Raw genomic sequence first — 95,916 nt, 5'->3', positions numbered from 1 at the left:
AAGTCATTTTTTCTGCGTAAAATTTAGATCACTTATTTAATATAATTGGTATAACTATCTCTTTATAAGTTTAATGGCGCAGTACTAGAGTGGCCATGCCTAAAAATGAAAATAAACCAATAACGTCTGTGACAGTTGTTAACGCCATACCGCCAGCGAGAGCGGGATCTATTTTATATTTTGTCATTAATAAAGGGATACAGACACCAGCAATACCGGCTATTGATAAGTTGATAAACATTGCTCCAGCGATGATATAACCAACCTGTATATCTCCTTTCCATAGTACGACTGCAGTAGCAACAAGAATGGCCCAAATGCAACCATTGAGTAACCCTATTGCGGCTTCTTTACCTATTAACCAGCGTGTGTTGCTACTGCTAATATGCCCTACAGCAATCCCTCGAATAACTAATGCTAATGTTTGGTTCCCTGCGATACCGCCCATGCTTGGCACTATTGTCATTAACACGGCAAGGGTTGCGACTTGCTCTAACGTTGCCTCAAACATATTGGAGACAGAAGCTGCAATAAATGCTGCCATTAAGTTAACTGCTAACCAAACTGTTCGTCTTTTAGCACTAGGGAGGACAGGAGCGAAGGTATCTTCATCATCATCCATCCCTGCCATCCCCATCATCGAGTGTTCAACATTTTCACGAATAAGGTCAACAACATCATCGATGGTAATTCGGCCTAGTAGTTGATTATTATCGTCGACGATTGGCGCAGAAACCCAGTCATGACGTTCAAATAGCTTGGCAATTTCAGCTTCTTCTAATAACACATTTAAGGCAACGGTATCATGGCTCATAACATCTTTAATAAGTGAAGAAGGCGCAACGGTTAACAGTGTAGATAAAGAGACATCGCCTAATAATTTATTATCAGTATCAACGACATATAAAGCATCTGTTGTATCTGGGATGGTGCCTTTTAAACGTAAATAACGTAATACCACTTCAATTGTGACATCAGGACGTACGGTCACTGTGTCTGTATTCATCATTGAGCCAGCGGTATCTTCAGGAAAGGCTAGAGCGAGTTCAACACGCTGTCTATCTTGGGCGTCCATTTGTTCTAGTACAGCCCGGTAAACACTATCTGGAATACCACGTAATACGTACGCTAAGCCATCAGTTTCCATTCCTTCTGTCGCAGCAACTAAGTTATCCGTACCCATTAAATTAATGATGCCATCTTTTGCATCTTCATTTAATTCTTCTAGAATTTCACCATGTTGGTCGTGATCAGTTAGGTTCCAAAGTACTTTACGGTTAGCTGGCGGAGAGGATTCTAAAAGAAAAGCAACATCGTTGGCTGGCATTTTATCTAGAATACTACGAGCTAATACAAAGCGGCCATTTTCTATCGCCTTTTTAACTTCTTGAAGTCGTAGCTGGGTATTGTCATTTTTATTTTTGTCCAGCATCCTAGCTCCTGATTTTATTCTTCTTCTAAAAACTTATTCTCGATGAGTTCTGTGACAGCAAGCATTGCCTCTTGTGCTTGCGGGCCTTGTGCTGCTATCTCGATTTCTTGCCCTAAACAAGTTTCTAGGACCAATAAACCTAAAACACTACCAGCATCGGCTTGTTTGCCATTATGTGTAATGGTGATTTGTGCATCAAATGCATTGACTAACTCGACGAGTTTGATTGTCGCTCTAGTATGTAAACCCAATTTATTTTTTATTGTAATTGTTTGCGTAATTATATCCAATGGGGTCACTCCTTTAAGCATTTGTGCTCTATTTGTATTTGATATTTATGTTTAAATCGTGCTGCTATCTGTTCTGTAACATAAACTGAACGGTGGCGACCACCAGTACAACCAATGGCAATGGTGACGTAATTACGATTATTCTGTTCTAAATGAGGTAACCAATTTAAAAATAAATTCTCTATATTTATAATGGTTTCTTTAACCACTGAAAATGAATTTAAATAGTCTTGTATTAATTTATCTTTTCCTGAATAAGCTTTCAGATCTTTTTCCCAATATGGATTAGGTAAAAAGCGTACGTCAAAAATGTAATCAGCATCTTCAGGATGTATGTACTTAAAGCCAAAAGATTGAAATATAATAAGCAGATTGCTTTTTGTTGAGCCTTGCAAATATATTTTTAAATGTTCATTTAGGTTATGTACAGATAACGACGTTGTATCAATAGAGAGGGCTGCCATTGATTTTAATGGCATTAGCATTTCGCTTTCTAAATCTAATGCTTGAGATAATGAGAGTTTTTGCCTAGAAAGTGGGTGGAGGCGACGTGTTTCGCTATAACGACGTATTAATTCACTGGTTAGTGCATCAATATAGATGATTTCTAATTCAACTTTTTGTTGTAAGCCTACAATGAGTTGCTCAATCTCTTCAACTTTCGCAGGCATATTACGAACATCTAAACTGACAGCGACCTTGTTATCTTTAGGATCTAACGTATCAATTAATTGACCTAATAATTGATACGGAACGCCATCGATGCAGTTATAACCTAAGTCTTCGAGTACATGGAGGGCAATTGTTTTTCCTGAGCCAGAGCGCCCACTGATAACAATTAACTTCATATGCACTCCTTTTACTTATAGGGTTAATAACTCAAATAATTGCTGATTGTCTTCTGCATTACGTAATTGACGAAGAAATTGCTTATCAAGTAACTTCTGACTAATTTCTGATAACGCAGAAAGGTACTCTTTGCATTGATCTTCAGGCACAAAGATTGCGAATAATATATCTACTTTATTACCGTCATATGAATCGTAATCAATCGCCGTTTCACATTGTAAAAAAATAGCTGTTGCAGGTAGCTCACGAGAAATCTTCACATGGGGAATAGCAATCCCTGAACCAACACCTGTTGATCCAATTTTTTCTCTAGCAATTAAACTTTCAAATAAGTCTTGAGAGTTTAATGCTAATTTTTCAGCAGCAACAATGCTAATTTTTTCTAATGCAGCTTTCTTACTTGCACAAACTGCGTGACTAAATACTGAGTCTTTATTTAATAGAGTAGATATTTTCATAATAAATTTTAACTGTTTTTAATGGACGCGAGAGTTTAACAGGTTAGCAATAAATGACTATAGTTAATCTCACTTAAATTATTCCATATCAAAATCTAAAGTAATTGTTTGCGCTGGTTTGATGGCGGAATCCCTAATGATTCTCGGTACTTAGCAATCGTACGTCGCGCAACTTGAATACCTTTTTCCTCTAGTAATTTTGTTATTTTATTGTCACTTAATGGCTTGTTTGCCGGTTCTGCAGCCACTAATTTCTTGATTAAAGCGCGTATTGCAGTCGATGAGCATTCACCACCACCATCAGTTGTCACATGGCTTGAGAAAAAATACTTCAACTCATATATGCCTCGATGAGTGTGCATAAATTTTTGTGTAGTCACACGTGAGATTGTGGATTCGTGCATATCTACTTCAAAAGCAACATCATTTAAAACCATGGGTTTCATTGATTCATCACCATATTCAAAAAATGCTTGTTGTTGTTGAACAATACAGTTTGATACTTTTAATAGTGTTTCATTGCGGCTTTCTAAGCTTTTAATAAACCATTTAGCTTCCTGTAAATGGCCTTTAATAAACTGTGAGTCTGTTTTGCTAATATTACTACTGCATAAATTTGCATATTGTTGATTAATAGATAAGTTAGGATCACAGTCTTGATTTAATGACACTCTCCATTGCCCATTAACTTTCTTAACATACACGTCAGGTACGATGTATTGTGTTGTGCTTGTTTCAATACTGTTGCCTGGACGCGGCTCTAAGCTTTGAATTAGGCGCATTATTTCCGAAAGCTGCGTTTCTTTAAATTTGCTTTTGCGGGCAAGTGTTCGATAATCTCGATTGCCTAACAAATCCATATATTCTTCGAGTATTGTAATGGCTTCGTCACGCCACGGAGTATCTTCTGGAAGCTGGCGGAGTTGGATTTGTAAACATTCTTTTGTAGTACGAGCTGCAACCCCCAATGGGTCGAAATGTTGAATGCGTTTTAAAACGACTTCTATCTCATCTAGTTCTATTTCATCTATTTCTGTTTTTAAACTCGTTAACAGACTTTCACAATCAGTTGTTAGATAACCCGATTCATCAATCGAATCGATGATAGACATTGCTATTATTTGATCCGTCTCGCTGAACGGTGTTAATTGCATTTGCCAAATTAAATGATCTTGTAATGATGTAGATGATTCACCCTGATAAACAGTATCTTCACCATCATATGCCACTGCATTAGAGGAGGTGCCTGTTATTTGTGGGGCACTATATGACTCTTCCCACTCTTGTTCTACAGGTAAATCCTCAGAGAATTCTTGTTGTGTGATCGCTTCTGACGTATCAACCTGGCTACTATCGACTTCCTTAACCGTTGCCTCAGTCCCTGTTTGGTCATCTTGTTCTAAAAGGGGATTAGAATCTAAAGCATTTTGAATCTCTTGTTGTAGATCAAGAGTCGATAGCTGTAATAACCGTATTGCTTGTTGTAATTGGGGGGTCATTGCTAATTGCTGACCCATCCTCAACTGTAGTCCTTGTTTCATCAAAGCATTTATTCCTAGCGCTTAACTTAAAGTTTAAACCCTTCACCTAAATAAACACGTTTTACATGTTCATTCGCTAGTATTTCATCTTGAGTGCCAACGGCAATAATCTCTCCATGACTTACTATGTATGAGTGCTCACAAACATCCAATGTTTCTCGCACATTGTGATCGGTAATTAATACACCTAATCCTCTATCACGCAGTTGTTGAATAATATTTTTAATATCGATTACAGAGATAGGATCGACCCCTGCAAAAGGTTCATCTAGTAAAATAAACTTAGGTTCAGTTGCAAGTGCTCTCGCGATTTCAACACGGCGTCGCTCACCACCAGATAAACTCATCCCTTTATTGTTGCGGATGTGTGTGATGTGAAACTCTTCTAATAATGTATTAAGTTTTTCATCTCGTTGAGCTTGTGTTAATTCTTTACGAGTTTGCAGTATCCCCATAATATTATCGGTAACGGTTAAACGTCGAAAAATAGAGGCTTCTTGAGGCAAGTATCCAATCCCTTTTTGAGCTCGAATATGCATCGGGTTGCTGGAAATATCTTCATCGTCAATGACAATACTTCCTTCATCTTGTTTTACTAAACCAACTACCATATAGAATGAAGTTGTTTTACCAGCGCCATTAGGGCCTAGTAAACCAACAATCTCGCCAGTTCTAACTGTTAAACCAACACCGTTAACAACTGTACGTCCTTTATAGCTTTTAACTAAGCCTGTCGCGCGTAATTCAGCCATTTATTTTTTTCCTGATGTTGTTTTATCTTTTTCAAATTGAGCGGGTAAAAAGATGGTTTTAACGCGTTCTGTCTGGCTAGAGTTTACATTTAACTCTTGCGAGTCTAAGTAGTACTCAATTTTTGATCCATTTACCTGACTATCTAATTGTTTTACTTGTGCATTAGTGGTTAAAGTTACTTTACCTTTTGCAACATCATAAACGATATTTTTTGCTTCAGCATCAAATGGTTTACCATCATCTTGAGTTTGATAAAAGGTTGCTACATTACCTTCAGCAATCATTACTTCGTGATTGGGTTGCTCACCTCTTATCACGGTAAGTTTGTCAGCAGTTAACTTGATCGTACCTTGCGTCAGTAAGACATCTTTCGTAAACACTATTTTATTGGTTTTTAGGCTGGCTTGCTGCTGCATTGAAGAGATGTGAATAGGCTGATTGTAATCAGATTCTAAAGCAAAAAGGTGACTGCTAAACAAAGATGTCGTCAGTATAAGGGCTAATTTATTTAGGTTCATTTAAGTACACCGCTTTAATGTTTGAATTTAGTTTCATTTCTTCTTCTACCAAGGATGCCCATAGACCGACACCTTCTTGACGCATTTGAGGACCGGTCCAGGTCACTTTTAAGTCACTCGTTATTACTTTTGTATCTAGCATCACTACGGCTTCTTCTGTTGACATCGTTTGTACGACTTGATCTTCACTTAGATTTTTAACCAGAACATCACCAGATAAAAGTAAATTATTATTTTCTTTTAACGTGCCAGTTAAACTGGTCAATTGCCATACAGTGACTTCGCCTGTGTCATCATTTTTATTGTACACAATGACTTTAGGCTGAACAAATTCAGTAATATCATGTTCAGGATAGTTTGTTGCCTTATCAGCGAAAACACGATAGTCATTAAAGCCAAATTGATCAAAATGATCACTTCTTACATTATCTGCAATATAACTTGGATGATGTTCTGGTAATGCAGGCAACTCTACTTCTGGCTTAAAATAAACCCACAAAGTAAATGCAATCAGTAATGCAATAAAGGGAATACTTTGTTTTTTATTCATTTATTCACTTTTACCTTCAGTTGTAGATAATTGTCCATGACATTGCAAGAAGAGGTCACAAATTTCACGAACCGCGCCAAAACCACCGTTAATAGTCGTTACTAAATCAGCTGCTTGCAAGGTAAGTGGGTGAGCATCATTTACCGCAATCCCCAATCCAGCCATTTTCATGACGGGTAAATCAACAACATCATCTCCAATATAAGCTGTTTCTTCTGGTTTAAGGTTTAATGTTTTTAGTAAAGATTGATAAACAGTTAATTTATCATCTTTACCTTGGAATATATGTGTTACACCTAATGCTTGCATTCTATTTTTGACAATATTTGATTCACGACCGGTAATAATTGCAACATCAATATTTTGTTTCATGATTGCTTTAAGGCCAAACCCATCTTTGGTATGAAATGCTTTTAATTCTTCACCATCATTACCGAGGTAAATTCGACCATCAGAAAAAACGCCATCTACATCGCAGACAAATAATTTTATTTTTTTTGCTTGTTCAAAAACAATAGGATCAATTTTTCCATAGGGTGTATCAATCATTTGTCGACTCTTTTTAACATGATAGGAAATATACAATTAAAAATATCAAAATACGTGCCATAACGCGAGTTTTGTTTATTTCTAAACACAAAGATTTCGAGATTAACGCCGCTTTTTGATTTTATTATGGCAGCATACTTAGTTTGAAATCTTCCTTTGTATCGATAAGTAGGAATCGCATTGTAATGGTTAATTTATGTAAATTTAGATTAATTGCTTTTTTATAGGTAAAATCAATTTTAAAAGCCCAATTTAATAATTTTAGTTAGGCTTTTTAGCTTAATGAACGTCTCGACTTTAATTCAAATTTCTTTAGAGAAAGTATAATTATGCCTGAACAACACATTGTAATTAATCAACTTAGTTTCATGCGCCAACAGAAAAAGATATTTGAAAATATCAATATGCAGTTTGAACGCGGTAAAATAACGGCAGTGCTTGGACCAAGTGGTATAGGTAAAACAACCTTGCTTAAACTAATCGGAGGGCAAGTGCCAGCTGATAGTGGTGAAGTTTTGTTTGACGGTGTATCAATTCACCAATGCTCTGAAAAAGAGCTATATCAAGCTAGAAAAAAAATGGGAATGTTATTTCAAAGCGGAGCACTATTTAATGAATTGAGTGTTTTTGAAAATGTCGCTTTTCCATTACGTGAGCATACCAAATTAGATGAAAAACTTTTAACTACGTTAGTATTAATGAAGCTTAATGCCGTTGGGTTAAGAGGTGCTAAGGACTTACTTCCATCACAATTGTCTGGTGGTATGGCCCGCCGTGTCGCTTTAGCTCGTGCTATTGCCCTAGACCCTGATGTCATTATGTATGACGAGCCTTTTACAGGGCAAGATCCTATTTCAATGAATGTCTTATTAAAATTAGTAAAAGAATTGAACGATACTTTAGGTTTAACGTCTATTATTGTTTCTCATGATGTTAATGAGGTTTTATCTATAGCTGACAACGTTTATGTTTTTGCCGATAAAAAAATCATCGCTGAAGGAAGTGTTGAGCAAGTATTGGCGCAAAAAGATAATGCGTTATTACAACAATTTTTAGCTGGGGCAGTGAAAGGACCTGTTCCATTTCATATGCCAGCTAATGATTACCAAACAGATTTAGAAGAGGCGAATAGATAATGCAACAATTTATCACACCGTTTTTACAAACTATTGGTGCATTTACGTTACAGCTGATCCAGAGTATCGGCCAGTCGACATTAATGTTTTGTCGAACCCTATTTACTAAGCCGCATGCTAAGTTGTTTCGATTAACTGTGGTGCAGATTTATCACCTAGGGATTTTGTCATTACCGATTATCCTCACTGCCGGTTTATTTATTGGTATGGTGTTGAGCTTACAAGGTTATTATGTGTTAGTTGATTATGCCGCCGAAGAAAGTTTAGGCAGTATGGTGGCACTCTCTTTACTACGTGAATTAGGACCGGTTGTCGCAGCTTTGTTATTTGCAGGGCGAGCTGGTTCAGCTTTAACAGCAGAGATAGGTTTGATGCAAAGTACTGAGCAAATAGCGAGCATGGAAATGATGGCTGTTTCTCCTTTAAAACGTATTATCGCACCACGCCTGATCGCAGGGATTATTACCTTACCATTATTAACCTTGGTATTTAACCTTGTAGCAATTTGGGGGGGGTATTTGATTGGTGTTGTTTGGATGGGCGTTGATGGAGGTGCATTTTGGTCAGTGATGGAAGGCAGTGTTAATTTCGCGCCTGATGTTGGCAATGGTATGATTAAAAGCTTGATATTTGCTTTTATTGTTACATGGGTTGCTTTATATAATGGCTTCTATGTGATCCCTAATGCACAGGGAATTAGTAAGGCAACGACTAAAACGGTAGTGCTTGCTTCATTATCTGTTTTAGGAATGGATTTTATATTAACTGTTATTATGTTTGGAGGCTAAAATGCCACAAAAAAAATTAGAAATTTGGGTTGGATTATTTGTGGTTGCAGCAATTGCTTCTTTTATCGTACTTGCATTTAGTGTTGCTGGACTTTCATTTAAAGGAGAAGGGGACAGTTACACTCTTAAAGCAAGCTTTAACAACATTGGTGGTTTAAAAGCACGTGCGCCCGTAAAATTAGGCGGTGTTGTGGTTGGGCGTGTAGAGTCTATTTCACTTGATGTTGAAAACTATACTCCCATTGTGACTTTATCTATGTTTGAAAAGCAGGGCTTTTATCCAGAAACGTCATCATTGGCTATTTTAACGTCAGGCTTACTAGGAGAGCAATATATTGGTATCACTCCTGGCTTTGTAGATGAAGATATTGAGATGTTAGGTGACGGAGATGAAATTGAAGATACTAAGTCAGCTTTGATTCTTGAAGACCTAATTGGACAATTTATTTACTCTATTAATAAGGACGACTAATGCGTTTATTTATTTATGTTTTTGCACTTATTTATTCATTTTCTTTTTCAGTAACCGCTAAAGAATATGATTTAACCGATCCTAATAAAGCGCTTCATACTTTATCTAGTAGTACCTTTGAACGTTTAGACAAAGAAAAGGATAATTTAGATAACGATCCTACAATTATCAAAACTATCATTGAGGAGGAGCTGATCCCATATTTTGATTACAAATATGCAGCTTATAGCGTTGTTGGTACACATTTAAAAAATACAACAGCAGAACAGCGCAGTAATTTTGTTGATGCTTTTTTAACTTACCTTATTAATGCATATGGCCATATCTTAAAAGAGTATGACCAACAAACCTTAACAATACTTGATATTAGTGATTTTAATGATAAGAAAATTGTCAGTATTCCTGTTAGAATGCGCGACAATAATGGGCAGGTAACTCAGCTCGCATTTAAGTTACGTAAAAACAAGAAAACCAATGAGTGGAAAGTATTTGATATCATTGCAGAAGGCGTCAGTATGCTTGATACAAAACGCTCTGAGTTTGGCTCGTTAATCCAGAATAAAGGTATTGATGAAGTCATTCAATTGTTATTAGAGAAAAACGATGAGTTTACATCATGAGTAACAAACTATTGCTTGAAGAAAGCCTGTTATTGGCTGGTTTCAGTGAACAGCGTTACCCTGTAGTGAGTGCTTATCAAGATGTCACCACGTTAGACTTGTCTCGACTAACGAATGTTGACTCTGCTGGCGTAGCATATTTAGTACAGATTAAAACAAAATATCCAACCATCTTGTTAGCCAATGCTTCAGCTAAGCTGAAAGTCTTAGCTGCACTTTATGGTGTTGAAAATCTTTTTGAAAAATAGTGGTTTATAATGAATATAGAAATAATTAAAGAAAAGTTAGAAAAAGCCCTCACACTAGATGTATGCATTGTGAAAGGTGAAGGTAATACTTTTCAAGTTATCGCAGTAAGCGATATGTTTACAGATATGAGTAGAGTGAAGAAGCAACAAGCTATCTATGCTCCTTTGGCTGATGAAATTGCAAGCAATGCAATTCATGCGTTAACAATTAAAGCATTAACGCCAGATGAATGGCAGAAACAAAAACATTTTATATAGTTGGTTAAATAGGGATTTTCATGGGTCAATTTATTATTCAAGGTGGCTGTAAGTTAAATGGTGAAGTAACCATTTCTGGGGCAAAAAATGCCGCATTACCGATCTTATTCGCTACTTTATTGTCTGAAGGCGATATCAATTTAAGCAATGTACCGCTTTTAAAAGATATCTCTACTACCATTGAGTTGTTACAAGAGTTAGGGGCGACAGCAAGTCAAACTGAGCATTCAGTACATATTAACGCTAAAGAAGTGAAAAACTATACTGCTTCTTATGAGTTAGTAAGAAGTATGCGCGCTTCTATTTTAGCATTAGGCCCATTAGTGGCTCGTTTTGGCGAAGCAGATATTTCATTACCGGGCGGTTGTGCTATCGGCGCGCGTCCAGTGAACTTGCACATCCATGGTTTAGAGCAAATGGGTGCGATTATTAAAGTAGAAGATGGCTTCATCAAAGCACGTGTTGATGGCCGCTTAAAAGGTTGTCATCTGTACATGGACTTAGTAAGTGTGACAGGTACTGGTAACTTAATGATGGCTGCTGCATTGGCTGAAGGCGTTACGACTATTGAGAATGCTGCGAAAGAGCCAGAGATTGTTGATCTTGCTAATTTCATTAATGGAATGGGCGGGAAAATAACTGGTGCAGGGACTGATACTATTGTCATTGAAGGTGTAGAGAAGCTAGGTGATTGTGCTTATCAAGTACAACCTGATCGCATTGAAACAGGCACTTTCTTAGTTGCAGGTGTGGTGAGTGGTGGTAAAGTTCGTTGTGTAAAAACCGATCCTAGCTTGTTAACGGCTGTTTTATCTAAACTTGAAGAAGCTGGTGCATTAGTGAATACAGGTGATGATTGGATTGAAGTTGATATGACTGATCGTAAATTGAAATCCGTTAATATTACAACGGCTCCTCATCCTGCTTTCCCAACAGATATGCAAGCACAATTTACATTGCTTAATACGGTTGCTCCTGGCACAGGACGTATTAAAGAGAATATCTTTGAAAATCGTTTTATGCATGTACCTGAATTAAAACGTATGGGCGCAAATATTGAATTAGACGGTAATTTAGCAATTTGTGGTGATAATGATAAATTAAGTGGTGCAACTGTGATGGCAACAGATCTACGTGCTTCTGCAAGCTTAGTTATTGCAGGTTTGATTGCACATGGTGAAACCATTGTTGATGAAATTTATCATATTGATCGTGGTTACGAAGCGATTGAAGATAAGCTGATTCCATTAGGTGCAACAATGCGTCGTGTTGAATCTTAATATAGTTGTTATTAAGATTCTTTAAGTATAAAAAAGAAAGCATTTGCTTTCTTTTTTTGTCTTTATTAGATGTTTACTGTAACTCACCAATTGTCACATCAAGTTGTTGTTCTTTACCTTCCCTTAAAATGGTTATTTTTATCGTTGTGCCAGGCTTAGTTTTAGCTATTTTATCCATCGTCACAATTAAATTAGCTGCATTTTCATTACCAATCTTTAACAGAATATCATTGTTTTTCATGCCTGCTTTTTCAGCTGGCCCACCTTTAAGTACTTGCTTTACTATGATGCTATTTTTAGCCTCTAAGCCCCATAAACGAGCCAGTAGTGGGTCTAAGTTTTCTGCTTCGATACCTAATGAGCCACGAATAACTCGTCCATCTTCAATAATACCTTGTACAACATGTTTTGCCAGTTGATAAGGAATCGCAAAACTAATGCCATAAGTGACATTACTATTACCGGTATAAAACTCCGATGTATTAATTCCTACTAATTCTCCTCGGCTATTGATCAGCGCACCGCCCGAGTTTCCTTCGTTGATTGCAGCATCTGTCTGAATAAAGTCCTGTCTACCAGTACTACTCATTCCGCTACGTCCTGTTGCACTGATCACACCCTGTGTAATTGTTTGACCAAGGTTATATGGGTTGCCTATGGCTAACACAACGTCGCCTATTTCAGGTGTATAGTCGGGATTCTGTGGTATCACTGGTAGGTTTTCACCTTCTATCTGTAATACTGCGAGGTCCGTAACGATATCACTGCCTAAAATACTGGCTGTAAATAATCGCCCGTCTTGCAAGGCGATTAATATTTGATCGGCTTGAGCAATTACGTGATGGTTAGTTAAAATGTAGCCATTACTATCTAGAATAATGCCAGAGCCTAAGCCAGTGGGTTGTAATTGTTGTTTTTTACCTACGTTGGAGTCTATATACTGCTGAGAGTAAATATTAACGACTGAAGGCGCTGCTTTTTTAACAGCTTCAGAATAACTGCTTACACTTGGTAAGTGTGTACTTTCTTTAGTCAAACTCTTGAATATTACTGGACCATAAAGAATACCTGCAGCAATCAATAACCCGCAAATAACTGGCTTCAATAAATAATTTAAATAGAGTTTTAGTTTCATATATTGTTTATTAATGCATCATATAAGTTAAAGAAAAATTTATCACAACCCAATTACGGTTTTGTTTAGAACACAAAAAAAGAAGAAGAATAAAGTCGGTAGAGTACTTTATTATCTATTCGAGATTGTTAATTTGGCATATGCCAATGCGAACTAAGCTGAGTAGTGTCAGTATATAGAAAAGTAGAGCAAGGGGGGAATTAGTTTTTTATAAATAAAACCCAAAAAAAAACATCGCCTTAAGACGATGTTTTTTAGTGCTAATAAACGATTAAAATCAATTAGCTAAATACACAGTATTTTATTATTTATGCAATAACGTGTACTGAAGAAGTATTCGTTGTACCTGAAGCTACTAATGCACCAGAAACAATAACAACTTTATCACCTGAAGTTACTAAACCTAACTCTTTAGCAAGGTCCATGCTTAATTTGTAGAAGTCTTCAATAGAATCCTGTTGTTCAACAAGTTTAGCTGAAACACCTTTAGTTAATGCCAGTTGGTGGCGTGTTTTAGGGTTGCTTGTTAATGCTAAAATTGGTTTAGATGGGAAGTATTTACGTAAAGAACGAGCTGATTTACCAGCACCAGTTGCTACGATAATTAATTCTGCATCTAATTGTTCTGCATTATCTACAGCGCCGCTACAAACAGCTTCAGTGATACGTAAAGTTGATTTTCTATCATCAGTTCTTGCTGAGATAGTTTTGTCTGTACGCTCACAGATACTTGCCATGATAGCAACTGCTTCTGCAGGGTATTTACCTTTTGCAGATTCACCTGAAAGCATTACAGCATCTGTACCATCGATGATTGCATTCGCAACGTCACCCGCTTCTGCACGTGTTGGACGAGGGTTTTTGATCATAGAGTCAAGCATTTGCGTTGCTGTGATAACTGGCTTACGTGCAGCGTTTGCTTTTTCAATCATCATTTTTTGTGCAAAAATAACTTCTTCAACAGCAATCTCAACACCTAAATCACCACGTGCAACCATAATTGCATCTGAAGCCGCTAAGATCTCATCGAAATTATCTACACCTTCTTGGTTTTCAATTTTAGAGATAATTTGAATGTCTTCACCGCCGTGCGCTTTTAAATGCTCACGAATTTCAAATACGTCTTCTTGCTTACGAATAAAAGAAGCTGCGATAAAGTCAACTTTTTGCTCACAACCAAATACTAAATCGCCTTTATCTTTTGGTGATAGTGCTGGTAATTGAACTTTAACACCTGGTAAGTTAACACCTTTGTTTTCGCCTAGTTCACCAGTGTTCATTACTGTACAAACAATTTTTGTATCAGAAACACTTTTTACAGTCATTTCGATTAGACCATCATCTAATAAAACGGTATTACCTACATTAAGATCTTTTGCAAGGTCTTCGTAAGTAACTGCAACGATAGTATTATCACCAATGATTGTTTGGTCTGTTGATAGTGTAAATTCTTGACCTGCAGTTAATAGAACGTCTTTTCCGCCTTCTAATTTAACTGTACGAATTTCTGGTCCTTTTGTGTCAAGTAGTACGGCAACATTTTTACCTGTTTCTGCACAAATTTCGCGAATACGGTCAATACGAGCACCATGCTCTTCAAAGTCACCATGTGAGAAATTAAGACGCATAACATTCATGCCATTATTTACTAACTTTGTTAGCATTTCTTTAGATTCTGATTTTGGACCAATCGTACATACTATTTTTGTTTTTCTCACCGTCATTTCTCCATGCGTGAATGTGCTGTTATTTTTAATTATGTATATTACCATTAAAGTATTGCAGCTATTTTACAAGAGTTTTAGAAATAAAAAATTATTTATAATCAATAAAACGCTATAAAACACATTTTATTGTAAATTAATTACAGTTTGATGTGATTTATTTCACAATTATGTACATTCTTCTATGATCACGTACAATATTTAACGCTTGCATGTTTTTTGCTTTCTTTAGGGCATCGCTTAATTGTAGCTGATTTTTCACTGGGATTTTGTTCACTGCCACAATGATATCGCCTTCAATTAAACCTAATCTGCTTGCTTCTGAATTTTCTTCTGTTGTCACAACTTTGACCCCTGGTATTTTTTGATTAGGGCCAGAGTCTTTTAATGTTGCGCCTTTAAAAATCACTTCTGGATTTATTTTTGATTGTATCGGTATTGGGCGTGTGCCACCTAAGACAACAGAAATAACTTTACTCTTATTATTTTGTAATACATTTAATGTTATTTTTTTACCTGCGCTTAACGTGCCAATTTTAGCACGTAACGCAGCAAAGGATTTAATGCTGGTTCCATTGATAGCCGTGATCACGTCGCCAGCTTTTAATCCTGCTTTATCTGCACCGGACCCTGGCGTTACTTCATAAATAAATGCACCATGCTGCACATCTAAAGAAAAACTTTTAGCCAGCTCAGGTGTAACTTCTCCACCTTTTACACCTAAAATACCTCGGTGTACTTTACCAAAGGTTAATAATTGCTGGGTTAAATTTTTGACCATGTTTGAGGGGATGGCAAAAGCGATACCTATATTCCCCCCAGCTGGACCTAAAATGGCCGTATTAATACCAATTAACTCACCTTTTAGATTAAGTAATGCACCACCGGAATTACCGCTATTGATAGCCGCATCGGTTTGTATATAGTTTTCTAAATTTTGTAAATTTAAGCCGCTTCTACCCAGTGCACTGACAATACCGGAGGTAACAGTTTGCCCAAGACCAAAGGGGTTACCTATCGCAATGGTAAAGTCACCAACTTGCAGTTTATCCGAGTCCGAAAATGCAATGGCGACAAGAGGCTGTGTGCTTTCAATTTTTAATAAAGCAATATCACTTTGAATGTCTTGGCCGACGACCGTTGCTTCAAATTGATGCCCTGAAATCAATTTAACAATGATTTCACTCGCATTTTCAATAACATGATAATTAGTAATAATATAACCATGCTCCGCATCAATGATAACTCCTGATCCTAATCCCGCGAGTATTTGCTGGCGAGGACCTAACTGTAATTGATTCAAGTTACTGGTAATTGCAATATCTACGACAGCGGGACTAACTTTTTTAATGAGTGGTGCAAGAGAGGGTAATGGATTGTTATTAACTGCATTAGGTAAAGCACCTATTGAGTTACTACTAACTAATAATAAAAGGGTGCAGAAAAAATAATGCTTGAAAATACTCATGTTCGATCCTTTACAAAAAATTAATCTATAGAAAATTGATAATCAGTATTTTAATTCAATATGATTGTACTATAGTGATACACATTTTTTAATCATTTTGGGAATGCTATTTAAGTTAGTGGTTTTTTACATAAAATTAACCAGAATTTTGATAAGTTTCGCGATGAACAGCTCAATTTTCACTGGACATTATAAGTGGCGCTATCTGAAAAGGCTGTATCTCTGTAATATAAATATTAATTTATTGATTTAATAAGGTATTATCGTGACACCACTTGCCCGATACCAACAAGATTTATTAAAACCTAATTTCTTTGCTGATGATGCTCAATTACAAGCAATAACAATGCTACAACGTTTGTATGATGATTTGCTACAAGAACAGACTGAATCGACACCTAAAAGCTCTTTCTTTCAGCGTTTGTTTTCTTCACCTAAAGAACAAGCTAAATCGATTAAAGGTTTGTATTTTTATGGTGGAGTAGGGCGCGGTAAAACATATCTAGTTGACTTATTTTACGACAGTATTCAAAGCAAAAGAAAACAACGTCTTCACTTTCATCATTTCATGTTAAAAGTTCATAAAAAACTAACTGAGCTACAGGGGAAAAGTGATCCTTTAAAAGAGATTGCTAAACAGTTTGCCAGTGAAACGGATATTGTTTGTTTTGATGAGTTTTTTGTTGAAGATATTACTGATGCTATGATTTTAGCTGGCATGTTTGAAGCGCTTTTTGCAGAAGGTGTTATTTTAGTCGCGACTTCCAATATTCATCCAGATCATTTATATAGAAATGGTTTACAACGCGCTCGTTTTTTACCTGCTATTGATTTAATTAATAAACATTGTGAAGTGTTTAACCTTGATGGTGGTAAGGATTATCGTTTAGGAAGATTAATTGAAGCTGAAATTTACCACACTCCTTTAGATGAACATGCGAAAGCAAAAATGCAATGTAGTTTTGATACATTTTCTTCCGGGGATAAGCATTACGATCAGGTTATTTCTATTAATGATCGCCCGTTATCAAGTATTGCGATTAGTAACGATACATTAAGTATTGAATTTGATGAGTTATGTGACGGCCCAAGAAGTGTTCATGATTATATTGAGTTAGCGATTTTATATCGGACTGTACTTGTTTCAAATATTCCGCAAATGAATGATCAACATAACGATTTAACGCGTCGTTTCATCGCAATGGTAGATGAATTTTATGATCGTAATGTCGTTTTAATTCTCTCTGCTGAAGTGGATGTGATTGAATTATATAAAGGAACTCGTTTAGCTTTTGAATTTCAACGTTGTGTTTCTCGACTATTAGAAATGCAAAGCAAAACTTATTTAAGTAAAGCACATCATTTAGATATATAAGCGTTATTAATGGCAGAAAATAGCGTCATTTAATATTGTCTCCATTGTATTTCATTTAAATGCAATAAACAGATGATCTCTGCCTTATTTTTCTATATAATACTGCCGCCCACGTTATCCACCTCCCCAATATTTATGGTGGATCTGTTTACGCTAGACGTATTCGAAGGGATACGGTAAGGCGAAAAATACATTTTAGGCTGCATTTACGTAGTCTTATTTTTTTTAAATCATTAATTTGGGTATAACTTAATGAAAACTTTTGTTGCAAAACCAGCTGAAGTAAAACGCGACTGGTTCGTAGTTGACGCTGAAGGAAAAACACTAGGTCGTTTAGCTACTGAAATCGCTTTACGTTTACGCGGTAAACATAAAGCTGAATACACTCCGCACGTAGACACTGGTGATTACATCATCGTGATCAATGCTGAGAAAGTTACTGTAACTGGTAACAAAGCTAAAGGTAAAATTTACTACCACCACACAGGTTTCATCGGTGGCATTAAAGCTATTAACTTTGAAGACTTAATCGAACGTGCTCCTGAGCGTGTTATTGAAAAAGCTGTAAATGGTATGTTACCACGTGGTCCTTTAGGACGCGCAATGTACCGTAAATTGAAAGTTTATGCTGGAACTGAGCATCAACATTCTGCACAGCAACCACAAGTTTTAGACATCTAATAGGAATATAAAACAATGGCAAATCAATACTACGGCACAGGTCGTCGCAAAAGCTCTACAGCTCGTGTGTTTTTAAAAGCAGGTAGTGGTCAAATCACTATTAACAAACGTAATCTAGATGAATACTTCGGTCGTGAAACTGCATGTATGGTTGTTCGTCAACCATTAGTGTTAGTAGACGCAGCTGAAAAATTCGACCTAAACATCACTGTTAAAGGTGGTGGTACTACTGGTCAATCTGGTGCAATCCGCTTAGGTATCACTCGTGCATTAATGCAGTTTGACGAATCACTACGTTCTGAACTACGTACTGCTGGTTTCGTTACACGTGATGCTCGTAAAGTTGAGCGTAAGAAAGTCGGTTTACATAAAGCACGTAAACGTCCACAGTTCTCTAAACGTTAATATCGTTTTTACGGACTTCAAAAAAAGCCCAGTGTATACTGGGTTTTTTTTTGCTTGTTTTTTAACGAGTGTGCCTTTAAGGTGAATAACTGAGAATCACAAATGGAGAAATTTATGCTTAATGAAACGATGGTTGAAAAGTTAAATGAACAGATCAACCTAGAATTTTACTCTTCAAATTTATATCTACAAATGAGTGCGTGGTGTGAAGATAAAGGATATGAAGGCGCTGCAACAATGTTGCGTAAACATGCTAGCGAAGAGATGGACCACATGAATCGCTTATTTACTTATGTAAGTGAAACTGGTGCATTGCCTATTTTAGGCTCAATTGAAGCTCCACCATTTGAGTTTGCATCATTAAAAGATGTATTTGAAGAAACATATAAACATGAATGTTTAATCACAAAAGAGATTAACGAATTAACACATGTTGCTTTCACTACTCATGATTACTCAACCTTTAACTTTCTCCAGTGGTATGTTGCAGAGCAACATGAAGAAGAGAAGTTATTCAAAGGTATACTGGATAAAATATCATTAGTTGGCGAAGATGGTAAAGCACTATACTGGATCGATAAAGATCTTGCTGAGATTGCAAAATCAGGTTCAACGTCAATAATGGATACAACAGCATAAAAGTAATAGCTTACTTATTGTTAGCGTTTATTACTTTCTCTATAAAGCACGGTTAATTCAACTGTGCTTTTTTATTTCTCTCCTTTTAATATATGCCTTTCTATTATTTTTAATGTTTTATGCGGTTCAGCATAGCCGATCATTATATTTAGCAATATTTTCAAAATAACTAATTCCGTTGCTGAGTAGCCAGTCAATGACATATTATGCTCTCAAAGCAGGCCTACTTTCTTCATTATTAACCTTTAGCCACTCCTTTTAAACATAAAGTTAAACATCTCAAATGAATCTTTAATGAGCTGTACAACTACCTAGAATATCGCATAGGTGGGTGGCGATGCCTGTAATAATAAAACCTCTAAAGCAGGATAAATTAAATTTGCTAATGGAGAATGTGAAAGGTTTAAGCGAGAGACGATAACAACAATGGAAGAGCATTATCGAAGATAATAGAGTCCAGTTTGAGCAATTACCACATATTAATAATTCTGGCTTAAGGTTCACGCATTCTGAGTTTTTTTAAGATGAGCTAATCGAAGCAGTAGGTGCAATTAGAGGGATCGTAATCACAAATTAAAGCGGAATTTATTGATTGTTTAATTAAGTTTAATAAAAGGTTATTTGATATGTCTAATAATAAATAATGCAGCATAAACTATAAAACCAAGCAATGTCATCGGATCAGTATGACGAAAGGGGGGTAAATCTGTTAGACTATCAGGTCTATTCAAGATAGTCGATTAAACTTGAACACCAATGCTTAGATATATGAGGAATTGATTTTAATTATTTTTTTTTATATTAAGCTATTTATTGAAGAAAGAATACTGGCTGGAGATTTATGGCTATGCTTATTCTCTCTATCATTTTTTCGGCAATGCTGTCATTTTGACCTCATTGCCGTTTGTGTTTTTAAACACTCATTGTTAACCATTAGAGGTATTTTCCATGGCAGTAGCTGCAAATAAACGTTCTGTAATGACGTTGTTTTCTGGAGCATCAGATTTATACAGTCACCAAACACGCATCGTTTTAGCTGAGAAAGGTGTTAATGTTGACATTACATCAATCACTGATGAAAATCCATCAGCAGAACTAGCGGAATTAACACCAAATAGTAATGTACCAACACTAGTTGATCGTGAATTAGTATTATATAACTCACGTATTATCATGGAATACTTAGATGAGCGTTTTCCTCACCCACCATTAATGCCTGTATACCCAGTAGAGCGTGCTAAGAGTCGTCTACTAATGCAACGTCTTGAGAGCGAATGGTACCCACTTGTTGATGTTATTCTTTCGGGCAATGCAACAAAAGCTGATGCAGCTCGCGCAAAATTACGTGCAAAGATCTTAGAAGTTGCACCTGTTTTTGAACATTTTGCTTACTTTATGTCTGAAGAGTTTACAATCGTTGATTGTTATATGGCACCTTTATTATGGCGTTTACCTGAGTTGAATATTGATTTAGGTTTCGATAATGTAGCAGGTATCAAAAGCTATATGGTTAAAGTTTTTGAACGTGAATCATTCCAAGCATCAATGACCGAAACTGAACGTGAAATTCGTGTTGGTGGTTAGTTTTTAAAAGGTATTTGCTATGTCAGAAATGTTGATACAACGTCCTTATTTAATGCGTGCTTTCTATGATTGGATAGTAGACAGTGAGTGTACTCCTCACGTAATTGTTGATGCAACAAAACCTAACGTTGAAGTGCCTGAGCAATTTGTTGAGAATGGCAAGATAGTCTTAAATATATCACCTCGCTCAGTATTGGCTTTTTCATTAGATGATAATGCACTATCTTTTAATGCTCGGTTTTCAGGGCAGCCAATGCAAGTATATGTTCCTCTTTATGCGATAGAAGGGATTTATGCTCGAGAAAATGGTGCTGGTACTATTTTTCCTGAAGAGCCTGGCTATGAGGCTGTAGAGGTCTTAGAAAGCGATAAACAACAAGATGAGAGTAAAGCTACTTCTAAAAAGCCAACGTTAACCGTGGTTAAATAACTTTTTAGACTATCAATAAAAAACCGAGCTTGCGAAGTTACTTCAATATTGTCTATTCAACTATTGAAGTGCTTCACTTACTCGGTTTTTTTGTTTTAGCAGAAAGCTATGTATCTTTATGTTGCGTCTATTAAAGGAATATCTGAAAAATTCTCTTTACAGAATGCAACGCGTTCTTCAACGCTCATTTCAGCAGCGCCACTTAATTGCTCTATTAATTTTAAACGTGGCAAAATACCCGTTCCATTAGCTATTTGAATAGCTAATCCTGGGCGAGCATTTAACTCTAATAACATAGGGCCAAGGTCGCGATCTAATACCATATCTGTACCAAGATAACCCATTCCTGTCATTTCATAACAGCTTGCCGCTAAGTATATTAAGCGCTCCCAATTAGGTACGTTAAGTTGCTTTAATTCTTTACCTGTATCTGGGTGACTATCAACGGGTCTATCAAATTGTACTGCATTAATTGCTTTACCTGTGCCGATATCAATACCAACACCAACAGCCCCTTGATGCAAATTGGCTTTACCATCAGATGCAGCCGTTGATAAACGCATCATCGCCATCACTGGGAAGCCTTTAAAGACAATAACACGTACATCAGGTACACCTTCGAAACTAAAGCCATCAAAAGCACTATCAAACTGAATCAATGCTTCGATAACAGCAACATCGGCGCTGCCGCCCAAGCTAAATAGTCCTGCAAGAATATTAGTTACATGACGTTTAATTTCAGTAACACTTTCTTCATTGCCATTAGCTTTATAATAACGACCATCTTGCACTTTAGTAACAACAAGAATGCCTTTCCCGCCACTACCTTTCGCAGGCTTTATAACAAAACCATTAGTCCCTTTAATGAACTGTTCAACATTGTCCACTTCAGCTTGCATAGAGATAACGCCAAGCAGGGCTGGCGTAGTAACATTGGCATCACGTGCGATGATTTTAGTTTTAAGTTTATTATCAACTAATGGATATAAACTTCTTGGGTTATAACGACCAACGTAACCACTGTTACGTTGGTTCATACCCATGATACCTTTCTTTTTTAACTTAAAAGGACTGGAGAAAAACATGGTTTACTCCTTATCAGCTAACGGTTTAAAACGTCGTAACTCTAATAGGCGATAACCTGTGTAACTACCTAATATCAGTACAATTGACATGACAACAAACTGTAATCCAATAAAGTTAAACATAAGGTGACGTGCAACTTCATTGCTCATAATAAAGTAAGCTAAGACAGCGACAATAAGACTACCGCCACCTTGTTTGAATACTTCTTTAGCGCCTTCCTCTTCCCATAGCACTGACATGCGCTCAATTGTCCAAGATAAAATAATCATTGGAAAGAATGTAATTTTCAAACCTTCAGTTAAACCAAGTTTGTAAGATAAAACACCAAATAGAGCAATCAACAAGATAACCATTATTATCACGGTCGATATTCGCGAGACCAGCAATAAATTAAGGTGTGATAAATAAGAACGAATAAATAAACCAACAGCAACTAATAGAATAAAGCCGACTAAACCAGTAATTAAACTTGTTTGGATAAATGCCATTGCAATCAAAACTGGCATGAAAGTACCTGAGGTTTTTAAACCAATAAGTACGCGCATCATAACCACCACTAGCACACCGAGTGGGATCATTAGAATGCCTTTAAACAAAGATTGATCTTCGATTGGTAAGCTATGAATTGAGAAGTTGAATAGGTGTTCATTATCATTCTTTTGCAAAATAGCCGCTAATGCTGGTTGGTCTTGCTGAATCATTGAGAAGCTAACTTTAGAGTTAACACCACCAACCAATTCTAATAACGCTTTACCACTTTGATCCCATAATAATAAGTTATCACGGTTAACTGCACGGCTGCTTGCTGGGTCAAATAAACGAGATTCTATTTTACCGTCTTTTTCTTGGAAAACTTGTACCAATGGTTTCAGGTGTTGGCGTCGACGACCATCTTCTAAAACCAGTGCGCCAATTTTTTTAGATGGAATTTTAGCTTCATTCAATAAAGAGATTAAGATGTCTGTTTTTGATGCTTTGCTTGATAGTATCAAGCTAACATTTTGATTTGGCTCATCGGCATTCAATTGTTTTAACAGCTCTCGCGTTAAGCTAAATGCATCGGCACTTGTTTTTAAAGCATCTTTAACAATATCAGTACCTGCTGCAAGATCAGCTGCGATATTAACTGGACTAAACTCTTCACTTTGCAAGGGAGGCATTTCAGTGATAGTTTGATCTTCGCTTTTTTCATCCACTAAAAGTTGGATATTATAAAACAGGGTTTGTGGTCCATTCGCTTCACGTATTGTCCATTGCGAAATGGTATTATCGTTTTCGTAAAGGAATGATAAACCATAACCCGGAGACGCAGCATTCTGGCTTATTTGTGTATAACCAGCTTGTGTATTAGGCGTTGTTAAAGAGGCTAATACAGGCTTACCTGTTGCTTCAAATTCAACTTTAGCATCGATATTCCAGATCGATCGTGTTTCACCAGGTAGCCAAGGAATATCAAAAGCATAGTGACGTTGTATTGTTTGCGTTATGCCTAGTAAAAATAGACCTGCGACTAAAGTATAAAAGAAAATACGTGCATTCATTGCGTTTCCTATTTTTCATCCTGAGGTTGATATTTTGGGTAAATATAATCTTTACTCACGTCAACAACGATCACATCTTGAATAAAGCTACGACCGATTAATACCGCGTAATCCATATGTTGGCGATCTGTTAATGTAAATTCTGATTTGTGTGAAACACCACCAATGCGAACTAATAACTCAATCACTGGGCGTCTATTGATTTGATCTGGGTCGCTTGATTGTATAATTTTAACGTAACGCACAACGCGTGCTTCAAGTATTTCAGCTTCGCCATTCTCATCGTGGGTTATATTAAACTTAACCCAGTCTTTACCATCACGCTCAAATTCTTGGATATCAACGGCATTAATCGATGACGTTGCTGCACCTGTATCTATTCGCGCTCTAAAGCTTTCTTTCGCTTTAGCTACATAGATCCATTCAGTTTGACCTAGCACGGTTTTGTCTGATGTATTGGTCTTTTTGCTTGCTGTTGTTGCAGTCACTTTTTTGCTAGAAGCACTTTTCTTTCTTAATTGCTGCTCTAAAGCAGCTTTTTCTTTTTGTGCTTTTTCTAAGTTAGCCTTGGTTGCTTCCAACTCACTTTTATTTTTTTCTGCATCGGTTTGCAGCTCTGTTAAAGAAGCTTCTAATTCTGTAATTTTATTAGCACGTTCATCCAGTGTGTTTTGTATCTGTAATGCCTCTTCATGACTGGAAACTGAGATGCATCCAGCAGCCAAAAATAGGGATGTAAATGTTATAATGGCCGTTCTTTTTAAAAACATGAAGTTTCCTTTAATGATAGTGAATAAATAAAAAATGATGGTATCAGTTTACGATAAAAATATCAGACTTAATATTATACAAACACTGAATTATATCAGAGTTTTTATGCTTTTAAATGGCAAAGCATTTTTGACATAAAGTAGAGAGTTTCGGCTTCATCGCCCCACTGTTATTTTGATTATATAGTAGAGTAGTAAAATATAAATATAGTTCTAATTAATTGAAATTAAATATTTTATATTTATCAAAGGGGGGATGATTACAACCAAAATATGTTGCCAGTATTGTTGTTTTTATCGCTATTACTAACCAATAATATTTTCTTATTTCATTTAAAAAGAAAACAAGGGGGAGGGGAAGTTGATTAAAAAGTTAGCTTTTCGTCTCTTGTAGTACGGTAATGAATGAAGAGCAGGTTCTTTTATTTTATCGGATGGCGATTATAGCTCAGTATTGATTACTTTATCGCGCTTTTTGATACCCTTTATTGTTGAGCAGTAATGCCCCAGCAAAAGAAAGGAAACAAAAGATAAACAAAGGCAGCTGCCCAAAGCGTTGATATGGCGTTTCGCCATATGCAGGCTGAATTTCTTGACTTAAAACAGCTGCTACATTCTGCGGTAAACGTCCCATTTCTTCGCCTTTATCATTAAAAATAGCTGTGATTCCATTATTCGTACTACGTAACACTGGTTTAGCAAATTCAATTGCGCGCATACGTGCAATTTCTAAGTGTTGATGTGGACCAATAGAGTCGCCAAACCAAGCGTCATTACTTAAAGTAAGAATAACACCTGTGTCTTTATGTATGTTTTGTCGTAATAATTCAGGGAAAGCAATTTCATAGCATAATGCAGGCGCGAGAGATGTTTCAGAAGACCTTAAGTTTTCTTGAATTGCTCCACCTCGTTTAAAACTCGACATAGGGAGATTAAAGTAGGGAGCCAGAGGGCGTAAAAGGTCTTCAAATGGGACAAATTCACCAATCGGTAATAACTGATGTTTTGCGTATCGATTAGGACTTACTTCTGAATAGCCCAATCCTTCTGGAAGTTTACCTAGCATGATGATGCTGTTTAAGTAGCTTTTATCGAATACATTGTAATTGATAATACCCGTTATTAAGCTTTTATTGTTTGCTTCTAAAACCGGAGAAAGCAGTTGTAAGTAAGCCTGCATATTTATTTCAAGTGCTGCAATTGCTGATTCAGGCCAGATGATTAACTCTTTGTTATCATTTACTCTTTGCTGATATTTAGTCTCTTCTAAACTTAACCCTGAGGCTTTTAGGTCTGCAATAACTGAAGGGCTTTTGACGTTTTGTCCGAGCATTAAAGAATCTAAAATTGCTGGTGTAATTTGAATGCCGGATAACTGCAAATATTTAAATAATGATGTTGGTAAGTGAGCTGTTAACCACTTTTTATTCTGATCAATATTGCCCTGTACCAGCTTCACAGAGATAGGGTCTTGTAATGTTGTAAAAGATAACTGTTTTAGGCCGTAACCACCCGCAATCAGCAGTACAATTAATGATGAAGCTAAAGGTACAGAGTTTCTAATCACCAATAATGTTAAGCTTGCACAGACCAATAATATGGCTAAAGTCACCCCTTGTACGCCAAGGATAGGCGCGAAGCCTACTAAAGGCGTATCCGCATGGCTATAACCAAGGTAGGCCCATGGGAAGCCAGTTAACACCCAACCTCTTAACCAGTCTGTAATCAACCAAATACTCGGTACAATCATCAATAATCGAATGCTATTAGACTGGGTAGGAATCTTATAACTTAACCATAAGGCGAAGGTAGGGAATAAAGCTAAATAAGCACATAACAAGACAATTAAAAATGCACTGACGATAAGAGGCATACCGCCAAATAAATCCATACTGACATAGATCCAATGGAGGGTGCAGACAAACATGGTTAAGTTGAAAACAAAACTGACTAGGAATAGCCTTTTACCATGGATTAGCGTTTGGTTAAGCAGTAAAAATATGCCAATAAAAGAAGGATATAAAACCCACCACTGCGCAAAGGGAGCAAATGCAAATACTTGTATTGCACCTAATAATGCAGCGAGCAATAATTGCCCCCATAAGGAGGCGAATATGTTCTTATTGGCAGTGTTCTTCAATCTTTTGTAAGCTCTTTCTTCAACTCTTTCGTAACACGTACCTGTAACTGCACTAAGCGACGATTATCAGCATGTGTGATTTTGAATTGTTGTTCGTTAATAGTAATTTTTTCACCACGGCTTGGAAGGTGCCCAAACTCATGTAAGATCAAACCGCCAATAGTATCGTGGGCTTCTTGTGAGTAATCTGTTTTGAAAAAATCATTGAAATCAGCAAGCGTTGTTAGTGCGCTAACCGTATAAGTACGTTTACCTATCTGGCGGATCACTTTCTCTTCTTCGTAATCGAATTCGTCTTCAATTTCACCAACGATTACTTCCAAAATATCTTCAATAGTCACCAAGCCGGATACACCACCGTACTCATCAACCACGATAGCCATATGGTAACGTTGACTACGAAACTCTTTTAATAGGGTATCTAGTCGTTTACTTTCTGGGACAACAACAGCTTCACGTAGGATATCTGTCATTTTAAATTCATTAGGATCTGAACTAAAGCCATAACGAAGAAGATCTTTGGCTAACAATAAACCAACAATATGATCTTTATCTTCAGTGATGACTGGAAAGCGAGAATGTGCTGAGTTGATAATTTCAGGTAAAAGCTCTTCAACTGGTTGATTTAAAGATAATGTAATCATCTGAGAGCGAGGGATCATGATGTCTCGAACACGCATTTTAGATACGTCTATAACACCTTTTATCATTTCTTGGGTCTTTTGATCGATGAGCTGGCGCCCTTTAGCGCTGTCGATCACGTCTAACAACTCATCTTGGTTCTTAGGCTCTCCCTGGAATAGGTTGCCTATTTTATCGAGCAAGCCTTCTTTTGGTTGCTCGTTACTAGAATGATAATCTTCGGACATTAATTTTATTTACTCTTTTTCGCTTAAATAAGGGTCACTGTAACCTAACTCAATCATAAGTTCGGTTTCAATACTTTCCATCGCTTCAGCTTCATCATCTTCTATATGGTCGTAACCTAGAAGGTGCAGCGTGCCGTGAATTAGCATGTGTGCCCAATGTGAAATTAACGGTTTTTGTTGTTCCGTCGCTTCTTGTTCAACTACTGATTTACAGACTACCAGATCACCTAGTAAAGATAACGTGATCCCTGGTGGATTCTGAAAAGGAAAAGATAACACATTTGTTGGTTTATCTTTACCTCTGTAATCGCCATTTAATTGTTGGCTTTCTTCGCAGTCTACAATACGAACTGTCAATTCAGCAAGGTCTCGTTTTTGATCGCTTGCTTTAATGATCGCCGCACGAACCCACTTCTCTAATTGTTGCAGATCGGGTAAGGCTTGCTGGTCTTCACTAGCAAGCTGTAAATCAACATACAGTTCCATTAACTCTCTCTCGCTTCGCTTTCTGCTATTTCAGCTTTTCTGTCAAAGGCATCGTACGCTTTAACAATGCGAGCAACAACAGGGTGACGCACAACATCATCAGCTAAGAAGAAATTAAAACTAATGCCATCATCGACTTCGCCTAATACTTCAATAGCATGGCGTAAACCAGATTTTTGATGACGAGGTAAATCTATTTGTGTGATATCACCGGTGATGACCGCGGTAGAATTAAACCCAATACGTGTTAAGAACATTTTCATTTGCTCAGTGGTAGTATTTTGGCTTTCATCTAGAATCACAAATGCATCATTTAAGGTCCGACCACGCATGTAGGCAAGGGGGGCTATTTCGATAACATTCTTTTCAATTAATTTTTCTACTTTTTCAAAACCAAGCATCTCAAATAAAGCATCGTATAAAGGGCGTAAATAAGGATCTACTTTTTGTGATAAATCACCAGGTAAAAAGCCTAATTTCTCACCAGCTTCAACAGCGGGACGCGTTAGTAGAATACGGCGGCACTCTTGACGTTCTAATGCCTCAACAGCACATGCAACAGCAAGGTATGTTTTACCTGTCCCTGCAGGGCCAACACCAAAGGTAATGTCATTGCGTAAAATATTGCTAACATATTTAGTTTGGTTTTCACCGCGAGGTTTAATTACTCCACGCTTAGTTTTAATGGTTAAGCTCTTGAAACCTATGTCATCAGAAACAGGCTTAACTTCTAATAAGCGGTGTTCACTAATGAGGTTTTGTAAAGCAAGGTGTACATCTTCATCTGTTAAACGCCCGATTTTGCCTTTTACAGGTTGAGTTTCAATATATAAATCATTAATTAACTCGCTACCAGCTTGAGCATAACGGTGTTCACCAACAATTTGAAATTGTGCATCTTTATAGATGACTTCAACCCCTAATCGGCGTTCAATTTGTTTAATATTATCGTCAAATGACCCACATAAGACCGCTAAGCGATCTTTGTCTGCAGGAACTAATTCAAGTTGGATAGTTGTTAATTTTGTACTCAATTATATAACCTTCTCTTTTATGTATAGTGTAACGTTAAGCTGGAATATAAGTTTCTACGCCAAGTTTGTTTGTATTTTTATTAACTATATCACTTGGACGAATCGATTCACGTAGGTTCATTTCAGCTTCTCCACGAACAAACTTACCACGAATTGAGTTTGTATGTACCTCTGTAATTTCAACATCAACAAAACCACCGATTGAACGATGATCTCCTTCAAAGTTAACAATGCGGTTGTTTTCTGTACGACCACAAAGTTCCATGATGTTTTTACGAGAAGGGCCTTCTACTAAAATACGTTGAACAGTCCCCACCATTCTACGGCCAATTAGTTGTGAATGTTGGTGAATGCGATCCTGTAAAATAGCTAAACGTTTTTTCTTGGTTTCTAATGTCACGTCATCAGGCATATCAGCTGCGGGTGTGCCTGGGCGTTGGCTATAAATAAAGCTGTAGCTAGTATCAAAACCAATATGATTAATTAAATCCATTGTTTCTTGGAAGTCTTGATCGGTTTCATTAGGGAAGCCAACAATGAAATCAGAACTTATTGTTAAGTTTGGACGTACTGCTTTTAATGCTGCAATTTTTTCTTTGTATTGTGCAACAGTGTGGCCACGTTTCATTAAGTTTAGTATTCTGTCTGCACCTGCTTGCACTGGTAAGTGAAGGAAGTCCACTAACTCAGGCGTATCACGATAAACATCAATGATTTCATCGGTAAAGTCGATTGGGTTACTTGTAGTGTAACGTAAACGATCGATACCATCGATAGAAGCCACATAACGTAATAATTCTGGGAAAGTACATTCTTCTCCATCATGCATTTCACCAATGTAAGAGTTTACGTTTTGACCTAATAAATTAATCTCACGAACGCCTTGCTCAGCTAATTGCGCTACTTCTAATAAGATATCATCTAAAGGACGGCTTACTTCTTCACCTCGTGTGTAAGGTACGACACAGAAAGTACAGTATTTAGAGCAGCCTTCCATAATCGATACAAAGGCTGTTGCACCTTCTGCTTTTGGCTCCGGCATTGAATCAAATTTCTCAATTTCAGGGAAACTCACATCAACAACATTGCCTTTGTTTTCTTGTACATCTTGGATCATGCTTGGTAAACGATGTAATGTTTGTGGGCCAAATACAATATCTACATAAGGTGCACGACGACGAATTGCTTTACCTTCTTGAGAAGCAACACATCCACCGACTCCAATCACGATATTTGGGTTTTTATCTTTCAGTTTTTTCCAACGGCCCAATTGGTGAAATACTTTTTCTTGGGCTTTTTCTCGAATAGAGCAAGTATTTAATAAAATTACATCGGCATCTTCTGCTTCATCAACTGAAACATAACCATTGCTTGCATTTAACAGGTCTGCCATTTTTGATGAATCGTACTCATTCATCTGACAACCCCAAGTTTTAACGTGTAATTTCATACTCATATTATCGCCTACTATGCTAACTAATTAATGTGTTTCTTAAAACGAGGTCGCATTTTACGCAGATCAAAGCAATCATGCTACTGTTGTTTTACTTACTGATTATTTATCTGTTTTTGTTATCGATATAAGTTGAATAAGTGATTAAAAACAGGTTACTTTTCCCATCAGAGAATCTTTTACGTACAATCGTAGATTCAAGATCAAATGAGCTGAGAGGATGTAATGGCAAACAGAGAAATTATTGTTGTGGGAGGCGGGTTAGTAGGGGCCTTAGCTGCGTTATTACTTGCGAAACAAGGTGATACATTACATCTAATTGAAAAATCTACTTTCTCGATGCCTGAGAATGATGCCTTTTTTGATCTTAGAGTATCTGCATTTAGTGAACAAAGTAAAAATTTACTAGAGCAAGCCGGTGTATGGGCTGATATCCCACTAGACAGGTTATGTGCTTATCGTGGTTTGCATACATGGGAAAAGGGCAGTCAAAAGCTGATTTTTTCAAGTGATGACATCGGATCAGAACAGTTAGGTTATATTACTGAAAATCGTTGGATCCAAGCTGTGCTTTGGCAGCGTTTACAACAATTACCTAATGTGAATTTGTATGAAAACTCTGAAGTGTTGAATATTGCACAGGATGAACAGCAAGTTACAGTGCAGCTTCTTGAACAAAAAGAAATTAAAGGTGATTTATTACTTGCATGTGATGGCGCTAACTCTGGCGTTCGTCGTTATTTACAAATGCCAGTGACAAGCTGGGATTACAGACAACATTGCTTGTTAATCAATATAACCACTAATACTTCACAACAAGCAGTTACTTGGCAGGAGTTTAGAGAAACGGGGCCCTGTGCCTTTTTACCTTTAGCCGGAAATCATGCCAGTCTGGTGTGGTATCACAGTCCACAAAAAATAAAGTATTTACAAGGTTTAACGAATCGACAGCTTAAACAAGCTATTTTATCGGATTTTGCGCCGTTAGATTTTGATTTTGAAGTGCACGATAAAGGGGCTTTTCCATTAGCACGCAACCATGCTAAACATTATTATAAAAATCGAGTTGTGTTACTAGGCGATGCTGCACACACAATCAACCCATTAGCCGGACAAGGGGTTAATTTAGGGTTTAAAGACGTTCAATGTTTAGTTGAATTGTTAACACAATGTAGTGATTTATCGATGTCAGAAATATTGAAACGTTATCAACGCCAACGTAGACCGGCTAATTTAGTAATGCAAACGGGGATGGATGTCTTTTATAAAGTCAGTAAATCCGATTCAGAGATAGTGCGGGTTTTACGTAAAAGCTTTTTGGGGATAGCGCAACAATCAGGTGAAGTAAAAAATCGTGTTATGCGTTATGCAATGGGAATTAATTAACATTTAATAAAAAACCGAACTTTACTTGAATGGTAAAGTTCGGTTAATAAGTTTCTGTTATTTCGATCTAGAAAGATGTACGACGGTAATCGCGGTATTTTGGTCGCCAGAAGTTAGCTTCTAAACGACGTTGTAAATTTTCAGCTGTCACCGGTAAGGCTAAATCATCTTCAATGGCTTGTTTTGCAACAGCACAGGCGATTTTTTCACTGATTTCTCTGATTACCTTAAGTGGCGGCAGTAATGCACCTGGCGCTTTCTCAAATTCCATTGATGCATCAGCAAGTGCTTGGCTAGCCACCATTAACATATTGTCACTAATACCTGTTGCACGTGCCGCTAATACGCCCAGTCCAATACCAGGGAAAATATAACTATTATTACATTGCGATATTTCCAGCGTTTTTCCTTCGTAAACAGTATCAGGGAATGGGCTACCTGTCGCAATAATTGCTTTACCTTTACTCCAGTTCGTTATTTCTTGCGGTGTCGCTTCTACACGAGAAGTTGGGTTTGATAGTGGCAATACGATTGGGTTTTCAGTATTCAGACATAAAGCTTCGATCACTTCCTGAGTAAATAAGCCTTTTTGTCCACTTACACCAAACAATACGGTGATCTTAGCTTGCTTCGCCACTTGTAATAAACCTAACTTTTGGCTTTTATCCCAATCAGCGATATCTGTTTCTTTTTGTACTAATGGCACTTGGAATTTTTGTAATTCAGTCATGTTATCTGTTAACAAACCATAACGGTCAACCATAAACACTTGCTTACGTGCTTGCTCTTCCGTTAAACCTTCACGTTGCATTTGACGAATAATATGCTCTGCAATCCCACAACCAGCAGATCCCGCGCCTAAAAACGCGATATTTTGCTCGCTTAACTTTTGACCTTTGTTTAAACATGCTGCTATTAAAGTTCCCACTGAAACGGCTGCTGTACCTTGTATATCATCATTAAAACAACATAGTTGATCTCGGTATTTGTTTAGTAAAGGCGTTGCATTTGTTTGTGCAAAATCTTCAAATTGCAATAATACTTCAGGCCAACGGCGTTTGACTGCTTGAATAAATAGATCAACAAATTCGTTATATTCATCACCTGATATACGTGGATTTCTCCAGCCCATATACATAGGGTCGTCAAGTAATTGCTTATTATTAGTACCTACATCTAAAAGGATAGGTAAACAATGGGCTGGGCTGATACCACCACAAGCAGTATAAAGAGCCAATTTCCCAATTGGGATCCCCATCCCGCCAATGCCTTGGTCACCTAAACCTAAAATACGTTCGCCATCGGTAACTACAATTACTTTTACATTTTGCTTTGTTGCATTTTGTAACATGTCGTCAATTTTGTGGCGCTCTGGGTATGAGATAAACAAACCACGTTTACGACGGTATATCTTTGAGAATTTCTCACAAGCTTGACCAACAGTAGGTGTGTAAATTAATGGCATCACTTCTTCAATGTGCTGTTCAATTAAGTGATGGAATAGAGTTTCATTGGTATCTTGGATATTACGTAAATAGATGTGCTTATCTAAATCACTTTTGAAAGAGGATAATTGTTGATGCGCTCGAGCTGACTGTTCCTCTATCGTTTCAATATTATGAGGTAATAAACCTGTTAAATTAAAGTTATCACGTTCTTCAGATGAGAAAGCGCTGCCTTTATTTAATAAAGGGGTTTCTAAGAGTGCTGGTCCAGCAAAGGGAATATATAAAGGACGTTTATTTGTCATAATAAAATCTTCTTAATAAAGGCATATGGATTGTGAGATCAAACTTTTTATTGTTTAAATTTTGTTAAGTTAGGTTTATCTTATAAAAATATTATGATCTATTCATTAAATAACGTGAATTCTTTTAACTTGCGCTATTTTACCGTAAATAAAATATGGAATAGTGCTATTTTTTACAAAATTTTCTCATCTATTACTCTTGCAATTGTCAAGGCCGCTTCTGATTAACAAAGGTAATATTTTTATTTAAAGGTCTAGTTAGCCCGTAAATAAAAAGATCCACTTGAGATACATGTCCATTGCATTGTTTATTACCCATAAAGCTATCTTTAGATTGATCATCTACAACGAATCTTTCACAATATCGACTCAAGGTGATAGGCGTCACTATCAGCACTTTACTGCCTGCTCTTTTACTAATGACAACATATGGATATTATTGTGAACATAAAAAAACTAGGATTCATCACGTTAGCTTCTTTATTATCAACTTCTGCTTTAGCAGCTCAAGATCGCCCTACATTAACAGTTTACACTTATAGTTCATTTGCTTCGGAGTGGGGGCCTGGGCCAAAAATAGAAGTTGAGTTTGAAAAGTCTTGTGCATGTGATTTAGTTTTTGTTGCCCTAGATGATGGCGTTTCAGTATTAAACCGTTTGCGTTTAGAAGGCAAAAACAGTGAAGCGGATATTCTATTAGGGCTTGATGATAGTCTTATTAACACAGCGAAAAAAACCGGGTTATTAGAAGCGCATAATCTAGACCTGACTGAATCTAAATTAAAATCTGATTGGAATGATCCTGTCTTTTTGCCTTATGATTATGGCTATTTTGCGTTTATTTATAATAGTGAAAAGTTAAAGAATCCACCAACAAGTTTAAAAGAGTTAATAGAAGAGCGTGATGATTTAAATGTGATTTACCAAGACCCTCGTTCATCAACGCCAGGCCTAGGGTTAATGTTATGGGTTAAATCTGTTTATGGTGATCAAGCACCAAGCGCCTGGAAAAAATTAGCTGAAAAAACAGTGACAGTCACCAAAGGTTGGAGCGAAGCATACGGCATGTTTCTAGAAGGGGAAACGGATATGGTGTTGTCCTATACCACTTCTCCTGCTTACCACATGATAGCAGAGGGCAAGAATCAATACGTTGCAGCAAGTTTTAGTGAAGGGCATTATCAACAAACTGAAGTCGCAGCGATCGTAAAAAGTAGCGAGCATAAAGAACTTGCTCAAACATTTATGCGCTTTATGTTAAGTGATGGCTTTCAATCTAAAATTGCAACGGGTAACTGGATGTATCCTGTTACAAATATCGAATTACCAGAAGCATTTGAACAATTAGTGACACCTGTTAAAACCCTTTCATTTTCGAGTGAAGAAGTTACTAAAAATCGTAAACTATGGAATAAAGAGTGGTTAATGTCGGTAACCAATTAATATCATTCTTACATTGAGAGAACATTGAACTTGCTGACTAAAAAGCTTAAAAGCGTCCAACTGCCTGGCATCCTTATTTCAATTAGCATTTTTGCCTTTGTTTTAATGGCTGTTTGGGCGCTATTAACCCACTCTTCATTGTTTGATATACACAGTATTTGGCATGACTCGTATTATCTACACATTACTAAGTTCACTTTTTACCAAGCATTTTTATCTACTTTTTTGAGTGTATTGTTAGCAATACCCATTAGCCATGCACTTTCTCGGCGTCACTTTTGGGGAAAAGCACTATTACTTAAACTCTTTTCTACAACATTAGTCTTGCCGGTACTTGTAGCTATTTTTGGTATGATTTCCATTTATGGAAACAGCGGTATCCTTGCTTCCATTTTTGCTTTTTTTGATAGTGAACTGCCTTTTTCAATTTATGGCTTAAATGGTATTTTACTTGCTCATGTTTTTTTCAATTTACCTTTCGCCTGTTTGTTATTTTTACAAGCACTGAACGCTATTCCTGAAAAACAACATCAACTCTCACTGCATTTGGGAATGCATCATTGGTATAAGTTTAAGCTGGTGGAGTGGCCTTATATGAAAGCACAGCTACCACATATCATTGGGCTTATTTTCATGCTTTGCTTTACTAGTTTTACTACTGTAATGGCGCTTGGTGGTGGACCTCAGGCAACGACTGTTGAGTTAGCTATTTATCAAGCCTTAAAGTTTGACTTTGATTTACAAGCGGGCGCATTACTTGCTCTTTGGCAAATATGTTTATGTGCGAGCTTAACAATTATTATTCAAAAAATTTCAAAAAAATCAGCATTAAGCTCAAATTACCAAGGGGTTAAAAACAGTTACTTTCATGACTCAATGATTGCAAAATGCTGGGATTATACTTGTATCTTTTTGATCAGCTTATTTGTTGTTCCACCACTGCTTATGGTGGTTATTTCAGGTATCAATACACAATTATATAGCGTATTAAGTAATCTTCACTTTTGGTTGTCGTTAAAAAACTCATTATTGATTGCTTTGGTGGCAGGTTTACTAGCTGTCTTTTTTTCTTTTTTTATCTTATTAGCCAGTCGTCAATGGCGACTAGTTGGTTTAAACAATAGAGCCGATAAAATAGAAATGTTAGCGATGATTATATTAGTTACGCCTGGGTTGGTTATTAGCACGGGCTTATTTTTATTACTGCGTGAGTTTGCCAATATTTCATCATTAGCCTTGTATATTGTGATTATAGTCAATGCGCTAATGGCATTACCTTTTGTGTTAAAAAGCTTATCTGTGCCTATGTTAGAAAATGCAAAAAGATATGAGAAATTATGCATCAGTTTGGGGATCTCATTCATCAATCGCTTTTATTTCATTGAGTGGAAAGCGTTAAAACGACCGATCCTGCAAGCCTTCTGTTTAAGCTTTGTGCTCTCTATTGGTGATTTAAGTGCTATTGCGTTATTTGGTAGCCAACACTTTAGTACCTTACCTTTATACCTCTATAGTTTGCTATCAAGTTACCAAACACAGGCTGCTGCTGTTGTTGCATTAGTTTTATTAATAATAAGTGTTGGAATATTTATGTTGATTGAAGCTGTTTTTAAAGAAAAAGTCTGGCCACAAAAAAGAGGGCAACATGATTAAATTCTCACAAGTGCATTACCACTTTGAACAGCATCAATTTCATTTTGATTTTAATATCGATGAAGGGCGTATTGTTGCCATTATTGGGCCAAGTGGGGCGGGTAAGAGCACGTTATTGAATATGCTGGCTGGGTTTATTAAGCCTACCGAAGGGGATATCCAAATCAATAATCAGTCTGTTATTGAGCAAGCTCCACATCATCGCCCTTTATCTATTTTATTTCAAAATAATAATTTATTTTCTCATCTTAGCGCTTATCAAAATATTGCCTTAGGATTACATCCGGGGTTAAAGTTAACGGAACAGCAAAAACAACGTTTACATAAAATGGCTTCACAGGTGGGCATTGATACTTTGTTAACACGTTTACCTGAACAGCTCTCTGGCGGGCAGCAGCAACGTATTGCTTTAGCTCGATGCTTTGTACAAGGGCGGCCTATTTTATTGTTAGATGAACCTTTTTCTGCACTTGACCCTAGTTTGAGAGCATCAATGTTAGCACACGTTAAATTGATGGCAGAATCAGAAAATGTAACGGTACTGATGGTCACACATCATATTAGTGATGCGCTATCCGTCGCATCTGATTTTATTTTTGTTAATCAAAATGGCAGTGCGCTAGCGGTTGAAAAAATAGAGAAGTTAACCAGTGAACATAGTGATCAACAACTCTCATTATTTTTAAATGCAGAAGCAACATTTTAATAAGATAATTAATTTCTGATAACAATCTTTCTAGCAATTAGCTCAATACCTGTTTGATAGCGTTTAGCAGATGCATTTAAAGCTAAGGTCAGGGCGCTATCAGCAATTAATTCAAACTGCTGGCGTAAAGAGTTTATTTTAATAGGTAAAAAATCTAATAAACGATTATCACCAAACGTCCCGAGTTTTACTTTGTCCATTAATGCTGGTTGCTCAATCAGGACATCTAAGATCCCTTCTAATAAAATATAAGAAGTCACAATAATTGCGTCAGGCAGCTTATTTTGTTTTAACCAATCTTCAAAAATCAATCGACCAGATTCACTATTAAAGTGTTCACCATAAGCACTGATTGCTGTTAAATCATGTTCTTGAAGCTGTGCATTAAAACCAGCTTGGCGTTGTCGAGAAATATTTAAATCAGGCAGAGCACCAATTAAACCTATTGATTTCACATTGTTACTAATAAGTGATCCGGTTAGTTCAAATGCACCATCAAAGTCCTCACTTATTACACAACCAAAGTGTTCATCGTCTAATGCTCGGTCGATGGCAATCACTGGCGTACCTTGCTGTTGTATTTTTAAATAAAAATCATTGCCATCGACTAAACAACTGGCAACAAAAAGGGCATCAATACGACGTCCTAGTAAGGTTTTTGCGACGTTTTTTTCTGTTTCAGGTTGATCGTCTGAACAGCCAATCAAAATTTGATAACCAGCCTTGCGCGAATTTGACTCTAATAACTTGGCAAGCTTGGTATAACTGGTATTTTCAAGATCTGGAATGATTAATCCAAAAGAACGGCTACTTCCAGCCCGTAATGAAGAGGCTACATGATCAGGACTGTAATTGTAGTGGTTAACAACTGACATTACTTTTAATTGTGTTTTTTCACTGATCCGATATTTTTTGGCTTTACCGTTAACAACGTAACTTGCCGTTGTTTTTGATACACCTGCTAATTTAGCTATTTCATCTAATGTCACGAAAGATCCTTATTTTTGTCGTCAAGATCAAATTTTTAATACGTGTAATAATTTATCAGTTGCATTATATGCTGAATCGATTCAACATTTAAACCGAAAGGATTCAGCAATTGTTTATTTGTGAGTTGAAACTTAAATTTTAATTAAGTTTTCTCTATTTAATAAAAAACTTGCTGATATTTTTTTATTAAATAGCTGAAACGATTCAGCTTGTGAATTTACACAAATTGAAAATAAGAGGTTCAGAGCAATGCTGAAACTAACAAATAATGATATTACGCTAGAAAAATCAGCGGATAACAAAATTGATGCAATCAAATCGATTGCCCAACAACTGACTAATAATGGTTTAGTTGCTGAACAGTATGTGCAAGGTATGTTGAATCGGGAAGCTCAAAACTCAACTTTTTTAGGTAATGGTATTGCCATTCCACATGGCACAGTAGATACACGTGACCTAGTATTAAAAACCGGTGTTGCCGTACATCATTTCCCGGAGGGAGTTGAATGGGGTGATGGTCATATTGCCTACGTGGCTATTGGCATTGCTGCAAAGTCCGATGAACATTTAAGTATATTAAAACAGTTAACTAAAGTCCTATCGGCAGATGGCGTAGAGGCGAAGTTAAAAAGTGCTAAAAATAAAGAAGATATCATTCAGCTATTAAATGGCGATGTTCAATTTGAAGCAGACTTTAACAGTGAATTAATCCACTTAAACTTTCCAGCCGAAGATATGCTACAAATGGTCGCAGTAGGCGCTGGGTTATTGAAAAATGGTCACCTTGTAGGAAACCCATGCGTAGCAGAACTGATTACAAAACAGGCTACGCACTTAGGTGAGGGAGTATGGCTAACCAGTAGTAATGTAGCAGTTGATCGTACTGCAATGTCTATCGTAACCACAAATAATACTTTTTTGAATGATGATGTAGCGGTTAAAGCATTAATTACACTTGCTGTTTGTAATGATACCCATCAAGGCTTTCTTAAAACCATTACGAATCTTATTGTTGAGCAAAACCAAGCAAAATTATTGACGGCTAGTAAACAAGAGCTTGTTGAAATGTTTGATGCTAATAACGCTGAAACAATACAACAAGAAGTGGGCGATTCAGCCATTTTCAAAATTAATAATGCTCATGGATTACACGCTCGCCCTAGTGCAATGTTGGTTTCTGTTGCTAAGCAGTTTAAGTCTTCTATTAAAGTATCAGTGGTTGCTGAGGAAACAAAATTTGTTAATGCTAAGAGCTTAATGAAGGTGGTTGGCTTAGGTGTTAAGCATGGCGATAGCTTGAAGTTTGTTGTTGAAGGTGAGGACTCTCAAGCTGCATTGGAAAGTATTGGAGAAGCAATTGCTTCTGGTTTAAGTGAGGGATAATGATGAATAATAAAGTCGTCACAATTACGTTAAATCCAGCATTAGATCTAACAGGTAGCTTGAACTCTTTAAATGTAGGCAATCTAAGCTTAGTTGAAAAGGGGTCATTACACCCTGCCGGTAAAGGCGTTAATGTTGCAAAAGTATTATCAGATCTTGGGGCTGATGTAACAGTAACAGGTTTTCTAGGACGAGATAATGAAGCTGCATTTAAGCAATTATTTGATGATATGAATGCTAAGGATGAGTTTATTCGTGTTGAAGGTGCAACGCGTATTAATGTGAAACTTGTCGAGTCTAACGGACAGGTCAGTGATATTAATTTTCCTGGTGTGGTGGTTACTGAGCAAGCAATTGTTGAGTTTGAGAAGCGTTTATTTGAATTAGCTGAATCACATTTGTATTTTGTATTAGCGGGCAGTTTACCTCAAGGCGTGACAGCGGAGCGTTGCGCAAATTGGATCGAACGATTACATCAATTAGGTAAACGTGTGATTTTTGACAGTAGTAGAGCAGCATTGGCGGCGGGATTAGTCTCTAAACCATGGCTAATTAAGCCAAACGATGAAGAACTGTCTGAACTTGTTGGCCAGCCTTTAGATAATACTCAAAAATGTCAACAAGCTGCACAAGGCCTAGCTGATAAAGGCATTGAAAATATTGTTGTGTCTTTAGGCTCAAAAGGGGTGATGTGGTTAAGTCAAAGTGATCAAAAAAATAGTACTTGGCGTTATGCTCAGCCACCTAAAATGCAGGTTGTTAGTACCGTTGGTGCTGGTGATACATTGGTTGCAGGATTTTGCTGGGGATATCTTCAAGGTTGGAAAGAAGAGCAAACCTTAACATTTGCAACGGCATTATCAGCGTTAGCAGTATCACAGGTTGGTGTCGGTGTTTCTGATCTGCAAGCTGTTTTGAGCCTGCAAGAGAAAATCACTTTGAACTCACCAAGCTCTTAGAAACTATAAAAAGTTATAGGTATATTAAGGATTAATTATGAAAAATATAGCGATTGTAACAGCCTGTCATAGCGGTATTGCTAACAGTATTATTGCAGCGGGTGTATTAAAAAAAGCCTGTGCTAAATTAAATATCAGTGCATCAATTGAATGTCAGTCAACAGTGTTGCCAGTAGATGCATTATCTGAACAAACGATTGAAAAAGCAGATGTGATTGTTATTGCATCTAATGTTGATATAGAGACCAAGCGTTTTATTGGTAAAAAAGTATATCAAGGAAATATTTCAAACTGTATTTCTGAGTCTGAACAATGGTTACAAAGCGCATTGGATAAGGCACAAGTATTAACCCCTGAAAATGCAAGCGATGGTGAATTGGTGCCTTCAGCAATGGAAAGTGCTGGCGCTAAAAAAATAGTAGCAATTACCGCTTGTCCGACTGGCGTTGCCCATACCTTTATGGCTGCTGAAGCCTTAGAAGCTGAAGCACAACGCCAAGGGATTACTATTAAAGTAGAAACAAGAGGATCGGTTGGCGCAAAAAACCAATTAACAGATCAAGATATTTCAGAGGCTGATTTAGTTATTATTGCTGCCGATATCGAAGTTCCATTAGAACGCTTTAATAATAAGCGACTATATAAAACCAGTACAGGTTTAGCTTTAAAAAAGACTGAGCAAGAGATAGAGAAAGCATTTAAAGAAGCATCAACTTTCCAAGTAGCGATGAATTCGAATGCAAATTCCAATGCAAGTGAAGAGAAGAAAGGGGTTTATAAACACTTAATGACAGGTGTATCTCATATGCTGCCTGTGGTTATTGCTGGTGGTTTATTAATTGCACTATCTTTTATTTTTGGTATTGAAGCCTTTAAAGAAGAAGGCACTTTAGCTGCAACATTGATGGATATAGGTGGTGGAGCTGCCTTTGCGTTAATGATTCCTGTATTAGCTGGGTTTATTGCTTTCTCAATTGCTGACCGACCTGGTTTAGCGCCTGGGTTAATAGGCGGTATGTTAGCGAGTCAATTAGGCGCTGGTTTCTTAGGCGGTATTGCAGCTGGCTTTATCGCTGGTTACTCAGCAAAATTCATTGCCGATAAAGTCTCTTTACCACAATCAATGGAAGCACTTAAACCGATATTAATCATTCCGTTTGTAGCAAGTTTATTTACTGGCTTAGTGATGATTTATATTGTTGGTGGCCCTGTTGCTGGCATTATGTCTGCGCTTACTGAGTTTTTAACGACTATGGGCTCAACTAATGCGATATTACTAGGTGTGGTGTTAGGTTGTATGATGTGTTTTGACTTAGGTGGTCCAGTTAACAAAGCCGCTTATACATTTGGTGTTGGTTTATTAGCCTCTCAATCATATGGTCCAATGGCTGCGATTATGGCTGCGGGTATGGTACCAGCGCTAGGGATGGGCTTAGCGACATTTTTAGTTAAAAATAAATTTGAAGCGACTGAGCGTGAAGCAGGTAAGGCATCTTTTGTACTAGGTTTATGTTTTATTTCTGAAGGTGCGATTCCATTTGCTGCAAAAGATCCAATGCGTGTGATTCCTGCTTGTATGGTTGGTGGTGCATTAACCGGTGGTTTATCTATGTTATTTGGTGCGCAACTACTTGCACCACACGGTGGGTTATTTGTTCTGTTAATTCCGAATGCGATAACGCCAGTGTTATTATACCTAGTTGCTATTGCAGCAGGTACATTAGTGACGGGCTTTAGCTATGCATTTTTAAAAAAGAAAGCGCTAGCGAAACAAGAACTAGCTTTATAAGGTAATTATTACCTTGTTAGAAAGGCATTTCCCTTTAATTAAGATAATGCCTTTTTGATTAGTGATACAAAGAGAATGGCTATTAATATAATTAGCCTAAAACAAAAAGGGGTTACGATTGATATCGTAACCCCTTTTTTTATCTAAAAATAATAAATGGATTATTATTAATGATCGATTACAGCGATATTTTTATCTGAAACAAGCGGACCTGTATGGTGTTGGAAATCAGGTTCGTCTTCAGCATTATCGTGTTTTGTAATAAAGTTAAGTAAACAGCTACTGTAGTTTGCTTCTGCTTTTACTTTATGTTTTCCGTCATCACTACGTACTAAAATAGTATCACCAGCGGAGAATTCGCCATGTACTTCTAATAGTTCACTACTCGTTAACTGCTCACTATGTTGCTCAAGAGGGTACTCAAAACCATCTTCAACAACCAGTTCGCCCTGTGCTTTGGCAGTGTGAGTTAACCAGTGTAAATCTTCTTCCATTGGTTTTGCATATGGGGCAAAAATAGTACCTGGGTTGTTACCTAAAATAAGCTGCTCAAATGAATTTTCTTTAAAACCATTAATAATATAAGTGGTTAAACCATGAGAAGTTGCTTTTTCAGCGGCTTCAATTTTAGTCTGCATACCACCAGTACCTACGCTACTATGTGCGCCGCCAGCCATATCATAAATGCTTTGATCAATAACGCTCACTTGTTTGATCATAACTGCATCATCATTAGTATGAGGGTTTTTATTATATAACCCATCAATATCTGAACAAATAATTAAGGCATCAGCATCTGCTGCTGCGGCAACCATTGCTGATAAGTTATCGTTATCACCCACTTTTAAAGCATCGGTTGTTACTACATCATTTTCATTAACTACTGGTAAGATGCCGTTCTCAAGTAATGCGAATATTGTTTCACGCACACTGTCATAACGCTCTCTATCTTGGAAATCACCATGAGTTAATAGTATTTGTGCAGAAGGGAAGTCGAAGAATCTATCCCATGCAGACATCATTTCATTTTGTCCTGCTGCAGCCATCGCTTTTTTGATAGGGAGTGATGGTTTGTCTATATTTTTAAATAGATGGGCACCAGCTGCAACTGAACCAGACGATACAAGAATAACTTCAGTTCCCATATCTCTACACTGTAATATAAATTTGGCGATATGTAATAGGTAGCGTGAGCTACACCCTTTTCGCTCTGGGGCGATTAGTGCACTACCTACTTTTAATACAATACGATTCCATTTATTATTTTTCATAATTTCTCTTATTTTTACTACTTTACTCTTTTTTTAAGCGTACTAAACCAACCGCAAGAGTAAGAAACGATCGAGTCTAAATAAATTACTTTTATATGTTGTTATTAAGGTTGTATCTGGTGGAACTAGGAGGGGGAAGGTTTGCTGATATATGATAATTTCTCATCAGAGTCATTATACTATGTCCTGCCTTACTAAGTTGATTTAAAGAATATTACACAGCATAACTCCTATGTAATAAGTGTAGTGTAACACAAAATTTGTTACATTTTGATTAATATTTAAACATGACTATTAGATTGACTGTATTTATTAAACCTCAGTCGTTATCATGTACGTTGCTTTAGTACAAATGGATCACTATTTGGTTCCATTTTTATGATAGCTTTTTTCTATCGGATTAATTGAAATTAGCATGTTTACCTATGCTAATTTTTACTACATAATTCACTCATGGATTCGGAGAACGAATCTAAATAATGTTAATAACCCAAACTTAATAGGAATATCAAATGATCAATACTAAATTGAAACCATTCAACGCAAGTGCTTTTAAATCTGGTGAATTCGTAGAAATCTCAGAGCAAGACGTACTAGGTAAGTGGTCTATCTTCTTCTTTTACCCTGCTGATTTTACTTTTGTATGTCCTACTGAACTAGGTGACGTTGCTGATCACTACGAAGAGTTACAAAAGCGTGGTGTTGAAGTTTTCTCTGTATCAACTGATACTCACTTCACTCACAAAGCATGGCACGATAGCTCTGACACAATTGGTAAAATCAACTACTACATGGTTGGTGATCAATCAGGTAACATCACAAATAACTTCAATGTTATGCGTGAAGGTCAAGGCCTTGCAGACCGTGCTACATTCCTAATCGATCCAGAAGGTACAATCCAAGCAATGGAAATCACTGCTGAAGGTATTGGCCGTGACGCTGAAGACTTACTACGTAAAGTTAAAGCTGCACAATATGTTGCTGCTCACCCAGGTGAAGTATGTCCAGCAAAATGGAAAGAAGGTGAAGAAACACTAGCTCCTTCTTTAGACCTAGTAGGTAAAATCTAAGTCTAAAAAAATTAAGCAGTATCGATACTGCTTAATACTAAATAGACCTTGGTCAACTTTGACTGAGGTCATTTAAAAATAGATTTTTAGAAAGCCTTATTGACCGAGAGAGTCGATTTTTAAATTAACCAATTTGCTTATTCACGCTTTTTATTAAGCGTGCACAAACACAGCTATAAAAAATTATAAAGGTGGGATTATGTTAGACCAAAATATGAAGACGCAATTAAAAGCGTACTTAGAAAACTTAAAAACTGAAGTAAAACTTGTTCTTAGTCTTGATGATAGTGAAACAGCGAAAAAGCTCAAAACACTAGCAACTGATATTGCATCACTTCATGATAAAGTATCTGTAGTAGAAGATCAATCTGCAAGTGCACGTCAACCAATCATGCAAGTAGTTAACCCAACTAAAAATACTGCTATTGGCTTTGCGGGTTTACCAATGGGACACGAATTCACATCATTAGTATTAGCACTACTGCATACTGGTGGTCACCCAATGAAAATTGATGCGGAAGTGATTGAGCAAGTACGTAATTTGGAAGGTGAATTCAACTTTGAAGTATTTATCTCGCTAAGCTGTCAAAACTGTCCTGATGTTGTACAAGCGCTAAATATGATGGCGGCAATTAATCCGCAAATAAAAACAACTATGATTGACGGTGCTGCATTCCAAGACGAAGTAGCAGAACGCAATATTATGGCTGTGCCAAGCGTTTACTTAAACGGTGAAGTGTTCACACAAGGGCGTATATCATTAACTGAAATTTTAAGTAAAGTTGATACAGGTGCTGCGAAAAAACAAGCTGCAGCATTAAATGAAAAAGACCCATATGAAGTATTAGTTGTTGGTGGTGGCCCTGCAGGTGCATCTGCTGCAATCTATGCTGCACGTAAAGGTATTCGTACTGGTGTAGTTGCAGAGCGTTTTGGTGGACAAGTAATGGATACAATGGCGATTGAAAACTTTATCTCTGTTAAAGAAACTCAAGGTCCTAAACTAGCTGCTGCACTTGAAGAGCACGTAAAAGAATACGACGTTGATATTATGAACGAGCAACGTGCTGATTCAGTTGTCGCTGCAGAAAAAACAGAAGACGGTTACATTCACGTTTCATTAGAAAGTGGTGCAACGTTAAAAAGTCGCAGTGTTATCTTATCAACAGGTGCTCGTTGGAGAAAAATGAACGTACCTGGAGAGCAAGAGTACAGCAATAAAGGTGTTGCTTACTGTCCTCACTGTGACGGTCCGTTATTTAAAGGTAAAAAAGTAGCAGTTATTGGCGGTGGTAATTCAGGTATCGAAGCTGCAATCGACTTAGCTGGCATCGTTGCGCACGTAACTGTTTTAGAGTTTGCAGATACATTACGTGCCGACCAAGTCTTAGTAGACAAAGCAAACAGCCTAGCTAACGTAACTATTATCAAAAGTGCACAAACAACTGAAGTGATAGGTGATGGTACACGTGTTACTTCACTTAAATACCTTGACCGCGTAAGTAATGAAGAAAATGAAGTTGAGCTTTCAGGTATTTTTGTTCAAATTGGTTTAGTGCCAAATAGTGACTTCTTGAAAGATAGCGGTGTTGCTTTATCACCTCGTGGTGAAATTGAAGTCAACGCAAAAGGTGAAACATCACTACCAGGTGTATTCGCTGCAGGTGATGTTACAACTGTTCCTTACAAGCAAATCATCATTGCAATGGGTGAAGGTTCTAAAGCAAGTCTAAGTGCATTTGACCACTTAATTAGAACACCAGCTCCAGTAGCAAAAGTAGCTGATATTGCATAGTTATAAAGTTATATAGTTATATTTAGCTAACCTAATATAACTATAAACCAGTGTATAATATGTTTTATACACTGGTTTTTTTGTTTTTGTTCCCCTACTTCCCACATCATCGCTCCATTGCTCAAACATATCCGCTAGTTATCCATTCCCGATCTATTAATGCTCACTTTATAGTAATTACCTACCTACTTTTAAATACAAATATAGAAAGTCGAGTTAATTACTCCGATACAAATCAAAGAATATACGAAGCTGATAAAATTTATATTGATACCGGGTGGGGGAAGCGCCGATACCATTAGTGATGCTTTAACTTGTGTATGGCATGTTTGATTAACATAATTCGTTACTATATCGGAGAGTATTTAAAAAAACCTAATATCTAAGAGCACATTGATAAGTTGATGATGATTCAGTTACTTTATTTGTCTCTTCTTCTTAATTTAAGATAAGATGTTAGTATCTACTTTATTATCAGAGATGAGTTTAACAATTGATGATACTGGGTATGATAAAATGTGGATACAAAAACAACTGTAATCCTTATATTTAAATGGAATTTGGAGAGTATTTTGAGTCAATTAATCAATATTATTATTTGTATTTTATTACCGCCTTTGGCAGTTTTTTTGAAATTTGGATTAGGAAAAGATTTTATTATTAACTTAGTACTAAGTTGTTTTTTCTGGGTGCCTGGTATTATTCATGCGTTATGGGTATCGACTAAATAAGTTATTTATATACTCAATAACAAGCCATCAAAACTGATGGCTTGTTATTGCTTTGATGATATTGTGGTAATCCTGAACCTTGTCCCATTGGCAAAACGTAATCTGGTAAAGGTAATCGTTTCACCTAATCAGTTGTCAGTTCATTCTTACTTAAGAATGCCCCTAAGTACCCGATTGCGGCATAGAATATGATGGTATAACCTAACACTTCCAAGCCTTCTTCTACCACGCGTTTTACTAGACGATCGTAATCTTCGCCTAAAATACCTTCCCATAAATCGCCCATTCCAAATATTCTAGAAAAGACCAGTAGCATTACCATACCTAGGTTTAATGTAATAAAGTGCTTATGTTGTACGAATTGACTGAAAGTCCGCAACGTTTGACTTAGATCTTTCAATGCGTAGATTATTGATGATAAAGCAACTAATAACGCAGGATAAACCCAAAAGCCATGTTGTATTTTGTCTAGTAACGCATCAAACTCACGAATCAATAAACAGCAAAAGAAGCCTGCAAGTAAGACTGCAAAGTGCCTATGAGATGTTTTTTTATAAGCGATATATGAATAAACTAAAACAGTGCTAAGTAGTAATAATTCTTGTAAGTATTCTGTCATCGAATACTCAGATATACCTTGATGTTGGGTATAAATTAGATCATAAGCAAGTGTTAAAATAGGTAATATGGCTAAAACTGATAACAACAAAAACTGCTGAAACCCTTTTAGAATGATACGAATATCAGAAGACATTATTTCTCCGGTTAAATAAAGTGTAAGGGGGGTGTCTTTAATGTGAGATTCCGTTCTACTTTATTAATCAGACAGGGGAATTATACTTTGCTAAATTGAAAATATCATGCTCTTTGTAAGGAGTGAGCAAAGTTAAATAGAGGGTTGATAAGAAAAAAGAAAAGTTTATAAAAATATAACTAATCGTGTTTTTTAAAATAATCAATAAAGGGCGACTTGTTGATTTTTATTTCATATCTTGCCTCGTTTATTTTACAGTGTTGATAAAATAACAAACTGCTAATAAGAAGAGACAAGATATTAATCATTTCTATCTAGTAAATTATCCTGTGGAATTTATTTAATAGTTAGTTTTACGTCTTCATCACGTAATAGATAAAGCGCTATACAAGCAGCTAACATTGGCCAAGCCGCAAAAAATAATAAGTTATTGAAGCCATCTAGGTAACGAGGGAATGATGAGAATGTTGATAATGCATGCATCAACAGTATCATGCCATAGCTAAAGCGTTTTTTAATGCCTAATACAAAGGCTAACACTAATAGTACCTGTAATATGCCAATAATATAAAATATAGAGTGTGGTGCATTTAACCCATAAAATGAACTTAATACTGCTGCGCCATGGGCTGGGTCAATAAACTTATCGAGCGCCCACATAGCAAAGACAATAAATATCCCCAAACGCAAAGTTAAAAGAGACCATTGCAGTCGGTTTTGTAAGTTAGCTGAAACTGGATTTGACATTTAAAAATTCCTTAAAAATAATAAAAGTGAGGTCTAGCTTCTATTAAGACCGAACTTTATTTATTTTTATTTCAAAACTTTTAAGTCAATACGGAATTAAATATTAAGGTGAGATAAAAATGAGATAGAGGAAGCATTAATATTCCCTCTATCGTTACATTTTAAGGGGGCTATTTTGAACTGCGTCTTGATGATTGACGGCGGCGACCTTTTTGCGCTTTTTTAGGGGCATAAGCAGCGTCAGAGTTAGGTACCACTAATTTAGGCTCAAATCCCTCAATTACCTCACGTTTAATAAAGTAACCTAAGTGTTGCTCAATAGCACATAAATTACGGAAGTCATCACGTGAGACTAATGAGATTGCTTCACCATCTGCGCCTGCTCGCCCTGTACGACCAATACGATGCACATAGTCTTCAGCTTCATCTGGTAAGTCGTAGTTGATGACGCGTTCTAAATCATCAATATCAATACCACGTGCGGCAATACCTGTCGCCACTAAAAACTGTATTTTACCTGCTTTAAAGTCTTCCATTAACTGTTCACGCATCGCTTGGCTACGACCACTATGGAAAGATTCTGCTGTAATTTCACGCTTTTCTAACTGGCTGACTAATTTTGCTGCACCACGTTTTGTTTCAATGAAAATCAATGCTTGTTGCCATTTATTATCATGAATTAAGTGGCTTAAAAGCGCCGATTTAAATTCTTTATCAACAGTAATTAAATGTTGTTCAATTTTAGGTACTGTCACATTCTCAGGCGTAATCGAAATTTCAACTGCATCGGTGACTGCCGTTCTTGCAAGAAAACGCACTTGTTTCGACAAAGTGGCTGAGAATAATAAGTTCTGACGTTGTTCAGGTAACTTTTCAACGACTTTATTAATGTCGCTAATAAAGCCCATGTCTAACATACGGTCAGCTTCATCGATAACCAGAATTGATGTTTCATCAAAGTGAATGGCACGACGTGTATACATATCCAATAAACGCCCAGGCGTAGCCACTAAAATATCAACGCCATCGATCAGACGTTGTTTTTGAGGGTCGATATCGACACCACCATACATCGCCATTGAGCTGATATTAATATGTTTAGCGTAATGTTGAATATTCTCTTCAACTTGAATGGCAAGCTCTCGTGTCGGCGTCAAAATAATTGCATGAACACGTTTAGGGCGAACCATTGGCGCATCAATTAGCTTTTGTAAAATAGGTAATACAAAACTGGCTGTTTTACCGGTGCCCGTTTGCGCTGCTGCAATGACATTTTTACCAGCTAATACTTTAGGAATGGCCTTCTCTTGGATAGGAGTAGGGGCTTGGTAACCTTGTTCAGTTACTGCTTGTACAATTGGATCGCTTAATCCAAGGGATGAAAATGACATAGTTTTCTCTAATCAAAACGATAATGGCCAGTTAAACTGACCATTATTGGGTTATATTCTATTGAATAACGGTCGTTGATTGCTCAATCGTCCCGTTTTCACTAATAAGCTATTACGCTAATTTTTTTGCTTCTTCCTGACTTGCTAGGTATTCGTTATATGTACCTTGAAAATCAACAACTTGTTTATCTTTAATGTCGATAATACGTGTTGCCAATGAAGAGACAAATTCACGGTCATGACTAACAAAAATCAAGGTGCCTTTAAATTCTTTTAAGGCATTGTTTAAGGCATCAATAGCTTCTAAGTCCATGTGGTTAGTTGGCTCATCCATTACTAACACATTAACGTCTTGCATCATTAATTTACCAAATAACAGGCGGTTTTTCTCCCCACCTGAACAGTTACGCGCTTTTTTGTTAGCGTCATCGTCAGTAAATAGTAGACGTCCTAAAATACCACGTACCATTAAATCGTTATGTTTACTGGTACGCCATTGGCCCATCCAGTCCATTAAAGTGAGGTCGTTGTCGAAGTCTTTAGAGCTATCTTGCGGACAGTAACCGATAGATGCATTTTCAGACCACTTAACTACGCCTTCATTATGTTGTAAGTCATTCACTAAACAACGCATAAAGGTCGTTTTACCGACACCATTTTCACCAATAATAGCCAGTTTAGCACCAGCTTCTAAGATGATATCGCCACCGCTAAATAATGGACCTTCATCAAAGCCGTGCCCTAGGTCTTCTAATATTAACGCTTGGCGGTGCATTTTTTTACCTTCATCAAAAGATAAAGAAGGATGTAGACGGCTTGTCGCTTTGACTTCATCAAGCTTGATCTTATCCATTTTCTTAGCACGTGAACTCGCTTGCTTCGCTTTAGATGCATTCGCACCAAAACGGTTTACAAAGTCTTGTAGTTCATCTATCTCGGCACTCTTCTTCGCATTTTCTGATAATAATTGCTCACGGATCAATGCTGATGCTTCTAAGAAGTACTCGTAGTTACCTGGGTAAATACGTAGCTCACCGTAATCGATATCTGCCATGTGTGTACAGACAGAGTTTAAGAAGTGACGGTCATGGGAAATGATGATCATGGTGCAACGACGTTTGTTTAGCTCGTCAGACAACCAGTTAATGGTATTAATGTCCAAGTTATTGGTTGGCTCATCGAGTAATAATAAATCTGGGTTTGCGAATAAGGCTTGTGCTAATAAAACACGTAGCTTCCAACCTGGCGCCACTTGCTTCATTAAGCCAAAGTGAAACTCTTCTTCGATACCAGCGGCTAACAGAATATCACCTGCACGACTTTCAGCGGTATAACCGTCCATTTCAGCAAATTCACTTTCTAATTCACCTACTTTCATGCCATCTTCTTCTGACATTTCTGGCAAACTATAAATACGGTCACGTTCTTGCTTTACTTCCCATAACGCTTTATCGCCCATGATCACGGCGTCAATAACCGTATATTCTTCAAAGGCAAATTGGTCTTGACTTAGAGTACCCATTTTTATGCCTGGATCTAGAGATACATTACCAGCACTTGGCTCTTGTGCTCCGGTTAGAATTTTCATGAAGGTTGATTTTCCGCAACCATTTGCACCAATTAGGCCGTAACGGTTGTAGTTACCAAATTTGGCTGAAATGTTTTCAAATAAAGGCTCTGCGCCAAATTGCATTGTAATGTTTGCGGTAGATATCAAAATCAAGATTCCATCAGTTAAGAGCAGCGAGGCAAATAAAATAGTCTTACCAAGCCACAGAAATATTTAGGTCGGGCAGTATACAGATTAAGCAGCGAAAATATCGAATTATGTGATAAAAAGTAGGTTATTTTTTATTCTCTATCTGAATCATTAAATAGTTAATGTTGAATAGTGAGCATTAATTGTTTTAATTAATAGCTCTCTCTCCAATACAGGTCTTTGAATTTATTATTGAGATCACTAAGTTAATGCTTTTTCTTACGATAAATGAAGGGCGCGGATGAGGAGTTTAGTGGAAATGAGAAAGCTAACGATCAAGATCTGTTAACGCTATTTTGTAGAATCAAGCGATCACTACCTAAGTAATAGTATTTAATTGTTTAAATTAACAATAAATCAATTAATCTCCTATATAATTTATATTCAGTTATTTCTAAGAAATCATTTAAATTATAGAGGGTTACTATGATAAAAAAAATAATAAAGGGTTTTCTCTTACTGTTCGTCTTACCACTTACTTTAAATCTAAACACAGTTAATGCAGCTGAAAAAATTCGTGTTGGCGCATTACATTGGACCTCACATTCTGCAAGTTTTGTTGCCTTTGAACGAGGGTATTTTAAAGAGCAGGGTTTAGAAGTGGAATTTCGCTTCTTCAAAGCGGCACAACCGATGGCCGTAGCGATTGCTTCTGGCGATGTAGACTTTGGTATTACCGCTATTTCTGGTGGGTTAATTAACCTTGCTGGAAAAGGTGCAATCAAAGTGATTGGTGGTGTATTGAATGAAGAAGATGGTGTTGACGGACAAATGATCCTCGCTTCTAAAAAAGCTTATGATGCTGGCCTTAAGACCCCAGGGGATCTAAAAGGACATTCTTTTGGTATCACACAAACTGGATCTTCTTTTCACTATATGGCGCATAAAATTGCACAAAAAGAAGGCTTTTCTGAGGCCGATATTAGCCTTAAACCGCTTCAAAAAATTGGTTCAATTATTGGTGCGCTAAAAACTCAGCAAATCGATGCTTGGGCTGTAGTACCACACATTGCTAAAGAGTTAATTAAAAATACCAATATTGTTTTAATTGGCAAGGTATCTGATTACATTCCTAATTACCAAGTAACCACTGTGTTTACATCTTCTAACATTGCTGAAAATAAACCTGAGCTTGTAAAGTCATTCCTTACTGCATTCGCTAAAGGTGGCGCAGATTTCAATGCCGCATTAGTTGATAAAAATGTGGATGAAAAAGCCACTGAAGAGATGGTTAAACTCGTTCATAAATATGTTTATAGTGATAAACCTTATGAAAAAGCAGCGCCTTCTATCATCAATGGTGCAATGCGACTAAATCAAGGGGCTAAATTAAATATATCGAGCGTGGAAGATCAATTAAATTGGTTTAAAGCAGAAGGGTTAGTGAAAAGTAATATCACACTAGATATGTTAGTTGATCCGCGTTATGTCGAAACTTACTAGAGTAACTTATGAATTTACATGTAAATAATATTTCACATAGTTATGGAAAAGTTGATGTATTAAAAGACATTAATCTGAATATAGAGGAGCATCAAATTGTTTGTTTAGTGGGTCCTTCTGGTTGTGGAAAGTCGACATTACTTAAGCTGATAGGTGGTTTAGAAAAACCTTCTAGTGGCAAAGTAATGCAACTAGGGGAGCCTCCTCAACATTCAATTAACCCACTTACTTATATTTTTCAAGATTTTGCTTTATTGCCTTGGCGCAGTGTATACGACAATATTTCATTAGTATTGGAAGATCACGGTATCGCAAAAAATGAGCTCAAGCACATTATTAATGACGTCCTAGCGAGAACAAAACTAACTGAGTTTGCTAATGCAATGCCTAAACAGCTTAGTGGTGGCATGAAACAAAGAGTGGCGATTGCAAGAGCATTGAGTGTGCGTCCAGCGGTTTTATTGATGGATGAACCACTTTCTGCTTTGGATAGTCAAACCAGTGAGTTATTGATGGATGATTTGGTGTCGCTTTGGGATCGCGAAAAATTTACTGCTTGTTATGTCACCCACAATTTAAATGAAGCTGTACGTCTTGGTCATAAAATCGTTGTCTTAAGTCGTCGTCCAGGAACAATTAGAGAAGTGGTGAGCATTGATATTCCATTAAATGAGCGAAAGAATCATGTACAAGCATTGGATCAAAAGCAGCAATATTTATGGAACTTAATGCGAGAAGAAGCTTTATTGGCAGATAAGGAGTTGATCAATGCAGACTAAAGAGAGTGTTGTCTCTAAAGAAGTCGCGTTTAGGGGAGGTGGCTTTACTCACAAGCCCATCTTTTTTATTGGGCCTTTGGTATTTATTTGTATCATTGCGCTATTAGAGTGGGGGACAAGTAGCGGTTGGATCTCTGATTTAACTCTACCTCGTCCTTCAGGCGTCGCACAAACATTAATGGATCTTTATCATTCAGGGTTATTGTTTCAGCATTTATTGCCGTCTTTGACTCGTTTGTTGGTAGGCGCGACTATGGGCATTATCATTGGTATTGCTGTGGGAGTATTCATTGGTTTATTTAGCTTGGTTCGTGCTGGACTATTGCCCGTCGTGGCGGCGCTTTTTCCCGTTCCTAAAATTGCATTATTACCTTTGTTTGTTATTTGGTTTGGTATCGATGAAGGATCAAAATATGCTTTGATCGCATTGGGTGCCTTTACTCCAACGGTTGTTGCAACTTATGCTGCGATAGATAATGTTGATCGGGGTTATATCCGAATGGGACAAAGCTTTGGATTGCCATGGCTTTCTATTGTGCGCAAAATTGTATTACCTGGGGCATTACCTGGTATTTTATCAGGCTTAAGGATCTCCCTTGCTATTTCCATTATTTTACTTGTTGCCGCTGAAATGCTAGGGGCTAATTATGGTATTGGTGCGTATGTGCTTGAGGCAGGTTCGCTTTATGATCTAGAGCGTCTTTTTGCAGGTGTGTTCATCTTGTCTGTGCTTGGCGTCATTATCAATTGGCTGGTGGGCATTGTTGAAAGAAGGCTATTAAGTTGGCGAACTTAAAGCTACGATTAATCCTTCTGCTAAAAATTTAAATTATTATTTGAGCTATTCAATCCTACTGTAATGGGTTGAGTAGCTTTTTTATTGAGCATTAAATCTGCATTTATCTTTTCAATATTAACTCTGACAAAACTTCTTCACCCCTTTATAACTTAGAGCATTTGATGCTGCTGCGCTAAATACTTACTTTCAGTTAAAAATAAATATTATTTAGTCAAAGTGGCCAAGTTGGCACATTTATTCCTTATGTATTAAGCATTAAGTGATAAATGAATATTTTCGTGATTTTAATCATATTTTAAGAGCATGGTGCACCTTTAGGGAGCAGTAATGCACTATTTTAATTGTTTGTATCGAGCATATTAAGTTCAATATCACATTTAACAGTTTGTTCTTAAATCATTTTTACCGTTATTTCGTTATCGAGGAGAAGACTTTGTCAATAACACCTGTTTGGGATGCGCATACTTGTGTGCCTTTATTTCCTGAGTACGATTTAGCTTCTCTACAGCGACATATTGATTGCGGCGCTTATTACATTTCAATCAATATTGGCATGGACTTTAATCCGCTAGAAGAGATTATTAAAATTATTGCCGGATTTCGAAAACGTATTAGTGAGCTTGATTTTTTAATCCAAGTAAAGAGCTTTGCAGACGTTGAACGTGCTCAACGAGAAGGTAAATTAGCGATCTCTTTTGATTTAGAAGGGGGAGTGCCTTTATCTGAAAGTCCGGCAATGGTTGATCTTTTAGCGACACTAGGTGTTCGACAGATTCATCTTGCTTATAACCGAAGTAACTCTCTCGCTGGTGGTTGTCATGACCATGATTCAGGACTAACGGCAAAAGGCCGTCAAATTGTTGATGCGATCAATGCAAATAAATTATTTATGGATGTATCTCATACGGGCTACCGAACAAGTATGGATATTTTTGAGTATTCGCAGAAGCCAGTCATCATTAGCCATGGTAACCCTAGGGCACTTAAAGATCACGGACGCAATTATCAAGATGATCAGTTACTTGCTTGTGCTGCAACAGGCGGCGTGGTTTGTGTTAATGGTGTTGCGCGATTTTTGAATTCAGCTGAGGCGAGTGCTGAAAGCATGGCTGAAGCTATCGATTATTTAGTGCAGTTATTAGGCCCTCAACATGTTGGTCTTGGGCTAGATTATGTCTATGACGCACACTTAGATAATGGACCTAAAGGGCTAGATACAGAATTTTGGTGGCCACCAGAGAAAGGCTACCAAAAACGTGATGATGGCTTTTTAAATCAATTGTATGCACCACCGGAGCGGTTTCTAGCCATATCAAAGATCTTGGCTGCTAAGGGTTATCAAAAAACAGATATTGACGCTATTTATGGAGGCAATATGCGCACTTTAGCGCAGAAGCTATGGCGTTAAAATATTTTAAGAGTAGGTTAAGAAAAGAGTAAAAGTTTATTTTACAACAATTTAGGAAATCGAATGCTTGGTAAAATATTAACCAAGAAATTACATGGATAGAAAATTTTGGAGGTTACATGAAGGGACTTTTTCACAAAGTGAGCCGCTTAATAAGCATCACTGGTTTAACATTTGCACTATCAACCAGTGTTGTTTCGGCTGCAACGCCTAAAGATTCATTAGTTGTTGGTTGGCAGTTTGATGACATTATCTCTTTAGATAGTGCTGAAGTATTTGAGTTTTCAGGATCTGAAATCGTAGGGAACACTTACGACCGTTTAATTGGCTATGATCCTGATGATGTTTCAAACATATTCGGTATTGCTGCAGAAAGCTGGACGATTAGTGAAGATGGTAAAACATTCACTTTCAAAATGCGTAAGGGAATTAAATTTGCTTCAGGCAATGAATTAACCGCTGATGATGCTGCTTTTTCTTTACAGCGTGCTGTTATTTTAAATAAATCACCTGCATTTATTTTAACGCAATTTGGTTTTACAGCAGAAAATGTAAATAGCAAAATCAAAGCCGTTGATGCAGATACTTTAATTATAGAAACAGATAAAGCCTATGCACCGACCTTTTTATTATATTGCTTAACAGCCACTATTGCCTCGGTTGTTGATAAACAAGAAGTCATGAAACATGAAGTCGATGGTGACATGGGATTTGCTTGGTTACGAACCAATTATGCAGGGTCAGGTCCTTTCAAAATTGAACAGTGGAAACCTTCTGAAATATTAGTCTTAAGTGCAAATGAAAATTATTGGAATGGCGTACCTGCTATGAAGAAAGTCTTTATTCGTCATATCGGAGAATCATCTGTACAACAATTACTATTAGAAAAAGGTGACATTGATATTGCACGTAATTTAGAAACCGAGCAATTAAAAGTCGTGGCTGAAAATAAAGAGGTGAAATTACTGAAGAAAGGAAAAGGGACACTTCATTATCTTTCTATGAACCTTAAAGATCCTATTTTAGCTAATCCAAAAGTACAGTTAGCACTTAAATATTTAATTGATTATAAAGGTCTAGCAAATACTGTTTGGGAAGGTCGTGGTCAAATGCAACAAGCCTTTTTACCAAAAGGATTTTTAGGATCTTTAGAAGATCAACCTTTTACGTTAGATGTTGAGAAAGCTAAAGCGTTACTTGATGAAGCTGGCTACGGTGATGGCTTTGAAATGGATTTAATCGTACGTAACTCACCAATTCGTGTTGATACTGCAAAATCAATCCAAACGACTTTTGCTAAGGCGGGTATTAAAGTTAACTTGGTGCCAATGGATGGTAAACAAGTATTAACAGTATATCGTGCGCGCAAACATCAATTATTTTTAGGTACATGGGGACCTGATTACCAAGACCCGCATACTAATGCTGAAACCTTTGCTAGTAATTTAGATAATAGCGATGATTCAAGCGTTAAGACGGTTGCATGGCGTAATGCTTATGCGCCAGAGCAAATGAGTAAGGATACAATGGCAGCGTTATTAGAAACAGATACAGAAAAGCGTGCAGAGATGTATTTGGCCATTCAAAAAACACATCAACAGCAAGCTCCTTTTGCATTTATCATGCAAGAGCAAGAAGTGGCTGGGTTACGTGCTAATGTCGATGGTTATGTATTAGGGCCATCATTTGATGGAAATGCCTATAAAGACGTTGTGAAAAAATGATTCAAAAATCAACCTCATCAGGCGGCTTTCTAGCCGTCTTTTCTTCTCCTTTATATACTAAAAAAGTGAAACCATTTATTCATTTTTTTAGTATGTTGGCGATGACCTTTTTGGGTTTGTTACTCCTCACTTTTGTGATTGGCCGTCTTATGCCAACGGATCCTGTTATTGCTGTTATTGGTGATAAAGCCCCAGAAGCTTTATATCAAGCAACCTATATCGAAATGGGATTAGATAAATCCATCATTACACAGTTCTTATATTATATTAGTGGTGTTATTCAAGGGGATTTAGGGACTTCAGTACGTACCGCTAATTTGGTCACTGAAGATATTCTCAATTACTTCCCAGCTACGCTGGAGTTGGCAACGCTCGCAACTATCTTTGGTATTTTATTTGGTGTACCAATGGGCGTCTTCGCAGCTGTTCATCAAAATAAATGGCAAGATAATATGGTTCGACTTTTTGGATTAATTGGCCATAGTGCGCCCATTTTTTGGTTAGCCATGATAGGTATTGTGATTTTTTATCAGCATTTAGATTGGGTTGCCGCACCGGAAGGACGATTAAGTGTTATGTATGAATATACCCTAACTAAAGTTACCAATATGGTCTTAATCGATACATTGTTGGCAAGAGATTGGGGGGCGTTTAAAGATGCTTTTGCTCACATCATATTACCTGCATCACTCCTTTCTTATTACAGCGTCGCTTATTTAAGTCGAATGACGCGTTCATTCATGCTTGATCAGCTTAAACAAGAATACATCATAACTGCTCGTGTTAAAGGTGTTTCTGAAAATGCCATTATATGGAAGCATGCCTTAATGAATGCTTGGGTGCCTTTAATTACTGTTATTGCATTAACTTATGCAACATTACTAGAGGGCTCTGTTTTGACTGAAATCGTTTTTTCATGGCCGGGACTAGGGCGCTATATTACTGATGGTTTGTTAGCTGCTGATATGAATGCCGTTTTAGGGGGCACGATTGTTGTAGGTATGGTTTTCATCTTCTTAAATTTGACCTCTGATTTACTTTATAAAGTGCTCGACCCTAGAGCAAGATAATACACATATATGATGGGCTAGCTTTCTGAAAGAGTAGCCCAAAAGGTTCGTTAAAATGACAGAGTTAAAAAGCTGGCTGTTGGCCGAAAATCCTGATTCACGAAAACAAGCGGTGATCGGGCGTAGCTATTTAGGTTGGTTACGTTTTTATCATAATCCCTTGGCTATGATAGGGTTTGTTATTGTCGTGGCATTGCTATTAATGGCAATCTTTGCTCCTTATATTGCACCACAAGGTATTACTAGTGGCTTGACCGGTGATGCACTCGCTTCACAGCGTTTTCAGCCTCCATCTGCAGAGCATTGGTTTGGAACCGATGGGCAAGCGAATGATGTATTTAGTCGTATCGTCATGGGTAGCCGACTTACGTTATTGATTGTTGGTATTGTGATTTTTACAGCACCTGTGTTGGGCTTTATTATTGGTACGGTTTCTGGTTACTTTGGTGGCTGGGTTGATATTTTATTAATGCGTATTACAGATGTTTTCTTAGCATTTCCTAAGTTAGTGTTTGCTTTGGCATTAGCGGCAGCATTAGGGCGTGGTTTAGAGTCTGCTATTTTTGCGATTGCCATTACCTCGTGGCCTGCTTACGCGCGCCTTGCTCGAGCTGAAACATTAACGATTCGTAATAGTGATTATTTGGCGGCAGCAAAATTACAGGGAGCAGGGCATTGGCGTCTTATTTCCGTGCATATTATGCCGCTTTGTCTTTCTTCATTAATTGTAAGAGTGACATTAGATATGGCCGGCATCATTTTAACTGCCGCTGGATTAGGGTTCTTAGGGCTGGGTGCGCAACCTCCAATGCCAGAGTGGGGGGCAATGATTGCCGAAGGCCGTGATTATATTCTTAGTTACTGGTGGTTAGCTACTTTTCCTGGGCTAGCTATTTTTGTTGTTGCATTAGGTTTTAATTTATTAGGTGATGGTTTAAGAGATGTATTAGATCCTAAATCAGGAGGACAGCACTAATGAGCGAACAGCAAAATCAATTACTCGAAGTAAAAAACTTAAATGTGACCTTTCCTTCAGTGCATGGTGAAATACATGCAGTTAGAGACATTTCCTTTAAAATGGGACGTGAGAAAATCGCTATTGTAGGTGAATCGGGATCAGGAAAATCACAAACTGGACGAGCGATTTTAGGGTTGAGTCCTGGTAATGTAAATGCACAACAACTGATTTTTGACGGCACAGATTTACAGGCTTTATCACCTCGAGACTATCGGGAAATACGCGGCAAACGGATTTCTATGGTTATGCAGGATCCTAAGTATTCTTTAAATCCGGTTATGACGGTGGGTAAACAGATGATCGAAGCTTGCCAAATCCAAATGAAAGTTTCTAAAAAACAAGCGCTAAGCCGTTGTATGGAAATGCTTGAAGCCGTTCGTATCAGAAATCCTCAGCGTGTTTTTAATACTTATCCTCATGAGATATCAGGTGGGATGGGGCAGCGTATTATGATTGCGATGATGCTACTTTCGAGCCCAGACCTGTTAATTGCGGATGAACCAACATCAGCATTAGATGTAACAGTGCAGTTACAAGTGCTAGCTATTATGGATGACTTAGTAAAAGAGCGGGGAATGGGGTTAATACTTATTTCTCATGACTTACCTTTGGTGGCGAGTTTTTGTGATCGTATTTTGGTGATGTATGCCGGTCGAATTGTAGAAGAATTAGAAGCGGATAAATTGCAGGATGCAAAACACCCTTATACTCGGGGCTTACTTTCTTGCTTACCAAGCAATGCGGTTAAAGGTGAAGCGCTTTCTATAATGCAACGTCAAGATAATTGGTTAAATGATTCATTGGATGCACAAGGTAACCTAGTATGACACTAAAACAACAAGATAAAACGGATCCTGTCATTGAAATAGAAGGTCTGTCTATTCACTTTGGAGAAGGAGATCAACTTGTTAAAGCGGTAGATCATGTCTCGTTGAGCGTGCCTTCGCAGCAATCTTTTGGCTTAGTAGGCGAATCGGGATCTGGAAAGTCTACTATTTTACGTTCATTAGCCGGCCTTAATCATCATTGTGGTGGCGAAATACGCCTTGAAGGAGAGGCGTTATCCAATAAACGTAGTAAAGCTTTCTATAAAAAAGTACAAATGGTATTTCAAGACCCTTATGCTTCACTTCACCCAAGGCATACGATTGATAAAATACTTACAGAGCCACTGGCTATCCATGGGCTTAAACATCCAGAAAAACGTATTGCAGAAGTGATGGAGCAAGTTGCTTTACCAACTAAATTTCGCTTTCGTTACTCCCATCAATTATCGGGTGGGCAACGTCAACGTGTGGCGATTGCACGAGCTTTAATTTTAGAACCTAAAATTTTATTACTAGACGAACCAACATCAGCCCTTGATGTATCGATTCAAGCAGAGATTTTGAACTTATTAAATCAATTACGTGAAGAATTATCACTTACTTATTTACTGGTTAGCCATGACTTAGCGGTTGTTTCTTATATGTGTGAGCAAGTTGCTGTAATGCAGCATGGAAAAGTAGTTGAACTGTTACAAGTAGATAAAAATGGTAATACAAACGCACAACATCCATATACACAACAGTTAAATTTAGCGTCAAAAGGATATGATCGCCAAGTCATTGATCAGTTTATTGAACATCAATAAACAAGGTTTGATTATATTTTCTAAAATGAAAAACCTATTTTTGATAGGTGTGGGGTTGTTCGGTTTAATCTCGTCAGTGAGAGACTTTTCCCTTAAAAGTGAATCAATACTTTTATACCTTAACTTCGATTTATCACAGAGTTATGCTTGTATTGGTTATTATTTGCACTATAAGCTATTCTTTTTTGTTATATAAAAACTTGCCTATTATTACAATCTATTCATAATTGTGCGCAATGCTACTATCAAAGTAGCGAATGATGATGTTTCTCGTTCAAAAAGTAAGCATTATCACTTTACATTATGTGTATCAATATATTTTAAGTCACTCCATGGCTATATATATCACCAATAATAAAAGGAAGCATTATGGATTTAATCGAATCATTTTTTGGGGTCATTAATGACCTAACCTGGGGGTGGGCACTAGTACCATTCCTTATTATCTTCGGTCTGTTTTTTACGATTGTTACTGGGTTTGTACAATTCACGTTTTTTGGTCGAATGTTTCGGGTACTTAAAGGCAAAAATGATAGTTCAGGGAAAGGTGGCATTTCTGGTCGTGAAGCACTGCTATTATCTGTAGGTGGTCGTGTTGGTGGTGGTAATATCGCCGGCGTTGCAGTTGCAATCACACTTGGTGGCCCTGGTGCTGTATTTTGGATGTGGGCTGTTGCACTAGTTGGTATGGCAACAAGTTTAGTTGAATGTTCATTGGCTCAGCTTTATAAACGTAAAGAAAATGGTCAAATGCGTGGTGGTCCTGCTCGTACTATTATTTATGGACTTGGACAAGACTATAAATGGTTAGCCTCAGTTTACGCAGTATGTCTAATTGCTTCATTCGCAATCGGTTTTAATGCTTTCCAAGGTAATACTGTTGCCGGTGCTGCGCAAGATAGTTTAGGTATCGACCGTATGTGGTCTGCAATTGGCTTAGCAGTGATTACAGGCTTAATTGTTTACGGTGGAATCAAACGTATTGCCAAAGTAGCTGATGTTATTGTACCTATTATGGCACTTGCATATTTAGGAATGGCATTATTAGTTATTTTAATGAACATTACTGAAATTCCAACAGTACTTATGTCGATTGTTTCAAATGCATTTGGTCTAGAAGAAGTTGTTGGTGGTGGTATGGGGGCTGCGCTTGCGCAAGGCTTACGTCGTGGCTTATTTTCTAATGAAGCGGGTTTAGGTTCTGCGCCTAACGTTGCTGCAACGGCTGATGTTCCTCATCCAGTGAGCCAAGGTATTACACAATCTCTTTCAGTATTTATTGATACTATTGTTATTTGTAGTTGTACTGCTTTCATCATTCTTCTTGGTGATGTTTATGTACCAGGTGCTGAAGGTATTGATGGTGTTGTTCTTACTCAACAGTCACTTGTTTCACACGTTGGTAATTGGGCACAATACTTCTTAACAGGTGCTATTTTGTTATTTTCAATTAGCTCTATTATGTATAACTATTACCTTGGTGAAAATGCATTAACGTTTATGTCTAAAAACAAGGTGTCTGTGCACATTTTACGTTTATTTGTTATTGGTATGGTATTCCTAGGCGCTGTTGCTCCTGCTGCAACGTCAGTGTTCTTCTTCTCTGATCCATTGATGGGTGTGTTGGCAATCGTCAACTTATTAGCATTGATGATGCTTTTCCCAACCATTACACGTTTATTGAAAGATTATAAACAGCAGTTAAAAGATGGAGCTGATGAGCCGGTATTTGATCCAGCTAAATTCTCAGACTTAAATATTGATGTTGAAGCTTGGACTAAAAAATAAAGCGACGCCTTGATATTGTTTAAGTTATTAAAATAGCTTCAATAGTTTAAATCAACTTATTATTAATAACCGCAAAATCCGCTCTTCTTATGAAGTGCGGATTTTTTTATTTTAGAAGGGTTGGTGCTTCGAAAGTATGTCGTTTTTTGTGATGCATTACTTTAAAGCCTTTGACTAAGATTACTGAGTGAGCTTTCTTTTAACTAATCAATGTTTTGAAAATGAAATGACGTAGCTTATTTACTGTAACCATATCGATAATAAATGCCTTCCATTTTAGAAAAATATTCCATTTCGAATGTACTAGGTTAAGGTTTGTTAATAGGTGGAGGACGCTGTCTTAGGGAGGAAAGTCTGAGTTAATCAAGGACAGTCTTGATTAACTCAGTTTTAAATTATAGACCTTGTTGGTATTGCGCGTTCGTTGATACGGTTACCATGCCAGTCACAGTCGACGCTGCTTGTTGGTCACCGGCAATAAAGTCTTCAAAGTGTTTAATTAATTGCGCTTTATCTTGTTTTTCTTTTGAACCTGAGCCGATGTCAGTTAAATCTATAAAGAACTCATCAAATAAAGTTGAAAAGTCTCTTACCGCGTCAAAATTAAGAAATTGCTCATGATTATAAATACTTGGGTAACCACCTAATTGCTTATCAACAGCAAATGAGATGCCTTTGACATTAGTAATCGTTGTTGCTTTTTGACATTTCAACATACAACCATCTTCAATGCTTGGTTTATTACAGCCGACGGTTTGTTGGAAGAAACATTGGCGGCTAGTCATCATTAGAATAGGGTGGTAGATGCTATATAGCATTTTGAAATTAGCCGGGCGTTTAATGTTTTTAATTTGATTACGGTTTATTTCGTTGGAAATAAATGCGCCTGCACAATTAAGCTCTTCTTGCATGGTTAATAATGCATATGAGTTGGTTGTATTTAAAAATGGCCCTGCAATCCACTCAATGCCCATTTCAAAAGCTTTATATGCAATCCCTGTATTATTCGTAACAATACGCTCTGGCTTTAGTTCTTCAAGGATACGTACCGCTTCAATGTAATCTTTACCAATTAAGACGGCTGGGAACCAAGGAATAAAGCGAGGGTTGCGGACTAAAATATCACGTTGTTTATTACAGCGCTTTTTGAAGCTCTCTGGTAATTTAAAGTAGATATCTGCATCGGTAAGATCTCCTAAATATGCATCTTTTTCATCACTAATTAATATCGACAAGGTAGGTTTTTCATTTAATTTTGGGTGTGATGTTAATGGTGGAATCGTGACCGCAGGAATGACTTCTTTTTCACCATTAAGGTAATAAGCCACTTTATTTTTAATTTCTGTTAGTTCTTTAAACGGGATGGCTAAATTTTCTTGTAAGGCTGAGAAGTCAAAATCAGAGACGTTATAACGGCTATTTTTAAGGCTTTTAAAGCGCTTTTCTATTGCTGCAACCGTAATCGCTGATTGCTCTGATTTTATTAATAGAGAAGCAGACTGAACGATGTGTGTTTTATCATCAATGGTGATGGTCACAGTAAATGGTTGTCCAAGTTGTGCAGCAAAGCTTAATGATAAGTCGCTTTTATCGATATTTAAGGTTGCAATTTTTGCTGCAACTTCATCAACAATTTTATTCTTATCATCGCGTAAAACATCCTGTGCTTCTTGAATTTGTACCACTGAAATCGCATTACTTTTTTCATTCGCATGGGTAAAGCTGTTGTCTCGAGGGTTATCGATGAACATATCTTTGGTTAAATTACCCTTTAGGAATGAGTTGGTAAAATCACGATTGAATACTTTATACAAAGCAGAGTCATCAGCTAATAATTTACCGGTATCAATAAATTTATTAATTTGTTGGCGCCAGCTATCAACAACAGTATGAACATATTGAGCCCCTTTTATACGCCCTTCGATTTTTAATGAGTCGACACCCGCTTCAACTAAATCGGGTAGGTCAAACCAAGCTGAATTATCTTTTAAATTGAGTGGGTATTTATTACCTGCATTGGTTTCTTCATATTCATCACGACAAGCTTGGCTACAACGACCACGGTTACCTGAATTACCGACACTAACCGAGCTTGAATAACATTGCCCAGAAAAGGCAATACACAAGGCGCCGTGAACAAACACTTCAGTTAATACATCATGGTCATGTGCTAATGCAGTCAGTAACTTTATTTCTGTTAAATTAAGTTCTCTTGATAAATTGGCACGTGTCGCTCCAATTTTTGATAGGAATAATATCTGTCCTTCATTATGCGTTGTTAACTGTGTTGATGCATGAATGTGCAAGCTTGGGAAGTATTTTTTGACCAGGTTAAATAAACCTAAATCCTGCACAATAATGCCATCAATCCCGGTGTTTACTAATTGATTTAATAATTTTGTTAGCGCCGGAATTTCATGTTCCAATATAACGATATTCAGTGTTAAAAAGACTTCACATTGATACTCGTGGGCAAGCTTGATAATACCGACTAGGTCATCAAAAGACAGATTGGCAGCACGATTACGAGCATTAAAAATATCTAAGCCACAATAAATTGCGTTAGCCCCAGCAATTATTGCCGCTTTAATTGCGTCAACATCGCCGCCAGGGGCTAATAATTCGATTTTTCTACTCATAATACTCACCATCTTATTGAAATCATTTTTATTTGAGGCGCGAGTTTACTCTGATCCAGCCTGTTTTACTATGTTATCTCGTTGTTAGCTTAGCTTGCTTTATCTAAAGCTTCTCTTTATAAAAGTGATTAACCAGATCGTTAATCAGTGTTTATTCAGGCTAATAAAGCATAAACTAGATTGATTATTTAAATGTGTTAACAAAAAGTACGCTGTTAGCGTTTTATTTTTCTTTAATAGAGGTAATAAATATGATCGAAGTAGGCCAAAAGATTCCTGAAGTAACATTAAGCCAATTAACAGCTGACGGTATGCTTACACATGATGTAACAACCCTTTTTGCAGGTAAAAAAGTTGTTTTATTTGCTGTACCAGGAGCATTTACACCAACGTGTTCTGAAGCGCACTTACCAGGATATGTGGTACTGGCAGATAAATTAAAAGAAAAAGACGTGGACTTAATTGCTTGTGTTGCCGTTAATGATGCTTTTGTTATGAAAGCGTGGGGCGAAGTACATAACGCCTCTGAATTGTTAATGTTAGGTGATGGTGATGCAAGTTTTACACAAGCATTAGGGTTAGATAAAGATACTGCTGGCTTTGGTGGCGTTCGCTCACAGCGTTACGCAATGATTATTGAAGACGGCGTGGTAACAACATTAAATGTTGAAGAAGCTGGTGAATTTGAAGCAAGTAAGGCCGAAACAATCTTAGCCGCTCTATAAGTACTGAGATCATGCTGTTCGAGTAGATGTGCAGCATGATCGTTATGCAGTCTATTGTTTTAAAGATCGATGTAACTGGTTAAATCAGGGAAGTAACAGATAACTTCAACGCCTTCCATTTTAGCCTGTTCAAATAGAGCGGCATATTTCTTATCTATAAAGTCTGCTGCTTGTACGTTGTTAATACCAGAATGTAATACTGCAAATAATAATACACTGCGATAACCTTGATGTTTCATCTCTATTAACTCTCTAAGATGTTTCTGCCCACGCGTTGTAACGGCATCAGGAAAGAAACCATCTCCCACTTGATAACGTTCATCTAATAAAGTGCAGCTTTTTACTTCTACATAACAGTCAACTTTAGTTGGGTCGCTAAGCAGAAAGTCGATACGGCTATTTTCTTCTCCATATTTTACCTCGGCTTGGCAATCTTGATAACCAAGCAATTCTGGAATGCAACCTTGTTCAATTGCTGCTGCAACCAAAGCGTTCGCTTTAGCGGTGTTAACACAGATTAAGTGATTTTTTGACGTTAGCGTAAATTCCCAAGTGTATTGATATTTTCGCTTTTTATTGTCAGAAGTACTGTAAAAAATACTATCCCCTTGCTCACCACAGCCGGTCATCGCGCCTGTATTCGCACAGTAAATCGTTGTTTCTGTACCATCTTCTAAAATAACATCAGCTAAAAATCGTTTATAGCGTTTGATTAATGTGGCTTTTTTAAGGGGACTTGAAAATATCATATGCTTTTTACAACCTTAATATGTGAGCGCAAAATTTTAACATATTTTTAATAATTTGATGTTTACTATTTACAATTAACTGATAACTATTATCATTAAGTCGCTTGCATCATAAGAAAGGAGTCTAGGATGACTATTCAAATCGAAATCGATAAAGATAAATTAACATACTTGTTCGAGCTGGGAGTTTTATGTGCGGCTGATTTTCGTTGTTTAACTGCTGAATCTAAACAGGAAGTTTCTAAATTATGTTTGACCAGTTGTTCAAAACAATTACGTGCAATACCTTGTTCAATACCTATTTCCCTTTATAAAAGGGCACATTAAGCATTTAAACTTACCATTTTCACTAAGATCACGTAAACTACGCGCTTATTTTTTATGCTCAATGTTAGGTGAATCATGATACGTCTCAACCAAGTTAAATTACCGCTGGATCACAATCAAGATGCGTTACAGCAGTTTGTATTAACAAAGCTCAATATTAGCGAGCAGCAGTTGGTTAATATTCATGTTTTTAAGCGTGGTTACGATGCACGTAAAAAGAATCATATTACCTTAATTTACACATTAGATATTACGTTAGTTGACGTTGATGAAGCTAAGCTTTTAACTGCTTTCGAAAAAGATACTAATGTGCGTATTTCTCCTGATACAGATTACCAATACGTTGCCTCGGCACCTGCAAATTTACAAGAGCGCCCAATTGTTATCGGCATGGGACCTTGTGGTTTATTTGTGGCTTTGATGTTAGCGCAAATGGGCTTTAAACCAATCGTCCTAGAACGCGGTAAATCGGTGCATGAGCGTGCCAAAGATACTTTCCGTTTTTGGCGTACCAGCGAATTAAATACTGAGTCAAATGTGCAGTTTGGTGAAGGTGGTGCAGGTACATTCTCCGATGGTAAGTTATACAGCCAAGTTAAAGATCCTGGTTTTAAAGGGTTAAAAGTTAAACAAGAGTTTGTTGCAGCGGGCGCGCCAGCTGAAATTATTTACGTGAGTAAACCACATATCGGTACTTATAAATTAGTGACCATGGTTGAAAAGATGCGTCGTAAAATAATCGAACTCGGTGGTGAAATTCGCTTTGAAACGCGTGTTGAAGAGATCAATATGGAAGCGCAGGGCGAAGATAAGCAAGTAACAGGCGTAACTTTGCATAATGGCGAAGTGATTAACTCTCGTTATGTTGTTGCTGCAGTAGGGCATAGTGCCCGTGATACTTTCCAAATGTTGCACGATAAAGGTGTGTATATGGAAGCTCAATCATTCTCTATTGGATTCCGAATTGAGCATAAACAAGAGATGATCGACCAAGCGCGTTTTGGTATTAATGCCGGTCATCCTATTCTTGGTGCAGCTGATTATAAATTAGTACATCATTGTAAAAATGGCCGTAGTGTATACAGTTTCTGTATGTGTCCTGGTGGCGTAGTAGTGGCTGCAACCTCTGAAGAACATGCCGTCGTGACTAATGGTATGAGTCAATATTCACGTAGTGAACGTAATGCAAACAGTGCGATTGTTGTTGGCATCTCTCCTGAAGATTTCAATAATGATCCATTACAAGGTGTTGCTTTACAGCGTAAATTAGAGCGTCATGCTTATGTGATGGGAGGCAGTAATTATGATGCACCTGCGCAGATGGTTGGTGACTTCTTAGCTGCTGGCAAGGGAAAACCTTTTGAAAATGTAGAGCCTTCATACAAACCTAATGTGAAAATGACCGACCTGAGTGAGGCTTTACCTCAGTTTGCGATTGATGCTATTCGTGAAGCATTACCTGCTTTTGCTAAGAAGATTCGTGGCTTCGACAGTAAAGATGCGATGCTAACAGGGGTGGAAACTCGTACATCATCTCCTGTACAAATTAAGCGTGGTGCTGATCTCCAAAGCTTAAACACAAAAGGTTTATACCCAGGCGGTGAAGGTGCTGGTTATGCTGGTGGTATCTTATCTGCAGGTATTGACGGTATTAAAATTGCTGAAGCAGTTGCACTGAAAATGTTATCGGATATTGCTGAATAAATATCATGTTAATGAGTAGCGACAGATTTGCTACTCATTAACACTTATTTCTCCTTTGTTGTTTTTAATCTCTTCCGTACATTTTTACTTCCTTTCTAAAAACCTGTATACCTAATAACCTTTATTTATTACTTTGCTCATAAATATGATTTAGTAACTGTTGAATTAAGGAACTCCAATGAAAATTGTTTTATTAGATGCACTCACCTTAGGTGATAGTGATTTATCAGTATTTGATAGATTAGGCGAGTTAACGGTTTATCAAACAACCGCTGTAGAGGAAACCGCTACAAGATTAGTAGGCCAAGAGGTGATAATTACTAACAAAGTAGTGATCACAGCTCAACATATGGCTGATAACCCACAATTGAAACTTATCTGTATCTCTGCGACAGGGACCAATAATGTTGATTTAGAAGTGGCAAAAAAAGCAGGTATTGAAGTTAAAAATGTGTCTGGTTACTCTACTGAAAGTGTTAGTCAGGCGACTTTTTCTTTGCTGTTTCAACTTTTGCATCAAAGTCGTTACTATGACCAATACATTGCCGATAAAAAGTGGTGTGAAAGCCCTGTATTTACCCATATAGAGCGCCCTTTCTTTGAGTTAAAAGGAAAGCGTTGGGGAATAGTTGCGATGGGGGAGATTGGACAACGCGTTGCTCAATTAGCAAGTGCTTTTGGTTGTGAGGTTTGTTATTACTCAACATCAGGAAAGAATCATCAGCAAAGTATTCCACAGGTTGATTTGCCTACACTATTGAGTGAATGTGATGTTATTTCTATCCATGCTCCACTTAATGCTCAGACGGAAAATTTAATTGCTGCTGAGCAACTAAAACAATTAAAACCCGGCGCGATTATATTGAATTTAGGTCGTGGTGGAATTATTGATGAAAGTGCAATGGCAGTCGCTTTAGATACGCAAGATATCTATCATGGAACGGATGTATTAGCAGTAGAGCCAATGCAGCAAAATCATCCTTACCTTTCTGTAAAAGCTGATCACCGTTTAGTAGTGACGCCACATACAGCTTGGGCAAGTAATGAAGCTCGAGTTTGTTTACTAGAAAAAGTAGTGGATAATATCAAGACGTTTATTGAAGAGTAAAGTGCGCTGTAACAGGGTTTTTATTGTTGAAATCTAGATAATGAAAGCCGTGTACCCTCTACTGAAGGCAACACGGCTTAAATTGAATGTGTATTTTTAGCCTGGGAAGAAGATCAGTTTAGCTAAAAATAATACTGCTAAGAACCACACGCTGGCACTAAGCTCACTTGCTTTACCGCTGGCTACTTTAATCACTGCATAAGCAATAAAACCAATAGTGATACCGTTAGCAATAGAAAAGGTAAGTGGCATCATTAATGCGACTATCACCACAGGGGCTGCCTCTGTAATATCTTCCCAGTCGATCGTTTGCAAGCCACCAACCATTAAAATAGCAACATATAATAATGCACCTGATGTAGCGTAAGCGGGAATCATACCTGCTAAAGGAGCAAAAAATAATGCAAATAGAAATAAGATACCTACCACTACCGCAGTTAAACCTGTACGGCCACCTTCAGAGACACCTGCAACACTTTCAATGTAACTAGTGGTTGTTGATGTACCTAATACCGAACCGGCCATTGATGCGCCACTATCGGCTAATAAAGCTCTATTCAAACGAGGTAAATTTCCGTCTTTATCTAATAACTTTGCCTTATCTGCGACTGCGATTAAAGTCCCTGACGTATCGAATAAATCTACGAATAAGAAAGCAAATACAATACTAATCATGCCGACATTAAATGCACCAGCGATATCCATTTGCATAAAAGTAGGCGCAATGCTTGGCGGCATAGAGATAAGACCTGAATATTCTACATCACCCATTAATAACCCAAGTAATGTCACGGCTAAAATAGCAATTAATACGCCGCCTTTAATACGAAAATGTGCTAATGCAATGGTAATAATAAAAGCAACACTAGCTAGCACAGCTGGTAATGTTGTCATATCACCTAATGCAACTAAAGTGGCTGGATTAGCAATAATAATTCCTGAGTTTTTTAGCGCAATTAATGCTAAAAATAAGCCGATACCAGCTGCAATTCCTTTACGCATTGGTAATGGAATAGAGTTAATGATCCATTCACGTATTTTGAATAGACTTAATAATGTAAAACAAACACCCGATAAGAATACCGCTCCTAATGCAACCTGCCAGCTATAACCCATATGCAAAACAACAACATACGAGAAAAATGCATTCAAGCCCATGCCAGGGGCAAGGGCCACAGGGTAGTTGGCATATAAGCCCATGATAAAACAACCAACAGCTGCTGCTAAACATGTTGCGACAAATACTGCGCCGGGATCCATGCCTGTTGCTTTTAACATAGCAGGGTTAACAAAAATGATATAAGCCATGGTTAAAAAAGTGGTGATACCAGCAATTATTTCTGTTTTTACAGTGCTGTTGTTTTCACTTAGTTTGAATAATTTTTCTAGCATAATTTTTCCATTATTAGCAGTAAGGGTCTATTCCATCCGACCCATCAGGTAAGGACTAAAGGGTGATCAATGTCTCAATTATACCTATCGCTATTAAAGATGGAAAGCAACAGAATGCGCTCATTACAATGAATTTATAGGTAATTGATTTTAAATATTTTTTAATGCTTAGCTTAGCAAGGAGACGTTTTGCGGAGTTGTAGACTATTACAGATATAAAAAAACTGGCCGAAACCAGTTTTTGAATAATCAGTGTCGCCTATATTGTTTATTATTTAACGGCTTTACTATTAACCGTTGAATCGACTCTAATACCTTGTTCAGTGATATCTAAACCGCCTTTCATACGCATATCGTAATCTTTTAGATTTTGAATTTCGGCAGGTAAAAACTCATCAGACTTCTCAATTTCACCTAAAATAGGTGCTAATAATTTTGGAAGATCTAAGGCAATCTGTGCCACACCATTAGATGAAAGTTTTTCAGTTGATAAAGCGTTTGCTACTTTAGTTGCTTTCTCACCATTATAGATAACAAAATGGTTTCCTTTGATTGCCACCTGAGGGTCAATATTTAGTTCTGGTGGTATTGGCATAATTGATTTTAATGCAACAGCGGGACCATCAACAACTAAATCTAAAGCTGGGATAGGTGCTAACATTTTCAATGAATCAAATAATGCTTTTGGCGAATCGGCATGAATAGAAAATAATCCATCAAGTGAGTTTAACTGAGGTGTCGTTGAACTTAAATCGCTAAGGTCATAATCATAAATAGCACCACTAATCCCTTTTAAGCCAGAAGCCATGTTTGCTCCTATGCCTACCATTGCCAGTTGTTGTCCTGCTTGTGTTATGTCTGACTGCATTTTCTGCAATTCTGCACACTGATAACTTGGCGTGCTTAAATCTGAGAAAATATTGGTTAATGAACTTGATAATTTACTAACATCAAAACCATATGCAAAAGAGGCAATCTTATCATCATAACCTTGGGTATATTCAGGAATAAAGCCACGAAGTGCATTAAGCGAATTTAAGATAACTTGGTTTTTACTTTCAATAATCGCTGAGAAACCAACTGTTGCTTGGTCTTTGTCAATATCGAGTTGTGTGTAACCAAATGCAGTACGCGGCCAGTTTTGCGCTATAGAGTTAAACTCCTGTTGGCAAATTGTGCTTTGAATAGCTGTTAACGGGTTTCTACTTTCATTTTTAAGAAGTTCTGTTAATTGTTTAGCAATAAGGTTGCCGTCAGTTGTAGTTAAACCTTTAACAATTTCCACATGATTAACAAAACCAATACTTGATTCAGAAAGGTTATGTTGTTTTGCTATTTCTGTAATAGTACCTGTGTCTGCCAGTGATTTTTCAGGTTTTTGTTGTTCCAGTGCCATCGCCAGTGCTTGGTCTGTGAAAATGTCTGATTTTAAGGTGAAGGTGAATAGACCATTTGCTTGTGAAATGATTAACTCAACTTTCATTTGGTCATCGTCCTCAGTTAACTGGTAGCTACGATAAGGCTGCTCGTTTAATTTCCCATCAGTATGTGTGAAGCCAGTTTCTTGCTCACTTTTATCGAGTAAATCCCAAAATACTTGTGGATCAGCGACTTCTATTTTAACCACGGGTAATAAGCCAATAGTATAAGCATAAGCTCTAACTTGATCTGCTAAGCCAAAGTTAGTTGCTAATAGAGAAGGGGTCTTTACTGCTTCTTGGTATGCATCAATGATATTTTGTGTGAAGTTAATGCCAGCGCTTTCATAGCCAAAAGCTTCAGAGAGTTTAATTTCTTGAGTATTATCTAAAGACGGGAATGAAGTTAAGTAATCTTTAAGTGGAAACGGTGCTAATTGTCCTGAGAAAATAGGCGTATCGGCTGGAACATAATTCAGTACATTATAAGCAGGTTGCTGTTCTTTTTGTTGATAAAGGTAAGCAGCCGCACCAACGGCAACAACAGCAATAGGTATTAATAATTTTTTCACGTATTAAGCTCCAGTAATTTATAAGTTAAATGGGGATTTATTTTTTAATAAAATATTAGTCAATTAGTTTATCAGAATGTTCAGCTTAAATTTATTTGATTTAATACTCAAATACCTAAAAAGATCCAGAAAGGATCATTTTGATTGAGGATAACGCAAATCTTTTAAATTAAAACCAAGCTGAATGTCCTTTTTTAATGAGACTAACTGCTTGGCTAATGTCACTTCTTGATGTTGGGTTTGCACTTTTAAAAGGCGTTTATCAGTGGTGGGTTGATCGTTAGTTGCAAGCATATTATTTAAACTTTGATATTCTTTTAAAAGGGTTAGCGCTCCTTTTTCTCCCACGCCTTCCACGCCTTTGATAGCACTACTGCTTATCCCTGTAATTGCCCAGTAATCAATGAGTTGATTTATCTTAATTCCCCATCGTTGCTCTATAAAGTAGCTATCTAAATGTTGAGACTGAAAGTAATCATAAATACTGGTGTATGCATTTAATAATTGATAAAAGCCTTTATCTGTTGAGACAATGATACAACGTTGTTGATATTCTGTGACTTTATCAGCGAGTGTCGCAATCAGGTCATCGGCTTCATCTTGCTCTGTAATAAGCGATTCAATACCCATTTCATAAAAGGCATCTTGTATCTTTGGTAAATAATCTTTTAAGGCAGTCGGTATTGGTTTTCTACCTTGTTTGTATTCACTAAAAAGTGCATGACGCCAACTTTTCTGATGGCTATCAAATACACAAATGACATGTGTTGGCTGATGAACACGCAACATTTTTTGTAAGGCATTACAGGCCGTATTGCTTGTGGCACTTAAAGCAAAGTCTATGTTTTTATTTTGTTTTTCTTGAACTGCATAGATGCGACGTATTAAATTCATCGCATCAATTATTAATAAACAAGCACTCATATTATATTTTTATCTTATAGCAAGGAATGTATTCACTACCGGGTAACTTCATTCTGCCTTGTTTTATAAAGCTTTTTAGAAGTTTATCAACACGTTCCATCAGTGCTTTCTCTCCGGTTAATAGAAAAGGACCATTTTCTTCAATCGATTTAATACCTTCATCCTTTACATTACCACCGACTATTCCGGAAAAAACACGTCGTAAATTCGAGGCAAGTTGGTCTTTAGGTTGATCATGGTGTAATACTAAATTCGCCATATTGTCATGATTAGGTATAAATGTCTCTTGAAACTCTGGTGCAATCTTCAATGTCCAATTAAATGAATAAGCATCACCAATTGCTTTGCGATACTCTTTAACGCGTTTCATCGATTTCTTTACTAATTTTGCTACGCTAGGCGCATCATCAATAATAATATGGTAGTGCTCTCTGGCTTCAATGCCCAGTGTATTAACAATAAAATCATCAATTGCTTCGAAATAGTCAGCACTACTTTTTGGCCCAGTTAAAATAATAGGGAGAGGTTGGCGTTTATTTTCAGGATGCATCATGATCCCAAGGATGTATAACAGTTCCTCTGCCGTGCCAGGCCCGCCTGGAAAAATAACAATACTGTGTGTAAAGCGCACAAAAGCTTCTAAGCGTTTTTCAATGTCAGGCAATATAACCAATTCATTGACAATCGGGTTTGGCGGCTCAGCGGCAATGATACCGGGCTCTGTTAATCCAACATAACGTCGATTCGCAACTCGCTGTTTAGCATGCCCGACAGCAGCCCCTTTCATAGGGCCCTCCATTGCACCTGGACCACAGCCAGTGCAAATATTAAGTTCTCTTAAGCCAAGTTGATTACCTACTTCACGTGTATACCTAAATTCAATATCACTAATTGAATGTCCGCCCCAACAAACCACCATATTAGGTTCAGCGCCTGCCTTTAAAACATTGGCATTACGTAGTATTGAAAAAACTAAGCTGGTGGTTTGTTCGCTATTAAACTGATTTGCAGTAGGTGGTTGAAGCTGTGTATTAACATATAACAAATCTCGTAAAACAGAGAATAGGTGATCTTGCATGCCTTTAATTAATTCACCGTCGATATAAGCATCTTCAGGCGGGTTTAATAACTCTAAGATCACGCCTCGCTCTTGATGCAACACATTAATTTCAAAGTCTTTGTGGCTCTCTAGGATCTCTTTACTGTTGTCCGTATGACTGCCAGATTTTAAAACAGCTAAAGAGCATTGTCTGAATAATTGATATATCTCACAGGAAGCGCTGTATTTTAATTGATTAACTTCTAATTGGGAAAGCAGTGCCATGCTTCCAACGGGACTGATATGTGAAATCATAATGTCTCCTTTTTTCTGTTATAAATTAACAGAGTGGATTGCAGATAGCATTTATTATTGAATATCCAAGTATGTCATTTTTCATAATTATAATATCACTCTCACTTTGCTCGACCCCTTTTAATGTGTAGAGCTATATTTAGTTGTGATAGTGATTTTGTTGAACGAAACAAGAAAGCACTGAATAAAACTTGTTAGATTACTGTCGTTTTAAAATAGGCCAGTTTATGGTCGTTGTTGGATGGCTAGACTTGATCTTAACGATACCTTTATCAATCCCCGTTTGCCCTAATGTCCATAAATCACCATCAAAAAAGGCTGGCTGTATTTTTTCAATAGCATAAAGCTCTAGCCAGCTGCTTTGTTGTGTTTTTTCTTGGATCTGGCAAGCACCGTATAATGCTAAACTAGTTAAATTGAGCATGCGCTCAGGTGCAATCGCACGAGACACATTATTTAAAAATGGAAAGGCAACGATACCGCTAGCGATTTGAGATTGCAGTTTATATTTATGAGTGAATTTTTTGAAAAAGCATTCAATATCTAATGCGAATCGTTCGGCTTCACCTCTATCTGCTTGTTCTGAAATAAATAATAGTTGATTATCTCTTACTTGAATAACTTGTGTGTCATCAGCGCAATATTCACGTAACTCATTACCTAAAGCAATTTCTATGGTTTCTGAGTTAAATAGGCCTTTATTGGCGTTTAAGTTATTTAAAAAAGGTAAATAAACGAGTGCATAAAATAGAGGTTTGCCTTGGTATTGGTATTCATAGTTTTGCACTTGTAGCTGGTGCGACGGTAATTTAGTGCGAGGATTAAATTGTAATTTCTGCGATGCTAAATATTCAGACTCTTTTAATTCTCGAGTGCGTCTAACGAACAGCGTGATCACCACTATGCTCAGTAATAATAAAATAAGCACAAAATAAGTAATATTCTCAAATCGATTATTTTTTAATAATAACTGGTTGTTTTTTGTTTCTAGCTGGATCTGTTGTTGAGTTTGCTCAATGAGTTGGAATTGCTCATTAATTTTTAATTGTTGTAATTTAAATAACTTTTCTTTGATGGCGTTTTGTAGGGTATGAAAGTTTTTAAAATAAAAATTGGCTTGTTGATGATCGCCAGCTAATTCATAACTGAGCGCGAGCATTTCAAAGGCTTTAACACGTAATTCAGGAAGATCTCCTTTTGCTAAGGCTAAGACTCTTTCTAATTGTAAAATAGCTAACCCGGTATTTTTATTACGGATGTTAAGTTGAGCAAGTAACAAAACACTTTCTGTTTGTTGTTCTATTCTGTTTAATTTTTTAAAGAGATTACGTGCATTTTGTAGATATTTTTGTGCTAATACTGCATTTTTTTCAATATCATTTGGCATTGATGCATAGGTACGACCTAATTCCAAATATGTATAAGCGAGTAATTTTTTATTTTTCTTTTCTATCAATTCAATCGCATTAAAAAGATAAATAGTCGCTTGATTAAATTCATTGTTTTGACGTTTTAATACAGCAAATCGGATTAAACTGTCTGCTTGTTCTACGTAATTCTCGGTCTTTAATAATACTTCTACGCGTTGACTGGCAAAACTAATGGCATGTGTATATCGATGATTTTCTTGGTATAAATTCGCAAGGCTTTTTTTGACTAGGCTACTCAGTTTAATCAACTTAGCGCTATCAGCTAAATTATTAGCGGTTTGAAAGTGTCCTATCGCTAATTGTTGTTGATTAATTTGATAATAGTAGTGGCCATAATAATAAGCTAACCAGGCAAAAAGTTTAGTGTTGGTTGTATTTTTTAAATTATTTTTAACAATACCTAAAGATTTATTGGCTAATTGATATTGATGAGTTTCTAACGCCAGTTTGGTGATTGATAAATTTAAAAGGTCGCCCATGTGCTGGAAGTTAAATTGTTTATCTTGCTCAATGGTGACTAAAGCGTCTTGCATCATCTTGATAAGTGTTTGATTGTTTAATGCAGGTCGCTCTGAACTAGGGATAGAACCAGCAATCAGATTCAGTGATCGCATACGGTCTATTGCTGTATTGGGTGTTTTTAATAGTGGCATTAATATAGATAATGCTTTTTCGTAATTTTCTACTTCAATATAACAAGATGCGAGCAGCTGTAACGGGGCTTGGTTTTGTGTTCTATTTACTGGAACAAATGCCTTACTTGAGCTCATTCTTTGTGGTCCAGTTGCAGTTGGCAGTGCTGCTACTTTATCAACAAAGGCGGTAACGTCTTTAATACACGTGAGCGGTTTTGTTTGGCGGTTTTCATAGCTGTCCATGATTGATGCCGGAACAAGGCTACTAGGTAGCTCGATAGCGACCACATGCTGATGAGCAATCAACAGAAAGCTTGTTAAAAGTGTTCTAGGAAAAAAACTCATCGCTACTGAAAACCTTATCAAAAATGCTATAAATATATTTCTATAATAACAACATTTATTATTATTGTCGTAGCAAACGCAGATTATCAGGTGTATTGGTAACATTAGTACTACGATAAGGATTAATATCTAAACCTCCACGGCGTGTATACCTTGCATAAACCGTTAACTCTGTGAGTGAGGCATGTGCCATTAAATCACAAAAAATACGCTCAACACACTGCTCATGGAACTCATTATGTTGGCGGAAAGAGATTAAGTATTTTAATAGCTTCTCATGATCTAGGCGTTTACCGGTATAACTAATTTCAATACTTGCCCAGTCAGGTTGACTAGTAATTAAACAATTTGATTTTAATAAATGTGAGTACACACTTTCGCTAATATTCTCACCACCACTTATTCCATCTAAAAATGATGTAGTGAGTGTGTATTCGCTTACATCAATATCTTGAAGATCTAAGTTAGTCCCTGAAAATGTTGTTAGCTGATCTGTTACATTATCTAAATTAGCGTTTAAGCTAACAGCAACAGGTTTATTCGCGCAACGCGAAAGGTCTTCTATTAATACTTTTTGCACAGCCTCTACGCTATCAAAGTGGCTTTGATTAAAACTATTTAAATATAGCTTAAAAGACTTTGATTCAATTAAAAATTCACTGTCAAAAGGGACTTCAACCACGCCTGTAGCGACCATCGGTTTACCTTTAAAGTTTAACCATGAAAGCTCGTAAATATTCCAAAGATCAGTACCGTGAAAAGGCAGTGAATCTGCATTTAATCCTAAATCATTTCGATTCAGGCTACGAGGCACACTTTGTAATAAACTATTATCATAATGGCATTTGTATTCGGTGACTTTCCCAAGTGATAAGTTATTAAGCGTTTCATCTTGGTTATATAAAGGTGAGTTAGGCATTGAAGTTCTCTTTTTATAGGTATGGTTAATCATAAATACAAGACATAACAGCTTGAATCATTACAATGGTCTGTATTGTAACTAAAAAGAAGAATTATTCGAACTATGAATACACAAATCCAAGAACAACTCAGTGCGTTATATCAGCGCCATCAAGCATTATGGGAAACCACGTTTAATACTTTACCTGAAACCGAGTTTGATAATGAGTGGCTTTCTCCTTGTCAAGTGGGTGAAGCATGTGATGGTATGATTAATTGGCAACCTGTTCCTCGACAAGAAAAAGTAGACTTTAGCAATATTGAAAGTGCATTGGAGGTGACGTTACATCCTAGTATTGAAGCGCTCTTTTGTGGTTTTTATAGTGATCATATTGCCTGTGAGTATGAAGGGCATCCTATTGAGTTAATTCAAATTTGGAACGAGCAGGACTTTTCGCTTTTCCAAGAAAATATGATTGCACACTTTATGATGCAAAAACGCCTGAAAAAACCGGCTTCAATGTTTATTGCGAGTTGTAGCGATGAGATGCAAATCATTTCTATTTTAAATGAAACGGGTCAAGTGCAGCTAGAAACATTAGGTAAAAAACAAGAAGCTATTTTAGCTGAATCATTAACTGATTTTTTAAGTCGATTAACACCGGTTATTAAAGACCAGTAATTAAACATTAAATAAATAGCGATAGCAGTAAAGAGTACGATAAACTAGGCTTCTTTTAATTTTTAATAAAGTCTACCATTATGTTTCAAAAAGCTTTTTTATCTATACCTATTAGTTTACGTTTTATGTTGATGTCTGCACTTGCTTTTTCTCTTATGACAGCATGTGTGAAGTTAGTTAGCACTTACAATATTCCTGTTTTTGAGATCGTCGCTGCACGTGCGCTTGTGTCATTAGCGATTAGTTATGCAGATATTAAACGTAAAAAAATACCAGTATGGGGGAATAATAAAAAGTTATTAATTGCCCGTGGTACAGTCGGCACGCTTGCTTTGATTTGTGTTTACTACGCAGTAACCACTATGCCCTTGGCTGAAGCAACATTATTACAATATTTTTATCCTGTTTTTACTGCAATATTGGCGTTTATTTTTCTGAAAGAAAGAATTCAACGTTCAACTTTAGTTTGTATTCTATTATGTTTATTAGGCCTTTTAGCGATGGTAAAGCCTAATTTATCATTACATGATGGCGTCGTATTACCTTGGTTTAGTGTCTTTGTTGCCTTATTAGGTGCCTTAGGTAGCGGTACTGCTTACGTTATCGTTAAACGCCTAAGTAAGTGTGAAGATAGCTCAGTTATCATCTTCTATTTCCCTTTAGTTGCCTTACCCTTATCTCTTTTATTATTAGGTAATGACTTTGTTATGCCGAATGTTGAAGCGCTCATTTTAATGTTATTTGTAGGTATCTTTACGCAAATTGGCCAGGTGGGATTAACCAAAGCGATGCAGACGGAAGTCGCTGCAAAGGTAAGTGCCTTTTCATATGTACAAGTCGTTTTTTCAGCTTTACTGGGGATCTGGGTATTTAATGAAGTCCCTTCAGTATGGACTTTAATAGGTGGTGGGTTAATTATTTTAGGTGCATTAATTAATGTGCTTTTCAAATCTAAACCACAATAAACGATATGGTTAGAGGCAGTGAATACAATCAAAGTGCTTTCATATAATTGTTATTTTGATGGGTAAATCACTGCTGTTAATTTGTGTATATAAACCAGTAATGTAATATATTTTTTGATATCAATTGGATTTTAATAGCATTTTATAGGGCTATACATTCATAACATGATGTTTTAAAGAATACACAATATAGAAAATATTTTGCTCCTAGTTGCTAAGAACCATCGTTTACTAAACAGTGAATTAACGGTATTTACGTTGAACTTTCTGCTGACGACTTGCCTATTGATAGAGATTATTAACGATCCTATGAGCTGCCAACTAATTTAATGAGAATGTTTGAATGAAAATACCTAAAAGAATCCAGCCGTTAGTTGATGATGGTATTGTTGATGATGTACTGCGTCAATTAATGAGTGGCAAAGAAGCCACTGTATATGTTGTACAATGTGGTAGTGAAGTACGCTGTGCTAAAGTTTATAAAGAAGCGAGTAAGCGTAGTTTTAAAAATGCTGTTTTATACAATGAAGGGCGTAAAGTACGTAATGGCCGAAATGCAAGAGCAATGCAAAAGGGCTCAAAATTTGGTCGTGAACAGCAAGAAGAAATTTGGCAGAGTACAGAGGTTGATGCTTTATATAAGTTTGCAGACGCAGGTATTCGCGTGCCAACCCCGTATGGTTGTTTTGGCGGGGTGCTGATTATGGAACTTATTACTGATGCAGAGGGGTATGCGGCACCGCGACTAAATGATGTATCCATGTCGGAACAAGAGGCATTAAAAGATCATGCCCAGATGATGGATTACATTGTGAAAATGTTAAGCCTAGGGATTATTCACGGAGATTTGTCTGAGTTTAATGTTTTGGTTGATGAGCAAGGGCCTGTGATTATTGATTTACCGCAAGCAGTTGATGCCGCTGGTAACAACAATGCTAAAAAAATGTTTTTACGTGATGTGAATAATATGAAACAGTATTACGCTCAATTTGCACCTAGCCTGTCTACGACTCGCTACGGTGATGAAATTTGGGCTATTTTTGAAAGCGGTAACTTAACACCTAAAACAAAACTAACGGGTAATTTTGTTGATTCAGAGATCAATGCCGATGTTGATACTGTGTTAGATGAAATTAACGCCGCTCGTGAAGAAGAGTTAGCGCGATTAGCACGTATCGATAATGCCGATTAAGTTAGCGGTGTGTTTACCATGATATTTTAATAACGCGCTTAATTTTTGACAACGGATAATATGATGATTTCAAATATTAAACATTTTCTAAATAAATTTATTGCCGATGATAGCCCGACATTTGATAGTACATTTGCAACGGTTTGTTTGTTATGTCAAGTTGGACTTGCTGATCAAAAGTGTACACCTGAAGAAGAAAGTGCAATTGTCAGAAGTTTATCTAAGCTGGTTAATATTGATAAAGCAAACGCTAATGAGTTATTAAAAATAGGCATGAACGCAGCAAAAGAGAGCAATTCTGTCTTCGATTTTACTTCGCAACTTGTCGAGTTAGATGCACAAAGTCGAACTGCCTTAATTGAAGCAATGTGGCGAGTTGCTTATGCCGATGGTTATCTTGATGAGATGGAAGAAGCATTGATTCGTAAAGTGGCTAACCTTATTTATGTTAACCATAGTGATTTTATTCGCACCAAGTTACTAGTACAGCCTGCCTAGTTAAGCTTTTAATTCACAGTCTCTTTTTAATAAAAGATCTATTTGTATATCACCACCCATATCAAAGTTGTGTTGGCTAAACTGTATAAAGCCCATTTTTTTATAAAATGCTAATGCTGAATAATTATGTTCCCATACACCAAGCCAAAGATATTGCTTTTGTTGTTGCTTGGCTCTTTCAATTGCAAAAGCGATCATTTCTCTGCCTAAACCTTTACCTATTGCACTATTGAGGATATAAATTTTTTCTACCTCAAGTGCGTCAGGATCAAAAATGTCTGTCTGTGCAGCACCGATATTTAGCTTTAAAAAGCCAGCGGGTATATTTTGCTGTTTATCATTATCACTTGAATAGATGAAATAAAACTCACTTTCATCATTTTGCAATTGCGACGAGAGTAATGGCAGGTTCAATGATGCTTGGTAATACTTTTGTAGTAATGCTTCACTATTAGATTCTGCAAAGGTTTCTTGATAAGTTTGAATCGCTAAGTCTTGTAATAATTGTACTTGCTCTAAGGTACATTTCTGCAGTTTATTAGCTGTTATAGATTGCATTAACTTTTCCTTTTCAATTATTAAGCAGAATATTAAACAGGTTTAATATACCATTATGCAACTTAAATAATCGTAATCATTCACCTTGATATGAGAGAGCAATATGCAGCTTATTTTTGATGGCCCAGCGTCAGGACCTTTATTTGTTTTTTCCCATGGGGCTGGTGCGCCTTTAAACTCGGAGTTTATGCAGCAGGTAACGGAAGGGCTAGTGGGCAAAGGCATACGTGTTGTTCGTTTTAATTATGCTTATATGCAACAACGAGTCGATACAGGAAGTCGCCGACCACCAGAGCGAGCGCCAGCTTTAATTAAACAATTTTTAGAGGTGGTCACTTCTCTTGACCAGCCGATGGTGATTGGTGGGAAATCGATGGGAGGAAGAATGGCGACTTTATTAGAAAGTGAAACCTCTCCTGAACTTGTATCTAATGTAAAAGGAATTGCCTGCTTGGGTTATCCTTTTCATCCGCAAGGAAAACCTGAAAAATTACGTACTGAGCATTTACCACTTATTGAGAAACCTGTTGCTATTATTCAAGGGACGCGTGATAAGTTAGGTAATAAAGAAGAGGTTGAGCAGTACGCGTTACCTAGTCATTTCCAATATTGTTGGTTAGAGGATGGTGATCATGATTTAAAACCAAGAATAAAAAGCGGATTTACTCATCAACAGCATATTCAGTCTTGCATTAATTACTTAGCGGACTATATTATTACCTGCTTAAAATAGACTGACACAAACATTATTTCGATTTTTCAATAACAATGATATTTTAAATAAACTCTATAATATGATTTTTTTATAAAAGAAATCTGGATGTATCGTTGATTATTTCTTAGAATCTCTTTCCGGTCGACAAAGATGCAATTATTTTACACACCTTGTCGAAAAGTATTCAGATAAAGAAGGTAGTTACATGTCCATTGATATCAATCCGCTAGCAGTTGCAGAGCGCAATGCTTGTCCAGCAGAGTTTAGTTTCGGTGAAGTATTTGCCGACCATATGTTTACTCAAACTTATGACTTGCAACAAAAATGGTCAAACGCTGAAGTAAAACCTTATCAAATGCTGCAATTGAACCCATCAGCGTCGGTATTACATTATGGGCAAGAAATTTTTGAAGGGTTAAAAGCATATAGAACAAAAGAAGGCGAGATTAATTTATTCCGTCCTCGTGAAAATTTCAAACGTTTTAACCGTTCTGCTGCGCGTATGGTAATGCCAGAGGTTGATGTTGAGTTTCACCTTGAAGCATTGATGGAACTGTTAAAAATAGATAATAAATGGGTACCGGAAAAAGATGGTACATCATTATATATTCGTCCGACTATGATTGCGACAGGTGCAAAATTAGGCCTAGGCGCGAGTGATCAATACCTACACTTTATTATTACTGGCCCTGCTGGCGCTTATTTTAAAGACGGTTTTGCGCCGGTTTCTGTTTATGTTGCTGACAAGTACCGCCGTGCTGTTGTAGGTGGTGTTGGCGAAGCTAAAACAGGTGGTAATTACTCTGCTAGTTTATACATGTCTGAAGATGTTGCGGCAAAAGGTTACTCTCAAGTACTTTGGTTAGATGCAATCCATGGTAAATACATTGAAGAAGTAGGTGCGATGAATATCTGTTTTGTTTACGGTGATCATATTGTGACACCTAAATTAAGCGGCAGTATTTTACCAGGTATTACACGTGACTCTATTTTACAACTTGCACCGACATTAGGGTACACAGTTGCTGAAGAACAACTCGATATTGAAGAGATCCTAGCTGATATTAAGAGTGGCAAAATAACTGAAGCATTTGGTTGTGGTACTGCGGCTGTTATCTCTCCAGTCGGTAAACTGTGCTGGAAAGATGTCGATTATGAAATTAATGGTAATAAAGCCGGTGAAGTTTCTCGTAACTTATATGATGAGTTAACAGGGATTCAATATGGTTTACGCGAAGATAAATTTGGCTGGATAGAAAAAGTAAAATATTAATCTTATCCATTCTTTAAAAAGGCGCTTCTAGCGCCTTTTTTTATCCTTCTTGTTTAGCATAGATATTAGCAACACTGTCACAAATCATTTCTCTTACCCATTTATGACCAGGCTCATCGGTATTGCGTTGATGCCATAATAAAGCATAAGCCATTTCATAAAATTTAAAAGGTAAAGGGACCTCCACTAAGGGATAGAGCTTTTGTGCATGATTTACAAAGCATGAGGGTAAGGTAAAAATTAAGTTACTGTGTGCACACACACTTGCTGCGCCATAAAAGTCAGGTAAGGTGCAAATAATCTTACGCTGTTTATTTTGTTTTTCTAAAAAGTAGTCTATTGCCCATAGATTGTTTCCTTCACAACATGCCTGTAAATGATCAAATCCTAAATAACTCTGTAGATCCCATCGCCCTTGGTCTAATAATGCTAATGCAGGATGGTTTTGATTAACTAAACACGTTTGTTGATCATGGAATAATAAGGTGTGTGCAATACCAGTTGGTAGATTTTGTGTGTTTAAACGTTGATCATCATAAAAGTCAATGCCAGTGATAGCGAAGTCTACTTTTCCTTGTTGTAAATTTTGTAGCGAATTATCTCCCCAGTTAAGAAAGTCTAAATGTAGATTACTCGCTTGTTGAAAGAGAGGGGCAATAAAAGAGGGTAATAATGTCGCGTATGCACTTTCTAACATGCTAATTGAAAAATGCCGATTACTCGTTGCAGGATCAAAGCTTGGAGGCTGGCTTATTTGCGATAGACCTTGTAATAACGTGGCTAAATTTTGTTTTACTTGCAGCGCATGAGTCGTGGGTTTTAAGCCATGTGCTGTGCGCGTAAATAGTGGATCTTGTAAGGTTTCTCTCAAGCGAGATAAGCTTTTACTTAAAGCTGACTGACTAAGGTTTAAGCGAATAGCTGCTCTTGTTACACTTTCTTCTTCTAATAATACTTGCAAAATAACCAGTAAATTTAAATCAGTACGTATGAGTTTATCGAGATCCATAGATATTCCTGTAGAGAAATTCAGATTTGAATTAATATCATTTCTGTTCATATCATAGCTGATTTAAACTGCGCGTGTTATTAATCTATAACTTTTATTTAAAGAGAGTGTTATGAGTCGTAAGCTTTTACCAATTTTAATGATGATGGTGGTGTTAAGTCCATTAGCCATTGATATCTACCTACCATCCATGCCAGAGATGGCGCGCGAGTTTTCTGTATCCGATACACAAGTACAATCAACGTTGGTTTTATTTATTTTTTCAATGGGTATTGGACAAATTTTAATTGGTCCTTTAGCTGACCGATTCGGACGGAGACCGATTGCGTTAGCTGGTATCTGTTTATATATTGCCAGTAGTTTATTTGCAGTAAGCGTGGTGCAATTTGAGTACCTACAATTAGCGCGAGTTTTACAAGGTATTGCAGCCTGCGCGACTTCTATTGTTGTTTTTAGTGCTGTGAGAGATCGTTTCAATGCACAACAAAGTGCTCATTATTATAGTTACTTAAACGGGGTTATTTGTGTTGTACCAGCTTTAGCACCAACATTAGGTGGGTTTCTTGCCTTACATTTTGGCTGGCGATCTACTTTTTTATTCATGGCGATAGTGGCAATACTGGTGTTGTTTGTCGTGGCTTTTAAATTACCTGAAACAAGACCTGAGCATGCTAATAACCACACTGCATTATATCGTTGGGCTCGTTACCAACCTATTTTATCGAATAGCCAATTTGTATTTTATGCATCAACCTGCATGATTGGTATGGCCAGCATTTTAACTTATGTCTCTTATGCACCTAGCTGGATTATAAAACACTTAGAATTGAGTGAATTAACCTTTAGTTATTTATTTGGCTTTAATGCCTTAATTAACATTGCGGCTTGTTTTTTAGCACCCAAAGTTATTAAGAAGATAGGTAATCATCTTACTGTGAGTTATGCATTATGGCTGATGGTTTTATCTGCATTATTACAATTTTTAGTACAGTTACTTACATTAGAAAATTCATTATTAGCAGCCATATTATTTATGTTACCGATGTTATTTTTATGTGTAGGCTTTGCTTTATTACTGGGACCTGCAACATCTATGGCGTTAAGTGCCTTTGGTGAGCGAGCGGGGACTGCCAGTGCTTTATTAGGTTGTATCCAAATGAGTGGAGCGGCATTACTGACTGGCTTATTACAGCAAACGCATTTATTAGCACCGAATGCCAGTATTGTGATGATTGGCGGTGGCAGTATTTTATTAATCATCTTAATGTGGTTACCAAATGTTAAACATTGGCACCAACAATCTGTAACCGAATAAGCGCCAATTTAACGTTCATTTTAGTAGTGCTGTAAACACTAATATATATGTTAAAGCTATTAGCGCAGTCATAAACAGTTTGTTATTGTCTAATCAGGCGAATTAATGTTGAGGTAAAGGTGATGATTGATAATATTTTTGACGATGAACAGACACAACAAAAGATTGATGAAATTGCCAAAAAATCCGGTGTAAGCTCTATTTTAGTGATGAAGTCACATGACAATGAAATGGAAGTTGTCTTAAGTGGCGGTGAGCAAGGGAAAGAGATTTACCATGCTCGTGATAAAGGCAAAAAAAGTACACATTCCGATGGCAAGCACGCGCTATATTGTGAGCGTGTGGTTAATACCAATGAAGTATTAGAAGTTCAAGATGCGGCTCAAGACGCGGATTGGAAAGATAATGAAGATTTAACTGAATTTGGTCTTGGAACATACCTAGGTTTGCCCATTGAAAAAGAAGGGACTGTGGTCGGAACCGTTTGTGCTTTAAATAATCAACCAATCGATTTTGAAGGTGAAGAGTACAGTGTCTTAGATCAATTAAAAAAATTGAAGGGTGAGATTGAAGAGAAAATATAACTTCTTTCTATACGCTCATTAAAGTTAAGCCCAAAAATAAAAAAGCGACTCTTTGAGTCGCTTTTTTAATAATGAGAATATGCAGATTGAGAGCTACTAGCGGCAGCGATTCAATAACGATATTAAAACAGAGTTTTATGACAGTTATATTGCTGCTTATTCATTTTTATAGTTGCTCTTTTAATTGGTAAAGCATTGCTAGCGCTTGTTTAGGACTAAGATCATCTGGATCAACGCTTTCCAATAAGGTCACTGCTTTGTGTGCAACTGGTTCTGGAAGCGCTAAATCTATCTGTTTTTCTACCTTATCTAGTTGTTCATTTTGCATTTCAAGGTTGCTTTGGGTTTGCAATGAAGATGCTTCTAATTGTGCTAATTTAGCTTTTGCACTATTGAGTACAGGTTTAGGCACCCCAGCTAGCGCTGCCACTTGCAATCCATAACTCTTATTCGCAGCGCCGTCTTGTAAAGAATGTAGGAAGGCGATGCTATCTCCGTGCTCTACGGCATCTAAGTGCACATTAACTAATTCAGGTATGGTCTCTGGTAATTGTGTTAATTCAAAGTAATGGGTAGCGAATAGAGTATAAGCTTGGATTTTTTCTGCTAGTTGCTCTGCACAAGCCCAAGCTAATGAAAGCCCATCAAACGTACTTGTACCACGACCAATTTCATCCATTAATACTAACGAGTGTGGCGTCGCATTATGTAAAATATTTGCCGTTTCAGTCATTTCCACCATAAAGGTCGAGCGACCACTTGCTAGATCGTCAGAAGCACCAATTCGTGTAAAGATACGATCAATAGGACCGATCACAGCACTTTCTGCTGGAATGAAGCTACCAATATGTGCCATTAGTACCATTAAAGCGACTTGGCGCATGTAAGTAGATTTACCGCCCATATTCGGACCGGTAATAATTAACATACGACGTTGATAGTTTAAGTCTACTGGATTCGCAATAAACGGTGTTTTACTCACTTGTTCAACGACGGGATGGCGACCTTCTTGTATTTGTATACCGCTGTCTTGTTGTAAAATAGGGCGTACATAATTTAAAGTGAGTGCGCGTTCTGTTAACGTGTTTAATACATCTAGTTCAGCCAATGCTTTTGCTGTGAATTGTAAGCTCTTTAGGTGTGGCAATAATAAATCAATAAGCTGCTCATAAAGCTTTTTCTCTAGAGCAAGTGCTTTACCTTGGCTAGAAAGCACTTTCTCTTCATGCTCTTTTAATTCCGCAATAATATAACGTTCAGCGCCTTTTAATGTTTGGCGTCGAATATAATGTTCAGGCACATTTTCTGATTGGCTACGACTGATCTCAATAAAGTATCCATGTACTCGGTTATAGCCTACTTTTAAAGTACTAATTCCAGTGCTTTCACGCTCACGTTTTTCTAATGCTTCTAAATAGTCAGTTGCCCCCTTGGAAAGGTTTCGCCAATGGTCAAGCTCTTCATTGTAACCCGCTTTAATAACGCCACCATCACGAATAATAACTGGTGGATTATCAATTACAGCGCGCTCTAGTAGATCTAATAGCTCAGGGTAGTTCCCCATCTCTTTACTTAAGGTAGCAACTAAATCATTAGGTAGCTCAGCAATTAAATTTTGTAGTTCAGGCAATAGTGAAAATGCACAGCGTAGGCGTGTTAAGTCGCGTGGTCGAGCAGAGCGTAGAGCGAGTCGGGCAATAACACGTTCAATATCACCAATTTGCTTTAATGGTAGTGATAAAGCCGTTGTTAAATCAAACTCCATGAGTGTTTGGATCATGGTTTGACGGTAATTTAATATAGAAATATCGCGGATCGGCTGGTGGATCCAACGCTTTAACAAACGACTTCCCATAGGCGTTACTGTGGTGTCTAACACCTGTGCTAGTGTGTTATCAGTGCCGCCAGCTAAGTTAAATGTAAGTTCTAAATTACGACGAGTTGCAGCATCTAAAATAACCGTATCTGTATTTTGCTCTAAGGTAATGGATTGAATATGGCTTAATGCAGTACGTTGGGTATCTTTTAAATATTGTAATAACGCACCAGCAGCACAAATAGCAAAATGTGCTTTTTCAATACCAAAGCCAATCAAGTCTTTAGTGCCTAATTGTTGAGTTAAGATATTTTTACAGGTTGCTAATTCAAACTCCCATTCAGGGCGGCGGCGAATAGTTGGTAAGTGCTCTATTAATTCCATGCTTTCAAAGTTATCAGGATATAAAAGCTCAGCAGGGCTCAAGCGTTGCAATTCAGCTTGCAGTGCATCAGCTTTATCAACCTCATTAACAATGAAACGACCGCTACCGATATCTAAAGAGGCAATACCAAATTGCTCGCCTAATTGGTAAACACTACATAATAAGTTATCTTGTTTATCATCTAATAAGGCTTCATCAGTAATTGTACCAGGCGTGATAATACGTACTATTTTACGCTCAACAGGGCCTTTAGTGGTTGCTGGGTCACCGACTTGCTCACAAATGGCAACTGACTCACCTAAATTAATGAGCTTAGCAAGGTAACCTTCTACACTATGATATGGCACACCAGCCATGGGAATCGCATTACCACCTGTTTTTCCTCGTTGAGTAAGTGATATGCCCAATAATTGAGATGCTTTACGAGCATCATCAAAAAATAATTCGTAAAAGTCACCCATGCGGTAAAACAGTAAGGTGTCAGGGACTTCACTTTTTAAGGTTAAAAACTGCTGCATCATTGGAGTATGCTGTTTTAATTCTTGCGCTGTTGGCTTCATAATGAATACACTTAATATAACTATTTCTAAAAAAGGCGGAAAATTATGTTTCCTGAAAAAACCGTTACAGAATTGGCGCAAGTATTAGGTCAAAAGCTAACGCAAGCAGGCTTAGTTTTATGCACTGCTGAATCCTGTACCGGAGGTGGTGTAGCATACGCTATTACAGAAATTTCTGGAAGTTCACAGTGGTTTGATCGTAGTTTTATTACCTATAGCAATAATGCTAAAAATGAGATGCTAGATGTAGACCTTGATTTAATTAATGAATTTGGTGCGGTATCAAAAGAGGTCGTTAATGCGATGGCTACTGGCGCAGTCAAAAACTCAAATGCAGATATATCGGTTGCAATTAGTGGGATTGCTGGTCCTAATGGCGGTAGTCAAGAAAAGCCAGTAGGCACTGTTTGTATTGCTTGGTATTATGGGCAACACAAATGTAAAAGTGAAACTTTCTTATTCACTGGTGATCGAGCTAAAATTAGATTACGCGCGATTAAAGCTACATTATTAGGTTTGTTAAAAGAGCTTGAATAATTTAAAAAACGCCAATGACTTTTGTCTTTAGTCATTTTATTTTTCATTAAACTTATATCTTTAAAATTTGCCAAGCTAATACTTATTATGTATTCATATAATGTTGCAAAAGATAAATGATTGGACCTATTTTATGCGTAATGTGTTTTCAAATACTTTAATTGCTTCACAGCTCCCTGTATGGCCCTTAAAGTTGTTTTTTGTGGTGTCCATAGTTTTATCGATAGTAGGCGTAGTGCTATGCAGCCATACAAAAGATATTGAATTCCTGTATTTTTTTATTTTCTTTCTGATCTTCACTTTTATTACATTAGGCCTTTTTGGTTATTGGTTATTAAGCCTTTTAAATAACAGAAATACGGTGATTAAAGATATCTTCGATGCGATTCCTCAACCCATAATGATTAAAGATCATGAAGGTAAGTATATTTTTAGTAACCAGTACTTAGCGACACTTTATGGTTCTAAAGCAGAAGAAATGCTAGGAAAAGAAGACGTAGATTTCACCGGGAATAAGAAAGAGTCTGAATATTTTAAAAACAGTGTTAAAGAGGTTATTAAACAGTCTCAACCTGAGATTGTCTATGAAACTTTTACCGATATTGAAACAGGGAAACCCCATCATTATCAGTCATATAAAGTTCCTTTTTTAAATAGTGCAAAAAAGCATAATGTTATTATTTTTGCACATGAAATTACTGAACTTTCAATTTTAAAAGGGTACGTAAATAGAGCCCAAAAACGTTTAGTTGACGCATTAGATGTATCGCAAGAAGGGCTATGGGAGTGGAATACAAAGAATAATACCGTATTACATAACAAATGGTGGAACGTGATTACTGGGGTAAAAAAAAGCGATGAATCTTTTGAAGAGTTTCAACGTTGTATCTTGGATGAAGATAAAAGCATTGTGAATGATGCAATTACTCAGCTCATTGAGGAAAATAAACCCTACAATATTGAATTTAGAATGAAACGCCCTGACGGGAAAGTTATATGGGTTTGGGACAGAGGGAGAGTTGCTGAGCTTGATGAGAATGGTAAAGCGCTTTGGGTTGTTGGGCTCGTAGATGATATTACTGAGAAGAAGTATAACCAGCAAAAAGTAGAGTCGCTTGCTTATTATGATGCATTAACCAATTTACCTAATCGTGTTCTATTGGATAAAGACTTAAAAGCTGCAATTGAAGATAGTTATACTAATGATCGATATGGCGCAGTACTGTTTTTTGATTTAGACCGATTTAAGTTTCTTAATGATACCTATGGTCATCACATGGGAGACAGATTGTTAATTCAAGTGGCTAACCGTCTTAAAAATATAATTGAAGGGCATGGAAGTGTTGCACGATTTGGAGGAGACGAGTTTGTTGCTATCTTAACTGATCTCGATTCAACTCCTGAAATTGCTACTAAACAAGCACAAAAATTTGCTGAAAAAATAAGAAAGAAAATCGCAGCGGTAATTCATTTGAGTAGTGAAATTAAAGACATCAATATAGAGTACTCAATTACAACAAGTATTGGCGGAGTTATTTTTAAATCACCTGACATAACGCCAGATAGATTACTTCAATTAGCTGACTTAGCACTATACCACGTCAAAAATGGAGGTAAGAATGATGCACTTATTTTTGATTTGAACATGCAAAAAGAATTAGATCGCACTAGCTCACTACAAAAATCCATGCGAGACTCTCTTGAGAATGGTGACTTTTGTATTCATCTACAAGGAAAATATAATCAACAAAAAACGCTGATTGGTGCGGAAGCGTTAGTGCGTTGGGAGCACCCTGAATATGGTTTTATTTCCCCATTAAAACTGATTGGTATTGCTGAGGAGATTAATTTAATTGTACCCGTTGGTAACTTTGTATTGCATCAAGCCTGTACTATACTCAAAGCATGGCAAAGTAAGAATAATACCAAACATTTAACCTTAGCCGTTAATTTAAGCGCTCAGCAAATTTGGCAAGAAGACTTCACTGACAATATTATTGGTATTATTGAGCAGTATAAACTTGACCACAGTAAATTAATTTTGGAAATTACTGAGTCAGTATTATTACGAGATATGAATGATGCAGTGAAAAAACTGCTTATCTTGAAAAATTATGGTTTGTACCTTTCTTTGGATGATTTTGGGACAGGTTATTCATCATTAAGTTATTTAAAATCCTTACCTATTGATGAAATTAAGATTGATAAGTCTTTTGTTAATGACATTATCGATGATTCTCAGGCTAAAATGATGGTGAAATCTATTGTAGATTTAGGCAATAATTTTAATTTAAATATTGTTTCTGAAGGTGTAGAAACCGAGAAACAGTTTAACGCATTAATACCCTATAATATTGATGTATATCAGGGGTTTTACTTCTCTAAACCATTAGATCTGGCGAGCTTTGAACAGTTGCTTATTGAAAGCTATTCATGAGTGATTGCTGAGAATAAACAAATATTAATACAAAAAACTTGATACTGTGTAAATGTTCATTATACTGAGTGAATATACAGTATAAATATACCGGAGATAAAATGAGTCAAGACGCAAATAAAGATAAAGCATTAGCGGCGGCATTAGGCCAAATTGAAAAACAATTTGGTAAAGGTTCTATCATGCGTCTTGGAGACGGTGCAGCAGCCATGATGGAAATAGAATCTGTATCAACAGGTTCATTAGGGCTAGATGTAGCTTTAGGCATAGGTGGTCTACCTTATGGCCGTGTTGTTGAAATTTACGGTCCAGAAAGCTCAGGTAAAACAACATTAACATTACAAGTTATTGCTGAAGCGCAAAAACAAGGTAAAACCTGTGCATTTATCGATGCCGAGCATGCACTTGATCCAAGTTATGCGAGAAAATTAGGTGTAAATGTTGATGACCTATTAATTTCTCAACCTGATACTGGTGAACAAGCTTTAGAGATTTGTGACATGTTAGTTCGTTCTGGCGCAGTGGGCGTAGTGATTGTCGACTCTGTTGCTGCATTAACACCTAAAGCTGAAATTGAAGGTGATATGGGCGACTCACACATGGGTCTGCAAGCGCGTTTAATGTCACAGGCTTTACGTAAGTTAACTGGTAATATTAAACAAACTAATACAATGTGTATTTTCATTAACCAAATTCGTATGAAAATTGGTGTGATGTTCGGTAACCCAGAAACAACAACGGGTGGTAATGCACTGAAGTTTTACGCTTCTGTTCGTTTAGATATTCGTCGAATTGGTTCAGTTAAAAGTGGCGATGAAATCACTGGTAATGAAACACGTGTTAAAGTCGTTAAAAACAAAGTATCACCACCATTTAAACAAGCTGAATTCCAAATCTTATATGGTGAAGGAATTAATAACTACGGCGAGTTAATTGATTTAGGTGTTAAACAAGAGTTAGTTGAAAAGTCAGGCTCTTGGTATGCATATAATGGCAGCAAGATTGGCCAGGGTAAAACAAATGCTTGTAAGTTTTTACAAGAAAACCCAGATGCAGCTGCTGAGTTAGATGCAAAATTACGTGAGATCTTACTGGTTAAACCTGATTTATCTGCAGAATCAAAACAAGTTGAAGCTGAGCTACCTGAATAAACATACTATTTAGAAAGTAAAGTGAGACTAATAAAAAGCGATGCTATTTAGCATCGCTTTTTTGTTGCTGGAAAGTAATTAGACTAGTTTTTTTAATGGAATAACTTCGCTAACAAATACTATTGATAGCTGCTAGAGAAAATCTTACTTTTTATTCACCGATATTAATACCAATTATATTAAATAAGTGATCTAAATTTTGCGCAGAAAAAATGA

At 37.0% G+C, this 95,916-nt stretch carries 86 protein-coding genes; 48 read left to right on the top strand and 38 right to left on the bottom strand.

All coding sequences use genetic code 11. The features are described 5' to 3' along the window. Positions 1-70: 70 nt before the first annotated feature. From mgtE to kdsC, 9 genes are all read right to left on the bottom strand, one after another. The gene (gene mgtE / locus V6256_RS03775) at positions 71-1,432 is read right to left on the bottom strand and encodes a magnesium transporter (RefSeq protein WP_341596727.1); all 1,362 of its coding nucleotides are present in this window, start codon (positions 1,430-1,432) and stop codon (positions 71-73) included. 14 nt (positions 1,433-1,446) lie between these two features. Then, on the bottom strand, positions 1,447-1,731 hold the full coding sequence (locus V6256_RS03770; protein WP_424141044.1) for an HPr family phosphocarrier protein: 285 nt from the start codon (positions 1,729-1,731) through the stop codon (positions 1,447-1,449). Next, complete coding sequence (rapZ, locus tag V6256_RS03765) at positions 1,728-2,570, bottom strand: RNase adapter RapZ (protein WP_341596725.1); 843 nt, start codon at positions 2,568-2,570, stop codon at positions 1,728-1,730. The genes V6256_RS03770 and rapZ overlap by 4 nt, the downstream gene beginning before the upstream one ends. A 15-nt stretch (positions 2,571-2,585) precedes the next feature. Then, the gene (locus V6256_RS03760) at positions 2,586-3,029 is read right to left on the bottom strand and encodes a PTS sugar transporter subunit IIA (RefSeq protein WP_341596724.1); all 444 of its coding nucleotides are present in this window, start codon (positions 3,027-3,029) and stop codon (positions 2,586-2,588) included. A gap of 95 nt (positions 3,030-3,124) precedes the next feature. Continuing rightward, positions 3,125-4,570: an RNA polymerase factor sigma-54 gene (locus tag V6256_RS03755; protein ID WP_341596723.1), complete on the bottom strand. Its 1,446-nt coding sequence runs from the start codon at positions 4,568-4,570 to the stop codon at positions 3,125-3,127. Between the two features lie 26 nt (positions 4,571-4,596). Continuing rightward, positions 4,597-5,322 (bottom strand): LPS export ABC transporter ATP-binding protein, encoded by a 726-nt coding sequence (gene lptB, locus V6256_RS03750; RefSeq protein ID WP_341596722.1) that lies wholly within the window; start codon positions 5,320-5,322, stop codon positions 4,597-4,599. Continuing rightward, positions 5,323-5,841, bottom strand: coding sequence for a lipopolysaccharide transport periplasmic protein LptA (gene lptA / locus V6256_RS03745; protein ID WP_341596721.1), 519 nt, complete (start codon positions 5,839-5,841; stop codon positions 5,323-5,325). Beyond that, positions 5,828-6,391: an LPS export ABC transporter periplasmic protein LptC gene (lptC, locus tag V6256_RS03740; RefSeq protein WP_341596720.1), complete on the bottom strand. Its 564-nt coding sequence runs from the start codon at positions 6,389-6,391 to the stop codon at positions 5,828-5,830. The genes lptA and lptC overlap by 14 nt, the downstream gene beginning before the upstream one ends. Then, positions 6,392-6,940 carry a 3-deoxy-manno-octulosonate-8-phosphatase KdsC gene (gene kdsC / locus V6256_RS03735; RefSeq protein ID WP_341596719.1) on the bottom strand — a complete coding sequence of 183 codons (549 nt, stop codon included), beginning with the start codon at positions 6,938-6,940 and terminating at the stop codon, positions 6,392-6,394. Positions 6,941-7,269: 329 nt separating this feature from the next. Between kdsC and V6256_RS03730 the strand changes: the two genes are divergently transcribed. From V6256_RS03730 to murA, 7 genes are read left to right on the top strand one after another with little or no spacing between them, the layout of a single operon-like run. Beyond that, a complete protein-coding gene (locus V6256_RS03730) occupies positions 7,270-8,076 on the top strand; it encodes an ATP-binding cassette domain-containing protein (protein WP_341596718.1) in 807 nt (268 codons plus the stop codon). Then, a complete protein-coding gene (gene mlaE, locus V6256_RS03725; RefSeq protein WP_341596717.1) occupies positions 8,076-8,864 on the top strand; it encodes a lipid asymmetry maintenance ABC transporter permease subunit MlaE in 789 nt (262 codons plus the stop codon). The genes V6256_RS03730 and mlaE overlap by 1 nt, the downstream gene beginning before the upstream one ends. A gap of 1 nt (position 8,865) precedes the next feature. Then, on the top strand, positions 8,866-9,336 hold the full coding sequence (mlaD, locus tag V6256_RS03720; RefSeq protein WP_341596716.1) for an outer membrane lipid asymmetry maintenance protein MlaD: 471 nt from the start codon (positions 8,866-8,868) through the stop codon (positions 9,334-9,336). Further along, a complete protein-coding gene (locus tag V6256_RS03715) occupies positions 9,336-9,956 on the top strand; it encodes an MlaC/ttg2D family ABC transporter substrate-binding protein (protein WP_341596715.1) in 621 nt (206 codons plus the stop codon). Before mlaD ends, V6256_RS03715 begins: the two co-directional genes overlap by 1 nt. Continuing rightward, on the top strand, positions 9,953-10,204 hold the full coding sequence (locus V6256_RS03710; protein ID WP_341596714.1) for an STAS domain-containing protein: 252 nt from the start codon (positions 9,953-9,955) through the stop codon (positions 10,202-10,204). The genes V6256_RS03715 and V6256_RS03710 overlap by 4 nt, the downstream gene beginning before the upstream one ends. Positions 10,205-10,213: 9 nt before the next feature. Continuing rightward, the gene (locus V6256_RS03705; protein ID WP_341596713.1) at positions 10,214-10,462 is read left to right on the top strand and encodes a BolA family protein; all 249 of its coding nucleotides are present in this window, start codon (positions 10,214-10,216) and stop codon (positions 10,460-10,462) included. 20 nt (positions 10,463-10,482) lie between these two features. Beyond that, the gene (gene murA, locus V6256_RS03700; RefSeq protein ID WP_341596712.1) at positions 10,483-11,742 is read left to right on the top strand and encodes a UDP-N-acetylglucosamine 1-carboxyvinyltransferase; all 1,260 of its coding nucleotides are present in this window, start codon (positions 10,483-10,485) and stop codon (positions 11,740-11,742) included. A 73-nt stretch (positions 11,743-11,815) separates the two neighbouring features. Here the strand turns inward: murA and degS are convergent, their stop codons facing one another. The 3 genes from degS to V6256_RS03685 form a co-directional block, all read right to left on the bottom strand. Continuing rightward, on the bottom strand, positions 11,816-12,877 hold the full coding sequence (gene degS, locus V6256_RS03695) for an outer membrane-stress sensor serine endopeptidase DegS (protein WP_341596711.1): 1,062 nt from the start codon (positions 12,875-12,877) through the stop codon (positions 11,816-11,818). 308 nt (positions 12,878-13,185) lie between these two features. Then, entirely contained in the window at positions 13,186-14,601 is a 1,416-nt protein-coding gene (gene pykF / locus V6256_RS03690; protein WP_341596710.1) for a pyruvate kinase PykF, read from the bottom strand. A gap of 157 nt (positions 14,602-14,758) precedes the next feature. After that, positions 14,759-16,069 (bottom strand): Do family serine endopeptidase, encoded by a 1,311-nt coding sequence (locus V6256_RS03685; RefSeq protein ID WP_341596709.1) that lies wholly within the window; start codon positions 16,067-16,069, stop codon positions 14,759-14,761. Positions 16,070-16,334: 265 nt separating this feature from the next. Between V6256_RS03685 and zapE the strand changes: the two genes are divergently transcribed. The 6 genes from zapE (at position 16,335) to V6256_RS03655 (ending at position 21,183) form a co-directional block, all read left to right on the top strand. Then, entirely contained in the window at positions 16,335-17,444 is a 1,110-nt protein-coding gene (gene zapE / locus V6256_RS03680) for a cell division protein ZapE (protein WP_341596708.1), read from the top strand. Positions 17,445-17,696: 252 nt separating this feature from the next. Continuing rightward, on the top strand, positions 17,697-18,125 hold the full coding sequence (gene rplM / locus V6256_RS03675; protein ID WP_341596707.1) for a 50S ribosomal protein L13: 429 nt from the start codon (positions 17,697-17,699) through the stop codon (positions 18,123-18,125). A 15-nt stretch (positions 18,126-18,140) separates the two neighbouring features. Then, a complete protein-coding gene (rpsI, locus tag V6256_RS03670) occupies positions 18,141-18,530 on the top strand; it encodes a 30S ribosomal protein S9 (protein ID WP_341596706.1) in 390 nt (129 codons plus the stop codon). A gap of 114 nt (positions 18,531-18,644) precedes the next feature. After that, positions 18,645-19,169, top strand: a complete 525-nt coding sequence (gene ftnA / locus V6256_RS03665) for a non-heme ferritin (protein ID WP_341596705.1) — start codon at positions 18,645-18,647, stop codon at positions 19,167-19,169. Positions 19,170-20,117: 948 nt separating this feature from the next. Next, positions 20,118-20,753, top strand: coding sequence for a stringent starvation protein SspA (sspA, locus tag V6256_RS03660; RefSeq protein ID WP_341596704.1), 636 nt, complete (start codon positions 20,118-20,120; stop codon positions 20,751-20,753). A gap of 28 nt (positions 20,754-20,781) precedes the next feature. Then, the gene (locus V6256_RS03655; RefSeq protein ID WP_341596729.1) at positions 20,782-21,183 is read left to right on the top strand and encodes a ClpXP protease specificity-enhancing factor; all 402 of its coding nucleotides are present in this window, start codon (positions 20,782-20,784) and stop codon (positions 21,181-21,183) included. 116 nt (positions 21,184-21,299) lie between these two features. Here the strand turns inward: V6256_RS03655 and V6256_RS03650 are convergent, their stop codons facing one another. The 8 genes from V6256_RS03650 to miaB form a co-directional block, all read right to left on the bottom strand. Next, positions 21,300-22,268: an alpha-L-glutamate ligase-like protein gene (locus V6256_RS03650; RefSeq protein WP_341596703.1), complete on the bottom strand. Its 969-nt coding sequence runs from the start codon at positions 22,266-22,268 to the stop codon at positions 21,300-21,302. A gap of 3 nt (positions 22,269-22,271) precedes the next feature. Beyond that, a complete protein-coding gene (locus tag V6256_RS03645) occupies positions 22,272-23,810 on the bottom strand; it encodes an inactive transglutaminase family protein (protein WP_341596702.1) in 1,539 nt (512 codons plus the stop codon). Between the two features lie 8 nt (positions 23,811-23,818). Beyond that, positions 23,819-24,580: a putative ATP-dependent zinc protease gene (locus V6256_RS03640; protein ID WP_341596701.1), complete on the bottom strand. Its 762-nt coding sequence runs from the start codon at positions 24,578-24,580 to the stop codon at positions 23,819-23,821. A gap of 463 nt (positions 24,581-25,043) precedes the next feature. Further along, entirely contained in the window at positions 25,044-26,720 is a 1,677-nt protein-coding gene (lnt, locus tag V6256_RS03635; RefSeq protein WP_341596700.1) for an apolipoprotein N-acyltransferase, read from the bottom strand. Continuing rightward, a complete protein-coding gene (gene corC / locus V6256_RS03630; RefSeq protein ID WP_341596699.1) occupies positions 26,717-27,589 on the bottom strand; it encodes a CNNM family magnesium/cobalt transport protein CorC in 873 nt (290 codons plus the stop codon). Before corC ends, lnt begins: the two co-directional genes overlap by 4 nt. Before the next feature lie 9 nt (positions 27,590-27,598). Next, the gene (gene ybeY / locus V6256_RS03625) at positions 27,599-28,075 is read right to left on the bottom strand and encodes an rRNA maturation RNase YbeY (RefSeq protein ID WP_341596698.1); all 477 of its coding nucleotides are present in this window, start codon (positions 28,073-28,075) and stop codon (positions 27,599-27,601) included. Continuing rightward, positions 28,075-29,109: a PhoH family protein gene (locus V6256_RS03620; RefSeq protein WP_341596697.1), complete on the bottom strand. Its 1,035-nt coding sequence runs from the start codon at positions 29,107-29,109 to the stop codon at positions 28,075-28,077. Before V6256_RS03620 ends, ybeY begins: the two co-directional genes overlap by 1 nt. A gap of 34 nt (positions 29,110-29,143) precedes the next feature. Next, on the bottom strand, positions 29,144-30,565 hold the full coding sequence (gene miaB, locus V6256_RS03615; RefSeq protein ID WP_341596696.1) for a tRNA (N6-isopentenyl adenosine(37)-C2)-methylthiotransferase MiaB: 1,422 nt from the start codon (positions 30,563-30,565) through the stop codon (positions 29,144-29,146). Between the two features lie 222 nt (positions 30,566-30,787). On the opposite strand from miaB, the gene V6256_RS03610 reads away from it, so the two are divergent. Further along, on the top strand, positions 30,788-31,948 hold the full coding sequence (locus V6256_RS03610; RefSeq protein WP_341596695.1) for an FAD-dependent monooxygenase: 1,161 nt from the start codon (positions 30,788-30,790) through the stop codon (positions 31,946-31,948). A 67-nt stretch (positions 31,949-32,015) separates the two neighbouring features. Here V6256_RS03610 and V6256_RS03605 read toward each other — a convergent pair whose 3' ends face one another. Further along, positions 32,016-33,701: an NAD-dependent malic enzyme gene (locus tag V6256_RS03605; protein ID WP_341596728.1), complete on the bottom strand. Its 1,686-nt coding sequence runs from the start codon at positions 33,699-33,701 to the stop codon at positions 32,016-32,018. A gap of 438 nt (positions 33,702-34,139) precedes the next feature. On the opposite strand from V6256_RS03605, the gene thiB reads away from it, so the two are divergent. The 3 genes from thiB to thiQ are packed head-to-tail and all read left to right on the top strand — an operon-like array spanning position 34,140 to position 37,500. After that, complete coding sequence (thiB, locus tag V6256_RS03600) at positions 34,140-35,141, top strand: thiamine ABC transporter substrate binding subunit (RefSeq protein WP_341596694.1); 1,002 nt, start codon at positions 34,140-34,142, stop codon at positions 35,139-35,141. 30 nt (positions 35,142-35,171) lie between these two features. Continuing rightward, entirely contained in the window at positions 35,172-36,794 is a 1,623-nt protein-coding gene (gene thiP / locus V6256_RS03595; protein ID WP_341596693.1) for a thiamine/thiamine pyrophosphate ABC transporter permease, read from the top strand. Then, positions 36,787-37,500, top strand: coding sequence for a thiamine ABC transporter ATP-binding protein (gene thiQ / locus V6256_RS03590; protein WP_341596692.1), 714 nt, complete (start codon positions 36,787-36,789; stop codon positions 37,498-37,500). The genes thiP and thiQ overlap by 8 nt, the downstream gene beginning before the upstream one ends. 8 nt (positions 37,501-37,508) lie before the next feature. On the opposite strand, the gene cra is transcribed toward thiQ, so the two are convergent. After that, positions 37,509-38,489: a catabolite repressor/activator gene (gene cra, locus V6256_RS03585; RefSeq protein WP_341596691.1), complete on the bottom strand. Its 981-nt coding sequence runs from the start codon at positions 38,487-38,489 to the stop codon at positions 37,509-37,511. Between the two features lie 250 nt (positions 38,490-38,739). On the opposite strand from cra, the gene fruB reads away from it, so the two are divergent. From fruB to fruA, 3 genes are read left to right on the top strand one after another with little or no spacing between them, the layout of a single operon-like run. Further along, positions 38,740-39,873 (top strand): fused PTS fructose transporter subunit IIA/HPr protein, encoded by a 1,134-nt coding sequence (gene fruB / locus V6256_RS03580; RefSeq protein WP_341596690.1) that lies wholly within the window; start codon positions 38,740-38,742, stop codon positions 39,871-39,873. Then, complete coding sequence (gene pfkB, locus V6256_RS03575; protein ID WP_341596689.1) at positions 39,873-40,832, top strand: 1-phosphofructokinase; 960 nt, start codon at positions 39,873-39,875, stop codon at positions 40,830-40,832. The genes fruB and pfkB overlap by 1 nt, the downstream gene beginning before the upstream one ends. Positions 40,833-40,869: 37 nt before the next feature. Then, on the top strand, positions 40,870-42,621 hold the full coding sequence (gene fruA, locus V6256_RS03570; RefSeq protein WP_341596688.1) for a PTS fructose transporter subunit IIBC: 1,752 nt from the start codon (positions 40,870-40,872) through the stop codon (positions 42,619-42,621). Between the two features lie 167 nt (positions 42,622-42,788). On the opposite strand, the gene proB is transcribed toward fruA, so the two are convergent. Continuing rightward, a complete protein-coding gene (gene proB / locus V6256_RS03565) occupies positions 42,789-43,892 on the bottom strand; it encodes a glutamate 5-kinase (protein ID WP_341596687.1) in 1,104 nt (367 codons plus the stop codon). A 512-nt stretch (positions 43,893-44,404) separates the two neighbouring features. Between proB and ahpC the strand changes: the two genes are divergently transcribed. The 3 genes from ahpC (at position 44,405) to V6256_RS03550 (ending at position 47,488) form a co-directional block, all read left to right on the top strand. Then, positions 44,405-44,962, top strand: a complete 558-nt coding sequence (ahpC, locus tag V6256_RS03560) for an alkyl hydroperoxide reductase subunit C (RefSeq protein WP_341596686.1) — start codon at positions 44,405-44,407, stop codon at positions 44,960-44,962. A 199-nt stretch (positions 44,963-45,161) separates the two neighbouring features. Beyond that, positions 45,162-46,757 (top strand): alkyl hydroperoxide reductase subunit F, encoded by a 1,596-nt coding sequence (gene ahpF / locus V6256_RS03555; protein ID WP_341596685.1) that lies wholly within the window; start codon positions 45,162-45,164, stop codon positions 46,755-46,757. A 518-nt stretch (positions 46,758-47,275) separates the two neighbouring features. After that, positions 47,276-47,488, top strand: coding sequence for a YqaE/Pmp3 family membrane protein (locus V6256_RS03550; protein ID WP_481133288.1), 213 nt, complete (start codon positions 47,276-47,278; stop codon positions 47,486-47,488). Positions 47,489-47,612: 124 nt separating this feature from the next. On the opposite strand, the gene V6256_RS03545 is transcribed toward V6256_RS03550, so the two are convergent. The 4 genes from V6256_RS03545 to V6256_RS03530 form a co-directional block, all read right to left on the bottom strand. Next, positions 47,613-48,242, bottom strand: coding sequence for a hypothetical protein (locus tag V6256_RS03545; protein WP_341596683.1), 630 nt, complete (start codon positions 48,240-48,242; stop codon positions 47,613-47,615). Between the two features lie 336 nt (positions 48,243-48,578). After that, positions 48,579-48,989 (bottom strand): hypothetical protein, encoded by a 411-nt coding sequence (locus tag V6256_RS03540; RefSeq protein WP_341596682.1) that lies wholly within the window; start codon positions 48,987-48,989, stop codon positions 48,579-48,581. Between the two features lie 170 nt (positions 48,990-49,159). After that, entirely contained in the window at positions 49,160-50,380 is a 1,221-nt protein-coding gene (locus V6256_RS03535) for a DEAD/DEAH box helicase (protein ID WP_341596681.1), read from the bottom strand. 112 nt (positions 50,381-50,492) lie between these two features. Then, positions 50,493-52,097 (bottom strand): ABC-F family ATPase, encoded by a 1,605-nt coding sequence (locus V6256_RS03530; RefSeq protein WP_341596680.1) that lies wholly within the window; start codon positions 52,095-52,097, stop codon positions 50,493-50,495. Between the two features lie 468 nt (positions 52,098-52,565). Between V6256_RS03530 and V6256_RS03525 the strand changes: the two genes are divergently transcribed. The 10 genes from V6256_RS03525 (at position 52,566) to V6256_RS03480 (ending at position 63,801) form a co-directional block, all read left to right on the top strand. Next, entirely contained in the window at positions 52,566-53,582 is a 1,017-nt protein-coding gene (locus V6256_RS03525; RefSeq protein ID WP_341596679.1) for an ABC transporter substrate-binding protein, read from the top strand. An 8-nt stretch (positions 53,583-53,590) separates the two neighbouring features. Then, positions 53,591-54,361, top strand: a complete 771-nt coding sequence (locus V6256_RS03520; RefSeq protein WP_341596678.1) for an ABC transporter ATP-binding protein — start codon at positions 53,591-53,593, stop codon at positions 54,359-54,361. Continuing rightward, the gene (locus V6256_RS03515; RefSeq protein WP_341596677.1) at positions 54,351-55,157 is read left to right on the top strand and encodes an ABC transporter permease; all 807 of its coding nucleotides are present in this window, start codon (positions 54,351-54,353) and stop codon (positions 55,155-55,157) included. Before V6256_RS03520 ends, V6256_RS03515 begins: the two co-directional genes overlap by 11 nt. 436 nt (positions 55,158-55,593) lie before the next feature. Beyond that, positions 55,594-56,568, top strand: a complete 975-nt coding sequence (locus tag V6256_RS03510) for a dipeptidase (RefSeq protein WP_341596676.1) — start codon at positions 55,594-55,596, stop codon at positions 56,566-56,568. A 119-nt stretch (positions 56,569-56,687) separates the two neighbouring features. Continuing rightward, positions 56,688-58,292 carry an ABC transporter substrate-binding protein gene (locus V6256_RS03505; protein ID WP_341596675.1) on the top strand — a complete coding sequence of 535 codons (1,605 nt, stop codon included), beginning with the start codon at positions 56,688-56,690 and terminating at the stop codon, positions 58,290-58,292. Then, positions 58,289-59,362 carry an ABC transporter permease gene (locus tag V6256_RS03500; protein ID WP_341596674.1) on the top strand — a complete coding sequence of 358 codons (1,074 nt, stop codon included), beginning with the start codon at positions 58,289-58,291 and terminating at the stop codon, positions 59,360-59,362. Before V6256_RS03505 ends, V6256_RS03500 begins: the two co-directional genes overlap by 4 nt. Before the next feature lie 55 nt (positions 59,363-59,417). Beyond that, a complete protein-coding gene (locus V6256_RS03495; protein WP_341596673.1) occupies positions 59,418-60,338 on the top strand; it encodes an ABC transporter permease in 921 nt (306 codons plus the stop codon). Then, positions 60,338-61,207 (top strand): ABC transporter ATP-binding protein, encoded by an 870-nt coding sequence (locus V6256_RS03490; RefSeq protein WP_341596672.1) that lies wholly within the window; start codon positions 60,338-60,340, stop codon positions 61,205-61,207. Before V6256_RS03495 ends, V6256_RS03490 begins: the two co-directional genes overlap by 1 nt. Next, complete coding sequence (locus tag V6256_RS03485; protein WP_341596671.1) at positions 61,204-62,013, top strand: ABC transporter ATP-binding protein; 810 nt, start codon at positions 61,204-61,206, stop codon at positions 62,011-62,013. Before V6256_RS03490 ends, V6256_RS03485 begins: the two co-directional genes overlap by 4 nt. Positions 62,014-62,382: 369 nt before the next feature. Continuing rightward, complete coding sequence (locus tag V6256_RS03480) at positions 62,383-63,801, top strand: alanine/glycine:cation symporter family protein (RefSeq protein WP_341596670.1); 1,419 nt, start codon at positions 62,383-62,385, stop codon at positions 63,799-63,801. Positions 63,802-64,196: 395 nt separating this feature from the next. Here V6256_RS03480 and V6256_RS03475 read toward each other — a convergent pair whose 3' ends face one another. Next, positions 64,197-66,440 carry a peptidase U32 family protein gene (locus V6256_RS03475; RefSeq protein WP_341596669.1) on the bottom strand — a complete coding sequence of 748 codons (2,244 nt, stop codon included), beginning with the start codon at positions 66,438-66,440 and terminating at the stop codon, positions 64,197-64,199. 251 nt (positions 66,441-66,691) lie between these two features. Here V6256_RS03475 and V6256_RS03470 point away from each other — a divergent pair, with 251 nt between their 5' ends. Continuing rightward, a complete protein-coding gene (locus V6256_RS03470) occupies positions 66,692-67,165 on the top strand; it encodes a peroxiredoxin (RefSeq protein WP_341596668.1) in 474 nt (157 codons plus the stop codon). Positions 67,166-67,224: 59 nt separating this feature from the next. Here V6256_RS03470 and sfsA read toward each other — a convergent pair whose 3' ends face one another. After that, positions 67,225-67,914, bottom strand: a complete 690-nt coding sequence (gene sfsA / locus V6256_RS03465; RefSeq protein WP_341596667.1) for a DNA/RNA nuclease SfsA — start codon at positions 67,912-67,914, stop codon at positions 67,225-67,227. A 129-nt stretch (positions 67,915-68,043) separates the two neighbouring features. Between sfsA and V6256_RS03460 the strand changes: the two genes are divergently transcribed. The 3 genes from V6256_RS03460 to V6256_RS03450 all read left to right on the top strand — a co-directional run bounded on the left by V6256_RS03460 (position 68,044) and on the right by V6256_RS03450 (position 71,053). Beyond that, positions 68,044-68,241, top strand: a complete 198-nt coding sequence (locus tag V6256_RS03460; RefSeq protein WP_341596666.1) for a hypothetical protein — start codon at positions 68,044-68,046, stop codon at positions 68,239-68,241. A gap of 75 nt (positions 68,242-68,316) precedes the next feature. Then, complete coding sequence (locus V6256_RS03455; RefSeq protein WP_341596665.1) at positions 68,317-69,945, top strand: NAD(P)/FAD-dependent oxidoreductase; 1,629 nt, start codon at positions 68,317-68,319, stop codon at positions 69,943-69,945. A gap of 178 nt (positions 69,946-70,123) precedes the next feature. Beyond that, on the top strand, positions 70,124-71,053 hold the full coding sequence (locus tag V6256_RS03450; protein ID WP_341596664.1) for a D-2-hydroxyacid dehydrogenase: 930 nt from the start codon (positions 70,124-70,126) through the stop codon (positions 71,051-71,053). Positions 71,054-71,149: 96 nt separating this feature from the next. Here the strand turns inward: V6256_RS03450 and V6256_RS03445 are convergent, their stop codons facing one another. The 6 genes from V6256_RS03445 to queF form a co-directional block, all read right to left on the bottom strand. After that, a complete protein-coding gene (locus tag V6256_RS03445; protein ID WP_341596663.1) occupies positions 71,150-72,445 on the bottom strand; it encodes an NCS2 family permease in 1,296 nt (431 codons plus the stop codon). Between the two features lie 271 nt (positions 72,446-72,716). After that, positions 72,717-74,435 carry a hypothetical protein gene (locus V6256_RS03440; protein ID WP_341596662.1) on the bottom strand — a complete coding sequence of 573 codons (1,719 nt, stop codon included), beginning with the start codon at positions 74,433-74,435 and terminating at the stop codon, positions 72,717-72,719. 135 nt (positions 74,436-74,570) lie between these two features. Then, complete coding sequence (gene xni / locus V6256_RS03435) at positions 74,571-75,359, bottom strand: flap endonuclease Xni (protein ID WP_341596661.1); 789 nt, start codon at positions 75,357-75,359, stop codon at positions 74,571-74,573. Between the two features lies 1 nt (position 75,360). Then, positions 75,361-76,713, bottom strand: coding sequence for a nucleotide 5'-monophosphate nucleosidase PpnN (ppnN, locus tag V6256_RS03430; protein WP_341596660.1), 1,353 nt, complete (start codon positions 76,711-76,713; stop codon positions 75,361-75,363). Between the two features lie 199 nt (positions 76,714-76,912). Beyond that, positions 76,913-79,123 carry a tetratricopeptide repeat protein gene (locus tag V6256_RS03425; protein ID WP_341596659.1) on the bottom strand — a complete coding sequence of 737 codons (2,211 nt, stop codon included), beginning with the start codon at positions 79,121-79,123 and terminating at the stop codon, positions 76,913-76,915. A gap of 61 nt (positions 79,124-79,184) precedes the next feature. Further along, on the bottom strand, positions 79,185-80,042 hold the full coding sequence (gene queF / locus V6256_RS03420; RefSeq protein ID WP_341596658.1) for an NADPH-dependent 7-cyano-7-deazaguanine reductase QueF: 858 nt from the start codon (positions 80,040-80,042) through the stop codon (positions 79,185-79,187). A gap of 105 nt (positions 80,043-80,147) precedes the next feature. Between queF and syd the strand changes: the two genes are divergently transcribed. The 4 genes from syd to V6256_RS03400 all read left to right on the top strand — a co-directional run bounded on the left by syd (position 80,148) and on the right by V6256_RS03400 (position 83,360). Then, positions 80,148-80,705, top strand: coding sequence for a SecY-interacting protein (syd, locus tag V6256_RS03415; RefSeq protein ID WP_341596657.1), 558 nt, complete (start codon positions 80,148-80,150; stop codon positions 80,703-80,705). Between the two features lie 80 nt (positions 80,706-80,785). Continuing rightward, a complete protein-coding gene (locus V6256_RS03410) occupies positions 80,786-81,670 on the top strand; it encodes a DMT family transporter (RefSeq protein ID WP_341596656.1) in 885 nt (294 codons plus the stop codon). A gap of 343 nt (positions 81,671-82,013) precedes the next feature. Beyond that, the gene (locus tag V6256_RS03405; protein WP_341596655.1) at positions 82,014-82,862 is read left to right on the top strand and encodes a PA4780 family RIO1-like protein kinase; all 849 of its coding nucleotides are present in this window, start codon (positions 82,014-82,016) and stop codon (positions 82,860-82,862) included. A 60-nt stretch (positions 82,863-82,922) separates the two neighbouring features. Beyond that, positions 82,923-83,360, top strand: coding sequence for a tellurite resistance TerB family protein (locus V6256_RS03400; protein ID WP_341596654.1), 438 nt, complete (start codon positions 82,923-82,925; stop codon positions 83,358-83,360). Here V6256_RS03400 and V6256_RS03395 read toward each other — a convergent pair whose 3' ends face one another. Continuing rightward, positions 83,361-83,918, bottom strand: coding sequence for a GNAT family N-acetyltransferase (locus V6256_RS03395; RefSeq protein ID WP_341596653.1), 558 nt, complete (start codon positions 83,916-83,918; stop codon positions 83,361-83,363). 103 nt (positions 83,919-84,021) lie between these two features. On the opposite strand from V6256_RS03395, the gene V6256_RS03390 reads away from it, so the two are divergent. Together V6256_RS03390 and V6256_RS03385 are read left to right on the top strand one after the other, a co-directional pair. Beyond that, the gene (locus V6256_RS03390; protein WP_341596652.1) at positions 84,022-84,651 is read left to right on the top strand and encodes an alpha/beta family hydrolase; all 630 of its coding nucleotides are present in this window, start codon (positions 84,022-84,024) and stop codon (positions 84,649-84,651) included. Positions 84,652-84,838: 187 nt separating this feature from the next. Continuing rightward, positions 84,839-85,906 carry a branched-chain amino acid aminotransferase gene (locus tag V6256_RS03385; RefSeq protein WP_341596651.1) on the top strand — a complete coding sequence of 356 codons (1,068 nt, stop codon included), beginning with the start codon at positions 84,839-84,841 and terminating at the stop codon, positions 85,904-85,906. A gap of 40 nt (positions 85,907-85,946) precedes the next feature. Here the strand turns inward: V6256_RS03385 and V6256_RS03380 are convergent, their stop codons facing one another. After that, entirely contained in the window at positions 85,947-86,915 is a 969-nt protein-coding gene (locus V6256_RS03380; protein ID WP_341596650.1) for a LysR substrate-binding domain-containing protein, read from the bottom strand. 112 nt (positions 86,916-87,027) lie between these two features. On the opposite strand from V6256_RS03380, the gene V6256_RS03375 reads away from it, so the two are divergent. Together V6256_RS03375 and V6256_RS03370 are read left to right on the top strand one after the other, a co-directional pair. After that, positions 87,028-88,230: a multidrug effflux MFS transporter gene (locus tag V6256_RS03375; RefSeq protein WP_341596649.1), complete on the top strand. Its 1,203-nt coding sequence runs from the start codon at positions 87,028-87,030 to the stop codon at positions 88,228-88,230. A gap of 122 nt (positions 88,231-88,352) precedes the next feature. After that, positions 88,353-88,814: a GAF domain-containing protein gene (locus tag V6256_RS03370; RefSeq protein ID WP_341596648.1), complete on the top strand. Its 462-nt coding sequence runs from the start codon at positions 88,353-88,355 to the stop codon at positions 88,812-88,814. 166 nt (positions 88,815-88,980) lie between these two features. Here V6256_RS03370 and mutS read toward each other — a convergent pair whose 3' ends face one another. After that, positions 88,981-91,575, bottom strand: coding sequence for a DNA mismatch repair protein MutS (gene mutS, locus V6256_RS03365; protein WP_341596647.1), 2,595 nt, complete (start codon positions 91,573-91,575; stop codon positions 88,981-88,983). Between the two features lie 45 nt (positions 91,576-91,620). Between mutS and V6256_RS03360 the strand changes: the two genes are divergently transcribed. The 3 genes from V6256_RS03360 (at position 91,621) to recA (ending at position 95,700) form a co-directional block, all read left to right on the top strand. Continuing rightward, on the top strand, positions 91,621-92,112 hold the full coding sequence (locus V6256_RS03360) for a CinA family protein (RefSeq protein WP_341596646.1): 492 nt from the start codon (positions 91,621-91,623) through the stop codon (positions 92,110-92,112). A gap of 361 nt (positions 92,113-92,473) precedes the next feature. Further along, the gene (locus tag V6256_RS03355; RefSeq protein ID WP_341596645.1) at positions 92,474-94,549 is read left to right on the top strand and encodes a sensor domain-containing protein; all 2,076 of its coding nucleotides are present in this window, start codon (positions 92,474-92,476) and stop codon (positions 94,547-94,549) included. Positions 94,550-94,650: 101 nt separating this feature from the next. Then, complete coding sequence (gene recA / locus V6256_RS03350; protein WP_341596644.1) at positions 94,651-95,700, top strand: recombinase RecA; 1,050 nt, start codon at positions 94,651-94,653, stop codon at positions 95,698-95,700. Positions 95,701-95,916 lie beyond the last annotated feature (216 nt).

Origin of the sequence: Psychromonas aquatilis (assembly GCF_038155185.1) — a bacterium.
Lineage (GTDB): Bacteria > Pseudomonadota > Gammaproteobacteria > Enterobacterales > Psychromonadaceae > Psychromonas > Psychromonas aquatilis.
This window is presented reverse-complemented; position numbering and strand designations above follow the sequence as displayed.

What these genes read in the sequence shown, in the direction of transcription:
- mutS (WP_341596647.1), bottom strand. Translation starts at nt 91,575, where the DNA reads ATGAAGCCAACAGCGCAAGAATTAAAACAGCATACTCCAATGATGCAG.
- thiQ (WP_341596692.1), top strand. Translation starts at nt 36,787, where the DNA reads ATGATTAAATTCTCACAAGTGCATTACCACTTTGAACAGCATCAATTT.
- V6256_RS03515 (WP_341596677.1), top strand. Translation starts at nt 54,351, where the DNA reads ATGCAGACTAAAGAGAGTGTTGTCTCTAAAGAAGTCGCGTTTAGGGGA.
- lptA (WP_341596721.1), bottom strand. Translation starts at nt 5,841, where the DNA reads ATGAACCTAAATAAATTAGCCCTTATACTGACGACATCTTTGTTTAGC.
- V6256_RS03545 (WP_341596683.1), bottom strand. Translation starts at nt 48,242, where the DNA reads ATGTCTTCTGATATTCGTATCATTCTAAAAGGGTTTCAGCAGTTTTTG.
- V6256_RS03535 (WP_341596681.1), bottom strand. Translation starts at nt 50,380, where the DNA reads ATGTCATTTTCATCCCTTGGATTAAGCGATCCAATTGTACAAGCAGTA.
- V6256_RS03540 (WP_341596682.1), bottom strand. Translation starts at nt 48,989, where the DNA reads ATGTCAAATCCAGTTTCAGCTAACTTACAAAACCGACTGCAATGGTCT.
- fruA (WP_341596688.1), top strand. Translation starts at nt 40,870, where the DNA reads ATGAAAAATATAGCGATTGTAACAGCCTGTCATAGCGGTATTGCTAAC.
- V6256_RS03755 (WP_341596723.1), bottom strand. Translation starts at nt 4,570, where the DNA reads ATGAAACAAGGACTACAGTTGAGGATGGGTCAGCAATTAGCAATGACC.
- V6256_RS03455 (WP_341596665.1), top strand. Translation starts at nt 68,317, where the DNA reads ATGATACGTCTCAACCAAGTTAAATTACCGCTGGATCACAATCAAGAT.
- V6256_RS03375 (WP_341596649.1), top strand. Translation starts at nt 87,028, where the DNA reads ATGAGTCGTAAGCTTTTACCAATTTTAATGATGATGGTGGTGTTAAGT.
- V6256_RS03650 (WP_341596703.1), bottom strand. Translation starts at nt 22,268, where the DNA reads ATGTTTTTCTCCAGTCCTTTTAAGTTAAAAAAGAAAGGTATCATGGGT.
- V6256_RS03380 (WP_341596650.1), bottom strand. Translation starts at nt 86,915, where the DNA reads ATGGATCTCGATAAACTCATACGTACTGATTTAAATTTACTGGTTATT.
- V6256_RS03645 (WP_341596702.1), bottom strand. Translation starts at nt 23,810, where the DNA reads ATGAATGCACGTATTTTCTTTTATACTTTAGTCGCAGGTCTATTTTTA.
- V6256_RS03370 (WP_341596648.1), top strand. Translation starts at nt 88,353, where the DNA reads ATGATTGATAATATTTTTGACGATGAACAGACACAACAAAAGATTGAT.
- V6256_RS03480 (WP_341596670.1), top strand. Translation starts at nt 62,383, where the DNA reads ATGGATTTAATCGAATCATTTTTTGGGGTCATTAATGACCTAACCTGG.
- sspA (WP_341596704.1), top strand. Translation starts at nt 20,118, where the DNA reads ATGGCAGTAGCTGCAAATAAACGTTCTGTAATGACGTTGTTTTCTGGA.
- lptC (WP_341596720.1), bottom strand. Translation starts at nt 6,391, where the DNA reads ATGAATAAAAAACAAAGTATTCCCTTTATTGCATTACTGATTGCATTT.
- lptB (WP_341596722.1), bottom strand. Translation starts at nt 5,322, where the DNA reads ATGGCTGAATTACGCGCGACAGGCTTAGTTAAAAGCTATAAAGGACGT.
- recA (WP_341596644.1), top strand. Translation starts at nt 94,651, where the DNA reads ATGAGTCAAGACGCAAATAAAGATAAAGCATTAGCGGCGGCATTAGGC.
- ppnN (WP_341596660.1), bottom strand. Translation starts at nt 76,713, where the DNA reads ATGATTTCACATATCAGTCCCGTTGGAAGCATGGCACTGCTTTCCCAA.
- V6256_RS03475 (WP_341596669.1), bottom strand. Translation starts at nt 66,440, where the DNA reads ATGAGTAGAAAAATCGAATTATTAGCCCCTGGCGGCGATGTTGACGCA.
- V6256_RS03405 (WP_341596655.1), top strand. Translation starts at nt 82,014, where the DNA reads ATGAAAATACCTAAAAGAATCCAGCCGTTAGTTGATGATGGTATTGTT.
- V6256_RS03495 (WP_341596673.1), top strand. Translation starts at nt 59,418, where the DNA reads ATGACAGAGTTAAAAAGCTGGCTGTTGGCCGAAAATCCTGATTCACGA.
- V6256_RS03445 (WP_341596663.1), bottom strand. Translation starts at nt 72,445, where the DNA reads ATGCTAGAAAAATTATTCAAACTAAGTGAAAACAACAGCACTGTAAAA.
- rapZ (WP_341596725.1), bottom strand. Translation starts at nt 2,570, where the DNA reads ATGAAGTTAATTGTTATCAGTGGGCGCTCTGGCTCAGGAAAAACAATT.
- V6256_RS03360 (WP_341596646.1), top strand. Translation starts at nt 91,621, where the DNA reads ATGTTTCCTGAAAAAACCGTTACAGAATTGGCGCAAGTATTAGGTCAA.
- V6256_RS03410 (WP_341596656.1), top strand. Translation starts at nt 80,786, where the DNA reads ATGTTTCAAAAAGCTTTTTTATCTATACCTATTAGTTTACGTTTTATG.
- fruB (WP_341596690.1), top strand. Translation starts at nt 38,740, where the DNA reads ATGCTGAAACTAACAAATAATGATATTACGCTAGAAAAATCAGCGGAT.
- V6256_RS03450 (WP_341596664.1), top strand. Translation starts at nt 70,124, where the DNA reads ATGAAAATTGTTTTATTAGATGCACTCACCTTAGGTGATAGTGATTTA.
- V6256_RS03705 (WP_341596713.1), top strand. Translation starts at nt 10,214, where the DNA reads ATGAATATAGAAATAATTAAAGAAAAGTTAGAAAAAGCCCTCACACTA.
- syd (WP_341596657.1), top strand. Translation starts at nt 80,148, where the DNA reads ATGAATACACAAATCCAAGAACAACTCAGTGCGTTATATCAGCGCCAT.
- V6256_RS03710 (WP_341596714.1), top strand. Translation starts at nt 9,953, where the DNA reads ATGAGTAACAAACTATTGCTTGAAGAAAGCCTGTTATTGGCTGGTTTC.
- V6256_RS03470 (WP_341596668.1), top strand. Translation starts at nt 66,692, where the DNA reads ATGATCGAAGTAGGCCAAAAGATTCCTGAAGTAACATTAAGCCAATTA.
- kdsC (WP_341596719.1), bottom strand. Translation starts at nt 6,940, where the DNA reads ATGATTGATACACCCTATGGAAAAATTGATCCTATTGTTTTTGAACAA.
- proB (WP_341596687.1), bottom strand. Translation starts at nt 43,892, where the DNA reads ATGAAAAATAATAAATGGAATCGTATTGTATTAAAAGTAGGTAGTGCA.
- mlaE (WP_341596717.1), top strand. Translation starts at nt 8,076, where the DNA reads ATGCAACAATTTATCACACCGTTTTTACAAACTATTGGTGCATTTACG.
- V6256_RS03655 (WP_341596729.1), top strand. Translation starts at nt 20,782, where the DNA reads ATGTTGATACAACGTCCTTATTTAATGCGTGCTTTCTATGATTGGATA.
- murA (WP_341596712.1), top strand. Translation starts at nt 10,483, where the DNA reads ATGGGTCAATTTATTATTCAAGGTGGCTGTAAGTTAAATGGTGAAGTA.
- degS (WP_341596711.1), bottom strand. Translation starts at nt 12,877, where the DNA reads ATGAAACTAAAACTCTATTTAAATTATTTATTGAAGCCAGTTATTTGC.
- V6256_RS03715 (WP_341596715.1), top strand. Translation starts at nt 9,336, where the DNA reads ATGCGTTTATTTATTTATGTTTTTGCACTTATTTATTCATTTTCTTTT.
- ahpC (WP_341596686.1), top strand. Translation starts at nt 44,405, where the DNA reads ATGATCAATACTAAATTGAAACCATTCAACGCAAGTGCTTTTAAATCT.
- V6256_RS03400 (WP_341596654.1), top strand. Translation starts at nt 82,923, where the DNA reads ATGATGATTTCAAATATTAAACATTTTCTAAATAAATTTATTGCCGAT.
- corC (WP_341596699.1), bottom strand. Translation starts at nt 27,589, where the DNA reads ATGTCCGAAGATTATCATTCTAGTAACGAGCAACCAAAAGAAGGCTTG.
- V6256_RS03490 (WP_341596672.1), top strand. Translation starts at nt 60,338, where the DNA reads ATGAGCGAACAGCAAAATCAATTACTCGAAGTAAAAAACTTAAATGTG.
- mlaD (WP_341596716.1), top strand. Translation starts at nt 8,866, where the DNA reads ATGCCACAAAAAAAATTAGAAATTTGGGTTGGATTATTTGTGGTTGCA.
- V6256_RS03460 (WP_341596666.1), top strand. Translation starts at nt 68,044, where the DNA reads ATGACTATTCAAATCGAAATCGATAAAGATAAATTAACATACTTGTTC.
- rpsI (WP_341596706.1), top strand. Translation starts at nt 18,141, where the DNA reads ATGGCAAATCAATACTACGGCACAGGTCGTCGCAAAAGCTCTACAGCT.
- V6256_RS03395 (WP_341596653.1), bottom strand. Translation starts at nt 83,918, where the DNA reads ATGCAATCTATAACAGCTAATAAACTGCAGAAATGTACCTTAGAGCAA.
- V6256_RS03505 (WP_341596675.1), top strand. Translation starts at nt 56,688, where the DNA reads ATGAAGGGACTTTTTCACAAAGTGAGCCGCTTAATAAGCATCACTGGT.
- V6256_RS03525 (WP_341596679.1), top strand. Translation starts at nt 52,566, where the DNA reads ATGATAAAAAAAATAATAAAGGGTTTTCTCTTACTGTTCGTCTTACCA.
- V6256_RS03500 (WP_341596674.1), top strand. Translation starts at nt 58,289, where the DNA reads ATGATTCAAAAATCAACCTCATCAGGCGGCTTTCTAGCCGTCTTTTCT.
- mgtE (WP_341596727.1), bottom strand. Translation starts at nt 1,432, where the DNA reads ATGCTGGACAAAAATAAAAATGACAATACCCAGCTACGACTTCAAGAA.
- V6256_RS03760 (WP_341596724.1), bottom strand. Translation starts at nt 3,029, where the DNA reads ATGAAAATATCTACTCTATTAAATAAAGACTCAGTATTTAGTCACGCA.
- V6256_RS03730 (WP_341596718.1), top strand. Translation starts at nt 7,270, where the DNA reads ATGCCTGAACAACACATTGTAATTAATCAACTTAGTTTCATGCGCCAA.
- ahpF (WP_341596685.1), top strand. Translation starts at nt 45,162, where the DNA reads ATGTTAGACCAAAATATGAAGACGCAATTAAAAGCGTACTTAGAAAAC.
- V6256_RS03385 (WP_341596651.1), top strand. Translation starts at nt 84,839, where the DNA reads ATGTCCATTGATATCAATCCGCTAGCAGTTGCAGAGCGCAATGCTTGT.
- V6256_RS03640 (WP_341596701.1), bottom strand. Translation starts at nt 24,580, where the DNA reads ATGTTTTTAAAAAGAACGGCCATTATAACATTTACATCCCTATTTTTG.
- pfkB (WP_341596689.1), top strand. Translation starts at nt 39,873, where the DNA reads ATGATGAATAATAAAGTCGTCACAATTACGTTAAATCCAGCATTAGAT.
- queF (WP_341596658.1), bottom strand. Translation starts at nt 80,042, where the DNA reads ATGCCTAACTCACCTTTATATAACCAAGATGAAACGCTTAATAACTTA.
- rplM (WP_341596707.1), top strand. Translation starts at nt 17,697, where the DNA reads ATGAAAACTTTTGTTGCAAAACCAGCTGAAGTAAAACGCGACTGGTTC.
- V6256_RS03610 (WP_341596695.1), top strand. Translation starts at nt 30,788, where the DNA reads ATGGCAAACAGAGAAATTATTGTTGTGGGAGGCGGGTTAGTAGGGGCC.
- V6256_RS03485 (WP_341596671.1), top strand. Translation starts at nt 61,204, where the DNA reads ATGACACTAAAACAACAAGATAAAACGGATCCTGTCATTGAAATAGAA.
- xni (WP_341596661.1), bottom strand. Translation starts at nt 75,359, where the DNA reads ATGAGTGCTTGTTTATTAATAATTGATGCGATGAATTTAATACGTCGC.
- V6256_RS03520 (WP_341596678.1), top strand. Translation starts at nt 53,591, where the DNA reads ATGAATTTACATGTAAATAATATTTCACATAGTTATGGAAAAGTTGAT.
- miaB (WP_341596696.1), bottom strand. Translation starts at nt 30,565, where the DNA reads ATGAGTATGAAATTACACGTTAAAACTTGGGGTTGTCAGATGAATGAG.
- V6256_RS03425 (WP_341596659.1), bottom strand. Translation starts at nt 79,123, where the DNA reads ATGAGTTTTTTTCCTAGAACACTTTTAACAAGCTTTCTGTTGATTGCT.
- V6256_RS03685 (WP_341596709.1), bottom strand. Translation starts at nt 16,069, where the DNA reads ATGAGTATTTTCAAGCATTATTTTTTCTGCACCCTTTTATTATTAGTT.
- ybeY (WP_341596698.1), bottom strand. Translation starts at nt 28,075, where the DNA reads ATGGAACTGTATGTTGATTTACAGCTTGCTAGTGAAGACCAGCAAGCC.
- V6256_RS03390 (WP_341596652.1), top strand. Translation starts at nt 84,022, where the DNA reads ATGCAGCTTATTTTTGATGGCCCAGCGTCAGGACCTTTATTTGTTTTT.
- pykF (WP_341596710.1), bottom strand. Translation starts at nt 14,601, where the DNA reads ATGACGGTGAGAAAAACAAAAATAGTATGTACGATTGGTCCAAAATCA.
- sfsA (WP_341596667.1), bottom strand. Translation starts at nt 67,914, where the DNA reads ATGATATTTTCAAGTCCCCTTAAAAAAGCCACATTAATCAAACGCTAT.
- ftnA (WP_341596705.1), top strand. Translation starts at nt 18,645, where the DNA reads ATGCTTAATGAAACGATGGTTGAAAAGTTAAATGAACAGATCAACCTA.